This window comes from Streptomyces sp. NPDC048185 (assembly GCF_043202495.1).
GTDB lineage: Bacteria > Actinomycetota > Actinomycetes > Streptomycetales > Streptomycetaceae > Streptomyces.
Genome location: NZ_JBIDAN010000005.1, coordinates 280,511 through 391,737 on the forward strand (window position 1 = coordinate 280,511; position 111,227 = coordinate 391,737).

General features: G+C 72.2%; 103 protein-coding genes and 1 pseudogene (1 of these 104 cut by a window edge). 53 read left to right on the top strand and 51 right to left on the bottom strand.

Translation table 11 applies throughout. The features are described 5' to 3' along the window. Both ACGF3H_RS17355 and ACGF3H_RS17360 read right to left on the bottom strand, forming a co-directional pair. On the bottom strand, window positions 1-1,317 hold the 5' portion of the coding sequence (locus ACGF3H_RS17355; protein WP_362498171.1) for a hypothetical protein. It extends 18 nt beyond the left edge of the window; 1,317 of the gene's 1,335 nt are visible here — the first part of the coding sequence; the start codon lies at window positions 1,315-1,317; its stop codon lies off the left edge, out of view. Window positions 1,318-1,321: 4 nt separating this feature from the next. Next, on the bottom strand, window positions 1,322-2,341 hold the full coding sequence (locus tag ACGF3H_RS17360) for an alpha/beta hydrolase (RefSeq protein WP_362498174.1): 1,020 nt from the start codon (window positions 2,339-2,341) through the stop codon (window positions 1,322-1,324). Between the two features lie 398 nt (window positions 2,342-2,739). On the opposite strand from ACGF3H_RS17360, the gene ACGF3H_RS17365 reads away from it, so the two are divergent. The 11 genes from ACGF3H_RS17365 to ACGF3H_RS17415 all read left to right on the top strand — a co-directional run bounded on the left by ACGF3H_RS17365 (window position 2,740) and on the right by ACGF3H_RS17415 (window position 14,105). Next, window positions 2,740-3,843 (top strand): hypothetical protein, encoded by a 1,104-nt coding sequence (locus ACGF3H_RS17365; RefSeq protein WP_362498177.1) that lies wholly within the window; start codon window positions 2,740-2,742, stop codon window positions 3,841-3,843. 32 nt (window positions 3,844-3,875) lie between these two features. Further along, the gene (locus ACGF3H_RS17370; RefSeq protein WP_362498180.1) at window positions 3,876-5,213 is read left to right on the top strand and encodes a hypothetical protein; all 1,338 of its coding nucleotides are present in this window, start codon (window positions 3,876-3,878) and stop codon (window positions 5,211-5,213) included. 6 nt (window positions 5,214-5,219) lie between these two features. Then, window positions 5,220-5,963, top strand: coding sequence for an SDR family oxidoreductase (locus ACGF3H_RS17375; RefSeq protein ID WP_362498183.1), 744 nt, complete (start codon window positions 5,220-5,222; stop codon window positions 5,961-5,963). 28 nt (window positions 5,964-5,991) lie between these two features. After that, window positions 5,992-6,780: a hypothetical protein gene (locus ACGF3H_RS17380; protein ID WP_362498186.1), complete on the top strand. Its 789-nt coding sequence runs from the start codon at window positions 5,992-5,994 to the stop codon at window positions 6,778-6,780. A 21-nt stretch (window positions 6,781-6,801) separates the two neighbouring features. Beyond that, a complete protein-coding gene (locus tag ACGF3H_RS17385) occupies window positions 6,802-7,626 on the top strand; it encodes a nitrilase-related carbon-nitrogen hydrolase (protein WP_393816499.1) in 825 nt (274 codons plus the stop codon). 32 nt (window positions 7,627-7,658) lie between these two features. Continuing rightward, entirely contained in the window at window positions 7,659-8,633 is a 975-nt protein-coding gene (locus tag ACGF3H_RS17390) for an alpha/beta hydrolase (protein WP_362493663.1), read from the top strand. Between the two features lie 410 nt (window positions 8,634-9,043). After that, on the top strand, window positions 9,044-10,084 hold the full coding sequence (locus ACGF3H_RS17395; protein WP_362493660.1) for an ATP-grasp domain-containing protein: 1,041 nt from the start codon (window positions 9,044-9,046) through the stop codon (window positions 10,082-10,084). Next, the gene (locus ACGF3H_RS17400) at window positions 10,081-11,286 is read left to right on the top strand and encodes an MFS transporter (protein ID WP_362493658.1); all 1,206 of its coding nucleotides are present in this window, start codon (window positions 10,081-10,083) and stop codon (window positions 11,284-11,286) included. The genes ACGF3H_RS17395 and ACGF3H_RS17400 overlap by 4 nt, the downstream gene beginning before the upstream one ends. 61 nt (window positions 11,287-11,347) lie before the next feature. Then, window positions 11,348-12,991: an AMP-binding protein gene (locus ACGF3H_RS17405; protein WP_362493655.1), complete on the top strand. Its 1,644-nt coding sequence runs from the start codon at window positions 11,348-11,350 to the stop codon at window positions 12,989-12,991. 37 nt (window positions 12,992-13,028) lie between these two features. Then, window positions 13,029-13,286, top strand: coding sequence for a phosphopantetheine-binding protein (locus tag ACGF3H_RS17410; protein WP_362493653.1), 258 nt, complete (start codon window positions 13,029-13,031; stop codon window positions 13,284-13,286). Between the two features lie 51 nt (window positions 13,287-13,337). Next, window positions 13,338-14,105: a phenylalanine--tRNA ligase beta subunit-related protein gene (locus ACGF3H_RS17415; protein ID WP_362493650.1), complete on the top strand. Its 768-nt coding sequence runs from the start codon at window positions 13,338-13,340 to the stop codon at window positions 14,103-14,105. A 54-nt stretch (window positions 14,106-14,159) separates the two neighbouring features. On the opposite strand, the gene ACGF3H_RS17420 is transcribed toward ACGF3H_RS17415, so the two are convergent. Beyond that, window positions 14,160-15,251, bottom strand: a complete 1,092-nt coding sequence (locus tag ACGF3H_RS17420; RefSeq protein WP_362493647.1) for an ATP-grasp domain-containing protein — start codon at window positions 15,249-15,251, stop codon at window positions 14,160-14,162. A gap of 435 nt (window positions 15,252-15,686) precedes the next feature. Here ACGF3H_RS17420 and ACGF3H_RS17425 point away from each other — a divergent pair, with 435 nt between their 5' ends. From ACGF3H_RS17425 to ACGF3H_RS17450, 6 genes are all read left to right on the top strand, one after another. Beyond that, window positions 15,687-16,910 carry an MFS transporter gene (locus ACGF3H_RS17425; RefSeq protein ID WP_393816500.1) on the top strand — a complete coding sequence of 408 codons (1,224 nt, stop codon included), beginning with the start codon at window positions 15,687-15,689 and terminating at the stop codon, window positions 16,908-16,910. A gap of 6 nt (window positions 16,911-16,916) precedes the next feature. Next, window positions 16,917-17,915, top strand: coding sequence for a thiamine pyrophosphate-dependent dehydrogenase E1 component subunit alpha (locus ACGF3H_RS17430; RefSeq protein ID WP_362493641.1), 999 nt, complete (start codon window positions 16,917-16,919; stop codon window positions 17,913-17,915). After that, complete coding sequence (locus tag ACGF3H_RS17435) at window positions 17,912-18,889, top strand: alpha-ketoacid dehydrogenase subunit beta (protein WP_362493638.1); 978 nt, start codon at window positions 17,912-17,914, stop codon at window positions 18,887-18,889. Before ACGF3H_RS17430 ends, ACGF3H_RS17435 begins: the two co-directional genes overlap by 4 nt. A 2-nt stretch (window positions 18,890-18,891) precedes the next feature. Next, window positions 18,892-19,659 carry a glucose 1-dehydrogenase gene (locus ACGF3H_RS17440; protein ID WP_362493635.1) on the top strand — a complete coding sequence of 256 codons (768 nt, stop codon included), beginning with the start codon at window positions 18,892-18,894 and terminating at the stop codon, window positions 19,657-19,659. Beyond that, window positions 19,656-21,068, top strand: a complete 1,413-nt coding sequence (locus ACGF3H_RS17445) for a PLP-dependent aminotransferase family protein (protein ID WP_362493632.1) — start codon at window positions 19,656-19,658, stop codon at window positions 21,066-21,068. The genes ACGF3H_RS17440 and ACGF3H_RS17445 overlap by 4 nt, the downstream gene beginning before the upstream one ends. Window positions 21,069-21,160: 92 nt before the next feature. After that, on the top strand, window positions 21,161-21,379 hold the full coding sequence (locus ACGF3H_RS17450) for a hypothetical protein (RefSeq protein ID WP_362493629.1): 219 nt from the start codon (window positions 21,161-21,163) through the stop codon (window positions 21,377-21,379). A gap of 15 nt (window positions 21,380-21,394) precedes the next feature. Here the strand turns inward: ACGF3H_RS17450 and ACGF3H_RS17455 are convergent, their stop codons facing one another. Then, a complete protein-coding gene (locus ACGF3H_RS17455; RefSeq protein WP_362493627.1) occupies window positions 21,395-21,934 on the bottom strand; it encodes a GNAT family protein in 540 nt (179 codons plus the stop codon). Between the two features lie 753 nt (window positions 21,935-22,687). Between ACGF3H_RS17455 and ACGF3H_RS17460 the strand changes: the two genes are divergently transcribed. Together ACGF3H_RS17460 and ACGF3H_RS17465 are read left to right on the top strand one after the other, a co-directional pair. Beyond that, entirely contained in the window at window positions 22,688-23,044 is a 357-nt protein-coding gene (locus tag ACGF3H_RS17460) for a 3-oxoacyl-[acyl-carrier-protein] synthase III C-terminal domain-containing protein (protein WP_362493698.1), read from the top strand. A gap of 296 nt (window positions 23,045-23,340) precedes the next feature. Next, complete coding sequence (locus ACGF3H_RS17465; RefSeq protein WP_362493625.1) at window positions 23,341-24,450, top strand: serine hydrolase domain-containing protein; 1,110 nt, start codon at window positions 23,341-23,343, stop codon at window positions 24,448-24,450. 49 nt (window positions 24,451-24,499) lie between these two features. On the opposite strand, the gene ACGF3H_RS17470 is transcribed toward ACGF3H_RS17465, so the two are convergent. After that, entirely contained in the window at window positions 24,500-25,573 is a 1,074-nt protein-coding gene (locus tag ACGF3H_RS17470) for a hypothetical protein (RefSeq protein ID WP_362493622.1), read from the bottom strand. A gap of 549 nt (window positions 25,574-26,122) precedes the next feature. Between ACGF3H_RS17470 and ACGF3H_RS17475 the strand changes: the two genes are divergently transcribed. The 4 genes from ACGF3H_RS17475 (at window position 26,123) to ACGF3H_RS17490 (ending at window position 29,700) form a co-directional block, all read left to right on the top strand. Next, a complete protein-coding gene (locus ACGF3H_RS17475) occupies window positions 26,123-26,683 on the top strand; it encodes a hypothetical protein (protein ID WP_362493620.1) in 561 nt (186 codons plus the stop codon). A 65-nt stretch (window positions 26,684-26,748) separates the two neighbouring features. Beyond that, the gene (locus ACGF3H_RS17480) at window positions 26,749-27,138 is read left to right on the top strand and encodes a barstar family protein (protein WP_362493617.1); all 390 of its coding nucleotides are present in this window, start codon (window positions 26,749-26,751) and stop codon (window positions 27,136-27,138) included. Between the two features lie 192 nt (window positions 27,139-27,330). Next, window positions 27,331-29,199, top strand: coding sequence for an ABC transporter ATP-binding protein (locus ACGF3H_RS17485; protein ID WP_362493614.1), 1,869 nt, complete (start codon window positions 27,331-27,333; stop codon window positions 29,197-29,199). Between the two features lie 180 nt (window positions 29,200-29,379). Continuing rightward, window positions 29,380-29,700, top strand: coding sequence for a GYD domain-containing protein (locus tag ACGF3H_RS17490; RefSeq protein WP_362493611.1), 321 nt, complete (start codon window positions 29,380-29,382; stop codon window positions 29,698-29,700). Window positions 29,701-29,835: 135 nt separating this feature from the next. Here ACGF3H_RS17490 and ACGF3H_RS17495 read toward each other — a convergent pair whose 3' ends face one another. Next, window positions 29,836-29,973, bottom strand: a complete 138-nt coding sequence (locus tag ACGF3H_RS17495) for a hypothetical protein (RefSeq protein ID WP_362493609.1) — start codon at window positions 29,971-29,973, stop codon at window positions 29,836-29,838. Window positions 29,974-30,400: 427 nt separating this feature from the next. Here ACGF3H_RS17495 and ACGF3H_RS17500 point away from each other — a divergent pair, with 427 nt between their 5' ends. Beyond that, complete coding sequence (locus ACGF3H_RS17500) at window positions 30,401-31,192, top strand: GNAT family N-acetyltransferase (protein ID WP_362493607.1); 792 nt, start codon at window positions 30,401-30,403, stop codon at window positions 31,190-31,192. Next, complete coding sequence (infA, locus tag ACGF3H_RS17505) at window positions 31,189-31,413, top strand: translation initiation factor IF-1 (RefSeq protein ID WP_031047878.1); 225 nt, start codon at window positions 31,189-31,191, stop codon at window positions 31,411-31,413. Before ACGF3H_RS17500 ends, infA begins: the two co-directional genes overlap by 4 nt. A 92-nt stretch (window positions 31,414-31,505) precedes the next feature. Here infA and ACGF3H_RS17510 read toward each other — a convergent pair whose 3' ends face one another. Together ACGF3H_RS17510 and ACGF3H_RS17515 are read right to left on the bottom strand one after the other, a co-directional pair. Next, window positions 31,506-32,795 carry an amidohydrolase gene (locus ACGF3H_RS17510; RefSeq protein ID WP_362493604.1) on the bottom strand — a complete coding sequence of 430 codons (1,290 nt, stop codon included), beginning with the start codon at window positions 32,793-32,795 and terminating at the stop codon, window positions 31,506-31,508. Beyond that, window positions 32,767-34,029 carry an MFS transporter gene (locus ACGF3H_RS17515; protein WP_362493601.1) on the bottom strand — a complete coding sequence of 421 codons (1,263 nt, stop codon included), beginning with the start codon at window positions 34,027-34,029 and terminating at the stop codon, window positions 32,767-32,769. The genes ACGF3H_RS17510 and ACGF3H_RS17515 overlap by 29 nt, the downstream gene beginning before the upstream one ends. 207 nt (window positions 34,030-34,236) lie before the next feature. Between ACGF3H_RS17515 and ACGF3H_RS17520 the strand changes: the two genes are divergently transcribed. Both ACGF3H_RS17520 and ACGF3H_RS17525 read left to right on the top strand, forming a co-directional pair. Next, window positions 34,237-35,313, top strand: a complete 1,077-nt coding sequence (locus ACGF3H_RS17520; protein WP_362493598.1) for an Lrp/AsnC family transcriptional regulator — start codon at window positions 34,237-34,239, stop codon at window positions 35,311-35,313. A gap of 70 nt (window positions 35,314-35,383) precedes the next feature. Continuing rightward, entirely contained in the window at window positions 35,384-35,593 is a 210-nt protein-coding gene (locus ACGF3H_RS17525; RefSeq protein WP_362493595.1) for a hypothetical protein, read from the top strand. A gap of 54 nt (window positions 35,594-35,647) precedes the next feature. Here the strand turns inward: ACGF3H_RS17525 and ACGF3H_RS17530 are convergent, their stop codons facing one another. After that, on the bottom strand, window positions 35,648-36,304 hold the full coding sequence (locus ACGF3H_RS17530) for a TetR family transcriptional regulator (RefSeq protein ID WP_362493593.1): 657 nt from the start codon (window positions 36,302-36,304) through the stop codon (window positions 35,648-35,650). 140 nt (window positions 36,305-36,444) lie between these two features. Here ACGF3H_RS17530 and ACGF3H_RS17535 point away from each other — a divergent pair, with 140 nt between their 5' ends. Beyond that, window positions 36,445-37,230 carry an SDR family NAD(P)-dependent oxidoreductase gene (locus ACGF3H_RS17535; RefSeq protein WP_362493590.1) on the top strand — a complete coding sequence of 262 codons (786 nt, stop codon included), beginning with the start codon at window positions 36,445-36,447 and terminating at the stop codon, window positions 37,228-37,230. 130 nt (window positions 37,231-37,360) lie between these two features. On the opposite strand, the gene ACGF3H_RS17540 is transcribed toward ACGF3H_RS17535, so the two are convergent. From ACGF3H_RS17540 to ACGF3H_RS17555, 4 genes are all read right to left on the bottom strand, one after another. Continuing rightward, entirely contained in the window at window positions 37,361-39,616 is a 2,256-nt protein-coding gene (locus ACGF3H_RS17540) for a prolyl oligopeptidase family serine peptidase (RefSeq protein ID WP_362493587.1), read from the bottom strand. Beyond that, window positions 39,613-41,394 (bottom strand): N-acetylglutaminylglutamine amidotransferase, encoded by a 1,782-nt coding sequence (locus ACGF3H_RS17545; RefSeq protein WP_362493584.1) that lies wholly within the window; start codon window positions 41,392-41,394, stop codon window positions 39,613-39,615. Before ACGF3H_RS17545 ends, ACGF3H_RS17540 begins: the two co-directional genes overlap by 4 nt. 153 nt (window positions 41,395-41,547) lie before the next feature. Further along, window positions 41,548-42,738 (bottom strand): glutamate--cysteine ligase, encoded by a 1,191-nt coding sequence (locus ACGF3H_RS17550; protein WP_362493581.1) that lies wholly within the window; start codon window positions 42,736-42,738, stop codon window positions 41,548-41,550. A 135-nt stretch (window positions 42,739-42,873) separates the two neighbouring features. Further along, on the bottom strand, window positions 42,874-43,725 hold the full coding sequence (locus tag ACGF3H_RS17555; RefSeq protein WP_362493578.1) for a helix-turn-helix domain-containing protein: 852 nt from the start codon (window positions 43,723-43,725) through the stop codon (window positions 42,874-42,876). 77 nt (window positions 43,726-43,802) lie between these two features. Between ACGF3H_RS17555 and ACGF3H_RS17560 the strand changes: the two genes are divergently transcribed. Together ACGF3H_RS17560 and ACGF3H_RS17565 are read left to right on the top strand one after the other, a co-directional pair. After that, entirely contained in the window at window positions 43,803-44,660 is an 858-nt protein-coding gene (locus ACGF3H_RS17560) for an alpha/beta hydrolase (protein ID WP_362493576.1), read from the top strand. An 18-nt stretch (window positions 44,661-44,678) separates the two neighbouring features. Beyond that, window positions 44,679-45,959, top strand: coding sequence for an FAD-dependent monooxygenase (locus ACGF3H_RS17565; protein WP_362493573.1), 1,281 nt, complete (start codon window positions 44,679-44,681; stop codon window positions 45,957-45,959). On the opposite strand, the gene ACGF3H_RS17570 is transcribed toward ACGF3H_RS17565, so the two are convergent. Continuing rightward, window positions 45,895-46,575, bottom strand: a complete 681-nt coding sequence (locus ACGF3H_RS17570) for a type III effector protein (RefSeq protein ID WP_362493571.1) — start codon at window positions 46,573-46,575, stop codon at window positions 45,895-45,897. The two genes, ACGF3H_RS17565 and ACGF3H_RS17570, sit on opposite strands and share 65 nt — an antisense overlap. A gap of 106 nt (window positions 46,576-46,681) precedes the next feature. On the opposite strand from ACGF3H_RS17570, the gene ACGF3H_RS17575 reads away from it, so the two are divergent. The 6 genes from ACGF3H_RS17575 to ACGF3H_RS17600 all read left to right on the top strand — a co-directional run bounded on the left by ACGF3H_RS17575 (window position 46,682) and on the right by ACGF3H_RS17600 (window position 53,015). Further along, the gene (locus tag ACGF3H_RS17575; RefSeq protein WP_362493567.1) at window positions 46,682-47,119 is read left to right on the top strand and encodes an Hsp20/alpha crystallin family protein; all 438 of its coding nucleotides are present in this window, start codon (window positions 46,682-46,684) and stop codon (window positions 47,117-47,119) included. A gap of 231 nt (window positions 47,120-47,350) precedes the next feature. Continuing rightward, a complete protein-coding gene (locus ACGF3H_RS17580) occupies window positions 47,351-47,791 on the top strand; it encodes a DUF2267 domain-containing protein (RefSeq protein WP_362493565.1) in 441 nt (146 codons plus the stop codon). A 305-nt stretch (window positions 47,792-48,096) separates the two neighbouring features. Beyond that, complete coding sequence (locus ACGF3H_RS17585) at window positions 48,097-49,875, top strand: SMI1/KNR4 family protein (protein WP_362493562.1); 1,779 nt, start codon at window positions 48,097-48,099, stop codon at window positions 49,873-49,875. A gap of 133 nt (window positions 49,876-50,008) precedes the next feature. Then, on the top strand, window positions 50,009-50,743 hold the full coding sequence (locus tag ACGF3H_RS17590; protein ID WP_362493560.1) for a VOC family protein: 735 nt from the start codon (window positions 50,009-50,011) through the stop codon (window positions 50,741-50,743). Between the two features lie 199 nt (window positions 50,744-50,942). Next, window positions 50,943-52,364, top strand: a complete 1,422-nt coding sequence (locus ACGF3H_RS17595) for a cytosine permease (RefSeq protein ID WP_362493558.1) — start codon at window positions 50,943-50,945, stop codon at window positions 52,362-52,364. Between the two features lie 108 nt (window positions 52,365-52,472). Continuing rightward, window positions 52,473-53,015, top strand: coding sequence for a MarR family transcriptional regulator (locus ACGF3H_RS17600; RefSeq protein ID WP_362493555.1), 543 nt, complete (start codon window positions 52,473-52,475; stop codon window positions 53,013-53,015). 39 nt (window positions 53,016-53,054) lie between these two features. Here ACGF3H_RS17600 and ACGF3H_RS17605 read toward each other — a convergent pair whose 3' ends face one another. Genes ACGF3H_RS17605 through ACGF3H_RS17655 form a run of 11 tightly spaced genes read right to left on the bottom strand, consistent with a single transcriptional unit; the run spans window position 53,055 to window position 63,053 of the window. Then, window positions 53,055-54,065 (bottom strand): aromatic ring-hydroxylating dioxygenase subunit alpha, encoded by a 1,011-nt coding sequence (locus tag ACGF3H_RS17605; protein WP_362493554.1) that lies wholly within the window; start codon window positions 54,063-54,065, stop codon window positions 53,055-53,057. A gap of 1 nt (window position 54,066) precedes the next feature. Continuing rightward, window positions 54,067-54,294 (bottom strand): recombinase-like helix-turn-helix domain-containing protein, encoded by a 228-nt coding sequence (locus tag ACGF3H_RS17610; RefSeq protein WP_362493552.1) that lies wholly within the window; start codon window positions 54,292-54,294, stop codon window positions 54,067-54,069. Window positions 54,295-54,325: 31 nt separating this feature from the next. Then, window positions 54,326-55,273 carry a PDR/VanB family oxidoreductase gene (locus tag ACGF3H_RS17615; RefSeq protein WP_362493549.1) on the bottom strand — a complete coding sequence of 316 codons (948 nt, stop codon included), beginning with the start codon at window positions 55,271-55,273 and terminating at the stop codon, window positions 54,326-54,328. A 12-nt stretch (window positions 55,274-55,285) separates the two neighbouring features. Continuing rightward, window positions 55,286-56,911, bottom strand: a complete 1,626-nt coding sequence (locus ACGF3H_RS17620) for a thiamine pyrophosphate-binding protein (protein ID WP_362493546.1) — start codon at window positions 56,909-56,911, stop codon at window positions 55,286-55,288. A 9-nt stretch (window positions 56,912-56,920) separates the two neighbouring features. Further along, window positions 56,921-57,706 (bottom strand): SDR family oxidoreductase, encoded by a 786-nt coding sequence (locus tag ACGF3H_RS17625; protein WP_362493544.1) that lies wholly within the window; start codon window positions 57,704-57,706, stop codon window positions 56,921-56,923. Window positions 57,707-57,722: 16 nt separating this feature from the next. Beyond that, complete coding sequence (locus ACGF3H_RS17630) at window positions 57,723-58,466, bottom strand: SDR family oxidoreductase (protein WP_362493542.1); 744 nt, start codon at window positions 58,464-58,466, stop codon at window positions 57,723-57,725. Continuing rightward, window positions 58,459-58,980 carry a cupin domain-containing protein gene (locus ACGF3H_RS17635; RefSeq protein ID WP_362493540.1) on the bottom strand — a complete coding sequence of 174 codons (522 nt, stop codon included), beginning with the start codon at window positions 58,978-58,980 and terminating at the stop codon, window positions 58,459-58,461. The genes ACGF3H_RS17630 and ACGF3H_RS17635 overlap by 8 nt, the downstream gene beginning before the upstream one ends. 2 nt (window positions 58,981-58,982) lie before the next feature. Beyond that, window positions 58,983-59,789 carry an alpha/beta fold hydrolase gene (locus tag ACGF3H_RS17640; protein WP_362493537.1) on the bottom strand — a complete coding sequence of 269 codons (807 nt, stop codon included), beginning with the start codon at window positions 59,787-59,789 and terminating at the stop codon, window positions 58,983-58,985. Beyond that, window positions 59,786-60,586 carry an aspartate dehydrogenase domain-containing protein gene (locus tag ACGF3H_RS17645; RefSeq protein ID WP_362493536.1) on the bottom strand — a complete coding sequence of 267 codons (801 nt, stop codon included), beginning with the start codon at window positions 60,584-60,586 and terminating at the stop codon, window positions 59,786-59,788. Before ACGF3H_RS17645 ends, ACGF3H_RS17640 begins: the two co-directional genes overlap by 4 nt. Continuing rightward, on the bottom strand, window positions 60,583-61,548 hold the full coding sequence (locus tag ACGF3H_RS17650) for a VOC family protein (RefSeq protein WP_362493533.1): 966 nt from the start codon (window positions 61,546-61,548) through the stop codon (window positions 60,583-60,585). The genes ACGF3H_RS17645 and ACGF3H_RS17650 overlap by 4 nt, the downstream gene beginning before the upstream one ends. A 17-nt stretch (window positions 61,549-61,565) precedes the next feature. Further along, on the bottom strand, window positions 61,566-63,053 hold the full coding sequence (locus ACGF3H_RS17655) for an aldehyde dehydrogenase (RefSeq protein ID WP_362493530.1): 1,488 nt from the start codon (window positions 63,051-63,053) through the stop codon (window positions 61,566-61,568). Window positions 63,054-63,337: 284 nt separating this feature from the next. Between ACGF3H_RS17655 and ACGF3H_RS17660 the strand changes: the two genes are divergently transcribed. Beyond that, window positions 63,338-64,726, top strand: a complete 1,389-nt coding sequence (locus ACGF3H_RS17660) for an MFS transporter (protein WP_362493527.1) — start codon at window positions 63,338-63,340, stop codon at window positions 64,724-64,726. Window positions 64,727-64,741: 15 nt separating this feature from the next. Here ACGF3H_RS17660 and ACGF3H_RS17665 read toward each other — a convergent pair whose 3' ends face one another. Then, the gene (locus ACGF3H_RS17665) at window positions 64,742-65,167 is read right to left on the bottom strand and encodes a VOC family protein (RefSeq protein WP_362493525.1); all 426 of its coding nucleotides are present in this window, start codon (window positions 65,165-65,167) and stop codon (window positions 64,742-64,744) included. A gap of 178 nt (window positions 65,168-65,345) precedes the next feature. Beyond that, window positions 65,346-65,534, bottom strand: coding sequence for a hypothetical protein (locus ACGF3H_RS17670; RefSeq protein WP_362493521.1), 189 nt, complete (start codon window positions 65,532-65,534; stop codon window positions 65,346-65,348). Between the two features lie 58 nt (window positions 65,535-65,592). Between ACGF3H_RS17670 and ACGF3H_RS17675 the strand changes: the two genes are divergently transcribed. The 4 genes from ACGF3H_RS17675 (at window position 65,593) to ACGF3H_RS17690 (ending at window position 69,616) form a co-directional block, all read left to right on the top strand. After that, entirely contained in the window at window positions 65,593-66,465 is an 873-nt protein-coding gene (locus ACGF3H_RS17675) for a hypothetical protein (protein WP_362493519.1), read from the top strand. A gap of 255 nt (window positions 66,466-66,720) precedes the next feature. Then, window positions 66,721-67,332 (top strand): hypothetical protein, encoded by a 612-nt coding sequence (locus ACGF3H_RS17680; protein ID WP_362493516.1) that lies wholly within the window; start codon window positions 66,721-66,723, stop codon window positions 67,330-67,332. Window positions 67,333-67,598: 266 nt separating this feature from the next. Then, window positions 67,599-67,991, top strand: coding sequence for a DUF485 domain-containing protein (locus ACGF3H_RS17685; RefSeq protein ID WP_362493695.1), 393 nt, complete (start codon window positions 67,599-67,601; stop codon window positions 67,989-67,991). Continuing rightward, a complete protein-coding gene (locus ACGF3H_RS17690; protein ID WP_362493513.1) occupies window positions 67,988-69,616 on the top strand; it encodes a cation acetate symporter in 1,629 nt (542 codons plus the stop codon). The genes ACGF3H_RS17685 and ACGF3H_RS17690 overlap by 4 nt, the downstream gene beginning before the upstream one ends. A gap of 64 nt (window positions 69,617-69,680) precedes the next feature. On the opposite strand, the gene nadE is transcribed toward ACGF3H_RS17690, so the two are convergent. Both nadE and ACGF3H_RS17700 read right to left on the bottom strand, forming a co-directional pair. Further along, a complete protein-coding gene (gene nadE, locus ACGF3H_RS17695; protein WP_362493511.1) occupies window positions 69,681-70,511 on the bottom strand; it encodes an ammonia-dependent NAD(+) synthetase in 831 nt (276 codons plus the stop codon). Between the two features lie 166 nt (window positions 70,512-70,677). Continuing rightward, complete coding sequence (locus ACGF3H_RS17700) at window positions 70,678-71,280, bottom strand: HD domain-containing protein (RefSeq protein ID WP_362493508.1); 603 nt, start codon at window positions 71,278-71,280, stop codon at window positions 70,678-70,680. Window positions 71,281-71,408: 128 nt separating this feature from the next. Between ACGF3H_RS17700 and ACGF3H_RS17705 the strand changes: the two genes are divergently transcribed. Beyond that, on the top strand, window positions 71,409-73,580 hold the full coding sequence (locus ACGF3H_RS17705) for a hypothetical protein (protein WP_362493506.1): 2,172 nt from the start codon (window positions 71,409-71,411) through the stop codon (window positions 73,578-73,580). 167 nt (window positions 73,581-73,747) lie between these two features. Here ACGF3H_RS17705 and ACGF3H_RS17710 read toward each other — a convergent pair whose 3' ends face one another. From ACGF3H_RS17710 to ACGF3H_RS17720, 3 genes are all read right to left on the bottom strand, one after another. Then, entirely contained in the window at window positions 73,748-74,314 is a 567-nt protein-coding gene (locus ACGF3H_RS17710; protein ID WP_362493503.1) for a dihydrofolate reductase family protein, read from the bottom strand. A gap of 219 nt (window positions 74,315-74,533) precedes the next feature. Continuing rightward, entirely contained in the window at window positions 74,534-76,186 is a 1,653-nt protein-coding gene (locus ACGF3H_RS17715) for an amidohydrolase (RefSeq protein ID WP_362493501.1), read from the bottom strand. A 105-nt stretch (window positions 76,187-76,291) separates the two neighbouring features. Continuing rightward, window positions 76,292-77,713, bottom strand: coding sequence for an APC family permease (locus ACGF3H_RS17720; RefSeq protein WP_362493498.1), 1,422 nt, complete (start codon window positions 77,711-77,713; stop codon window positions 76,292-76,294). 256 nt (window positions 77,714-77,969) lie between these two features. Between ACGF3H_RS17720 and ACGF3H_RS17725 the strand changes: the two genes are divergently transcribed. Then, complete coding sequence (locus ACGF3H_RS17725; RefSeq protein ID WP_362493691.1) at window positions 77,970-78,533, top strand: TetR/AcrR family transcriptional regulator; 564 nt, start codon at window positions 77,970-77,972, stop codon at window positions 78,531-78,533. Window positions 78,534-78,620: 87 nt separating this feature from the next. Here the strand turns inward: ACGF3H_RS17725 and ACGF3H_RS17730 are convergent, their stop codons facing one another. Genes ACGF3H_RS17730 through ACGF3H_RS17745 form a run of 4 tightly spaced genes read right to left on the bottom strand, consistent with a single transcriptional unit; the run spans window position 78,621 to window position 83,377 of the window. Beyond that, complete coding sequence (locus ACGF3H_RS17730; protein WP_362493496.1) at window positions 78,621-79,622, bottom strand: GNAT family N-acetyltransferase; 1,002 nt, start codon at window positions 79,620-79,622, stop codon at window positions 78,621-78,623. Continuing rightward, entirely contained in the window at window positions 79,619-80,872 is a 1,254-nt protein-coding gene (locus ACGF3H_RS17735; RefSeq protein WP_362493493.1) for an MFS transporter, read from the bottom strand. Before ACGF3H_RS17735 ends, ACGF3H_RS17730 begins: the two co-directional genes overlap by 4 nt. Continuing rightward, the gene (locus ACGF3H_RS17740) at window positions 80,869-82,119 is read right to left on the bottom strand and encodes an ATP-grasp domain-containing protein (RefSeq protein ID WP_362493491.1); all 1,251 of its coding nucleotides are present in this window, start codon (window positions 82,117-82,119) and stop codon (window positions 80,869-80,871) included. The genes ACGF3H_RS17735 and ACGF3H_RS17740 overlap by 4 nt, the downstream gene beginning before the upstream one ends. 4 nt (window positions 82,120-82,123) lie before the next feature. Then, the gene (locus ACGF3H_RS17745) at window positions 82,124-83,377 is read right to left on the bottom strand and encodes an ATP-grasp domain-containing protein (RefSeq protein ID WP_362493488.1); all 1,254 of its coding nucleotides are present in this window, start codon (window positions 83,375-83,377) and stop codon (window positions 82,124-82,126) included. Between the two features lie 215 nt (window positions 83,378-83,592). On the opposite strand from ACGF3H_RS17745, the gene ACGF3H_RS17750 reads away from it, so the two are divergent. Together ACGF3H_RS17750 and ACGF3H_RS17755 are read left to right on the top strand one after the other, a co-directional pair. Beyond that, window positions 83,593-85,032 carry a radical SAM protein gene (locus ACGF3H_RS17750; RefSeq protein ID WP_362493486.1) on the top strand — a complete coding sequence of 480 codons (1,440 nt, stop codon included), beginning with the start codon at window positions 83,593-83,595 and terminating at the stop codon, window positions 85,030-85,032. Next, on the top strand, window positions 85,029-86,084 hold the full coding sequence (locus tag ACGF3H_RS17755) for a DUF1152 domain-containing protein (RefSeq protein WP_362493484.1): 1,056 nt from the start codon (window positions 85,029-85,031) through the stop codon (window positions 86,082-86,084). Before ACGF3H_RS17750 ends, ACGF3H_RS17755 begins: the two co-directional genes overlap by 4 nt. An 84-nt stretch (window positions 86,085-86,168) precedes the next feature. On the opposite strand, the gene ACGF3H_RS17760 is transcribed toward ACGF3H_RS17755, so the two are convergent. Continuing rightward, the gene (locus tag ACGF3H_RS17760) at window positions 86,169-87,083 is read right to left on the bottom strand and encodes a YceI family protein (RefSeq protein ID WP_362493482.1); all 915 of its coding nucleotides are present in this window, start codon (window positions 87,081-87,083) and stop codon (window positions 86,169-86,171) included. 348 nt (window positions 87,084-87,431) lie between these two features. On the opposite strand from ACGF3H_RS17760, the gene ACGF3H_RS17765 reads away from it, so the two are divergent. Beyond that, window positions 87,432-88,811, top strand: a complete 1,380-nt coding sequence (locus ACGF3H_RS17765) for an APC family permease (protein WP_362493479.1) — start codon at window positions 87,432-87,434, stop codon at window positions 88,809-88,811. 166 nt (window positions 88,812-88,977) lie between these two features. Continuing rightward, window positions 88,978-89,526, top strand: a complete 549-nt coding sequence (locus ACGF3H_RS17770; RefSeq protein ID WP_362493477.1) for a YceI family protein — start codon at window positions 88,978-88,980, stop codon at window positions 89,524-89,526. Between the two features lie 41 nt (window positions 89,527-89,567). Here ACGF3H_RS17770 and ACGF3H_RS17775 read toward each other — a convergent pair whose 3' ends face one another. From ACGF3H_RS17775 to ACGF3H_RS17795, 5 genes are read right to left on the bottom strand one after another with little or no spacing between them, the layout of a single operon-like run. Then, window positions 89,568-90,140, bottom strand: a complete 573-nt coding sequence (locus ACGF3H_RS17775; RefSeq protein ID WP_362493474.1) for a hypothetical protein — start codon at window positions 90,138-90,140, stop codon at window positions 89,568-89,570. Further along, window positions 90,137-91,477: a DUF58 domain-containing protein gene (locus ACGF3H_RS17780; RefSeq protein WP_393816501.1), complete on the bottom strand. Its 1,341-nt coding sequence runs from the start codon at window positions 91,475-91,477 to the stop codon at window positions 90,137-90,139. The genes ACGF3H_RS17775 and ACGF3H_RS17780 overlap by 4 nt, the downstream gene beginning before the upstream one ends. Beyond that, window positions 91,474-92,472, bottom strand: coding sequence for a MoxR family ATPase (locus tag ACGF3H_RS17785; protein WP_362493472.1), 999 nt, complete (start codon window positions 92,470-92,472; stop codon window positions 91,474-91,476). Before ACGF3H_RS17785 ends, ACGF3H_RS17780 begins: the two co-directional genes overlap by 4 nt. Continuing rightward, complete coding sequence (locus tag ACGF3H_RS17790) at window positions 92,469-93,044, bottom strand: hypothetical protein (protein WP_362493469.1); 576 nt, start codon at window positions 93,042-93,044, stop codon at window positions 92,469-92,471. The genes ACGF3H_RS17785 and ACGF3H_RS17790 overlap by 4 nt, the downstream gene beginning before the upstream one ends. Then, entirely contained in the window at window positions 93,041-93,979 is a 939-nt protein-coding gene (locus ACGF3H_RS17795; RefSeq protein ID WP_362493467.1) for a DUF4129 domain-containing protein, read from the bottom strand. Before ACGF3H_RS17795 ends, ACGF3H_RS17790 begins: the two co-directional genes overlap by 4 nt. Before the next feature lie 197 nt (window positions 93,980-94,176). Between ACGF3H_RS17795 and ACGF3H_RS17800 the strand changes: the two genes are divergently transcribed. Further along, window positions 94,177-94,752, top strand: a complete 576-nt coding sequence (locus ACGF3H_RS17800; RefSeq protein WP_362493464.1) for a dihydrofolate reductase family protein — start codon at window positions 94,177-94,179, stop codon at window positions 94,750-94,752. Between the two features lie 4 nt (window positions 94,753-94,756). On the opposite strand, the gene ACGF3H_RS17805 is transcribed toward ACGF3H_RS17800, so the two are convergent. Further along, entirely contained in the window at window positions 94,757-95,626 is an 870-nt protein-coding gene (locus ACGF3H_RS17805; protein WP_362493461.1) for an SDR family oxidoreductase, read from the bottom strand. Window positions 95,627-96,118: 492 nt separating this feature from the next. On the opposite strand from ACGF3H_RS17805, the gene ACGF3H_RS17810 reads away from it, so the two are divergent. From ACGF3H_RS17810 to ACGF3H_RS17820, 3 genes and pseudogenes are all read left to right on the top strand, one after another. Further along, on the top strand, window positions 96,119-97,048 hold the full coding sequence (locus ACGF3H_RS17810; protein ID WP_362493459.1) for an alpha/beta hydrolase family protein: 930 nt from the start codon (window positions 96,119-96,121) through the stop codon (window positions 97,046-97,048). 446 nt (window positions 97,049-97,494) lie between these two features. Continuing rightward, a complete protein-coding gene (locus ACGF3H_RS17815) occupies window positions 97,495-98,388 on the top strand; it encodes a 2-dehydropantoate 2-reductase (RefSeq protein WP_362493456.1) in 894 nt (297 codons plus the stop codon). A gap of 29 nt (window positions 98,389-98,417) precedes the next feature. Next, window positions 98,418-98,728: pseudogene (locus tag ACGF3H_RS17820) on the top strand (homoserine O-acetyltransferase); the annotation flags it as partial. Window positions 98,729-98,821: 93 nt separating this feature from the next. On the opposite strand, the gene ACGF3H_RS17825 reads toward ACGF3H_RS17820, so the two are convergent. Continuing rightward, window positions 98,822-102,586: a S8 family serine peptidase gene (locus tag ACGF3H_RS17825; protein WP_362493453.1), complete on the bottom strand. Its 3,765-nt coding sequence runs from the start codon at window positions 102,584-102,586 to the stop codon at window positions 98,822-98,824. A gap of 333 nt (window positions 102,587-102,919) precedes the next feature. Between ACGF3H_RS17825 and ppk2 the strand changes: the two genes are divergently transcribed. Together ppk2 and gvpJ are read left to right on the top strand one after the other, a co-directional pair. After that, window positions 102,920-103,918: a polyphosphate kinase 2 gene (gene ppk2 / locus ACGF3H_RS17830; protein WP_393816502.1), complete on the top strand. Its 999-nt coding sequence runs from the start codon at window positions 102,920-102,922 to the stop codon at window positions 103,916-103,918. Between the two features lie 212 nt (window positions 103,919-104,130). Continuing rightward, window positions 104,131-104,511, top strand: coding sequence for a gas vesicle protein GvpJ (gene gvpJ / locus ACGF3H_RS17835; protein WP_362493450.1), 381 nt, complete (start codon window positions 104,131-104,133; stop codon window positions 104,509-104,511). Window positions 104,512-104,624: 113 nt separating this feature from the next. Here the strand turns inward: gvpJ and ACGF3H_RS17840 are convergent, their stop codons facing one another. The 7 genes from ACGF3H_RS17840 to ACGF3H_RS17870 form a co-directional block, all read right to left on the bottom strand. Beyond that, window positions 104,625-104,888 (bottom strand): hypothetical protein, encoded by a 264-nt coding sequence (locus tag ACGF3H_RS17840; RefSeq protein ID WP_362493447.1) that lies wholly within the window; start codon window positions 104,886-104,888, stop codon window positions 104,625-104,627. A 72-nt stretch (window positions 104,889-104,960) separates the two neighbouring features. Next, window positions 104,961-106,190: a SpoIIE family protein phosphatase gene (locus ACGF3H_RS17845; protein WP_362493681.1), complete on the bottom strand. Its 1,230-nt coding sequence runs from the start codon at window positions 106,188-106,190 to the stop codon at window positions 104,961-104,963. Between the two features lie 185 nt (window positions 106,191-106,375). After that, window positions 106,376-106,819 (bottom strand): hypothetical protein, encoded by a 444-nt coding sequence (locus ACGF3H_RS17850; RefSeq protein WP_362493446.1) that lies wholly within the window; start codon window positions 106,817-106,819, stop codon window positions 106,376-106,378. Window positions 106,820-106,853: 34 nt separating this feature from the next. After that, window positions 106,854-107,318: an SHOCT domain-containing protein gene (locus ACGF3H_RS17855; protein ID WP_362493444.1), complete on the bottom strand. Its 465-nt coding sequence runs from the start codon at window positions 107,316-107,318 to the stop codon at window positions 106,854-106,856. A gap of 117 nt (window positions 107,319-107,435) precedes the next feature. Further along, window positions 107,436-107,633 (bottom strand): hypothetical protein, encoded by a 198-nt coding sequence (locus tag ACGF3H_RS17860; RefSeq protein WP_362493442.1) that lies wholly within the window; start codon window positions 107,631-107,633, stop codon window positions 107,436-107,438. A gap of 131 nt (window positions 107,634-107,764) precedes the next feature. After that, complete coding sequence (locus ACGF3H_RS17865) at window positions 107,765-108,298, bottom strand: hypothetical protein (RefSeq protein ID WP_362493439.1); 534 nt, start codon at window positions 108,296-108,298, stop codon at window positions 107,765-107,767. A gap of 232 nt (window positions 108,299-108,530) precedes the next feature. Continuing rightward, window positions 108,531-111,203 (bottom strand): LuxR C-terminal-related transcriptional regulator, encoded by a 2,673-nt coding sequence (locus ACGF3H_RS17870; RefSeq protein ID WP_362493678.1) that lies wholly within the window; start codon window positions 111,201-111,203, stop codon window positions 108,531-108,533. Window positions 111,204-111,227 lie beyond the last annotated feature (24 nt).

Consider the following 111,227-nt stretch of genomic DNA (forward strand, 5'->3'; position numbering starts at 1 on the left):
GAACTCCACGGGCGGCCGTGGGTCCTGCGTCGCCCTCCGGGCCTGGTGACGCGCTCCGGAGGCGAACGCCGCGCGCACCTCGGCGAGAGCGAACGCGTCGGCCTCCCACAGCGCCGCGTGCAGGGACCGGACGAGGGTTTCGAGGACCGGGCGGAGGCCGGCGGCCGGTTCCAGGTCGAGCGGACGGTCCCAGGCGGAGCTGCCCTGCCGGAGCCGGCCGATGACGAGCAGGGCGGCGGCCGTGTCGGCGGCGTGCTGGCAGGGAAGCCCGGCGTAGGGGGTCAGTTCCTCGACAGCCTCACGCAGCGGCTCGGACGTCCCGGTGGACACGTGCGCCGCGAGTGAGGGGAGCAGCACGGCGTAGGCCTCCTCGAAGGCGAGACGCTCGAAGCTCTTGAGGCCGGGGGCGGGCTCCCCGTCGCCCGGTACGGATGCCCGGCGCCAGTGATGTGCGGCGACATGGCCGACGGAACGCCGCAGCGACCGGCCGAGGAGGGCCTCGACGGTGCCGGAGGGATGCTCGGTTGCCCCGGCGAGGACCTGGCGCACCCGGTGACGCCGTACGTTGACGAAGACGGCCGTCGGGTAGGGCGACGCCAGAGGCGTCAGGTCCCAGTGGCCGGAAAGTGTTGTCCCGCCGGCCAGCAGCAGGTCGGCGGCGGCGATGCCGGGCCGTCCGCTCTCCGGAGCGAGGGCGACGACCTCGTCGCCCAGGACGCTTTCCGCCGCTCGCCTCAGATCGTCCAGGCGGGCGGTGGCGTCGTCGGCCTCGGCCTGGAGTTCGGCATGGGGAGCGGCGACGATCAGGCACAGCGGGATGCGCGCGTGCCGTCCGGAGAGGCCGGCGTCCTCCATGCCTGCGGCGGCGGGGCCGGGACCGGCGTAGACCCAGGGCCGGCCGGTGTCGAGGCCGGGCGGTGGGGTCACCGGCTGCCACTGGCCGGAACTTGCGTACGCCGCCAGCCAGGCGGCGGCCAGGTGCGCGGAGGGGGCGTCCTCCTCGTCCGCGCAGTGGGCCAGTTCTTGCGCGGCGGCGCGCAGCAGCGGGGCGATGTGGTCGATGTGCTGCCCGTCCGGGACCAGGGTGGCCGGCAGATCGAGCACGGTCGTGGCGTCCAGCAGCGCCTGGACGCGGATCAGACGCTGCCAGGCCTTCGGGAAACGGCTCCGCAGCAGGGCGTGCGCGGGGTCGAGCCGGGTGAGACGGAGCTGGGATTCGTCGTGCTGCCAGACCAGGAGCTGCCGGTGGGCCCGCCGGACGGGTGACTCCTTGCCGATGTCGTGGGCTCGGGCGACAGGGGACATGGCTGAGTTCATGGGTTCAACCTCCGGTGCGGGCGGGGGCGGGCCGGCTCGGCCGACCGAAAGCGGCCTTGAGCGCGGCGGCCTGGTCGGCGAGGGCGTGCCGGGTGAGGGCCGCCTGCGGGACGGCCAGGTCGAACCCGTGGAAGGCCTTGGCGAAGCAGTGCAGTTCGACCGGAACGCCGTCGCGCATCATCCGGCAGGCGTAGTCGATTCCCTCGTCGCGCAGCGCGTCCACCTCGGCGACGAGCACATACGCGGGGGCGACGCCGTGGAAGTCGTCACAGCGGGCCGGGGCCGCGTAAACGGGTGCCGCCGGCGTGTCTCCGAGGTAGTGGCGCCACATCAGCGGGCTGTCCTCGACGTCCCAGCCGGAGGCCCGGGGAAAGCGCCGGAAGGACTCCGAGGTCAGCCGGTCGTCCAGGGCGGGGTAGAGCAGGAGTTGCAGAGCGATCCGCGGGCCCGAGCGGTCGCGGGCCATGAGGGCCAGCCCAGCGGCGAGATTGCCTCCCGCACTGCTGCCGCCGACAGCGATGCGCCTGCCGTCCCAGCCGCGGCTTTCGGCCACCTCGGCCACCCGGCACAGCACCGAGTAGCAATCCTCCAGAGGGGCCGGAAAGGGATGCTCCGGAGGGCGTCGGTAGTCAATGGAAACCACCGCACAACCAGCATCCCTGCAGAAGCGGAGACAGCGGTCGTGCTCGGTGTCGAGGTCGCCCGCCACAAACGCGCCGCCGTGCATGTAGAGAAGAACGGGAAGTGGCTGCTTCTCTTGTGTGCCGAGTGGTGCCGTGGCAACCGGTGTGTAGATTCGTACGGATATTTTTCGGCCATCTCCGGGGGCAGTGAATTCCGTATCCTCGACCTTGGTGTTTCCTTCGCCGGGGCTCGGCCCGCGGAGGGCCCGGGAGAGCGAGACCGCCCTCCTGAAGTTGCGGCGCGCCCTCAGCGGATCGGTGAAGGAGACGAAGGGCTGGCGTCGCTCGGCCTCGACCAGCTCTTGGTCAAGGTGCCGTGAAACATCGTGTGTTGAGGTCACGCCGCGGACTGTACACATGACCTCGGCGAACGCCGCAAGGGTTTCCCGGAGGGCGCGCCGCCACCTTGGGACTTGCGGCACTGTGTCCCATTTCTCGGCTTTCATGGTGCATGTGTGGCATTGTGGGTCCATCGACAGGACCAATTCGCATTCTCTTTACCGTAAACCGTTGACTGGCTGATCAGGCACGCATTAGCTTCTGCCTCGGCGAGCTCCTCCGGGCTGAGCCGTATGTGAATACACTCTGTAACAGCGCACAGTTTTCGCCACAGGCGAGCTGTGCGTTTACTGTGCCGCCCGCTTCATCGTCGCAGCCGGGCGTTGACCCCAGGTAATTCTCAGGGAGTGGATGTTCCGTGCAATCATCCGGAAAGCTACTCGTCGATGCGCTTCTCGTCGTGGGATTCGGAGTGCAGCACTCCGGTCTCGCGACGCTCCGTGTCAAGCGAGTGGTCAAGGCGAAGACCGGCATGGAGGCCCTGGCCTGGCGTTCGGTCGAGTCGCTGGCCAACGTCGTATACATTCTCGTCGCCGCCGCGCTCTGGCAGCACACCGACGACGTCGTGTGGGAGCTCTCGGGCGCAGCCATGGTCTCCATGTATGCGCTTGGCGTGGCCTCGTGGCTCTGGTACTGGCAGCTGCACCTGTTCGAGTACGACTGCGGCCTCGCCTTCGGCTCCACCACACTGGTCGCTCAGGCGGCCTCGGCCCAGGGACCCAAGCTCATCAACTGGAAGGTCGGCAGCCGGCGCTGGATCCGCTTCCCGGTGCACACGGCCTTCTTCGGCATGTTCTTCTGCCTGCCCACCATGACCACCGACCTGCTGGTCCTGGCCGTGGTCGTGAACATCTACAACGTCATCGGCAGCATCCTCTACGACAAGCGGCTCATCACCCTCGCCGGTGACGCCTACCGTCCCTACCTCGACCTGACCGGTCTGATCTTCCCGCCCGTCTACCGCAACCCCAAGGGCGCCCGCGACCTGGAGATGGCCGCTCCGCAGCATTGGCGCAAGCCGTCCATGCACCTGCCCGGTCTCGTGGTGGGCACGGGTCTCGGCGTGCTGTACTACTTCCTCGTCGGGCCCCACGCCGTCACCCCGCTGGACATGCTGCAGGCCGGCGGCGCGGGCCTCCTGGGAGCCGTTCTCACCGGACTGCTGCTCGGTTCGATCCTCAAGCCGAAGGCCGAGGACTGGGGCCAGCAGCAGACGGACCTGTCGACCACGGTCGCCCTCAACGCGGCCACCGGCGTGGTCACCTGGGCGACCATCGGCTGGGTCGACACCGGCCAGGCCCCGTCCTTCGCGGCTTTCCTGCCGTTGTGGTTCACCGTCCAGTACCTCGGACACGTCTTCGCCTTCCTCGCCAACCGCAAGAAGTGGTCCGTCTCGCTCGTCCCGGTGCAGGGCACCGCGGAGTCCCAGAAGTCCGCGCAGCCGGCAGGCCGTCCCACTCCACCGGTGACCACGGCGGCCATGGGACAGGCGAGCGTGAACTGAAGACGACCACCCGCACACAAGGAGACCCGCACGTGCCCAGCGCCAGCCTCGGCATTCCACTCCGCGAGACCATTCACCACTTCCCGTTCTGGCATCGAGAAGAGCCCGTACTCGCCACCATTCGCATCGACCCCGAATTCGCCGGACTGCGCGCGCAGTTCCCGCAGACCTGGAAACACCTCGTACGGGCCAAACTGGTCCTCGACAGCATCACGACCCTGGACGTGCCCGCCGTGAACGGCGACGACAAGGAGCACGCGGAACGTGTCTCCGGACTGCTCACCGCGGCGGCGGCGGCGTTGACACGTTTCGCCGACGAGGAGCAGGCGCCCACCACCCGCACGGTCGTCGAGCACGCGCGGCAGGCCGCCGAGCGGCTCGTGGTGTACGCCGACAGCCGTGAGTGGAAGCAGGTGACGCTGCTGGAGCCGAACGGGGACGAGCCCTGGCTGTACTGCGGGCCCATCGGCACGTGGGCGATGCGGGATGTCGACGCCCCCATCAGCCTGCTCGTCACCGTCCCCTGCCCGCAGCTGCAGACCGAGGTGGACGCGGTCGACGAGCGGATCGGGGACATCCAGGAGGCGGCGGCCCGGGCCCTGGGCGAGAAAGTGAAGTCCGTGCAGGACATCCACCCCACCATGTACATCATGGAACTGCTGCTCGCCGGCGGGGAGTCGGTTACGGGGCACAAGAACTTCGCCCACTTCTTCCCGCTCGAAGCGGCCGAATCCACCGTGCTGGGACCCGAGTTCACCGTGGTCTTCGCCAACGTGCACCGGGAGCGGATGCGCCGCTGCTCGCTGCCGCTGCTCCAGGGCGTGCAGGGCGGCCAGGATGGGGTCCTGCTCGACGAGGCGCTGCGCATGTCGCTGCGCTGGTTCCGCTGCCACGACCTCGGCCACTTCTGGCGCCGTGCCTCCGTGGAAGGCGCGGGCGAAGCCCCGGCCGAGATCAGCTACTTCGAACGCATGGCACTGGAAGAGGCCTACGCCGACGTCCTCGGCCTGCTGACGGCGGGCGCCGTCGGCCCTGACGACAGGCTGGGTACGGCGTTCACCGCCGAACTCGTCCGCTATCTCTCCCGCCGCTACCATCACTTCGCGGACAGCGCCGCCGCCATGCTCACCCTGGGCTGGATCCAGGAACACGCAACGGAGGTGGACTTCCCGCTGACCGACGATTTCATCGGAGCTTCACGCGAAGCTCTCACGGATCTGGCGAAGGCACTGCACAGCGTGCTGTGGGATGCCGACACCACCGAGATTGCCCGCCTGCGTGGCGCGCTGGACAGGGGCCGCACCTACCGCGACTCACTCGCACGGCACTTCGACCGCCTGCCGACCGACCTCACCTACAACTTCGGTTAAGGAACCATGAACGCTCGCACAGTTGTCATCTCCGGCGCCTCCTCCGGCATCGGTCTGGCCACCGCCCGGCGCTTCGCCGCGGCCGGTGACCACGTCGTCAACCTCGACCTCAGCAAGCCTGCCGCCCAGGACGCGGTGGGCCGCTGGATCGAGACCGATGTCACCGACTGGGACGCCGTCCGCGCCACCGTGGACGGCGTGGCCGAGGAGGCCGGCTCCATCGACGTGGTCGTCGCCAACGCGGGCATCAGCCTGCGACGCCTCTTCGTGGACATGACGGAGAAGGACATCAGGCAACTGATGGACATCAACGTCATGGGAGTGATGGCGCTGTGGCAGGCCGCGGCGCGCCACATGATCAAGGCTCGCCGCGGCGTCCTGCTGGCCACCGCCTCCACCAACGGCTCGGCCGGCTACCCGTACTACGCCGACTACAACGCTTCCAAGGCGGCCGTGCTGGCCCTGTGCCGCAGCCTGGCCCTGGAACTCGCACCGCATGTGCGCACCGCCTGTGTCAGCCCTGGCTATGTGATGACCCCGATGCAGCGGGCCGAGTACACGGACGCAATGTTCGCCGAGGTCAACGCGAAGATCCCGGCGAACCGGCATGCGGATCCGGCGGAGATCGCATCGGCCTTCTTCTTCCTCGCCTCCGACGACGCCCGGTTCATCACCGGTCAGCAACTGATCGTGGACGGTGGTGAGCTGGCCGGCGGGACCGCGTCGGCCCACGGCACCGTCTTCGCCTGACCCGAAGCCGCAACGAAGGGGAAGAAAGATGACCGTCACCTCAGAGGCCGTCACCTCGGAGGCCGTGAAGCTGCCGCTGATCACCGACGTGCTGGGCGACGCCGTCCGGCACAGCACGACCGTCGACCTCGAGGGCGGGCTCACCGCCTACGTCGTCCAGACCCCGGGCGACGCGCTCACCGTCTCCACGCACTACCGCATCTACGACGCCCTGGTCCCCGTCACGACGCAGTCGTTCGGCGCGGACATGACGCCGTACTGGGCGCAGCGCAGCAAGGAGGGCTACCTGGAGCGCCTCGCCGAGTTCGTGCTCATCGGTGACCGGGACGGCGCCTTCGTCGGCTGGACCGGGCACCACCGGCTCCGGTTCGACGAGCAGGTGATCATCTACCTGGACTCCACCGGCATGGTCCCGCAGCGGCAGTCCAAGGGCACCATGCGCAAGCTGATGCGGCAGCGGATCGTCGACAGCGTGCTCCCGCAGTGCCCCGACGGCGTGCCCGTCTATCTGACGGCGCGGACCGAGAGCCCGATCTTCTACCGGCTCATGCTCGGTCTGACCGACGGCGGTCCCGTGTACCCGGCGCCCGACACGCCGCTGCCCCCGGGCGTCGAGCAGTGCGGTGTCGATCTGGCCGCCTGGCTGGGCCAGCGTGCCATCCTCGAACCGGGGACGCTGACGCTGCGCAACGCCTACGACGCCCTCGACGAGCTGTACGGGGAGCTGCCGACCACGGGCAACCCCCAGCTCGACGCCATGTTCCGCGGGACGCTGGGACCGCTGGACGCGTTCCTCGTCGTCGCCCGGATGCGCTGACGACCGGCAAGAGAGAAGAACATGCGTGCTGTGCTGATCCAGGCCGACGTGGATCACCGGCAGCCCATGCGACGGCGTACGGCCGAGGTGCGCGACCACGTGGTCGCGCACCCGGCGGCGGACCTCGTCGTCCTACCGGAGCTGGGGGGCCCCCGCGACTTAAGGGTCGACGCCCAACAGCGGTACCCCGAACCGCTCGACGGTCCGCTCGCACGGAGTCTCAGCGAGGCGGCGGGATCGGCCGGCGTGCATCTGCACGCGGGCAGCATCATCGAGCGCGGCCCGGACGGCAGGCTCTACAACACCAGCCTGCTCTTCGGCCCCGACGGGGCACTGCTGCACCACTACCGCAAGGTCCATCTCTTCGGCCACGACTCGCGCGAGACGGCGCTGCTGTCCCACGGCGACGAACTGCGCGCCTGCGCCACAGCGGTCGGCCGGCTCGGCCTGGCCGCCTGCTACGACCTGCGGTTCCCGGAACTGTTCCGGGTGCTCGCCGACGACGGCGCCGAGGTGTTCGTCGTTGCCGCCGCCTGGCCGGCCGCCCGGATCGCCCACTGGCGGCTGCTGCTCCAGGCTCGTGCCCTGGAGAATCAGGCCTGGGTGCTGGCCTGCAACGCGGCCGGACGGCAGGGCGGGACCGAACTCGGCGGCCACAGCGTGGCCGTCGACCCCTGGGGACGCGTCGTAACCGAGGCGGGGGCCTCCGCCACCGTCCTGGAGGCCGAGTTCGACCCGGTCGGCACGGCAGAAGCGCGCGCGGCCTTCCCCGCCTTCACCGACCGGCGCATCACGACGGGCGGCGACGGCCGTGACCGCCCGACCTCCGCCCAGCCACACCCCTGAACCACACCAGCTCGCTGCCGCTGAGGAACACTATGCCCATCATCGTCCCCCAAGGTCTCGACCCCGAGCTCGTCCGCGCCGCCGAGCTGCAACCCGATCTCGACTACGGCCGCCCCCAGGAAGCCCGCGAGGCGCTGCGCCGCGCGTACCGGATTTCCCGTGCCCTGCGTGGCCGCAGCGCGCCGGACGACGGACTCGAGGTGACCGACCGCGAGATCCCGGCGCGTGCCGGATCGCCGGACATCCCGGTACGGATCTACGCCCGCCCCGCCGGTGAGCAACCCGTTCCCTGCCTGCTGTTCTTCCACGGCGGGGGATTCGTCACCGGCAATCTCGACACGGAGGACGCACGCTGCCGCGAGATCGCACGGCGCACCGGGATCACGGTGGTCTCCGTCGATTATCGGCTCGCTCCCGAGCATCCCTTCCCGTGCGCCTACGAGGACTGCTACGACGCCCTTGTGTGGGTCGCCGCGAACGCCGGGGAGCTGCGCATCGACCGCGAGCGGATCGCCGTGGGCGGGACCAGCGCGGGTGGCGCCCTCACCGCGGCGGTCACCCTGGCCTCCCGTGACCTCGATGGCCCGGCCGTGTGCCACCAGCTGATGCTGTACCCGGTGATCGACCATGCGATGAACACCCGGTCGATGAAGGAGTTCGACGCCACCCCGGGATGGCATGCCCGGAACAACGTCCACATGTGGCGGCACTACCTCGGCACCGGCACACCGCAGAGCGTGTCGCCCTACGCCGCCCCGGTCGAGGCCGGCGACCTGTCCGGGTTGCCCCCGGTCTACCTGATGACCGTCGAGTTCGACCCCCTGCGCGACGAGGGACTCGCCTTCGGACGCCGGCTGCTGGACGCGGAGGTCTCGGTGCAGCTGCACCACATTCCCGGCGCGTTCCACGGCTTCGACGCCGCCGCGCCGCAGTCCGCGATCGCCCGGCGAGCCCTGGACGAGCAGTGCGCCGTCCTGGCCCGCGCCACCGGGGCGTCCCTCATATGAGCCGGTGCCGTACACCCCGGATTCTTCTCGGGAACATTAGGCCGGAGGCGCCCAACGCAGCGCCGCGCCACCGGGAATTCCATTTCCTGGGGCGGCCGTCGGCAGGTGTGCGAAACAGTCCTGCCAAGGAGCGGGCGACTCAGCTTGAGGAAGGAGCATTTCGCGCCAACTTCCGTGACAGGTCACGGTCTTGACAGGTATTCAGGGAAGATGGTGAGATGAGGGCCATGAATAGGAAGAAGCTCCTGCTTATCGGGAGTGGCGGCCAGCCATTTCGGGAGTACGCCCTCAAGGCCATTAGCGAGCGCGTCGACGTAATCCTGGCCGAGGGGCGCGAGATCACTTGGCAGAAACCTTATGTCAAAGGATTTCACCTCATAGACCCCGACGATTCGGCGAGACTGCTCGCAGTGGCCAGGGAAGAAGCTCCCGACGGCGTGCTCACCTACGACGAGGCGCTGGTAGAACTGACGGCGGAGCTCGGGAGGGCGCTGGGCGTCCCGCACACCGACCCCGAAGCCGTCCGGCGGTGCAAGGACAAGAGCGCGCTGCGCGCCTGTCTCGCCGAAGCCGGGATCGGTCCGGTGCGGTTCGCCGTCGCCCATGACGCCGAGACCGCCCGTGCCGCAGCCGCCGGGATCGGGTACCCGGTCGTACTCAAGCCGCGCGCGCTGGGCGGGAGCATCGGCGTGGTCCGAGTGGACGACGAGCAGCAGCTCGTCGACGCGTTCGACGTCGCCGCAGGGGCCAGCTCCTCGGACGGCACCACCTCCCGGCTCGCGGGTGTCCTCATCGAGGAGTACCTGGAGGGGCCCGAGTTCAGCGCCGACTGCGCCACCTGGCAGGGCGAGACCGTCCCCGTGGTCATGGCCGAGAAGGCCATCGGTTTCGCCCCGTACTTCGAGGAGCTGGGCCACATCGTGCCTCCGGCCCCGCACCCCGGGTTGGACGAAGCGCTCGCCCTGGTCATCGACGCGCACAAGGCCGCCGGCCTCGACAATCTGGTCACGCACACGGAGTTCCGCCTCACCGACCGAGGCCCGCGGATCATCGAGATCAACGTCCGCCTCGGAGGGGGCCTCATCCCGCACCTGGGCGCGCTGGCACAGGGCACCGACCTCGCCGGAGCGTCCGCGGACATCGCCGTGGGGCGGGAACCGAGGCTGTCCGGTGACCGCACGGGCGTCGCGAGCATCGCCATGTTCTACCCCCGGCAGGACATGCGGGTCGACCGTGTCCGGCTGCGCCGTGACACGGCCGAGTATCCGGGGCTCGACAGGTTCGTCACCTTCCTCCCGGCCGGCATCGAGGTGCGGCTGCCGCCGAACGGCTTCCTGTCCAGGGTCGGCTTCGCCGTGGTGAGCGGCGCGGATCGCGAGGAGTGCCTTCAGCGGCGCGCCGCCGTGGAAGCCGGCCTGGTGATCGAGGGTGAGTCGCTGAGCGCGGTATGAGTACTGACCAAGAGGCGGGGGCGCGCCCGGCCGACGACAAGCACCGGTCGGTCCTCGCGGTCGTCCGGCACGCGCCACGACCGGTCTGGGTGCTCGTCGCGGGTGTGCTCCTCAACCGGGCAGGCTCGTTCTTCGCCGCCTTCCTGGTGCTGTTCCTCCAGCAACTCGGGTTCAGTCCGCGGGAGATGCCGACCATCCTGCTCGCCGTCGGAGTGGCCACCCCACTGGGCTCCCTGTTGGGAGGCTGGGCCTCCGACCGGCTGTCCAGGAAGACTTCGCTCGTCGCGTCGACGCTGCTCGCCTCGTGCGGACTGGGCGTCATCGGACTGGCTCCGAACAAGGCCCTCGTCCTGATGGGCGTGTTCGGCGCGGCCCTCTTCGCGCAGGCGTACCTGCCCGCCGCCTCCGCACTGATCGTCGACCACACCGAGGAACGCGACCGGGTTCCCGTCTTCGCGCTCTTCCGGCTGGCCCTGAACGTGGGTTCCAGCGTGGGGCCGCTGATCGCCGCCGTGGTCGCCAAGGACGGCCTCCGCCCCCTGTTCCTCATCAGCTGCTGCACGTACGCAGTGTTCAGCCTGCTGCTGGCCGTGGGCCTGCCGTCGGCGCGCACCGCCGGGGCAACGCGTGTGAAGACCGCGGAGAGCGGCCGGGGCATCCCGCTGCGCCTCATGGTCTTCTACCTCTCGATCGTGGCCATCACCATCGTGTACGTGCAGTACAACTCGACGGTCGCGTTGTCGGTGTCCGCGCAGCACGGCGCCGCCGCCTACGCGTATCTGCTCACGGTCAACGGCGTCCTGGTGATTATTTTCGAGATGCCGCTGAGCGGACTGACGCGCAGGGTGGCGTGGTGGATCCCGACGCTCGCCGGCACCGTCCTGATGACGATCGGCATCGTGGTGTCGGGCGCCGCCCAGCCCTACGCCGCCGTCGCTATCGGCGTTGTCACCTGGACCGTCGGCGAAATGCTCTTCTCGCCCGTCGTCAGCAGCGCCACGGCGACCCTGTCGCCCCCCGGCCAGGTGGGGCGCTACCAGGGCTATCTGTCCACGGTCCAGGCGGTGGCGTTCGGCCTGGGCCCGGCGGCCGGCACCTTCCTGTACGGCACCGACACCCGGACGCTGTGGCTGTGTTGCCTGGCTCTGGGGGTGCTCGCGAGTGCGGGATTCGTCGCGGTCGGCCGGCGGCGGACAGGCTGACCCCTTCCCTACCGGCACTTGCGCACCGTATCGATCATTCTGGTTGGAGCACTGACAGCTGATGGACGCACAACTCGCCGCGGCCGGGCAGCCGGCGCCGACCCGGCACGGGCCCGGCATCGTCATCGACTGGCTGGGTCGCGCCCGCACCGGCGGAGTCCACGTCTTCCACCGGGGCAGGACGAGGTTCGTCGGCTGGCCCGAGGTACTCGCCGATGTGACGGAGCTGACCCGGCGGCTCAGCGACCTCGGCATCCGCGCCGGCATGCGCATCGGCATCCGGGGCCACAACTCCTACGAGTGGCTGGCACTCGACCTGGCGCTGCTGAACCTGGGTGCCGTACCCGTCGCGCTGCCCGTCCCCGACTTCAAGGGGCGCGACAACGCCGGCGTCTGCCGGCAGTACGGACTGTCCGCGGTGTTCGCCGGCAAGGAGGGCCGCGGCGCCGCCGAGACCTCCTTCGTGGGCGCACTCGAAGTGGTGCTGAGCGAGCCGCTTACCGTCGAGCTGCTGGATCCGGCCCCCGAGCCCCAGGGCGAGCGGCTCCCGCCTGACGCCGCCGAGGAGTTCACGCTTGCCTTCTCCTCCGGCACGGCTGGCCGCGTCAAGTGCCTGCTCCTCGCCTGGAAAGGCGTCGAGGCGCTGATCGAGGCCCACACGCAGGCCTACCCCTTCCGATCCGACGACCGGATCATGATCGCCCTGCCGTTGTCCACCTTCCAGCAGCGGTACCTGTGCTACCTGGCGATCCGCAACGACTGCAGTGTCGTGCTCACCACCGTCGGGCGCTTCGTCGACGCCCTCCAGGCGACCCGGCCGACTATTCTGCTGGGCCCCCCGAGCTTCTACGAATTCGTCGAGAACCGGTACCGCGCCATGGACCCCCGGCGCCGCGCCCGGCTGGAGGCCGTGGCCTCCCTGGCCTCGCTGCTGCCCGGCGAGCGGATGCGCAGACACTGGCGGCGCGGGGTGTTCCGCGAACTCCACGACATGTACGGGGGATCGATGCGACTGATGCTCGTCGGGTCCGCGCCCGTACGGGACGGGATGCTCGACTTCTTCGCCGACACCGGGTTCGAGCTCTACCAGATCTACGGCATGACCGAGATCGGCTTCCTTGCCTGGAACCGTCCGGGCGCCAACGTCAGGGGCTCGGTCGGCCGCGAGGTCTACCCCGGGACCGTCTCCCTCACGCAGGACGGCGAGGTCGTGGTCCGTCACGACCGGCACCTGTGCATCGGCTACGAGGGCGAGCCGGTACAGAGCGTCACGCCGGTGTTCCGGGGGGACAACACCATCGCCACGGGCGACCTGGGGGAGTTCGACGAGAACGGCTTCCTCGTCCTGCGGGGCCGGAAGAAGAACCTGATCATCACCACCGGCGGCCAGAAGGTGCAGCTGGAGGACCTGGAGGAGGAACTGGCGAACGCCCGGGGCGTGACCCAGGCGTGTCTGTACCCGCTCCAGGACGGCGGAATGGCGGCGGTCGCCTGGTTCCAGGGCGACAGGGAAACGGCCGAGAAGTCCCTGCGGACCAGGATCGACCAGCTCAACACGAAACTCGGCCGGGCCCAGGACGTGCGCCGCATGGCACTGCTGGACGGCCCGCTCGCCTCCGACAGCCCGCTCCTCAACCGCAATCTGAAGGTCAACCGGGAAGCGGTGCGCGAGGCCACCGCGGACCGGCTCAGCCCCCTCGCGTGACTCTTTTCGCCATCACCCGTGCGACAGGCAGGACGACATGACTGACAAGCCGACTCCCGACACCGACAGCATCGCGGCCGGCGTGGCCGGACTGTGGGCGGACATCCTCAAGCGCGACGAGGTGCCGCGCGATGTCGCCTTTCCCGAACTGGGCGGTGATTCCCTGCTTCTGATCTCCCTTCTCACACGTATCGAGGAAGATTTCGACGTTTATCTGGAGGCCGAAGACATTCTCGACGACCTCACCGTCACCGGTATGGCGCAGGCGATCGCCAAAGAACGCATCGCGTCCTGAGCGTCCCGACTCCCCTCCCGGACATCCCCGCAGCCATTTCAGGAACGGTTCATGAATCACTCAGAGGACACCGGCAGCGCCGGTGCGCGGACCCGTCGGCTCACCGTCGGAATGTCGCCGCAGGTCGCGGCGCGACATCCCGGCTGTCGTACCGTCTTCCTGCTCGTCCAGGGCGTCAAGAACAACGAGCCCTGGCCCGAGACGGAAGAGGCGCTGTCCGCTCTCGAAACCGAGGTGCGCGAGGGCCGCTTGCGTCTGCCCACGGAGGACGAGCCCGCCATCTCCGCCTGGCACGATCTGCTGCACAGCTTTGGGACGAACCCTCGCCGGGCCCGCCCCAGCATCGACGCGCTCAGCCGCCGGCTGCGCAAGTCCGGCCGGCTGCCCCGGGTCTCCTCGGTCGTGGACACCTGCAACCTCGTGTCCATGAGGTACATGCTTCCCACCGGCGGATTCGACCTCGCGGCCTTCCGCACCGGCATCGAGCTGCGCCACGCACGGCCCGACGACGTCTACATCCCCCTCGGGGAACCGGACAAGTCCGAGACGCCGCTGGACGGCGAGGTGATCTACGCCGACGGCTCACAGGTGATGACCCGTCACTGGAACCACCGCGACTCCGACGTCACCAAGGTCACCGAAGCCACCCGGGACGCCGTACTGCTCCTGGAGGGCATCTCCTCGGTCATCTCGCAGGAGACGCTGCTGCGGGCCCGTGAGGAGCTGGCAGGGCGGGTCGCTCCGCACGCCGACCGGGTCAGCCTGTACGAGATCGACCCGGCGCAGCCGCTGGAACTCGTCTGGGAGCCGACCCTCTGACCCTCTCGCGTCGCCCGTCACGGCACCGTGGCCACGACGGGCGACGCGAGAGCGTCAGGCCTCGGGGTCGTCCTCCAGCTCATAGAAGCCGTGGCCGTCGAGGTAACGCACGGTGCCCAGGTCGCGGAGCAGCACCTCGTCCACCTCGTGCGTCAGGGACAGCGTCATCGGATACGTGGAGTCGTCCACCGTGGGGCTCAGGCGCTCGCCGGGCGCGACCAGGGGAGTGACGCTCTCCACGCTCTCCAGCGCGGTGAGTTCCTCCAACCCTCGGTAGGCGCGCAGCCGGCCGCGCACGGGCGAGACCATGGCGGCCCAGGCGACACTGTGGTGCAGGGTGTAGTCCTGTCCGCAGCGGGCGTGGAAGCGGTCGGGGTTGCCGAAAGCTTCGACACTCCAGCTGATCTGCGACTCACCGGTGGCCCGCTGGGTGAAGCCGGGCAGATCCAGCCCCGAGATCCGGGCGCCCACCTCCACCAGACAAGGACCGCTCGGTGTCATCTTCACCTCGATGTGCGCGGGACCGTGCTGGATGCCGACGGCGTCCAGCACCTTCAGCCCGTAGTCCACGGCCTGGTCCTGCACCTCTCCGCGGCGCGGCAGCAGATGGCAGGCCACAGCCAGGTCGGTCACGTCGTTGGCGCTGATCCGGTGCGTCTTCCACACGTCGGTCACCTGGTGGCGGCCGTCCCTGCTGACCGTGTTGACCAGGTACTCGGCGCCCACCAGGTACTCCTGGGCGACCACACCGTCGGCCGGCTCGGAGAAGATGTTGCGCCGCCCGGCCAGCGCGCGGAAGGCGCGCACCGCGTCGTCCGGGGTGTCGCACCAGGTCACACCGTCGTTGGCAGCGCTGCGCAAGGGCTTGAGGATCACCTTGCGGCCCAGGCGGCGATGCCAGTCGAACAGCTGCTCCTCGTTCCGCACGCGGATCTGCTCGGCGCCGAGCAGACCCTGGGACTTGATGCGTTCGATCATCTCGAACTTGTCCCGTCGCATCCGGCTCAAGGCCGTGCCGTTGGTCGGTATGCCGAACCGGGCCGAGAGGACCTCACTGAGGGAGTCCGCAAGCTCCACTCCGAGTTCGCCGCCGGCCATCACGGCGACGGGCTTGAATTCGGCGATCCTGTCCGCAGTTTCCGCCACATCCCCGTGATGTACCAGGTCGACCGTGTAAGGGAAAGGGTCCGGCTTCCCGGCATACAGAGCGGGAACTTCAGGTGTGCTCTGCACTCTGATCGGAGTGAAGCCGGAGGCCGAGAAGGCGGCGGCCAATCGCCAGGAAAGGGCATAGGAGTCAACGAGGACGATATGGCGGGTTGTCACGTCTGTCGAAACCTTTCGATGGAGTATTCCGACGTTGATTCCAGTTGTCCCCATGCTGGTTGTCAAGTCCGTTGCCGCTAAGCCTTGTTGGCGAATCACCCTAGGGTGAGTGACGAAGGTTACAGATTATCTGTCGATCATGGACTTACCCAGTTCGGTCTTGTACGATTATCGTCAGGCAGTGGGCCGTGACGCGTTGCCTTCAAAATGTCATCGAATGGGTCGGGGGACTCGTGGCACCCAGGTTCGAGACCGATGCGTAAATTATTATCGATAACCCGTCTGCAAGGGCTTCCGAAGAGCTTCTGGATCGTTTTTGCAGGGCAGTTCATCAATCGCATCGGCAATATGGTCGTGCCCTTCCTGGTGCTCTACCTGGGGCAGCAGGGCATGTCGGCGCAGGACGCCGGACTCGTCCTCGGCGCGGTCGGTGTGGGCGGACTCGTGTCCCAGCCGCTGGGCGGTCTGCTCACCGACCGCTGGGGCCCGCGACTCACCCTGGTCGGCGGTCTCCTGGCCAGCTCCGCGGCCGTGGCCCTGCTCGGCGCCGCCCGCGGGCTCCCGGCGATCCTTGCCGTGGCCTTCCTGGTGGGCGCCGTCGCGGACGTCTACCGGCCGGCCGCCGCCGCGGTGGTCGCCGAGGTGGTGCCCGCGGCCGACCGCCCGCGCGCCTACAGCCTCGTCTACTGGGCTGTCAACCTCGGAGTGGCGCTGGGCGGGCTGATCGCCGGTCTGCTGACGAGTCACGGCTACTGGACCCTGTTCTTGGTGCAGTCCCTCACCACGGCCACGTTCGCCGTGGTGACCGCCATACTGCTGCCGGCGGACCGCCGGGCACGGCGCACCGATTCCGACGGCACCCCCACCACTGTCCGGGCCACCCGGGACCGGCTGCTGCTCGCGCTGACCGGGCTCAACCTGCTCAACGGCGTGGTGGCCGCACAGATCACCGTGGGTCTTCCCTTGGCCATCAAGGACGATGGTCTCGGAGCCGGCTTCTACGGTGCGGTGTTCCTGATCAGCGGCATCATCATCGGTGTCACCCAGCCGGTGCTCTCCGCCTGGCTGGAACGGTACGACCGGCTGGCCGTCCTGAGTGTGTCCTGGCTGGTTTTCGGCCTGGGCATGGCCGCCACCGCCCTGGCGGACACGAGAGCCGAATACCTGGTGACGGTCTGCCTCTGGACCGTCGGCGAGATCGGCGCGGCGAGCTTCGTCGGCTCGCTGGTCGCCGACCTGGCCCCGGAGCACGCCCAGGGCCGCTATCAGGCCACGTTCGGCTGGTCGTACGCAGCAGCTCAGTTCATCGGGCCACCGGCCGGAGCGTATGTGTACGCCTCCCTGGGGCCCGGCGCCCTCTGGCTGTCGTGCGCCGCCCTGGGGGTCATGGGACTGGCCGGCGGCCTTGCCCTGGTCGCTCCACTGCGCCGCCGTCTGCAGCTCGCTCCCCAGCCCATCCCGTTCGAGAAGGTTGGCTGATCTTCAATGCATACGCTCACACCCACCCACGAGCCGGCAACCAGCGCGGTCCCCCTGCTGGAACTGTTCCGGCGCATGACCCTCACCAGACAGCTGGACCGCCGCATCACCGCACTGACCGAGGCAGGGCTCATCAAGGGGCCGATGCATCTGGGCATCGGACAGGAGGCGGTCGGCATCGGCGCCACCGCGCTGCTGGAAGCAGGCGACATCGTGACTGCCACCCACCGTCCGCACGCGCTGTACGTCGGCTGCGGGCTGCCGCTCGGCGCCACCTTCGCGGAGATGATGGGGCGGGTCGGCGGCCAGGGCAAGGGACGCGGCGGCCATATGCTCATCGGCGACCGTGAGCACGGCCTCCTCGGACCGTCGGGCATCGTCGGCCACTCACTGCTGCTCTCCGTCGGCCACGGCATGGCCCACAAGCGTGCTGGACAGAGCCGGGTCACGCTGTGCGTCACCGGCGACGGCTCGGTCAACTCCGGTGCCTTCAACGAGTCGTTGAACATGCTCGCGCTGTGGCAACTGCCGGTCGTCGTCCTGGTGGAGAACAACGGTTACGGGCTCAGCGTCCGCCTCGACCGCCATGTCCACGAGACGGAGCTGCACCGGCGCGGCGCCGCCTACGGGGTACCAGCCACCAGGGTCGACGGCAGTGACGTGGAGGCGGTACGGGACGCCGTCGCCGAGGCGTTCACCCGTGCCAGGACCGGCGGCGGACCGACCCTGGTCGAGGCGGTGACCTTCAGGGACTGCGCCTTCTCCGGCTCCGACCGCGGCGGCTACCGGTGGGAGGACGAGTGGGAGGGCTACACCGATCCGCTCGAGCTGACCGCGGCCCGGCTGCGGGAGGCCGGCGTCCTCGAGACGGACCTCGCCCGCATCACCCGCGAGGTGGACGAGGAGATCGAAGCGGCCGTCGCCTTCGCCGCCGCCAGCCCCTGGCCGGACCCGGCCGACCTGCTCGTGTACGCCGCCCGGTGGGACGGAGGGGAGCCCCGATGAACGACATGACGTACAGCGACGCCCTGAATGCCGCCCTGCGCGAGGAGATGCGCAGGGACGACCGCGTCATCCTGCTAGGCCAGGACGTCGGTGTGTACGGCGGAGTCTTCTCCGTCTCCCGGGGACTGCTGGACGAGTTCGGCTGCGAACGCGTCGTGGACACCCCGATCTCGGAGAACGGCATGGTCGGCGCGGCGGTCGGCATGGCCCTGAGCGGTCTGCGCCCGGTCGTGGAGATGATGTACACCGACTTCATGACGCTCGCGCTGGACAGCATCGCCAACGGCGCGGCCGTCTTCCCGTTCGCCTACGGCGACCAGGTCACGGTGCCGATCGTCATCCGCACCCAGGGCGGCGCGGGCATCAACGCCGGTCCCCAGCACTCCAAGTCGCTCGAGGCCTGGACCGCGCACCTGCCCGGCATCCACACCGTGCTGCCCAGCAGCCCCGCCGACGCCAAGGGCCTGCTGACCTCCGCTCTGCGCAGCGACGACCCCGTGGTCCTCGTGGAGCACAAACTGCTCTACAAGGAGAGCGGCCCCGTACCCGAGGGCGACCACATCGTGCCGCTCGGCACGGCACAGGTCGTACGTCCGGGCACCGACGTCAGCATTCTGACGCTGTCCAGGATGGTCGGCGAATCCCTCGTCGCTGCCGAACACCTCGCCGAGGAGGGCATCGACGCCGAGGTCGTGGACATCCGCTCCTTGCGGCCGCTGGACATCGCCACTCTCGCTCGGTCGGCACGCAAGACGGGCCGGGTCGTCGTCGCCACCGAGTCGTGGGTGCGTTACGGCCCTTCCGCCGAGATCGCCGCCGCCGTGACCGAGGCCGCCTTCGCCGAACTGCGCGCTCCCGTAGTCAGGCTGGGCTCCCTGGGCGTGCCCTACCCGGCGAGCTCGGCGCTGGAGCCCATCGTGGTCCCGTATGCCGCGAGCATCCAGCAGTCCGTCGCGACCCTGATGAAGGAGTAGTCATGTCGGATAAGCGTTTGGACGGCAAGGTCGCCCTGGTCACCGGAGGCGGCACCGGAATCGGCCGGTCAATAGCCGTCGCCTTCGCCCGCGAGGGAGCCGCCGTCGTGGTCACCGGTCGGCGAACCGAGGAGCTGAAGGCAACGGTCGCCGTCATCGAGGAGGGGGGAGGCACCGCCATCGCCCGCCCGGCGGACGTCACGGACGACGAGCAGGTCGCCGGGCTGGTGGACAGCGTGCTGGCCGAGTACGGCGCGTTACACATAGCCTGCAACAACGCGGGCGTACCCGGATCGGGTCGCAAACTGCACGAGTTCGAAGTCGACGACTGGCACCGCATCGTGGATACCAACCTCCAGGGCGTGTGGCTGTCGATGCGTCATGAGATACCGGTGATGCTGCGTCAAGGAGGCGGCAGCATCGTCAACGTCTCCTCCATCGCCGGCGTCGTGGGTTACCTCAACGCGGCCCCCTACACCGCCGCCAAACACGGCGTCGTGGGACTCACCCGCACCACCGCCATCGACTACGGCCCGGCAGGCATCCGCGTCAACGCGGTCTGCCCCGGCCCGGTCCTCACCCCGATGCTGGAAGAGGCACGCCGCAACCGCGGTGCGTCGGCGGACGAGTTCTATCTGCGCAACATCCCACTCGGACGGCTCGCCCGACCCGAAGAGGTCGCATCCGCCGTGTTGTGGCTGGCATCCTCCGAGGCCTCCTACGTCACCGGCCAGACCTTGGCCGTCGACGGCGGGTGGACCGCGCAGTGAACATAGGGCAGCGCACCGCCAGTCCGGATCTGCACCTCGACCTGGACCTGCGCTTCCGGCGAGGCCGCGGCGAACAGCTCGTGGCGGCCTTGCGACAGGCGATCGAGACCGGCAGGCTGCGGCCAGGGACCCGGCTGCCCTCCACCCGCGGCGCAGCGCTTGACCTAGGCATCGCCCGCGGCACCGTTGTCAGCGCCTATCACCACCTCACCGCCGAGGGATACCTCGAAACCGTCCAGGGCTCCGGAACCCGGGTAGCCCGCTCCCCGGCGCCCCGGGCGGTCTCCGAGCGCGGCCCGGACCCCGGCTCCCGAAACCCGTGGCGCCACAATCTCAGGCCCGGCATGCCGGACGTGACGCTCTTCCCGCGCGCCGCCTGGATCAAATCGACGCAGCGGGTGCTGAACACGGCCCCCGCGCAGGCCCTCGACTACGGCGACCCGCGGGGCCGTCCGGAACTACGCCGCGCCCTCGCCGAGTACCTGGGGCGTAGCCGGGGAGTGGTGACGCACCCCGACCGGATCGTCATCTGCCACGGCTTCACCCAGGCACTGGGCCTGATAGCGACCGTGCTCGCGGAACAGGGCGTCGGCACGGTCTCCGTCGAGAACCCGAGTTACCCTCACTTCCGGGACGTCATACGGCTCGCCGGGCTCCACACGCACCCCGTCGACGTGGACGGCGACGGGCTGCTCCCCGGGGACCTGCGCGGCCGGGCCGCGGTCGTCACCCCGATCCACCAGTACCCGCTGGGCGTCACCCTGTCCGCCGAACGCCGCAGGGCACTGGTCTCCTGGGCGGAGGCGGCAGACGCCGTGATCGTGGAGGACGACTACGACGGGGAGTTCCAATACGGTCGGCACCGGGTTGGCGCGCTGCAGGCCATGGCCCCGCACCGGGTGATCTACGCCGGCACCACCAGCAAGACGCTCGCCCCGGGACTCCGGCTGGCCTGGCTCGCCGTGCCGGCGGACTGGGTCGAGCGCATCGCCAACGCCAAACGCATGGCCGACCAGCACTCCGCCGCGCTGACCCAGATGGTCGTGGCGGACCTTCTGCTCTCCGGCGCCTACGACCAACACATACGGCAGTGCCGGGACCACTACCGTATGCGCCGCGACCAGCTCAGCACCGGCCTCGCCGCACACGTGCCGGGAGCCCGCCTGATGGGCGAGAACGCGGGTCTGCACGCGCTGATCCGCTGGTCGCCGGACGGACCCGCCGAACGGGAGGTGCTCCGCGCCGCCCGTACCCAGTCCCTCGCCCTCGCCGGGCTCGGCAGCTACTGGGTCGGACCAGGCCCCAATCCGCCCGGTCTGGTCGTCGGCTACGCCACCCCGCCCCGGCATGCTTACACCGAAGCCCTGGACACTCTCCTCTCCCTGCTCGCCCGCTGCTTCACAGCATGACCCTTCGGCGCCACGTCGCGCCCCCAGCTCTGTCAACGGTCTTGTAGCTCCTCCCGCCGTACAGGTTGAATTGGGGCGGGCTCGAGCAGAGCATGACGTCCGCCGCGTTCGCCCGGAACATTGGCCGCATCCTCGGCGTCGACGCCCCGGACACCGACGACGATGGCGCCTCGGGGATCCACACCAGGCCGATCCGGCCGGTCTCGGGGCAGTTCGACATCAACGACGCCGGCGCCGGCCGCATAACCCGTGTCCGAGATCAGGGGTCAAGGCCCAGCCTGGCCGCGGGACGATTCGGCTGGAAGCGGTGAAGGGGGCCGAATCGATCACCGTCTTGGCTCGCCGCCGGACCGGTCCGCGCGGAGCATTGAAAAGATCACCTGATCGTGCCACTGGCCGCCGCGCCACTGTGCCGAGCGCAATACCCCCTCCCTGACGAAGCCCGCCTTCTCCAGCGCGCGCTGCTCGGCGAGGTTGGCGCAGTCCGTCCAGGCTTGAAGCCGTTCGGCCCTGGTGTGATCGAAGAGGTACTCGGCCAGCAGTCGCTGCGCCCGGGTGCCTATGCCGCGGCCCTGGGCGGCGGGCAGCAGACCGATCGCCAGACTCCAGCAGGTTGAGGTGGCGGGCCGTCCCCAGGTACTGGCGAACCATTCAACCCGGCCCACCGTCCTGCCCGCCTCCGCGACGGAGAGCACGCCGCCATCGGGGCCGAGCAGGCCGGTTTCCGTGAATTGCCGACGCAGGCCCGCCAGTGACGTGAAGCCGAACCACTGGTACGAGCCGGTCCCTTCCGGTCCACTGAACTCGCGCTCGAACAGATCGAGATCTTCGCCGGTCACCGGGAGCAGCCGGATTTCATCGGACATGGAACGACTCCTGATTCTCTCGACCACACGGTCCGAGCTCGTCTTGTGTGGCCGGTACGGGCAACGACGTCCGATCCTTTCAAACATCGCGCCTGGCCCGGCAGGATGTCCGACGGCGCGCGCCCGGAAGGCCCGCCGGACAGGCCCTCATGACGGAGGCCCCAGGCGGCATGCAGGTTGTCTCACTCGTACTGGCAGAGCAGGCCCTCGATGCGACGGTTGGTGACGTCCTGCCGTCCGCCGAGGCACTTCGCGCAGCGGGTCAGCAGGGCTTCAATGCTGTTGCCGGCGCGTTCGGCCACTTCGGTCGGCGGCGTACGAGGCGACCCAGCCGCAGGCAACAGCAGCGGGACGCGCAGCTGCTCGCCCTCGCCCTGGTGGCGGCGGCCCTCATCGGCTTGGTGGAGATGGTGGTCAACTGGCTGCTCGCCCCCGGGTGGGTCCCCGTCGTCAGCCTGGTCTCGCCGTGCTGGCGGGTGTCGGATGGCTCTACAGTCGGCAACAGCGGGCCCGGTGGAAGGCGGTGCGAGCGCAGGGTCTGCGCTACGGGCTGTCCCAGATGAATGGGCTGCACTAAGCCGGTTCGAGGACGCGATACGGGACCTGATGCAGCGCGACGGCTGCCGCGATGCCCAGCGGGTCGGCGGCCGCGGCGACCTGCGTGCGGACGGGGCTCAGGCTTCACCGGTGGGCACCCCCAGATCTGCAGGTGCTCAACGGGAGGGCCCGGCAGGTGCACGGTAGGGAACGGACCTGGACGCTGTCGGCCTGGTCTGCGTCCACCAGCCCTCCGTGCCCTTCCTGCACGTCTTCTGTAACCGGGTGGACATCCGCCCGGACAGCGTGTGGTCCACCTTCCCCCGCATCGACCAAGCGGCCTGCGCCACCCTTCCGCTGCCGCTCGCCCTCGCCGCCGAGCAGCACCGGTTGCGCCCCGGGGCGAAGGTCGCGCTCTTCGGCCTCCCCAAGCGGGGCCGGCGCCGGAGTGATGCTCCTCAACTGGTAGCGACCGGGCCTTGGGCAGCACCGCGATACGTGCTTCACCCGGACCGAGAAGGTTCACCGCTGTCGCTGAGCAAAGGTAGGCAGATCGAGCAACCGAGTGAGTAGGGCGCCCTTCCGGGTGATCTAAACAGGCGTCCTTTCAGCCAGAGCATGCGTGCATGCGAGAACTGAGGCCAGCTGATCGACGTTGAAGATGCAGGATCCAGCCTGGCCGGAACTCAGGCAGACTCTCGATGCCGCGCCAGTGCCAGGACCGCCCTCGACACGACAAGACCCACTGGGTCGGCTCCGGGGGCCCCCGGGTCCATATGGGGGCCAGCCGGGGGTCGGGAGGGGGGACCGCCGGATGGGCGTCGGTTCCCGGCGTTGGTGGGATGGGAGAAACCGAAGGGGGAAACACCATGCGCACACCCGCGTCACGCCGGGCCGTCCTGACCGCTGGAATGGCCTCGGTCGTGGTGGGCTTGACCGGGAGGCCGGCGGCGGCGTCCGCACCCGCCTCCCGGGGTCCGGCCACCACCCCCGCGTCCGCCTCGACGGACGGTCCTCTCCAGCGGCAGGTGGACGCGATCCTGGCCACCGGCGTCGCGGGGGTGGGCGCGGAGGTGATGTCGCCGTACGGCCGGCGCCACGCGTTCGCCGGGACACCGCGCGACGGCCGGTTCCGGATCGGGAGCCTCACCAAGACGTTCACGGCGGTGGTCGCACTCCAGCTCCCCGACCTGACCCTGGACACCCTCGTAGGACACTGGCTGCCGGAGGTGACGCGGGACATCACCGTACGCGACCTGCTGCGCCACACCAGCCGCCTGCGCGACCCCGGGATCCCGGCGCTGACAAGCGCGAAGGGCTACCGGGCGGAACGGCTGCGGAGTTACGCGCCGGAGGAGCTGGCACGGGCGGCGTTGCGGCTCGGGTCGGCGCCCGAGAAATGGTCGTACGCCAACACCAACTACCTGCTCACCGCGCTGATCATCGAGCGGATCACCGGCCGGAGCTGGGCCGAGGAGATCACCGACCGGATCATCCGCCCCCTGTGCCTCGACGCCACCAGCGCCCCCGGTGAGTCACCGTTCGTCCCCGGCCCGCACGCGCGGGGCTGGGCGTCGTTCGGCACCGGGACGCCGCTCGACGTCACGCTCCTCAACCCCAGCATGGCCGTCGGCTCCGGTGCCCTCATCAGCAGCGTCCGCGACCTCGGCCGCTTCTACGCCGCGCTGCTCGGCGGCGAACTGCTGCCCGCGGCACGGCTCGCCGAGATGACCGCCACTGTCCCGGCGCCCGGGATCGGCATCGAAGGCGCGCGATACGGCCTCGGCCTCGCCGAACTTCCGCTCCCCGGCGGCAGCTTCTACTCCCACTTCGGCGAACTGCTCGGCTACCACGCCTGGGCCGGCGTCACGGCGGACGGTTCGCGGACGGCGGTCACGTACGTCACCGGGGATGTCACCGGGGCGACCATGGGCGCGATGTCCGCGCTGATCGAGGGCGGCGTCGGCGGCACGCACTGAGCCGGGCTCGGCTGCCGGTCGGGTGATTCGTCCTTTTGGCCGCCCTGCGTCACGGCATGCCCGCACCGTGACGCCCCGGCTGCACAGTGCGGACGGGATACGTCATCAACTCGATGTGCGGATGCTCGGGCTCCGCCGGGCAGACGAACAGGTGCTGCCGGTAGCCGCTGCCTATCTGGACCCCGGTCGCGTTGTAGCCGCGGTGGCCGGGGTACGGTCCACCACCTGGGTGGGGGTGCGGAGACCAGCTGTTCCCGGCGTCGTCCCCTTCCTCGAACGTGGCGACGGTCATCAAGACCTCCGTGCCGGTGCCGCACTCGGGGCAGGGCCGCGGGCTGGGGTCGGTGGAGTTCCAGGCGGGCCAGCCGCCGACCTTCCAGCCGGGTGCGTTGGACAGCACGCAGTCGTAGTACGTGTCCGGGTCCATGTCTTCCGCTGCTGCCTGCGGCACACTCCACTGCTTGAGCTGCTCGCGCAGTTCTTCGCTCAGCTCCAGATGGTCGGGGTACTCGGTGATCTGCTCCGGTTCCAGCACGCACGGCTCCGGTAGATAGCCGTCGAATTGCACTGCGGACGGTTCGGGGGGCGTGCCGAGGATGTCGGTGACGGCAGCTGCCGAACGCCAGAAGAGCAGGGTCCTGGGCATGATCGGATGATCGAAAGGGCACCACAGAACCTGCAGCAGGTCCTTTCCCTCCGGCGGGCTCAGATCGGGCACATCCCGTGCGTACAGCTGCGCGACGGGCAGCATCGCTATGGGGCCGTCGTACGACTGGACCGCCAGTCTCGAAGGATAGTTCCGAGGAGGCCGGATCCGCTCGAGAGTCTCCCGTTCCTCCGGAGTCAGGTCCCGGCCGTGCGAGACGGCGAAGATCCGTCGTTCCAGCCGCAGATCCGTCGGGGACTTGGCTGGGTTGACGCCGTCCAGCACATGCGGTTCCTCGCAGTGCGGCCACGGCTCCTCGGCAGGCCACAGCAGCGGCCCGCCGATGGAGCTGTCGTGCCACGTCGGCGCCCCGGGGCGGGGGTGCAGGCGGGTCGCCGTGCGGGCCAGCGGGGCCAGTTGGGGAAAGACCGCGACAACGTCGATCGGCCGCGGCGGAGTGACAGGAGTGACGTTCATGGCCGCAATCTTGTCAATCGCCTCTGACAACGGCCTCTGTGCCACACGAAGAGCTCCGCCATGGGCGTCACCTGAGTGAGTGTCAGCACCGTCCGTCGCCGGCGCATGACCCGAGAGCAGGTCCACGATCGCCGTGTAGTCGCTCTGGACGTCCGTTGCACACCGTCCGGTGATCGCACCACCGGCCACCCCTGCCCCCCCGGTTTCGGCAGATGCCGTACCAACCGAGCCCACTCGTCGTCCTCGCTGCCCTCGATGAACCACAGGACATCCACCGGAGCCTCGCCCGAAGCGCGAGTCAGGGACGGGTAATACGTCGCGTTGGCCTCCCAGCAGGTCCACGGTAAGGTTCGCCATCCCACCCTCCACGCGTTCGTGGACAGCCCAGAGCCGGCCTGCGGTACCGGCCGTCTGCCGCCACACCGCAGCAGGCCCGCCGACGCACCACATGGGATCCACGAAACCCCGCGCCGAAATCTGCTGCCCAACGCCATAGCGGGTAGCACATAGTGGAGCCACACATCACCGATCAACCTGGAGCAAGCGGCCGTGACGACCGTGCACACCGAAACCTCTACCGAGCGCGTCCCCGGGCGGGCCTGGACCGTCCGTATCGTCGGCCACGGCCGAACCGCCGCCTCCGTCACCTGCAGCACCCCGGCCTGCCGGATGCCGGCCCGCTCCGAGGACCTCGCGGCGCTGCGGGCCTTCGCCGCCCGGCACGCCGCCGCCCACGCGAAGGCGGCCACCGTCCGCCCCAACGCCTGGTGCCACTGCGGCTCCCAGCACTGCGGCGCCCACCCCGACGCCAAGACCCACTGCGCCGGCGCCGTCCTGATGATCCTGCGTCACGACCCCGTCATGCGCCGCGTGTGGAGCGTCGAAGAGGTCTGCGAGACCTGCGCACCGTTGATCCCGAACGCCACTGTCCTGGCCCGCGCCGAACGCCCCCGCCGCACCCCCGACCGCCCCGTCGCGCAGGCGCCCGCCCCCGTACGGCCGGTCGTCGCCGGAGGCTTCTCCTCGCCCGCCGCCCCGGGCGCCGGCGACCCGGCTCCCGTACGCCGCTCCCGGCGCTCCCGCACCCGGCGGCTCGGGCAGGAACGCTGACAGGACACGGCTCGGTCAGCACGCACGACCAGTTCCTCGACACGTGGGCAGACGTGGAAGACGCCATGCCCTGGCTGCCGGCACAGCCCTGTTTCATCGTCGAGGAACGACACGGTGCCCTGTGGGGGACCTTGACCGGGTCCACCCTGTCCGTCCTGGAGATCGACCTGGCCGACGTACGGCAGGAGAGTGATCTCCAGGCCGCGCTCGGACGCGCCCTGGACAGACCCGACGAGTACGCCGACAACTGCGACCTGCTCAGGGAACGCGGCGCACGCACGCCCTGGGCCATCGCCGTGGTCTTCTCCTCGGCTCCTGCGTTCCTCCGTGCCGACGTCCACGGATTCGTGAGGGCGGTCTCGGTCCTGCACAGCATGTCCCGTGAGCTGTCGGACATCGACGAGTTCCACGGCCAACTGGAGCTCTACATGGGGGAGTGGCCTTCGGACTGCTGATCCGGAGGACCGCCGCCCGATGCCCCGCGCCCAGGTGAAGGCCACCGGCGCCATGCACGCGGTCCGCGCCCACCGGCCGACGGCTCCGCAGGGAAGACCACAGTGTCCGGTTATCGCCGGTCCGCGGTAAATGCCTGGACCGAGAAGCTCGTCCGGCGGGAGACTTCCGTCCTCCGAACCACCGGGAGTGTGATGGGGACCACAGATACGTCAGGGCCGGCGCCCGGCAGGAGCGCGGTCGTTCTGGCTCTGCGCCGCTACGGCCGGGAACTGCTGCGACTGCGGCTGCTGGCCCTGCCCGCGCTGCTGCTGCCGGCCGTGGGCAACATCGGCATCCGCTACGTCGCTCCGCTGCTGATCGCCAAACTGGCGGGGCAGGCTGCCGACGACAACGGCCTCACCCTCACCTCGGCGCTGCCGTACGTACTCGGATTCGGCGTGACCCTCCTGCTCGCCGAGGCCGTGTGGCGGGTGGGGCAGCACTGCCTCAACCGCGTCGAAGCCCTCGGGATGGAACACCTGTACGTGCAGGGCATGGACGAACTCCTCGCCAAGGACGCGGCGTTCTTCCACGACAACTTCGCCGGTTCCCTGACCAAACGGGTGCTGAGCTTCGGCAAGCGCTTCGAGGACTTCGTCGACACGCTGACGTACCGGATCCTGGGCAGTCTCGTCCCTTTGGTGTTCGGCGCCGTGGTGCTGTGGAGCTACGAACCGATGCTCGTCGCCGGCCTGTTGGTGATGATCGCGCTGACCGTGCTCGCCGCGACACCCCTGGTCCGCCGCAGGCAGAGGCTGGTCAACGACCGTGAGGCGGCCATCGCCCGGGTCTCCGGCCACGTCGCCGACAGCCTCGCGAACATGGAGACCATCCGGGCGTTCGCGGCCGAGCGGCGGGAGGCCGACGAACACCGCAGCCGGGTCGCGGACTCGCGGCGTCTGACGCTGAGGTCCTGGGACTACGGCAATCTGCGCGTCGACATCCTGATCGCCCCCATGTCCGTGCTGACCAACGTGCTGGGTCTGCTGGTCGCCATCGCCTTCGGCGGCCCGGGCCAGGGGGTGGAGGAGGTGGTCGTCGCCTTCACCTACTTCTCCAACGCGACCCAGATCATGTTCGAGTTCAATCAGATCTACCGGCGGCTGGAAAGCTCGATGACGGAGGCCGCGCAGTTCACGGAGCTCCTGCTGGATCCGCCCACCGTGCTGGACCCGGCGGCACCCGAACCGCTCCTGCCGCGGGACACCGGCATCCGCTTCGAGACGGTGACCTTCGCCCACGCCGGTGCGAAACCCATCTTCCAGGGACTCGACCTCGACGTCCCCGCAGGCGCACGGATCGGTCTCGTCGGCAGGTCCGGAGGCGGCAAGACCACACTCACCCGCCTCCTGCTGCGGATGTCGGACATCGACGGCGGACGCATCCTGATCGGTGGCCAGGACACCAGCCGACTGCGACAGGTCGACCTGCGCTCACTGATCGCCTACGTCCCGCAGGAACCCGCCATGTTCCACCGCAGCCTGCGGGACAACATCGCCTTCGCCCGCCCCGGCGCGACCGACGACGAGATCCGCGCGGCGGCCGAGGCGGCGCACGTCACGGAGTTCGCCGACCAGCTCCCCGACGGTTTCGCCACCCTGGTGGGGGAACGGGGCGTCAAGCTCTCCGGCGGTCAGCGCCAGCGCGTCGCCCTGGCCCGGGCCATCCTGCGCGACGCCCCGATCCTGCTGCTCGACGAGGCGACCAGCGCCCTGGACTCGGAGAGCGAGCTCCTCGTCCAGGACGCCCTGTGGCGGCTCATGGACGGACGTACGGCCCTCGTCGTCGCCCACCGGCTGAGTACCGTCGCCGGCATGGACCGTCTCGTCGTGCTCGACCGCGGAGACGTCGTCGAGCAGGGCTCCCACGAGGAGCTGCTCGCGTCGAACGGTGCCTACGCCAAACTCTGGCAGCACCAGTCGGGCGGCTTCCTCGGCGAGAGCACCGGGCCGGAGCTCGGACCGGACCGAGAGGCCGCTCCCAGTGGGATGCCCGGACCGGCGGAGCCGGCGCCCACGTAGCCGAGGCGGCCGGGGCGCCCGGCCGCCCGCGGCCCGGCCGGGCGGCTTCACGCCGGGCGCGCGCCTGACGCCCGGCAGCCGGCTCCCAACGGGTGAATCCGGCCTTTCCCCGGACGGCGGCCGGCGGAACAGCGGGAAGGTCACTTCTACACCGACACACGATGGTCACGGAGCGTCCCCATGCCGAAGTTCCTCATCCAGGCCACCTACACGTCCGAGGGCTCGAAGGGTGTCCTCAAGGACGGCGCGAGCGGCCGACGCGCCGCCGTCGAGCAGGTCGTCACGGGCCTCGGCGGGCAGGTCGAGGCCATGTACTTCGCCTTCGGAGCGGACGACACCGTGCTCATCGTCGACTTTCCCGACGCGATCTCCATGGCCGCCGTCAGTCTCGCCGTCAAGGCCGGCGGTGGCGTGCAGACCCGAGCGACACCGCTGCTCACGGTCGACGAGGTCGACGAGGCCACCCGCCGGCAGGTCGGCTTCCGCGCCCCCGGCGCGTGAGACCACGGCCCCGTCCGGACGTGCTCCGTCCCGGCACGGAGCACGGCGGCCGGGCCCGTCTCCGCAGTGGGGCCCTTCCGGCGTCCCTTCCGTCCGGGACCCCACCGCTCGGCTGCCCGTCGGCTCCCCGGGCCGTCACACCCAGGGACTGACGGATCCGTACAGATCGATGCCGGCCTGCACGGTGCGCAGTGTCCAGTACACGGCCGTCATGCCGGCCGCCACGACGACACAGCCCTTACGGAACCTGTACCACCCCTTCCACCGGCGCATCGCGTACCTCCCCTTCTGCGTACTGGCGTGGGGCCAGGACCCGGTCCGCACTCTCGGGACCGCGGTGCTCGAGAGGCTTGAGCCGGTGCCGTGGGCGGCGCCGCACGGATACGAGGGACGTACACGGTTCGGAGGCTGGGCACGGTGCTTCTACCGCAGATGATCCCGCTGTGCAGCCTGTCGCGCTCACTCCGGCGGGGTGTGTCGTCGACCAAGCCCCCGGACGGCTGCGTCCCTTGCCGGAAAACAGCTCGTGCGAGGCGGGATCCGCTGCTACTTTCCTGGTGGACCGTAAAGCCGTCGTAGGGAGGTGAGCCCCGTGAACACAGTCACCCATGGGTGCTCCCTCAACCCGTCACGGTCCGACGGCTGACGTTCGGTGTCGCCAGGAGCGCCTGAGACCGAGGCACTCCTGAAGGAGACTCCGATGAACACGAAGCCCCACACCTCAGGCCCGAGCGGGAACGCGGTGATCATCACGCGCGTCGCCGACGGGCAGTGGCACGCACTGGACGACGACCTGGTGGTCGGCCGGGGGCATGCGCAGCACCGGCCCGACGGACGCCTGTTCGTCACCATCGACGCCTGGCACACGACCGCCTTCGACCGGCTCGCCGAGGCGATGCCGGCGGAACTGCCCCCGCCGCTGTACACGGTGGTCGACGCGGCCGACATCGAGCTGATCGCCGCCTGGCAGCGGGCGGGGTTCACGATCGGGCGCCGCGAATGGGAGTACGTCGTGCCGACCGACCCGCGGGCCACGGGTCTCGGGGCGGTCCTGCCGCCCTCGGGCGTCACGATCGTGCCGGCCGGCCGGGCGGACGAGGGTCTGCTGCGGGAGCTGGACCGCGCCATCCGTGACGAGATCGGGACGACGGTCGGATGGCGGTCGATGCCCGCTGAGGTGATCGCCCGGCCCGAGGGCGACACCGTCGTCGACCCGTCGAAGTACGCGGTGGCCGCGGCGCACGACCGCTACCTGGGGCTGATCCGGGTGGTGAACCCGGTCCGGCCGCGCATCGGACTGCTCGCGGTCCGGGCCGGCGAGCGGCGCCGCGGCATCGCGCGGGCCCTGATGGCCCACACGCTGGGGGCGCTGCACCGCTCCGGGACCGGCTCGGCCTGGACCGAGATCCACGAGGCGAACCGGGCAGCCGCGGCGCTGTTCGAGGGCATCGGTGCCCGGCCGCTCGGCAGCAACCTGGAGCTGGTGCGATGACCAGGAACAAGAACGTCATCGAGGTCGAGGGCCGGGTCGTCGAGTGCCTGCGCAGCGCCATGTTCACCGTGGAGCTCGAGAACGGCCACCAGGTGCTCGCCCACATCAGCGGAAAGATCCGCAAGAACTACATCAAGATCATGCTGGAGGACCGGGTTCTGGTGGAGCTCCCGCCGTACGACCTGACACGCGGCCGGATCGTGTTCCGGTACCGGAACTGACGCGGGCCGCCACCGTCCGCCGTAGGTGAGTCCCGGGCCCCGGTCACGGCGTTCACGTGACCGGGGCTCCGACGGCGGCCCGCCGGCGACGCTCACCTCGGGTCCGGCAGGCCTCCGGCGTCGTCGCTCCCCAGCCACGAACCGGCGACCGTCAGGAGATGGCGAGCACCGGAGGCGACGGCGTGACGGTCGGAGGGCGCGTAGTGCGGGGAGTGGTTCATGACGGTGCCCGGCGGGAGCGTGCCGCGTTCCAGGGCGGCGACGGCCTCGGCGCCGAAGTCCTCCGGAGCGGCCCCGCCGAAGTGGAACATGACCGACGGACAGCCGGCCGCCGTCGCGAACCGGCCGAAGTCCTCGCTGGCGGCGAGCGGGGCGGGCAGGACACGGGTCAGGACCCCCTCGTCGCCGAGGGCCGCCAGGACGCGCGCGGTGGCGTCCGCGTCGTTGACCGTCAGCGGGAAGGAGTCGTACGTCCTCACCTCGGGGGCGCGGGTGGCGCCCTGGGCGTCGGCCTCCGCACGGACGATGCGCCCGAGGCCGGTGAGTGCCTGCTCGCGTGTCGCCTCGTCGAACGTCCGCAGGCTGCACCGGAGTTCCGCGACGTGCGGAATGACGTTGGGCACGGTCCCGGAGTGGATGGCACCCACGGTCAGGAGAGGGGACGGCGACAGGGGTGCCATCCGTGCCGAGAGGGTCTGCAGCCGCATGACCACCGCGGCGGCCATCACGACGGGATCGGTGGCGAGGTGAGGTGCGGACGCGTGGGCGCCCGCACCGTGCAGCGTGATGTCGACGCTGTCCGCCGCCGCCATGACGGTGCCCGGCCGCGTGATCACCACACCGGCGGGGAGCGGGCCCACGTGCTGGCCGAGTACCACCCCGGGACGCGGGAAGCGGTCCAGGACACCGTCGTCCAGCATGGCCTGGGCGCCGCGGCCCACCTCCTCCGCGGGCTGGAAGACGGCCACCACGGTCCCCTGCCACGCGTCGGGGTGAGCGGCAAGTTGCCGGCAGGCCGCCAGGAGCGCGGCCACATGGACGTCGTGGCCGCAGGCGTGCATGAGGCCGGCCTCGACGGAGGCGTAGTCCAGGCCGGTCTCCTCCCGCACGGGCAGGGCGTCCATGTCGGCCCTGAGCCACACCACGGGGCCGTCACCGTTGCGCAGAACGGCCACCACACCGGTCCCACCGATCTTCCGGGTGACCTCCCAGCCTCCGACGCGGGCCAGTTCCCGGGCCACGACCCCCGCGGTGCGGTGTTCCTCGAAGGCGAGTTCGGGATGGGAGTGCAGGTCGCGGTAGACCTCCTCCCAGTGCGGCAGGTGGGCCGCGAGACCGGTGTTCAGAGCGGTCTCAGAGGGAGCGGGGAGCTGCGGACGCATCACTGTCGTCCTCCTTCACGGGGGTGTCGCTGACGGCGGCGCCGAGTCGCGCCAGGAAACGGTCGGTGGTCTGGGGGACGCGGAGCACGGAGGCGACGGCCAGGGCGGGGCCGAGGACCAGCGCCCAGAAGGCGACGCGGTACGAGAAGGCGTCGACGACATGGCCGAAGAGGGTCGGGACCACGATCCCGGAGAGCTGCCCGCCGAAGAGGACGGCGCCCGAGGCGACGCCGGTCAGGCCGGGCGGCAGACTGCGCAGGGGGACCGAGAAGCAGGGCATGTAGCACAGTCCCATCACCGTGCTGATGAGGGTGGCGACCACCACGAATCCGGCCGGCGAGGCGGTCAGCGGCAACAGGACGAGCAGGCCGGCGGCGGCACACATGGCCGGTACGACGATGCGCCGGGGCCGGCCCTCGAACCGGTCGGACAGGCGTCCGCCGACGACGACGGCGACCGCCGCGAGCAACGTGGGGGCCAAGGACACCAGACCCGCGTCGCCCACCCGCAGGCCGCGCTCCTCCATCAGGTAGGACGCGCTCCAGCTGTTCAGTCCCCAGACCACCGTGTCGTAGGCGAAGAACATCACCGCGAAGCCCCAGATCACCGGGGACCGCAGCAGAGCGCCCGCGCCCGGGCCGGCGCTCTTCAGCAGGGGGCCGGTCTGCTCCTCCGGCAGGGGGCCGGGCAACCAGTGCCGGACCGCGGCGACCACCGCGAGACCCAGTACGGAGACGGCGCCGAACATGACGCGCCAGTCCCACTGCGCCAGCAGCAGGCCGTCCAGCACGGCGGCCAGGAGTCCACCGACCGCGTTGGAACTCTGGATCCAGCCGTTGGTCGTGAGCCGCTGGGCCGGTACGCTGCGGCGGCTGAGCGCCTCGAGGGCCGCCGCCGGGAACAGGCCCTGGGCCACACCGAAGAGAAGGCGGAAGAACAGCAGCGCCGCGAAGGACCAGGCGACCGCTGTGAGTCCGGTGAAGACCGACCACAGGACGAGGGCGACGGACATCACCCGGACACCGCCGAAACGGCCGGCGATCAGACCGGCGGGAATCTGCGTCAGGGCGTAGGTGACGAAGAACGCCGACAACAGCATGCCCCGCTCGCCGTGGGTGAGGCCGAACGTCTCACCGATCGACGGCAGAGCCAGATTGATCACCTGGCGGTCGATGTAGTCGACGGCCCAGGCGACGAAGAGCAGGACCGCGGTGGTCCGGGTGGTCCGGTGCACAGGAGGGCCTCCCACTCCCAGAGGCGACGCTTGGCGCACACCCTGCACCGGCCGTCGTCCGTCACCGCCGCATCGCAGGAATCCGGCCGCCCCGGGGGCCTCGGTGCCGGAAACCGGCGCACCGGCGCGCCGCTGCCGGGCAGCGGCAGCGGACATCGCCGCGCGACGGTCTTCAGTTGCGCCCTCCGCGCTGACATGATGGCGCGCGTGCTGTCCACCGACACCGCCCCTCAGCTGCCCGGCGGGCCCGGGCCGGCCACCCCCGCCGGCGACGTCACCGAGCTGAGCGAGACCGATCTGGCGTTGGTGGAGGCCCTCCAGCTGGACCCGCGGGCACCGTGGTCCCGGATCGGCGCGGTCATCGGTATCGACGCCACCACCGCGGCACGCCGCTGGCGGCGGCTCACCGGCAGCGGCGCGGCCTGGATGACGGCGTATCCGTCGCAGCACACCTCCGTGATCGGCTACGTGGACCTCGCCTGCGACGCGGGCGCCGTGGACCCGCTGACCAGTCGCCTCACGTCCTGGGGACCGGTGTTCAGCCTGGAACGCACCACGGGAGAACACCAGTTGTTCCTCAGCGTGGCCGCCCGTGACCTGCCGTCCCTGGACGACTTCGCCGTCCGGCGGCTGGGCGGCCTGACCGGTGTGCGCTCGGTGCGGCTGAGCGTCTGCACGGCGGTGCACCGGGAGGGCAGCAGCTGGCTCGTGCACACACTCAACGCCCGGCAGCGCTCGGACCTCGGCGGCGGGGGCACGAGCCGGGGCCGTCCGAGCCCGCGCAGCGGGTCGCACGAGAGCGACCGCAGACTGCTGCTGGCCCTCGGCGCCGACGCCCGCCGCGGCCACGCGGAGCTCGCCCGTGCCTGCGGCCTGACCGAGACCACGGTGCGCCGGCGACTGCGACGCATGATCGCGGGCGGCGAGGTCTACTTCCGGTGCGACCTGACTCAGCAACTGGCCGGCTGGCCGGTCATCGCCGCCTTCCGCATCACGGTTCCCGGCCCGGGGACCGAGGCGACGGCGAGAGCGCTGGCCGCCATGCCCGAGACCCGGCTGTGCTCGTCCGTCACCGGCTCGGACAACCTGCTGCTGTCCGTGTGGCTGCGCTCTCCCGGGGACTGCGAGGCGCTGGAGGAGCGGATGCTGCGCCGGCACCCCGGAATACGGATCAGTGAGCGGAGCATCACCCTGCGGACCGTCAAGCGCATGGGCCGGCTGCTGGACGACAACGGCCTGGCCCGCGACCACGTGCCGATCACGGCGGCCGCGACAGGAGTCTGAGAGCCACGGGCACGGGCGCCCGCCAGGCGGACGAGCTGCGGTGGCGCCCGGACGGGTGGACCATGGAGTCATGGCCAGGCGACCTGTGGTGGTCGGGCGTCCGTCGCCGAGCGGCGGTCGCAGGGTCCGTGCGAACGGAGAGATCCTGGGTCTCGCGTACGACCTGCGGGACGTCGAGGAGTTCCTCCGCCGGGCCGGTCTGGAGGACATCGACGTGGTGACGTCGGACCTGATCGAATGGCGCGGCGGGGGCCCGGCGGTATGGACGGTCCGCACGTGACGTGCCGCCGACGCCGACGCGCCCGCGCCGGCCGCCGTGCCGCCTCGCCCCGGATCAGGACGTGACGGTCAGCAGACGCAGGCCGCCGGTCAGCTCCCGCAGGCACCGCACCACGAGCGGCGCGGGGGAGACCGTGTCGCCGTCCTCCGTGTCCGTCAGGGCCCACGTCTCCAGCGCCACCCGGATCGCGTCGGTCGCCGCGGCGGCGACGAGCCGCACCTCCAGCGGATCGGGGTCAGGACCCGCCAGACGTGTGACGATCGGCAGCAACCGCTCCTCCGACTCCTGATTCACCCGGTACCAGACGGCTCGCAGTGCGGGGTCGTTCCGGGCGGCCCGCAGCAGTCCGCGGGTCCAGCGCAGGCCTTCGTCCTCCGTCGCGGGCCCCGGGGGAGACAGGGACGCGACCGCGGCGGACTCCAGGGCCTGAGCGAGCGACACCTGCGAGCCCGACTCGGTGAGCAGGGCCCGCCAGTGATCACCACCGGACGACAGCAGAGGACCGACCGCGTCCTGCTTGCTGCGGAAGTACCGGTAGAACGTGCGCAGGGCGACACCCGCCCGGTCCGCGATCTCCTCCGCCGTCGTGCCGTCGGGTCCCTTCTCGGTGAACAGCTCCGCCGCGGCGCGGGCGATGTCCAGCTGCGTCGCGGCCTTGCGGCGCTCGGTCAGCGAGGGCGAGGCGGAGCGGGACGGCCGGAACTGGTTCATGGGTGAAGCGTACGCGGCCACACCTCCCACAGGCACGTCACGCCGTCGTGGCAAAACGTGTCACCCAGGCGTACTGTGGACATCGGTGCGGCGAGGTCGCCGCACCACGCGTACCGCACCTGCACCAGAGGGAGACCCCCATGAACCGCTTTCACGGACGTCGCGCACTCATCACCGGCGGCGGCTCGGGCATCGGCCAGGCCACCGTGCTGCGCCTCCTGGCCGAGGGCGGCGAGGTGGTGGCCGCGGACGTGAGCGAGGAGGGGCTGAAGGACACGTACGCCAAGGCGGGCAGCGACGCCGAGCGGCTGACCACACTGCCCCTCGACATCTCCGACGAGGCCTCCGTACGCACGGGTGTCGCCTCCGCACTCGCCGCCCTCGGCGGCCTCGACGTCCTGGTCAACGCGGCCGGCATCCTGCGCTCCTCGCACACCCACGCCACGTCCCTGGCCGACTTCACCCGCGTCGTCTCGGTCAACCTCACCGGCACGTTCCTGATGATCCGCGAAGCGATCCCGGCGCTCCTGGAGGGCAACGCCCCGGCCGTGGTCAACTTCAGCTCGACCTCGGCGACGTTCGCGCACCCGTACATGGCGGCCTACGCGGCGAGCAAGGGCGGCGTCCAGTCCATGACCCACGCGCTGGCGGCCGAGTACGGCAAGCAGGGCATCCGGTTCACCGCCGTGCAGCCCGGCTCCATCTCCTCCGGCATGACCGACGGATCGGGCGAGAGCAGGCAGAGCCAGGGTCCCGGCCTGCCCGACGACACCGACTGGAGCCTGTTCGCCAAGCTGTCTCCCGCGCTCGGTAACGGCTTCGCCGGCCCGGAGGCCGTGGCCGGCGTCGTCGCCATGCTGGCCTCCGAGGACGGCGCGTTCATCACCGGCACCGAGATACGCATCGACGGCGGCACCCACTTCTGAGCCGCCGCCGCCACACCGGGCGGCCCGCCCTCACCGCTCCTCCGCCACGTCGAGCGCACGGCTCCGGCCGCCGCGAGGTCCACGTCGTTGCCGATGGACACCGGGCGGCGCAGCCAGGCGCGCCGCGGAGTCAGCCGCTCAGATGGCGTTGCAGCCAGTCCGCGGCGGTGCGGCGGAACAGGCGCCTGTTGTCCGCGCGCAGGAAGTCGTGGCCCTCGTCGCGCAGGGTGAGCAGTTCCGCGACGTGGCCGCGCTCGCGTGCCGCCCTGACGAACTGTTCCGACTCGCGCGGCGGGACGTTGGTGTCGTGTTCCCCGTGCACGGCGAGCAGGGGAACGCGCAGCGCGTCGATCCGGCTCATCGGCGAGAGCGAGCGCAGCAGTTCGCGGTCCCGTTCGGGGTGGCCGTACTTGTGTGCCGCGGACTGGGCGATCCAGGGTTCGGTGCCCTCGAAGAACGTCGCGAAGTCCGACATGCCGCAGACCGCCACCCCGGTACGGAACAGGTCGGGGTGCCGGACGAGCGACGCGAAGGTGAGGTAGCCGCCGTAGGAACGGCCCATGACGGCCAGCCGCGAGGGATCGGCCGGTCCGGCCAGCACGGCGTGGGCGGCGCAGTCCGCGATGTCGTCGAGCGCGGCGAACCGGCCCGCGCCGAGATCGGCGTCGACGAACGACCTCCCGTGGCCGGAGGAACCGCGGACGTCGGGCGCGAAGATGTCGATCCCCCTGCCCAGGATCTCGTGGTAGAGCGGGTTGAAGACGGGGCGTTCCTGCTCCTCCGGGCCACCGTGCAGGTGGATCACGCACGGTGCCGGCTGCGCCGGGCCGCGGCCCGGCGCACGGTAGTACCAGCCGCTCAGGCCCAGCCCGTCGCGCGCGGAAAGGCTGAGCGGAACCGGACGCACGGGCGGGCGGCCGGGGGGCACGGCGTCCTCGTCCCGCGACGACCACGGGGTGCGCAGCAGGGACACGCCCTCGGCCAGCCGCCAGACGCCGGGGCGGCGCTGTGAGCCCGACAGGGCCAGCGTCAGCCTCCCCGGGCCCATCGGCACGATCCGGGTGACGACCTCGTGCGGGAGGGGCACGGGATGCGGTGGCCCGACGACGCCTCCGGCCGTACCGGGCGGGAACGTGTCGACGATCTCCACCTCGCTCGCGCCGAGCACGTTCCAGGTCAGCACGGCGGTGCGGCCGTCCTGGGCGAACTGCAGCAGTTCCAGGTCACTGCCCTCCCGTTCGGCCGCGACGGTCCGTCCCCGCGGGCGGCCCCGGTCGTCGAGGCCGGCCGCGACCAGCGCCGCGAACTCCCGGTCGGCGTCGCTGCGCAGCCAGACGGTGTCCGCCTGGGGCGAGAACCTGCCGATCCACGGATCGCCGTCGGCCACCGGGACGACGTAGGTGGTGGCGAGGTCGGTGGTACGGACGACCACCGCCTCACGCCGTCCGCGCGGGCCGCGGCGCACCAGGGCGAGCCGGCCGTCGAGGCTCAGATCGCACACGCGCAGTGTCGCCGCGTCCGTCTCGGTGGCGAGGAGCACCGGCGCGGCCGCTCCGTCCGGGTCGATCAGGTAGGCCGACAGCCCGTCACCGAAGCCGGACGCCACGGGCGTCCGCGCGGTCACCGTTCCCGGGGTGCTGACGGCGGGAGACGTCGTCGCGGACTCGGCGCCGGTGACCGCTGTCGTGCCGAGGAGCACGGCCTCACCCTCCTGGCCGGACCAGCCGAAGGCCGGCAGGCGGCCGACGTGCCCGCCGGCTTCGTCCGGGGGCTCGGCCGAGTCCGGGGCGACGGGCGCGACGGCCGGTACGGCCACCGTGACGGCGACGGCCGAACCGTCGTGCGCCCAGCACCCCAGGTAGGCCGTGGTGCCGGGTTCGGCGCCCGCCAGGATGCGGCGGCCGGTCCCGTCGGGGCGGACGCACAGCACCCGCAGGTGCTCGCCGCCACCGGGGGCCGTGGTGTAGGCGATCCAGCGGCCGTCGGGCGACCAGGACACCTCCCGGACGGGGTCAGGTCCGGAGTCGAGCAGCCGGACGTCGTCGCCGTCGACGGGCCCGGTCCACAGCTGGGGCACGCCCCCGCGGTCGCAGATGAACGCCACTCGCGTGCCTTCCGGGTCCGCCGAGGGGTACCAGCAGCCGTGCGCGGTGAGCCGTGTCGTGGCGTCACGCGGCCCGGAGGCGTCCGGCAGCTGCACCCGGGCGGGGGCGGCGTGGGGGGTACCGCGGTCGCCCGCGTCACGCCCGGCCGGGCCGGTGCCGGGCGGCGGCCGGCGGGTGCCGTCACGTACCGCCCCGGATGCGGCACCCGGCGGGGCAGCGGTCCACCCGGGGGACGCCGCGCCGAACCCGTCGCCGCCGTACGCGGCGCTCCCGCCGGTCATATCCCGTGCGTCTGGAGCCATATTTCCAACAGGGCCACTTGCCACAGGGCGTTCGCCCCGCGTTTCGTGCGGTGTGCGTCGGGAGCCGCCAGGAGCTCGGCGAGGTACGACTCGCGGAACAGCCCGCGCCGCTTCGCCTCCGGGGCGGCGAGGGCTTCACGGACCCGGTCCAGGACGGGCCCGGCCATGTGCGTGATCGCCGGGACCGGGAAGTAGCCCTTCGGGCGGTCCACCACGTCCTGCGGCAGCAGTTTGCGCCCCGCCTCCTTCAGGATCCCCTTGCCGCCGTCGGCCAGCTTGAGCTCCGGCGGGCAGGCCGCGGCCAGCTCCACCAGCTCGTGGTCCAGGAAGGGCACCCGGGCCTCCAGGCCCCAGTCCATGGTCATGTTGTCCACCCGTTTCACCGGGTCGTCCACGAGCATGACGTGGGTGTCCAGCCGCAGAGCCGCGTCCAGCGCGGTCTCCGCACCCGGCACCGCCATGTGTTCCCGGACGAAACGTCCCGAGACGTCGTCCGCCGTAAGCATGTCCGGCTGCAGCATCCTGGCGAGATCGGCGTGCGGCCGGTCGAAGTACGTCTCGGCGTACCGGTCGGGTTCCTCCTCGCGCGCGACGTCGGCCAGGTCCGGGTACCAGTGGTAGCCCGCGAACACCTCGTCGGCCCCCTGCCCGCTCTGGACCACCTTCACGTCCTTCGCCACCTGCTCGGACAGCAGGTGGAACGCGACCACGTCATGGCTAATCATCGGCTCGCTCATCGCGGCGACCGCCCCGTCGAGGGCCGTCGACACCCGTGCCGAGGGGACCATCAGCCGATGGTGGTCGGTGGCGAACTCGCCGGCGACCAGGTCGGAGTACCGGAACTCGTTCCCCTCGTCGCCGCCCTCCGACTCGAAGCCCACGCTGAACGTCGCCAGGTGCCGCTGGCCCTCGTCGGAGAGCAGGGCCACGATCAGGCTGGAGTCCAGCCCGCCCGACAGCAGCACGCCCACGGGCACGTCGGCGACCATCCTGCGGCGCACGGCGGTGCGCAGCGCGTCGAGCACCGCGTCACGCCATTCGCTCGGACTCATGTCCCGGTACTCGGGACGGCGGGTGTACGACGGCTGCCAGTAGCGGTGGTCCCGCTGAGTGCCGTCCGGTTCGACCACGCGCACGGTGGCCGGAGGGAGCTTGCGCACACCGGCCAGCACGGTGCGGGGCGCCGCCACGGTCGCGTGCCAGCTCAGGTACTGGTGGACGGCCGCCGGGTCCAGGGAGGTGTCGACGTCCCCGCCCGCGAGCAGGGCCGGGAGCGACGAGGCGAACCGCAGCCGCCCCGGTGTCCGCGCCACGTACAGCGGCTTGATGCCGAGCCGGTCCCGGCCGAGGACCAGCCGGCCGGTGCGGTGTTCGACGACCGCGAAGGCGAACATGCCGTGGAAGTGCTCGACGCAGGCGGTGCCCCACTGCCGGTACGCCGCGAGGACGACCTCCGTGTCGGAGGTCGACCGGAACCGGTGACCGAGGCCCAGCAGCTCCTCGCGCAGGTCCTGGTAGTTGTAGATGCAGCCGTTGAAGACGCCGGTCACCTCCTGCGCGGTGTCCGTCATCGGCTGTGCCCCCTGGTCGGACAGGTCGATGATCTTCAGCCGCTGATGGGCCAGCGCCACCGCGCCCCGCGACCAGAGTCCGTGCCCGTCGGGTCCCCGGGCGGCCAGGCGGTCGCTCATGCGCCGCACGGCCGCGAGATCGGGCCGCCTGCCGTCGAAGCGGATCTCCCCGCTGAGGCCGCACATCACGCACCACCTCCCCGGTGCTCGTCGACGGTCCGCGTCCGTGGCCGCTGCTCGGTCCCGACCGTCGGAACCTGGGCCAGGCTGGTCGACATGTGTCTGTGTCTCCTTCCGGGGAGGGTGGTGGCGGAAATGCGTTCGTGCGGTGCGTCCGTCTCAACGGCCGGGTGTCCTGGCGGCCCGGGTGCGGGACGCAGCGGCGCCCACCTGGCCGGGCGGTGTGCGCCCGGCCGGGCTCCGAGCGGGGCGGCGGCCGCCTCGGCGGCCGCCCCGGGTCTCCGCGATCAGCAGGTCGGTGCAGGCCAGGAGGACGTCCCTCTCGGCGACGCGGCGCATGCGGCGGGCCGCGCTGCCGTCCGCGAGAGCCTGCTCCGCGAGCACCCGGACGGTTCCCCAGTCGCCGTTCTCCGCGAGCACCGGGCGCACCTTGTCCAGCAGACCGTGGACGACGTGGGCCGCGGACGCCTCGTGGCCCGTGTCCGGATCGACCAGGCTCCCTTCGAGGCCGGACCGGGCCGCCCGCCAGGTGGCGGCGCGCAGCCACTCGTGCCGGCCCCGGCAGGGGGGAGCGGCCGGGCCCTCCAGCCGCTGACGGGCCTCGGTCACCAGGGCCCGGAAGAGTCCCGCGACCAGGACGACCGTCTCCGCGCGCGGGCATGAGTCGCAGACGCGCAGTTCGAGGGTCTGCTGATGGTCCGAGGGCCGGATGTCGTAGTAGATCATCCCCGGGTCGCTGATGACGCCCGAGCCGACGAGGCTGCGCACGGCGGCGTCGTACGCGGCGGCGTCGCCGAAGCAGCCGACCGGTCCGGCGGTGGGCCACCGCTGCCACAGCATCGTGCGCCAGCTCGCGTACCCGGTGTCGGCCCCCGCCCAGTAGGGCGAACTCGCCGAGAGGGCGAGCAGCACGGGCAGCCACGGTGACACCTCGCACATGATCCGTACGGCGGTGTCGCGGTCGGGGACGTCGACGTGGACCTGTGCTCCGCAGATCAGCTGCTCGTCGGCGACCATCCGGTACTCGTCGGCCATGCGGCGGTAGCGGACGCCTGCCGTCGGAGGCGTGTCCCCGGGGCGGCCCAGGGGGACCGTGCCCGCGGCCACCACGGCCAGCCCGTGAGCCGAGGCCGCCGCGTCCAGGGTCCGTCTGGTGCCGGTCAAGTCGTCGTACAGACCGTCCAGGGACGTGTGCACCAGGCTGTTGGTCTCCACGGCGGCCTGCTGCAACTCGGTCGTGAACGTCCCTTCGGGGAGGCCTTCCAGCACCGCGTCGGCCCGTGCCGCCAGTAGGCCCGTCTCCACCTGCACGAGATGGAACTCCTCTTCCACGCCGATGCGAACGGTCACGACGCCTCCTCGTGACGACGGACACCCGGTCGCCGCCGTCGGGAAGGGTCCCGGCCGGAGCCGAAAGGCGACGAGCTGTGCCACTCGGGGTTCCCACTCGCGTCACTTCTAGACCTTCGTGCGCGTCCGCGACGCTCACGGGGGCGCGGCGGCCGCCCCGTGGCCGGGCCAGGCCAGGTCGTCCACGGCGAGGAAGCGCTCGCGGGCCACGGTGGCGGGAGTGGCCCCGGTGAAGGCCATGACGTCCCGATGCAGGTGGGACTGGTCGGCGTAACCGGTGTCGGCCGCGACCCGGGCCGCGCCGTCACCGCCGGCCAGACGGTGCGCGGCCCGGTCGAAGCGCACGAGTTTCACGGCGTGCTTGGGCGGCAGGCCGAGCTGCGACCGGAACCGGGACCACAGCCGCTTGCGGCTCCACCCGACCTCGGCCGCGAGTGCGTCGACCCGGGCCGGGTCGGGGCCGGCGACGATCCGGTGCCAGGCCCGGGCCACCTCCGGGTCCACCCGCGGCCCGGTCTCGTGCCGGCGCGCGAGCAGCGCGTCCGTCAGCGCGAAGCGGTCCTGCCACGAGGATGCCTCACCGAGTCGCTCGCGGATCCGTGCCGCCTCCCGGCCCCACAGGTCGCCCAGCGGCACGACGGCGCCGTCGAGCTCGGCGGGGGAGACGCCCAGAACCGCGCGTGCGACCACCGGGGACAGGCGCACCTGCACGCACTCGACGTCCTTCCCCCGCGCCCGGACCGCACCGCCGGACCCCAGCCCGGGCCCGGCGACGAGGCTTCCGCGCTCCTGCCGCCCAGGGGCACAGTCGAGGAGGGGGGAACCGGCGCCGAAGTCCAGGAGCAGCGTCACGGCGGGGTGGGGGACGATCCGGATGGTGTCCAGGTCACGGACACGGAACCCGGCCATGGTGACACCGCCGACCCGGCTGGGCAGCCGCGGGCGCTCGACCCCCCACACAGCCGCACCGTGCTCGAACGTCTGCATCCCCTCATGCTAGGCGAGCCGGAGACGGGGAACATTCGTCCAATCCTCCGGGGCGCACCGGCGGGGACAGTGGGCGCATGACTTCTACCGACGGTGATCCGTACGTGAGCGCCCGCACCGGGGCCTTTGGGAGTTCGACCCTGTCGCTGGACGACGGCGACCTCCACGTGTGCCAGGACGGCGCCCACGACGCACCCGCACTCCTCCTCGTCCACGGGTCGGCTTCCTCGGCCCGCTCGTGGAACCCGATGGTTCCGCTGCTGACCGGGTCCCACCGGGTCGTCCGGATCGACCTGCTCGGGCACGGCCGGTCGGCCGGACCGGCCGACAGCAGCTACGCGCTCCCCGACCAGGCACGCCGAGCCGGCACGGTACTGGACCGGCTGGGCGTCGAGCACGCCGTGGTCGTCGGTCATTCCAGCGGCGGCGCCGTCGCCACGGCCCTCGCGGAACAGCGGCCCGACCTGGTGACCGGGCTCGCCCTCGTCAACACCGGGCCGAGCCTGGACGCCCTGATCGCACCGGAGTCCGCCGCGACGGGTTCCTCGCAGTGGCCGCCGACCGACGAGCAGATCCGCGGGTTCGCGAGCACCGCCTTCAGCCGGGCCGGCTACCGGATCCCGGAAGAGCTCCTGGAAGACGTGCGCGCCATGACCCGTCACGCGCTCACCGCCTCGATGGGTGCCACCCGTTCCTACCTGGAGCAGCGGGCGCTGCCGGACCGGCTGGCGGTCCTCGGCAAACCGCTGCTGGTCCTCTTCGGCGAGGACGATCGCCGGTGGCGGTCCTCGTCCGCCTTCGACTACCGCGCCGTGCCGGGCGCGAAGATCGAGTTGCTGCCCGGGCTCGGGCATTCGCCCCTGCTCGAGGACCCGCCGCGGACAGCCGCACCGCTGCTCGCCTTCGCCGCGGCCCACGCCGTACGGGCGGACTGACGAAGGGGGAGGGACACCATGCGGATTCTCGTCTCCGGCGCCAGCATCGCCGGTCCGGTCGTGGCCTACTGGCTCACCCGGCACGGCTTCTCCGTCACCGTCGTCGAGCGCGCTCCGGCCCTGCGCAGAACGGGCGGCCACGCGGTCGACCTGTTCCGGCCCGCGATGAACATCTCGGAGAAGATGGGCGTGCTCCCGCGCGTCGAGGAACTGGCCACCCGCACGAACCGGATGACCGTCTGCGCGGAGGGTTCACGGCGCCCCGTCCGGGCCGACCTCTCCAAGATCTTCCACGCCGCCTCCGACCGGCACCTCGAGATCATGCGCGACGACCTGAGCGAGATCTACTACGACGCCGCACGCGACGACGTCGAGTACGTCTTCGGCGACTCGATCACCGAGATCTCACCGCACGGCGAGGTGAGGTTCGAGAACGGAGCACCGCGCCGCTTCGACCTCGTCATCGGCGCGGACGGGCTGCACTCCACCGTCCGCCGCCTCGTCTTCGGCGAGGAGTCCCGCTTCAGCACCTCCACCGGGGCCCGTCTGGCGGTGCTGACGCTGCCGAACGTCTCGGGCCTCGACGGCGAGCTCCGCCTGCACGTCGGCGTCGGCCGCACCGCCGGCATGTACGGCGCTCCGCACCTCGACGACGCCCGGGCGTTGTTCCTGTTCCGGAGCGAGCACGGACTCGACTGCCACCACCGTGACGTGCCCCGGCAGAAGGAGGTGCTGCGCGGTGCGTTCGCCGGCCTGCACGCCGACGTGGACCGCTGGCTCGACGAGCTCGACCGCACCCCGGCGTTCTACTTCGACTCGATCATCCAGCTCCGCATGGACACCTGGTCGCGGGGGAGGGTGACCCTCGTGGGCGACGCGGGCTACTGTCCGGGTCCGGCCGTCGGCGGCAGCACCAGCCTGGCCGTCGTCGGCGCGTACGTCCTCGCCGGAGAACTGGCGCGGGCGGGAGGCGACCACCGACGTGCCTTCCCCGCCTACGAGCGCGCCATGGCGGAGCACGTACGCGGCAGCCGCGCGGTCGCGCTGAGCGCGGCGAAGACCCTGATCCCCTCGTCCCGTCTCGGCGTCCGGGGACTGGCCCAGGGCGCCCGGCTGATCTCCGCCCTGCCCGCGGGGCCCAGCCGCGCTCTCCTGCGCCTCACCACCAAGAGCGCGCGCTTCCACAACTCCGTGACCGTCGACGACTACCCGCTGGAGCGTGCGTTGCCGGCCGCTACTCGGCAGGGGACCGGCGGTCACGGTTCTCCGCCTCGCGGAGCCGGTCCGCGCGACGCGTGAGGGTGTCGATGCGGGCGACCAGCTCCGAGTGGCCGGCCGCCAGATGGTCGCGGGCGCCTGCCAGGGGGCCGATGAGGCCTGCGGCGTCGTCGTGCCCCAGGGCCAGCACGAGGGGAGTGCGGGCCTCGGCCGGGAGGTCGGTGAGGGCGGCGATCTGGCCGGCGAGCTGACGCAGGTCGGCGGCGTTGCCGCGGGCCCAGGCGGAGACGGCGCGGTCGGCGGCGCGGCGGTCGCGAGTGGCCTGCACGCGCTCCTCCCCGGTGGAACCGGGGGCTCCGGGACGCAGGCGCAGATAGCGGCGTTCGGCGGCCTGCCGACTTGCGACGCCGAGCGGCTGGGCGAGGTCGGCCCAGCTGGCCCCCGCCTCACGTGCGGTCTCGATCAACCCCGTCTCCCACCCCGCGAGCTGGGTGCGCAGCTCACGCAGGAGGAGCAGTGCGGCCAGCGCCTGGCCGGAGCCGACCTCGCTGACGGGCTGCTCCCCGGCCGGGGGCGCCTGGGCGCTGTGAACGGCCTCCTCGATCGCCGCCAGGGCTGCCTCGGCGGCGAGGAAGGAGGCGGGCCGGAACGCGGTCTGCTGCGGGTCCACGGTCATGGTCACCTCTGCTCGGTTCATGTCACCCATCGGATGACGGTGCAGGTTGTCATCGTTCCGATGACATGCTACAAGAGATGCAGGAACCAGCGCATGAGCGGCTCTGCACGACTGGAGGTGTTCACCGATGCTGATGCGCACTGACCCCTTCCGTGAACTCGACCGGCTCGCCCAGCAGTTGCTCGGCAGTACGTCCGGCACCTGGTCGCGTCCGACGGCGATGCCCATGGACGCCTACCGTGAGGGTGATGCCTACGTCATCGCTCTCGATCTGCCCGGCGTCGACCCGGACGCGATCGACATCGACGTCGAACGGAACATGCTGACCGTCCGGGCCGAACGCCGTCCCGTCACCCGGGGCGACGATGTCCAGATGGAGCTCTCGGAACGTCCCCTGGGCGTCTTCTCGCGTCAGGTGATGCTGGCGGACACCCTCGACACCGAGCACATCAGGGCGGACTACGACGCGGGTGTGCTCACTGTGCGCATCCCGATCGCCGAGCGGGCCAAGCCGCGCAAGGTCTCCGTCGGCAGCGGCACGGAGCGCAAGGAAATCTCCGGCTGAGGCGGAGCCACACCCAGGGCGGTGGAGGAGGCCGGGCTCCCGGCGACCCCCAACTGATCCTCCTCCACCGGCCCGGGCCGCCGAATCCCTGTCCGCCGCGAGGACCTGACCGCCGCGTGCTGCCGCACGTCCCGCCCGGACGCGTCGGCGGTGACTGACGCATCGGGATTCGCCAGTCACCGGCCGACACCGTCAGACGACCCCACGAGCAAGGAAGGCAAGCTTTCCCCCATGCAGCTCCAGACGGCCCCGGGGCCGACCACCACCGCACCGGCCACGTCGTTCGCGTCGATGGTCGAGCAGGTCCGCTACAACGGTGCGTACGCCACCCGGCAGAGAGCCGAGGAAGTCGTCTCGGCCGTGCTGGCCGCTCTGGGACGTCGCATCACCGGTGAGGAACGCGTCGAGCTGGCGTCCTGCCTGCCCCGCGAAGCGGCCCGGTTCTTCGCCGCGCAGATCCCCGAAACGGAGACGATGACCGGCTGGGCCTTCGTCAGGGACCTCGCCTCCCGGACCGGGGGCACCTTGGCGACCACTCGCTGGGATGTCGGCTCCGTCCTGAGCGTCGTCGCCCGCCTCGCCGGCCCGGACCTGCTCGACCGCATCCTCGCCCAGCTCCCGTCCGGCTACGCGATCCTCTTCGGCCGCGCCGAACTCGTTCAGGCGGCCTGACCGGCGGCGGACGACGCGACCGGGTGCCGAGGACGTACCGGTCGGCAGGGGCGCACCCGGATCGGAGACCAGGTGTCCGAGGGAGAGGTCCTCCACGTCCTGGAGGGCGCGTTCTCCCGCGGCCGGGTCACGTGGTGCCCGCCGGGCGTGTTGGACGGTCCGGCCGGCGTCGATGAGCCGCACGCTGCACCCGGTGCGTTCGAGGATGGGAGACGTACGACTCCTCCACGGCCCGGCGATCCATGCGGTGCGGTGGGAGGCCGCCGGCCGAGGGCAGTGTCAGTGGTCGCTCCTAAGGTGATCGAATGAAGCCGACCACTCCCTCCACCGAACCGCTGCCGACCGTGGAAGACGCCTGGGCGCGCATCGACGCCTGGCTCTCGAAGCACGCCCCGTCCAGCCGGGCGCTGTTGCGGCCACCCGCCTCCGCCGAGGAGATAGCGGATGCCGAGCGGAGGCTCGGGGTGACGTTCCACCCGGAGCTCGTGGCGTCGCTCCGCTGTCACGACGGCGTCGAACTGGCCGAGGGCGCACCGGTGTTCGCCCTCAACGGCCCTTTCGCCGGTGTCGCGGACATCGTGCGGAACACGTTGTTCCTGCGCTCCATCGGTGAGGACGTCGAGGACCTGTACGACGCCGAGGACGACGCCTACTGGCGGCACGAGTGGCTGCTGATCACCCACGGTGTCGCCTGGGACGCCCAAGACGGCTTGTTCCTCACCTGCCGAGAGGGCGAGGACTACGGGCGCGTGGGCGACTACTTCAACGAGGACGCGCCCTCCTTCAGCGACTGGACCTCGCTGCGCGCGGCGGTGTCGGCGTTCGCCGACGCACTGGAGACGCGATCGCCCGTCGAGGGCAGGGTTCCGCTGGCTGTCGACGGAAGGCTGATCTGGGAGGAGGCCACGCGCACGGTCAAGGCCGGTCCCACCTCGCTGCTCGAACTCGCCGCGCGCACGCCCGAGCCTGAACCGGAAACCGTGCGCCCGCAGCCGGAGAGACCGCAGGACGGGCCTCACCTCACCCTCGGTCCCGCTCATCCCCCCGCGCCCCGCCCCGCTCAGCCGGACCTCGTCTTCGCCGAGGGCGTGAGTGCGGAGCAACTCCTGCTGCGCGCCGGTGTGGTGGAGAGGGAATCCGTCCGGGACCGCACCCACGCGCAGGCCGAGCGGTCGGCGGCGGATCTCTGGGCGGCGTCCCGGCCGCTGGTGCGCGCGGGACGCTGCGGGGACTGGGGTTTCCTGATGCAGAGCGCGGGTGCCGACCAGCTGACCCGCCCGGAGGTGCTGCGCAGACTGGCCCGCGACACCCGGGTGGTGGCGGTGACCAAGCACGGTCCGGAAGTGCGCCTCACCGTCTACGACAACGGTCTTCCGTATGCCCAGGGCGCCCACGACCGCCTCGTGTTCTCCCCGCGCGAGGACCGGTTCCAGCTCCCGGACGGCAGCGAGGTGCAGGCCGTCGGCGTCGACCCGTGGCCCGGGTCGACCGCCGCCTACGCCGACTTCCTCGCCGGCCTGCCGAACGCCTTCGGTATCGACTTCGCCCTGACGCGCGCACTCGACGAGCCGCTGACGAGCGGCCTCGTGCTGCCCGTCCTGGAGGACTTCCCCGAGTGGACGTGCCGTCCCGCCTCGGATATACGGCACTTGGACCTGGCGACGCTGGTCGAGCGCACTCCAGAGCCCCGGTTGCGTGCGGCGATCGCCGCGCAGTTGCGCAGACTGGCCGCGGAGACCGGGCTCGACGCCTTCACCGAAGTGACGCGGACCCTGGAGGCCGTGGACCGCGGCGAGAGCCCCGAGTTCGTGGAGGACAGCATGCTGGACCTGCGCATGCGCACGCTCGCGGCCGAGGCCGCCGCGGCGCGGCCCGCACTGGAGCCGTCCTGGCGACGTGAGCGGAACGCGCCCGAACTGCCCGCCACGCGCGAGGACTTCGAGGCTTGGCAGCTTCGCGTCGACGCGGCGGACGCGCTGCGACGGTTCCTCCTGCTGCCGCTGCCGATCGCCGCGGCGTCCGTCCTGCACCGCAGGCTCAGCGAGGAATGGCGCAGCGAGCTGGACCGGGACCTGGCGGTGTGACGCGCCCGAGCCCGTCCGCGCCGCCCGCGACGGAAACTCTGATGCGGGTGCCGAACGGGCCACCCTAGGCTGCGCGCGCGGGGCCGGGGCATGTCCCGGCGCCGGCTGTCGGTGGATCGGAGATGCACGAGGTATGACCAGTCAACTGTCCGCGATCTGTTTCCGTGCGACGCGCCCGTCGGACCTGGCACGCTTCTGGTCAGGGGTCCTGGGCTGGGAGGCGGCCGACGGCCTGGACAACGGCCTGGACGACGGCGTGGCGATACTCCCGCCCGATCCCGCCGGGTTCCGCATCCGTTTCCTGCCGGGTCAGGTGCCGAAGGCCGGTCAGAACCGGGCGCACTTCGACCTGACGAGCAGCTCCCCGGAGGAGCAGCGGCAGACGGTGGCCAGGGCACTGGCGCTCGGCGGCAGCCACATCGACGTGGGTCAACGTCCCGAAGAGGGGCACGTGGTGCTCGCCGACCCGGACGGGAACGAGTTCTGTGTCATCGAGGCGGGCAACGCGTTCCTCGCCGACACCGGCTTCATCGGCGCCCTGGCCTGCGACGGTACTCAGGAGGTCGGCTACTTCTGGAGCGAGGCGCTGCGGTGGCCGCTGGTCTGGGACCAGGACCAGGAGACCGCGATCCAGTCGCCGAGCGGCGGTACGAAGATCACATGGGGTGGTCCGCCCGTGGCGCCGAAGACGGGCACGAACAGGCTGTGCTTCGAGCTCGCCCTCCCCGCCGGCGCCGACCCGGAAGCGGAGGCCGGCCGCCTGGTCTCGCTCGGCGCGACGCGCACCGACACCGGCGGGGACGACAGCGGCCGGATGCTGATGCTCGACCCCGACGGCAACGAGTTCTTCGTGCGGAGGCCCCGGTAGCAGGCGCAGGTCCGAGCGCCGGGCGCCAGGCGGTATCCCCCCAGGATGCCCTTTGCATGTAGTTGACCTCGGGGTGTTGCAATCCCTTCAGTCGCCGACCATGCTGCATAACTGTATGCAGCGCGGTCGGGTGCGCCCGGTTCCCGCTGCCGGAAAGCTCCGCCGGCCCTCGGCCGTCGCCCAGCAGAACGGAGTAACCATGGCCGCCCTGGTCGAACGGCATTCCATCGACGTCGTCCCGGACGAGGAGCGGCACGGGACGGCGTTCTCACAGTTCACCCTGTGGTTGGGAGCCAACCTCCAGATCACGACCGTGGTCACCGGCGGCCTTGCCGTGGTGTTCGGCGGAGACGTGGTCTGGTCACTGGTCGGCCTGCTGCTGGGCAACCTCCTGGGCGGGGGCGTCATGGCCCTGCACTCCGCTCAGGGCCCACGGCTGGGACTGCCGCAGATGATCTCCTCCCGGGCGCAGTTCGGCGTCCGGGGCGCCGTGGTGCCCCTGCTGCTGGTCGTCGTGATGTACATCGGCTTCTTCGCCAGCGGCTCGGTGCTCGCCGGCCAGGCGGTCGGGAAGCTCACCCACCTCGGCACCGTGCCCGGCATCGTCGTCTTCGCGCTGGTCACCGCCTTCATGGCCACCGTGGGGTACCGCATGGTCCACGCCCTGGGGCGGGTCGCCAGCGTCGTGTGCGCACTCGCCTTCGTGTACCTGGGCGTCCGACTGCTCCAGCGGATCGACCTGGGAGAGGTCGTCCACCAGCACAGCTTCGCCGTGCCCATGTTCCTGCTGGCGATGTCGCTGTCCGCCTCGTGGCAACTGGCCTTCGGCCCCTACGTCGCCGACTACTCGAGGTACCTGCCCCGCACCACACCCGCCCGCACGACCTTCTGGTGGACCCTGTCCGGCACGGTGCTGGGCGCCCAGTGGTCGATGAGCTTCGGCGTCCTCGCGGCGGCCTCCGCCGGCACGGCCTTCGTGGACGACCAGGTGGGCTACGTCGTCGGGCTCGGCGGCACCGGGCTCATCGCGTCGTTCCTGTACTTCGTGATCGCGCTGGGCAAGCTGACCATCAACGTGCTCAACACCTACGGCGGCTTCATGTCCATCGTGACCAGCGTCAGCGGCTTCCGGGGACAGCGCGCCGTCTCGCAGCGCGGCCGGGTGCTCTACACGGCCGCCATCATGGCCGCCGGAACCCTGCTGGCGCTGGCCGGACGCAATTCCTTCCTGGACTCCTTCGCCGACTTCCTCCTCTTCCTGCTCGCCTTCTTCACGCCGTGGTCGGCGATCAACCTCGTCGACTACTACCTCATCTCCCGCGAGCAGTACGACCTGTCCGCGCTCAGCGACCCCGACGGCCGCTACGGCGGCTGGAGCCTGCCCGCGCTGTCCGTCTACGCCATCGGCCTCGCCGCCCAACTGCCCTTCCTGTCCACGAGCTTCTACACGGGCCCCCTGGTCGCGGCCCTGGGCGGCGCCGACATCTCCTGGATCGTCGGCCTCGTCGTGCCGGCCGGCCTCTACTGGCTCGTCGGCCGACGCCGGCCCGGCACGGCCCGGCGCACCGCCGACCGGGTCTCCCGCCAGGACGAGCCCGAAGGCGCCGGCGGCGTGCGCTGAGCGCACTCGCGCCGACCGGCGTGCGATCCGGTGCCGTGGACCAGATATTTCAGGGCTAAGATTTCTGGAGCAAGGTCCGCGACGGCTGGTGACATGGGGAGGCGCGGCATGGCGGTGAAGAGGGCCCGACGGGATGCCGTGGCGGCGATCATCGAGGACTGGGCCCGGGAGCGGCCCGAACTGGACACGGCTCCCCTCGAGGTGCTGGCCAGGCTGCACCGCACCTTCCTGCGCTACAACACCGAACTGGCCGCCGGGATAGAGCGGCACGGACTGGCCGTGGCCGGTTTCGACGTGCTGACCGCGCTGCGCCGGGCCGGCGCGCCCTACCGGCTGACCGCCGGACAGCTCGCCGACTCGGGTCTGATCTCGTCGGCGGGTGTCACCCTGCGGATCGACAGACTGGAGAAGGACGGCCTCATCGTCCGTGAGCGCGACGCCGGCGACCGCCGGGTCGTCTACTCGCGGCTCACCGACGCCGGCCTCGCCAAGGTCGACGAGGTGTTCGCCGAGCACCTGGACAACGAGCGGCGGATGCTGATGGAGCTGTCCCCGGCCGAGCGGCGCCAGCTGGCGCGTCTGCTCTCCAAGCTGGAGCGTTCCATCGTCGCCTCGGGGGAGACGGACGAGGCGAGAGACAGCGGGAGCTGAAGTCCCGCCTCCCCCGCCGCGACGGGCCGGCCGGTCCGGTCAGCCGGCGGCCTGCGCCTCGGCCTGCTGCCGGTACAGACGGCGCAGGCGGACGACGCCCAGGTCGTGCTGGTACAGGTTCTCGGACCCGTCGGCGTCGGCCGGCATCGCCTCCAGCATCACCCGGTCCTGCTCCAGCACTTCCCAGTGCCGCTTCTCGATGAGCGTCCGGTACAGGAACCGCCAGGTGTCACGCTGCCAGCCGGACACCCTGCGGTAGCGCCAGAAGAAGACTCCGGTGCGACCGGCGTCCACCGGGCAGGCCATGCCCACGATGCCGAACGGACCGCCGGGGCCCGCGGACGGCGGGTACGGGATGGACAGGTCGACCCAGTCGACCCCGGTCCGGCACAGCTCGACCCAGTCGAAGTTGACGCCGCGCTGGTCGGTCTTCTCGAAGAAGTACCCCCGGTCGGTCTCGCGGATGCGGAACTTGGCCTGGGTGTCACCGTCGTACATGGTGTGCGACTCGTGGTGCAGGAACGCGCCGTGCATCGGATCCATCAGGTTCTCCACGGCGAAGCGCCACGGCACGTTCCACTCGGCGTAGCACAGGATCGCCGCGACGTCCGGGTCCGTGAGCGGCTCGGGGAGGGTGAGGGGCGCGGGCTCGGGGTGCCGCTCGTCGCCGAAGTAGGCCAGGATCGCGCCGGCCACCTCGCGCACGGGCAGCGAGGTGACCAGCTTCTTGCCCTCCAGATTGCAGCCGGGCAGCCCGGGCACGGACGAGACGGTGCCGTCGCCCAGCACCTCGACGCCGTGGTACCAGCAGGCCACCCGGTCGCCGAGGTGTTTGCCGAGGGAGAGCGGGGCGCCGCGGTGGGGGCAGCGGTCCGCGAGCAGGGAGAGCGTGCCGTCGGCGGTGCGGAACAGCAGCCAGTTCTCGCCCAGCGCGGTGACCCGGCGCATGCCGCCGGGCGCGACGAAGTGCGAGGGGACGACCGGGTGCCACTGGTTGCGCAGCCCGTGGGCGTAGACGTGGTCGGCGGTGACGTCGGTGGTGAGGCTCATCTCAGGCTCCCAGGCGGTGCATCTCGGTGCGGAAGGTCTCCTCGGTCCAGGGCGCGCCGTCGGGGGTGCGCACCTGGCGGGCGTTGAGACCGGCGACGACGTCGGCGAGCTCGTGGCCGTCCCGGGTGAAGATCTCCTCGAGGGTGCGCGCGAGCTTCACCTCGTACGGGCTGGGTTCGTGGGTGCGGGACTGGTGGGGGTCGAGGTACGGCCAGGCGTCGGCGGTCATGCGGGCCTCCGGAGGGACGGCGGGACAGGGCTTACAGGTCGAGGACGAGCCGGTCGGAGGCGCAGCGCGAGACGCAGATCATCATCGTCTCGCCCGCGCTGTGCTCGGCCTCGGAGAGCAGGAAGTCGCGGTGGTCGGGGACACCGGCCAGAACGCGGGTCTCGCAGGTGCCGCAGATGCCGTCGCGGCAGGACGAGGGGACGGACACACCCGCCGCCTCGACCGCCTCCAGGACGGAGGTGTCCGCGCCGACCGGGACCGTGAGGCCGGACCGGCGGCACTCCACCTCGAAGGCGGTGTCGTCGCCGGACCGCTCCACCGCCGGAGCGGCGAACCGCTCCAGCCGCAGCCGGCCTTCCGGGCACGCCTCCTGCACGGCGGCGAGCAGCGGCTCCGGACCGCAGGCGTACACGAGCGCGTCGGCCGGCAGAGCGGCGAGAGCCGTGGCCAGGTCGATGTGGCCCAGTTCGTCCTGCGGGACGAGCGTGACCTCGCCCCCGGTGAGCCGGGCGAGTTCGTTGCCGAAGGCCATGGAGGCGCGGGTCCGCCCGCCGTGCACCAGGCGGTACGGGGTCCCGTCGCGATCCGCCCGGCGGGCCATGGCGAGGATCGGGGTGATGCCGATCCCGCCGGCGATGAACACGTACGAACCGGCGGGCTCCAGCGCGAAGTGGTTGCGCGGGCCGGCCGCCTCCACGGTCTGGCCGGGGCGCAGTTTCGTGTGGACGTGGCGCGAACCGCCGCGCGAGGCGGGCTCGTCCAGGACCGCGATGCGGTAGGAGTCCGAGTCGGCCGGGTCGCCGCACAGCGAGTACTGGCGGACGAAGCCGCCGACGCGCAGATCCACATGGGCGCCGGGGGACCAGGCGGGCAGGGGCTTGCCGGCCGGGTCGGCCAGCTCGACGGACAGCACGCCGTCCGCCTCCCAGGTCATGCGGCGCACGAGGAGTTCGAGCCGCCGCTCTTCGGTGTCGCTCATCGGTGGGCCTCCCTACGCGGTGGGGATCGTGACGGGTGGGGTGAAGGGCGTCTTCATCGGGCCGAGCGCCGCGAGGTCCACCTCGACGAGGACCGGCCCGTCGGCGGCGAGGGCGTCCCGGATCACCGAGTCCGCGTCGGCTTCCGCGGCGATCCGCGCGTACGGCAGCCCGCAGGCGGCGGAGAGCTCCGCGAAGTCGGGGGTGTGCAGGTCGACGCCGGAGCGGCGGTCGCTGTAGCGGTCCTGCGTGTTGCGCAGGACCCCGTAGCCCCCGTCGTTGAAGACGAGCAGGAGGAGCCGCGGCCGCTCCTGGGCGACGGTGAGCAGCTCGCCGAGGTGGACGGCGAGCCCGCCGTCCCCGGCGATGACCACCGTCGGCCCGTCGGGGCGGGCGAGCGCGGCGCCGATGCCCATGCCGAGCCCCTGGCCGATGCCGCCGCCCCGCGGGAAGACGTTGGCGCGCGGGTCGTGCATCGGCAGCAGCCGGTTGCCCCAGGTGGACGACGGGATCGTCACGTCGCGGGCGACGACCGCGCCCCGCGGCAGGGCGGCGGCCAGCGCGTCGCAGACCGCCGCCTGCGGCCCGATGCCGTCGCGCAGCACCGCCCGGACCTCGTCGCGCACGGCGCCGACGCGGGCGGTCCAGCCCGGGTCGGCGGGCGCGGCGGCCCCGGTCAGGGCCGGCAGGACGCGGGCGGCGTCGCCGCGCAGGGCGTGCCGGACGGGATAGACCCGGCCGAGCGCGGCGCCGTCGACGTCGATCTGGATGTGCGCCGCGGGGAGCTCCAGGCCGTAGTCGGCCGTCTCGTTGGACCGGAAGTGGGTGCCGACCGTGACCAGCGCGTCCGCGTCGGCGAGCAGGGACCGCACGGCGGGCGTGGTGGCGAAGTTGCCGATGACCTGCGGGTGGTCCTCGGGGACCGAGCCGCGGCCGGAGTTGGAGGTGATCAGGCCGGCGCCGGCCGTCTCGAGCAGGGCGAGCAGTTCCCGCCGGGCCCGGTTCGCGCCGCCGCCCGCCCAGACGAGCGGCCGCCGGGCGGAGGCCAGCAGCGCCTGCGCACCGGCCAGTTCGGCGGGGTCGGGAACAGGGGCCTCGGCGGTGTCCGTCACCCCCGGCGTGTCCTGCTGCGCCGCGTACTGGAGGTCGACCGGCCACTCCACGCTGGCCGGTCCGCCGGGCACGGCCAGCGCCGCGGCGGCGGCCTCGCGCAGCAGGCGCCCCGCGCTCCCGGCGTCCGGCACCGTCGCCGCGTACGCGGACACGGCGGCCAGCATGCCGAGCTGGTCCCTCGTCTCGTGGATGAAGCCGCGCCCGCCGCCCAGGTAGCGGCTCTCGATCTGTCCGGTGACGTGCAGCACGGACGTGCCCGAGGCGAGCGCCTCCACCAGGGAGCCGGCCGCGTTGCCGGCACCCGTCCCGGTCGAGGTGAGCGCGCAGCCGAGGCCGCCGAGGGCCCGGCCGTAGCCGTCGGCGGCGTTCACGGCGGTCGCCTCGTGCCGCACGGGCACGAAGCGCAGCTCCCGGTCGACGGCCTCGACGAGCGGCAGGTTGTGCACGGACACGATGCCGAAGACCGTGTCGATGCCGAGTTCCTTGAGGACGGCGACCAGCAGGTCGCCTCCGTTGCGGTAGGTCATGCGTGCCTCTCAGAGGATGCCGCGGCCGACACCGCCGCAGACGTCGATGGCCGTTCCGGTGATGTACGAAGCGCGCGGCGACAGGAGTGTCACGACGGCGTAGGCGACCTCCTCGGCCCGGCCCAGCCGGCCGAGCGCCACGCCCCGGTCGGCGGCGAGCCGCGCCTGCCACTCCGCGTAGTCCAGGCCGGAGTCCGCGGCGGCGTGCCGCCGGGTCCACTGCCCCGTGTCGATCAGGCCCAGGCAGACCGAGTTGACCCGGATGCCCTCGGCGGCGAGTTCGGCGGCGAGCGACGTGGAGAGGTTGAGGATGCCCGCGCGTGCCGCGCTGGTGGTGATCAGGCGGGGCTCCGGCTGTTTGGCGAGGACCGCGTTGACGTTGACGACACTCGCCGCGTCCGACTCCCGCAGGTGACCGCGGGCCGCCTGGAGCGGATGGAGCACGCCCGCGAACTTCAGCTCCAGTTCGTCGTGCCAGTCCTGGGCCGTGGTGTCGTCGAGCCGCTTCATGCGGGACTGGCCCGCGTTGTTGACCAGCCCGTCGATGCGGCCGAAGCGCTCGGCCGCCCGGTCGACGAAGCCGTGCACGGCGTCCGCGTCGCGTACGTCGCACGCGGCGGTCAGCAGCCGGTCGCCGCCGTCCAGGCGGGCCGCGGCGTCGGCGAGGCGGCCGGCGTCCCGGCCGCAGGTGGCCACGTTGGCCCCTTCGGCGAGCAGTGCGCGGACCGTGGCCAGGCCGACGCCCGAGCTGCCGCCGGTGACCAGGACGGTCCGGTCGGCGAGACCGAGATCCATGAATCGCTCCTGTGTGTCAGTGCATGGTGAAGCCGCCGTTGACGGCGATCACCTGGCCGGTGAGGTAGCGGGATTCCTCGCTCAGCAGGAAGGAGACGAGACCGACGAGGTCGTCGGGCTGCTGCGGGCGGGAGATCGCGCGGTGGGTGGCGTAGAGCTCGTGGCGTCCGGCGGGAACGGACTCGGTGGCCTCGCACTCGGTGAGCCCCGGGGCCACCGCGTTGACGGTGACGCCCTGCTCCCCGAGCTCCCGGGCCATGCCCCGGGTCAGGGCGACGACCGCGCCCTTGGAGGCGATGTAGTGCGCCAGGCGCGGGGAGCCGTACAGGGCCGCGTCGGAGGCGATGTTGACGATGCGTCCGGGCCGGGCGAGCAGCGGATGCAGGGCCTTGGCGACCAGCCAGGGGCCGCGGACGTTGACGGTCATCAGCCGGTCCCAGACCTCGACGTCGATGTCCTGGAACTCCTTGCCGCCCACTCCGTTGGCCAGGGCCGCGTTGTTGACCAGGCCCCACACCGGGCCGTGCGGCGCCACGGCCTCGGCGAGCCGGCCGACCGAAGCGGGGTCCGCCACGTCGCACGGGACGTGACAGGCGTCGCCGCCCTCGGCGCGGATGGCCGCCGCCGTGCGCTCGCCCCACTCCTCGTTCAGCTCGGCGACGACCACGCGATACCCGTCGGCGCCGGCCCGGCGGGCCATGGCCTCCCCCAGGCCACGGCCCGCCCCGGTCACGACGACCGTCCGCGCCGCGTCAGTCACGGATGACGCCGTACAGCGGCGAGTACTCCGGGTAGGTCGGCACCTGCGGCTTCCGCGTGCCGATGATCACGCAGAACAGCGCGTCGGTGTCGCCCTCGTTCTTCAGCGACCGGGTCACGCCGGCCGGCACCACGATCATGTCGCGGTAGCCGAGCGTGCGGTACTCGGCCTCGTCCGGGCCCCGGTGGATGCCCACGCGGACCTGCCCCTCCAGGACGAAGAACGCCTCCTCCACGTCGTGGTGGGTGTGGGCGGGGCCCTCGGCGCCCGGCGGGAGCAGCATGTTGGAGAAGGTGAAGCCGCCGGAGGGGATGATCCGCTGGTCGTCGTCGTGGTTGCCGGTGGCGCCGGAGCCGACGTAGCGGATCTGCGCCCGCCGGTACTGCGGGCCGGCCTTCTCCTGGAAGGAGAGGGTGCCCCAGTCGGGCTCGCGCGAGGCCTTGCTCGCGATCAGGGAGTCGGTGTACTTGGCGAGGTCGCCGCCGTTGTCGTACTCGGTGGTCTCGAGGGGCATGGTCAGTCCTCCATGAGGTGGGTGGTGCGCCGGTTGGTGGTGATGTGCAGGTGGGACAGGACCCAGGCGTTGAAGCGCTCGGGCTGTTCCTGGTGGGCGAGGTGACCGGCGTCCTTGACGATCACGTACGCCGTCTTGTGCAGGCCCCCGGCCAGCGCCTGGGCGGCGTCCGGTCCGGTGACCCGGTCCTGGTCACCGCAGAGCACGAGGGCCGGGGCGGTGACGCGCGCCAGGTCGGCACGCAGGTCGGCGGTGGCCATCGACTCGGCGGCGTGGGCGTAGCCGGGCAGCCGTACGGCGGCCGCCATGGTGTCGACGACGCGGCGGACGAGGGCGTCGGGCGCGCCGGGGGAGACCAGCCGGGGGCCGCGCCGCTCGGCGAATGCGCGGGCGCCCAGCCGCTCCAGCTCGGGCACGCGGGCCCGCATCGCGGCCGCCTTCTCGGGGTCCGTGCCGGAGCCGGCGCTGGAGTCCGCGACGATCAGGGAGGCGACGAGGTCCGGGTGGCGCACGGCGAGCCGGAGGGCGACGACCCCGCCCCAGGACACGCCCAGGACGTGGGCCGGGCCGCCCCGTCCCCGGACGACCTCGGCGGCGGCGTCGGCGAAGCCGTCCAGGTCCAGCGGTCCGTCCGGGTCGGGCGAGCGGCCGTAGCCGGGGGCGTCCCAGGCGACGACGCGGAACTCGTCGGCCAGCGCGGCCAGTTGCGGCGCGAAGGAGGCGGACGACGAGCCGATGCCGTGCAGGCACAGGAGGAGGGGCCCGTCGGTGCCGGCCTCCTCGACGTGGACCTCGGCCGGGGCGGTCACAGGATCTGCCCCGGGCGTCCGGCGATCGCGCCGAGGGAGCGCAGGACCGCGTAGGGGACGACCGCGCTGGTCGCGGGGGTGTCGGCGTCGGGGGTGTGGGACGCCTCGAAGCGGTAGGCGCCGTGCGGGCCGGACGCCTCGACGACGTGCCGGGTGCGGACGGCCGCCGGGTCGGCGACGACGCGGACCCGGACGGCGTCCAGGTCGCCGACGGCCAGGGCCACGGAGGCCGCCACGTTCGTCGACCGGGGGAACTTCACCGGCACCTCGCGCGCGGTGCCCCTCATCACCTCGACCGGCCCGGTGGCGGTGCGCAGCCTGGCCAGCAACTCCTCGTCCATCCAGGGCTGTTCGAGGGTGCCCGGGAGTTTCGTGGTCGTCAGCGTGACCTCGTCCAGGGGGCCGAGCGCCCGCACGGCCTGGAGCAGGTCGAGCCCGCCGACGGCGCCGCCGGTGAAGTAGACCCGGCCGGGCACCGCGCCGAGGAGCCGCTTGGCGAGGTCCTCGTCGGTGAGGGCCCCGGTGGAGGCGACCAGCAGGTCCGTGCCCGCGGTGAGCACGCGCTCGCCCCACTCGCGGACGACGCCCTGGCCCGCGGCCTCGACGATCAGGTCGCAGCGGGCGATCGCCGTCTCGAAGGGGACCTGGTCGACGGGGGCGGCCTCGCCCAGGGGCCGGTTGTCGACGACGCAGTGCAGTACCGCTCCGGGCACCTCGCCCGCGGCGAGGGCGGTGCCGACGACCCGGCCGATCGCGCCCCAGCCCACCAGGCCGACCTTCAACACGCTGCCGCTCATGCGGAGGCTCCTTCGGGGACGGAGGGTTCGGCGTCGACCGGGGGCAGGACGGGGCTGCCGTCCGGGGTCCCGGCCATGTGGGTGCGGATCAGCTCGGAGGGCGGACCGGCGGTGCCCCACAGGTCGGAGAGCTCCGGGACGCGCCGCCACACCTTGCAGATCCAGCGGTCCTCGACGACCTGCGCGACCTCGGAGGTGTACTCGCAGACCAGGCCGGCGGGGTCGGTGAAGTAGGAGAAGGTGTTGTTGCCCGGGCCGTGCCGCCCGGGACCCCACTGGGGCACGACGCCGTGGTGGCGCAGCCGCCCGATGCCCCGCATGAAGTGGTCGACGGAAGGCATCTCGTAGGCGACGTGGTTGAGGGAGACCCAGGGCGCCTGGTTGAAGGCCACGCAGTGGTGGTCGCTGTTGCAGCGCAGGAACGCCATCTGGTGCTCGGACCAGTCGGAGACGCGCATGCCGAGGACCTCGCGGTAGAAGGCGACGGAGGCGTCGATGTCGGTGGTGTTGAGCACGACGTGGGTCACGCCGACGGGCACGGCGCCGTCCTGTCCGCGCGGCGGTACGGCCCAGGTGTCGGCGGACAGTTCGATCAGCCGGCCCTCGTGGTCGTGGAAGCGCAGGCCGTATCCGCCGCCGGCCTGGTCGAGCGGACCGGGCCCCGCCACCGGACGGATGCCGCGGCGCTCCAGGCGTCGCGCGGCCTCGTCGATCTCCGCGGGGGTGGCCACGGCGAACGCGAGCCTGCCGAGGCCGGTCCGCTCGGACCGGGTGAGCTGGAGGGCGTGGTGTTCCGGTCCGGTGCCGCGCAGCCAGCTGTTGCTGTGCCCGGCCTCGACGACCTCCAGCCCCCACGCCTCCTCGTAGAAGTCGGTGGCGGTGGTGAAGTCGGGGGTGAGCAGTTCGACGGAGCGCAGGGCGCGCAGCCGGGCGATGGGGGGTTCGTGCGGATCAGGGGACATGGTGTTCTCCGGGAGTGTCAGCCGGCCCAGGGCAGGGGAGCGGTGGCGGTTCCCCAGTACAGGGACTTCTGGCGCTGGTAGGCGCGGATGCCGTCGCGGCCCTTCTCACGGCCGAGGCCGCTCGCCTTCATGCCGCCGAAGGGGGTGGCGATGCTGAACTGCTTGTACGTGTTGATCCAGACGGTGCCCGCGTCGACGCGGCGGGCGATCCGCCAGGCGGCCCGGTGGTCGCGGGTCCAGATGCCGCAGGCGAGGCCGTAGACGGAGTCGTTGGCCTGGCGGACCAGGTCCTCCTCGTCGTCGAAGGGCAGCGCGACCAGGACCGGGCCGAAGATCTCCTCCTGGCAGGTGCGCGCGTCGCCGGGCAGCCCGTCGAGCACGGTCGGCAGGTAGTAGGCGCCGTCCGCGTGGGCGGGGCCCTCCGGCGCGCCGCCGCCGCACAGCACCCGGGCGCCCTCCTCGCGGGCCAGGTCCACGTAGCGGGCGACGTGGTCGCGGTGCGCGGGGTGGACGAGCGGGGCGACCTGGGTGTCCGGGTCGGTGCCCGGGCCGACGCGCAGTTTCCGCACCCGGGCGACGAGCTCGCCGACGAAGTCGTCGTACAGCGTCCGCGCCACGAACAGCCGCGACCCGGCGATGCAGGACTGGCCGCTGGAGGAGAAGACGCCGAACATCACGCCGGCCAGGGCCTGCTCGAGGTCCGCGTCGGCCAGCACGACGGTCGGTGACTTGCCGCCGAGTTCCAACGACACGGGCATCAGCTTCTCGGCCGCGGCCCGGGCGAGGGACCGGCCGGTGGTGGTGCCGCCGGTGAAGGCGACCTTGCCGACGCGCGGGTCCCGCACGATCGCGTCGCCCACCACCCGGCCGGGCCCCGGCAGCACGGACAGCAGCGCCGGTGGCAGGTCGCTCTCCTCCAGCGCCGTCGTGACGAGCCGTCCCAGAGCCAGCGACACCAGGGGGGTCCACTCGGCCGGCTTGAGCAGCACCGCGTTGCCCGCGGCCAGTGCCGGGGCGAGCTTCTGGGCGTCGCTGGCGACCGGGGAATTCCAGGGGTTGATCGCGCCGACCACCCCGATCGGCTCGTGCACGCTCATGGTCACGTACGCGCCGCGGGACGGCGTGAGCGCGTCCTCCGCGGTCTCCAGCGCGGCGGCGGTGTACCGGAACGTCGCGGCCGCACTCGCCACCAGCGCCCGGGTCTCGGTCAGCGCCTTGCCGGTGTCCGCGGTCTGCAGGGCGGCCAGGTGCTCGGCGTCCGCGTCGATCAGCGCGGCGACGCGATGCAGAAGACGCGCCCGCAGATGCGGCAGCAGATCGCGCCAGCGGGGGTCGGCGGCGGCCCGCGCCCCGGCCCGCGCCGCCGCGGCGACCTCGTCCTCGGTCACGGCGTGCACCGTGGCGAGGGGCCGGCCGGTGGCGGGGTCGGACGTCTGCGTCGCGGCACCCGAGCCGCGCCGCCACCGGCCCGCAACGAGCGCTTCGTCCGGGGGAGTTCGGAGCATACGGGGCCTCCTGCACGAGGGTTCAGGGGAGCTGCCGGAGCAAGCACTTGGGTAAGCGCTAGAAATCTAAGGGCTTAAATATCTCGGGCGCAAGAGGTGGCCCGGAACAGATCGCTCGCCAAATCGCTGCGTCAGGCCTTGACGCGGTCCCGCTCACCAGAGATACAACTTAAGCGCTTAGAAGCTTGGCGCTTACCTGACGTCCAGTCGGTCGCTGCCCCGCTCTTCTTCGCCGCTGCTCCCGCGCTTGCCGTCCCCGTCCCTGCGACCAGCGGAGTCCACGCATGACGACCGAAGCAGTACCCGACAGCACGCTCCGAGCCTCCATAGCCGCCCGCTTCGAGCGGCTCCCCCTGTCCCGCTGGCACGTCACCGTCCGGCTCGTGGTGGGCGCCGTCACCTTCTTCGAGGCGTTCGACCAGCTCCTCATCGCCTACGCCCTGCCCGAGCTGCGCGGCGAATGGCACCTGTCCACCTCCGCCGCCACGCTGCTCCTCACCGTCGGCTCGATCGGCATGCTGGTCGGCGCCCTGCTCTCGGGGCGCATCGCCGACCGGATCGGCCGCGTCCGGGTGATCGCCCTGTGCGTGGCCCTGTCCAGCGTCGCCAACCTGGCGCTCGCCTTCGCCCCCTCGCCGGAGGCCTTCATGGCGCTGCGGTTCGTGCAGGGCCTGGCGATCGGCGGAGAGGTGCCGGTGGCCGCCACCTTCATCGCCGAGATCACCCGCAGCCACAAACGGGGCCGCTTCGTCCTGCTGTACGAGCTGGTCTTCCCGGCCGGCCTGACCGTGGGCGCCCTGGTGGCGGCATGGCTGGTGCCGGTGCTCGGCTGGCGATGGATGTACGGGCTCGCGGCGCTGCCCGGAGTCCTCGCCTACGTGGTGCACCGCGTCGTGCCCGAGTCCCCGCGCTGGCTCGCCGACCGCGGCAGGAACGAGGAGGCCGCCGCGGTCATGACGCGGATCGAGACGGCCGTGGAGCGTGCGACGCGCGAGCCGCTGCCTCCCGTCGCCTCGCCGCTGCCCGACGCGGGGGCCCCGGGCCGGGCGGGTTCCGGAGGCGGACTGCGCGGCCTGTTCACCGGCCGCTACCGGCGCCGCACCCTGGTCGTCGGCGTCCTGTGGTTCACCGGGTACTTCGTCAACTACGGCATCACGTCCTGGCTGCCGACCATCTACCAGAACCGCTACGACCTCGCCCTGTCCGACGCCCTGCTGTACTCCACGGTCACGTCCTGCGCGGGACTGCTGGGCTGCCTGCTGGCGGCCCTCACCGTCGACCGGGCGGGCCGCCGCCGGGTGATCACCGGCTGTCTGGGCGGCTCCGCCGCGGTCCTGCTCGTCCTCGCCTGGCTCGGCGCGGACACCGCGGTGCAGGTCCTCGTCTGGACGTCACTGGCCGCGGTGTTCTTCTTCGGCTCCAACATCTGCCTCTACCTCTACACGCCGGAACTCTTCCCGACCCGGATGCGGGCCCTGGGCAGCAGCGTGGGCGGGGCGCTCAACCGCCTCGGCGTGATCCTCGGCCCGATCGTCGTCGGCGCGGTCTACGCCGGCGGAAGCATCGGCACCGTCTTCCTCACCCTGGCCGCGGTGTCCCTGACGGGCGCCGTCGTCGCGGGCGTCTGCGCGGAGGAGACGGCCGGGCGGCGACTGGAGGACGTGTCGCCGTAGCGGGGCGGATCCGGCTCAGACGACCGGCTCGCCGATGCCGAGCAGGTTCCCCTCACTGTCGCGGAACCAGGCGCCGCGCTCGCCCCGGGCGCCCTTGCTCGGGTAGTTCCCCTCGACCTCGGCGATCCCGTCCCTGGTCCGGAACCCGGGCGCGTCGACCTCCTCGAACACCACGCCGCGCTGCTTGAGTCCCGCCACGACGGTCTCGATGTCGTCGACCTCGAAGGCCATCTGGGTGAACGTGCCGGGTGAGGAACCCGTCGAGCGGAACAGCACGAAATCCGCGCCCGCGCACCGGTACAGCAACCCACCGGGCCGTTCGTCGACGGGCCGCAGGCCGAGCCGCTCGGCGTAGAACCGCCGCGCCCGGTCCAGGTCCTGGGCGGGAAGCCTGGTCGCCACGCGGGCCCGGGCCAGAAGGTTCTCGTCATCCGTGTCCATGGGTCCCACTCTGCCGTGGGGGAGGGCCGCGGCGGGGGATGCGGCCCGGACCGGTTCGGCACGTGTCAGCCCGCGCCGGCGGGCGCGCCGGCCCGACGCGATGCCGGCAGGCCCCGGCCTGCCCGGGGCGGCGCCCATCTCGGGGAGGCGCGGGTCCGGGGCGATGAGCCCGCCCGCCTCAGGCGACGAGACAGGTGTAGCCGCCGCTCTGTCCGATGCCGATACGGCCGGCCCGGGGCAGCAGGCGCGGGTCCGGTCGTCCGACGGCGGCCATGGAGCAGGCGGGATCGCCCACCACGCCCTCCGCGGCCATCCGCTGTGCGGCGGCCACCGCGGCCGGGGACGCGTACCACGTCGTGGTCACCACTCGGCCGTCGTCCGGTGTCGGCGCGGGGGACGCCGTGGGCTCGTGCGTCGGTGTGCGGGTGACCGGCGCTCCGGGCGGCTTCGGCTCCGGCTGCGGCGCCGCCGTACTCCGGGCGGGTGGTGGCGCCGAGGGCCCGGGTGTCTTCTCGGCGGCGGGGGGCCTGGCCGGCTTCTTGGTGGCGGAGGGTCCGGCTGTCTTCTCGGGTGTGGAGGGCTTGGCCGTCCCCTTGGTGGCGGTGGGCTTGGCCGTCCTCTCGGTGGCGGGGGGCCTGGCCGTCCTCTTGGCGGCGGAGGCGTCCGGTGTCTGCGTGGACGAGGAACGGCCGGGTGTCGCCTTTGTCCGGGAGGGCGCCGGTGCGTGGGGACTGGGGGTCGTCCTGGCCGTCCGCCCGGCGGTCGGGGTGGCGGCGCCGGTCCGGGGAGGCGTCGGCGCCTGGGGCCGCGGGCTGGCCCCGGCCCGCGAGGGCGGCGTGGAGCGGTGGGGTGTCGCCCGGGGCGTCCGCGCGGCGGCGCTGGTCCGGGGGCGGGACGGCGCCGGCTCCTGCCGCGCGGACGCCCCGGGCCGCGAGGGCGCCGCCGAGCCGGGGGGCACCACCCCTGGCGTCCGCCCGGTCGTCGGAACGGCACCGGTGGCCCGGGGGCGGGACGTCCGGTCGCCCGGCGGTGCCGGGGGCCGGGGACCGGCCGGCGTCGTCCGGGCAGGGACCGTGGTGCGGGTCGGCCTCGGCCGTGCCGTGCTCGACACCTCGGGGGACGGCGTGAAGGACGGCAGCGGCACCGGCGTCGGCAGAGAGAGGTCCACCGAGGCGGACGGTGCCGGTGCCGGCGTACCACCGTCCTGCGCCACCCACGCCCATACGCCGACGCCGCCGAGGACGAGCACGGCGGCGCCGCCCACGACCCACGGGGCCCGTCGGGGCGGGCGACGGTGACGGTTCATGGTCCTCACCGTCCCCTGCCTGCCGCCGGGACGCTCGCTGGGACGCCCGGGTGCTACGCCTCCCGGGCCGCACCGGCCATGCCCGTCGGGGTGTCCGAAAGTCGCCCCCGCGGGGATGCGCCGACGGTGCCACGGGTATGCCCCGTCCACGCGCGTGTGCGGAGGGTTGGGGGGAGCTGGCCCGGTGACATGGTGCCGTCCGGGAACAGGTGGACAGGGGTCGAGGAGGGCTCGGCGGCGGCAGGCGGTGCGCCTGCTGCGGGCCCAGGGCAGGTACGGACCCGAGCTGCGGGAGGTGCTGCCCGCGCTGACCGGAACGGTGCTCACGGCCTGCGGCGCGTTCACCTGCCTCGTCGTGGCCTGCCGCTCGGTCGGCCCGGTGGCGCTGCCGGCCGCGCTCGCCCTCGCCGCGGTCGTCGTGCCGGTGGTCGTCGGGCGCCGTCGGCCCCTGTCGCGGCGCCGCCGCGGCTACTACACGCCGGAGGAGATCGCGGAGTTGGACGTCGACGGCCTCGCGCTGGCCGTGTGCCGCATGCTCCGCCGGGACGGCTGGGCCGTACGGCGGACGGCCGACGACGGTGTCCGGCCGCGTGTGCAGGCCCGTCACGCCCGCGGGCACCGGCTCGAGGTGGCGTTCCGCCCCGTCGCCGAGCCGCTCCCGGACGAGGACCCGCCGCTCGCCCCGGCACACCGCGGCGACCGCCCACCGTCACTCCGGCTGGTCGTGCACCGCGGCACCTTCACCCGCCGTGACGTCCGGTGGGCCCGGGCGAGCGAGAACACCCGTCTGATGGACGGCGCCCTGCTGAGACGCTGGGCGTACGGAACCCCCTTGCGACGGCTGATCGACCTCCGCTGAGCCCTGGACGCACGCCCGAGCATCTGTACGACGAACAGGGGAGCGGTGTCGCGCGGACCGAGTCTCCACAGGTCTCTTGCGGCACCGCAGCCACAGGGGCACCACGGGCCACCACCGCGGACGGCGGCGGCCGGGGCGGGCCCCGCGGAGTTCGACGGAAATCCCGCCACGGGCGCCGATACCCCGCATAGCGTGCGGGGACCCGAACCACCCCCACCTTCGTGCGGTCCGTGAACGTCGGGCCCCGGCCGCCCCAGGAGTTCGAGATGTCCTACGACGGTTCCGATTCACCCCTCTTACGGCAGCGGAACGGACGGGCCCCCTCCGTCACCCCGCACCTGCCGGCGCCCGCCGGTCACCACCGCGCGCTGCGGATCCTGCGCCGTGCCTGCCGGTGGCAGCGCAGGGTGGCCACGCTCGCCGCCCTCGGGTACTTCGCCGTCTTCCTGACCCTCACCGTCGAAGCCCCCTCCCTGATGGCGCGCCCCGCCCTCGGCGGACTGCCCACGGGCCTGCTGCTCGCCCTGGCGCAGGTTCCGGTCACCTGGCTGGCCGTGATCCTGTTCGAGTACACGGCGCGGCGGTACGTCGATCCCCTGGCCCGGAGAGTCAGCCGGTACGGAGGCCCGGACGACCGCGCCGGAGAGCCTCGGGGATGACGGGCCTCGGCGGCTCCGCGCAGACCTGGTCCCTCGTCGCCTTCTGCAGTGTCGTCACCGTCACGCTGCTGCTGTGCGTGGTGACCGGCCCCGACCGCGACGACCTGGAGGAGTTCTACACCGGCTACCGTTCGCTGTCCCCGGTGCGCAACGGGCTGGCCGTCGCCGGCGACTACATCTCCGCCGCGACGGTGCTCACCATCGGCGGTGTCATCGCGCTGTGCGGTTACGACGGCGTCGTGCTCGCCCTCAGCACACTTCTGTCCCTGCTCCTGCTGATGGTCCTGCTGGCCGAACCCCTGCACAACACGGGCCGTTTCACCATGGGCGACGCGCTGGGCCGGCGCATGGCGGGGCGGGCCGTGCGCGTCACCGCCTGCGCGGTGACCGTGCTGTCCCTGGTGCCCATGATGATCGTGCAACTTGCGGGCGTCGGACAACTGCTGGCGTTCATCCTGGGCTTCTCCGGCAGCGTCCTGAAGACGGGCTGCATCGTCGGGGCGGGCACGCTGATGATCAGCTACGCGGCCCTGGGCGGGATGAAGGGCACCGCGCTGATCCAGATCCTGAAGACCGTGCTGCTCCTGGGCTCCGGGATCGTGGTCGCCGTGCTCGTCCTGCACAGCTTCGGCTGGCACCCCGGGGCGATGGTCGACACGGCCGCGCGGCGCAGCGGGGCCGGCGACGCGTTCCTGCGGTACGGACTGCAGTTCGCGGACGGGCCGCACCCGGGCCCCGACATGATCAGCACCCAGGTCGCCATCGTGCTGGGCGGCGCCTGCCTGCCGCACGTCACCATGCGCATGTACACCGCGGGCAGCGCCCGGCAGGTGCGGCGCACCATGTCCTGGGCGGTGTCGGCGGTCGCCCTGTTCATGCTGGTGATCACCGTCATCGGCATCGGCGCCACGGCGCTCGTCGGCCGGCAGCAGATCACCGCCGCCGACCCGCGCGGCAGCACCGCCTACCTGCTGGGTGCCCGGGCCGCGTTCGGACCCGAGGTGTCCCGTACGGAGAGCCTGCTGTTCAGCACCGTCACGACGGCGATCTTCCTCACCCTTCTCGCGTCGGTGGCCGGCATGACGCTCGCCTGCGCCAACTCGCTGGCGCACGACGTCGCGGCGTCCCGGCGCAAGGGCATGGCACCGCAGCGCGAGATGACCCTGGCACGGGTCTCGGCGCTCGTCGTCGGCGTACCGGTGGTGCTGCTGGCCGCGCTCGCCCAGCACCGCAGCCTGCAGCCCCTCGCGACGCTGTCCTTCTGCATGGGCGCCTCGGCCATCGCCCCGGCGCTGGTCTACTCGCTGTTCTGGCGCCGTTTCAGCCGCACCGGCCTGCTGTGCACCCTGATCGGCGGTTCGGTCACCGTCCTGGTGCTCATGTCGGGCACCCGGCTGGTCTCCGGTTCGCCGACCTCGGCGTTCCCGGAGGCCGACTTCAACTGGTTCCCGTTCACGACGACCGCCCTGGTGTCGGTGCCGCTGGGCTTCGCCTTCGGCTGGCTGGGCACCGTCCTGGGCGGACGCGGCGCCGCCCAGCGCGAACGCGAGCGGTACGCGGCCATGGAGCAGCGCATCCTCGCCGGCCCCCGGAGACGCCGGCCGGCCTGGAGTCCGGACGACTAGGGCCTGTCCGGCCGGCTCACCCACCGCCCGCCGGATGGTCCCGGCGGGCGGTGGCGCGGTGGCCTCAGGGTCCGACGGGCAACTGACGCTTGTGCTCGGTGAGGTGGTAGCGCGCGACGATCTTCTCGAAGACCGCGTCGTCCACCGGCTTGCCCTCCAGGAAGTCGTCGATGGCGTCGTAGGTGACGCCGAGGGCTTCCTCGTCGGCCTTGCCCGGGTCGAGGGTCTCCAGGTCGGCCGTCGGCGTCTTCCACACCAGCTCGGCGGGCGCGCCCAGCGCGTCGGCGACGGCGCGCACCCGGCGCTTGGTCAGGCCGGCCAGCGGGACCAGGTCGGCGGCGCCGTCACCGAACTTCGTGAAGAACCCGGAGACGGCCTCTGCGGCGTGGTCGGTACCGACGACCAGGCCGTCGTGCGCCCCTGCCACCGCGTACTGGGCGATCATGCGCTGGCGGGCCTTGATGTTACCGAGGACGAAGTCCTGGTGGTGGGCGTCGCGGAAGGCGACGTCGGCGGCCACCGCGGCCTCCAGCGCGGCGTCGCTGGCGGGCTTGACGTCGACGGTCAGCACGTGGTCGGCCTGGATGAAGGAGAGCGCCAGCTGGGCGTCGTGCTCGTCGGCCTGCGTGCCGTAGGGCAGTCGCATCGCGTAGAAACGCGCTTCGTGACCGGCGGCGCGGGCCCGCTCGACGGCGAGCTGGCACAGGCGGCCGGCGGTCGTGGAGTCGACTCCGCCGCTGATGCCGAGGACGAGGGACCGCAGGCCGGTGGTGGTCAGCCGCTCGGCGAGGAAGGCCACCCGGCGCTCGATCTCCCGTTCGGCGTCGAAGTTCTCTGCCACCTGGAGTTCCCTGGCGATCTCCTGCTGCTGGGCGATGGACGCCGGCTCGCTCACGTCTGCTCCTGATCTCGTCTGCGGTGTGCTGCTGTCTCCAGCCTACCCAGACGCTTCCATCGAAAAAGGAAGCGTGTCAGGCGCTCGTTCCCGGCCCTCCGCCGGTACCAGCCCTACGACGGTGCCCGACCGCCCGGGGCCCGGGCCCGGGAGGAGTGGACGGCGGTCACCGCCGGCCGGACATGTCACCGTCCGGCACCGGCACGGTCAGGTCGGGGTCACCGAACTCCGCACGCAGCGCCTGGAAGGCGGTGACCTTCTGCTCACCGAAGCGGCGCACGTGGGAGGCGTACTCGTCGGGGGTCAGGAACGCCGAGGGCCTGGACTTGCTGTGGAACTTGTCCGCGTACATGACGAGGCGTTCCTCGTCCGTCACGGCCACGTAGTCGGCGACGGGCAGGGGGAGGCCCTGGCTCACGACGTCCTCCTTCGTGACTCCCACTCCCGTGTGGTGGGAGCAGAAGCGGCGCAGCGTCTCCGGGAAGCCCTCGTTCTCCAGGATCTCGTGACCGAGCAGCCCGTGCCGGATGTAGTTGCCGTGGTCCAGCCGCCCTTCGGCCCCGTAGAGACGGTAGACGCCGATGTCGTGCAACAGGCAACCCGCACGGACCAGTTCCGCGTCGACGTGGCCGAGATGCGGTGCGGCGAGCAGCCGTTCGGCGATGCCCCAGACGATCTCGCAGTGGGTGTGCACGAGGTCGAACGCCTCGGCGTTCGGCGCGTACTTCTCGTGCAGCGCACGGATCTCTTCGGTTCCCGGAATCCTCACCCGGGGAGCGTAACAACGGCCGGGCGGGAGGCAGGCCGGCGCCTGTGACGACGGTCGGGCTCGGGGTCCTCACGGCGCGCGCCGAAACTCCTGTGCGCCGGTTCGGACAACTCTGCGATCATCCCCGAATGGCGCACGGACTCGAATCACTGGTCATCCGGCACACCCACCGCGTTCCCCTCCCCGGCGGCTCCGCCGGGGAGGGCGCCACCGCTGCGCGGCAGTTCGACGCGGCGCTGACCTCCGTGGGCTTCAAGCTCTCGGCGGAGCTGCTGGAGCGGTTGTCCGGCCTGTCCGGGGCCGCGGTCGTGCACACCGCCAGGCGGACGCTGCGCGCCGTGAGCGAGATGGTGGGGGACCACGTCCGGCACAACTCGTACTTCATCGACTTCCCGTCGAACGTGCCGGACACCGAAGAGTTCTGGATGCGGTGCGTGGTGAAGGCGCTCGGTGACGACACGGCGCGGGAGAGTGTGCTGACCCAGTCGGCGAACGGCGTGCTGGACCTGCTCAGCCTGCCCGCGTACGGCCGCTACCAGCACACCTACGAGCAGCTGCTCGCAGCACAGGACGAGCTGATCGCCTCGGCGGGCGACCGGGTGACCGTCCTGCACCTCGGGCGGGACCTGGACGACGAAATCACTGACCTGTACCTGGCCCTGGCAGGCAGCACGACGCCACTGGGCGAGGACCACCTCAGCGACCTCAAGACCCTCGCCCACCGGTGTGCGCTCGGACCGCAGCCGGAGTCGATCCCGGTCAGGGAGAACCGGGCAGTCGTCAACGAGGCGCGGCTCATGGCCGGCGCGGACCTCCTGCTGGACACCGTCACCGATGTGCTGCGGCTCGCCTGCGCGCTGTCGGGCGGCGACGTGACGCTGCAGGAGCCGACCCGCTTCCGGTCCCTGCCGCGGCCGGTCCGCCGCGCACTGCTCGCGGGCCTCGACGCCGTGGTCGCGGCCAGCCCCGCCAAACTGACCGACGTGCACGCGCACCGCGAGCCCTTCAAGCGGCTCGGTGAGCGCCTCCACCCGCACGAGTATCCGCGCTGGCCGCACGCGGCCGACGTGTTCGCTGTGGCGCGGGGGGAGAAGGAGGCACGGTCCATGGACAGCCGGGTCGAGGAGCTGCTCGACGCGTCCGACATACCCGGCGCGGTGCGGCTGCTGGAGTCCGCGCCCGGCAAGCTGTTCCGCGCCCTGGACCACCTGCTGCGCACCGCCGCCGGCCAGGAGGAGCGGGAGGAGGTGGTTGCCGCCGCGGTGCGGGTCGCTCCCGAGGTCTCCGGCCGCGTCGTGCTGTCGGTCCGCGAGCACCTCCGGAACCGCGTGCGGGAGAACGGCGGGCCCCGGGTCTTCGTCAACCGCCGCGGCCGCGGATGGGTCGCCCCGGACGACCGGCCACCGGTACCCGCCGCCGATCGCGAGCGCCTGATCGCCGCCCTCGACGCCGACATACGCCGCAGACTCCCGGCACCGGGCCGGCTGCTGCTCGACCGCGATGTCCTCGACGTGGCCCTCCCGCTCAGCGGCCGGGCGGCCGCGGCCGGGCTCGGCGTGCTGCCGCGGGGATCGGCCTCGGCGGTCGACGGCGAACGGCTGCGCTTCTTCGTGTACTGGAAGGAGACCGGGAAGCGGACCGACTACGACCTCTCGGCGATGCTTCTCCACACCGACTACAGCATGGACTCCTGGCTCTCCTACACCTCCCTCAAGACCGTCGCGGGTGTGCACTCGGGTGATGTCACCGAGGCGCCCGACGGGGCCTCGGAGTTCATCGAGCTGTCTCTGGACCGGGTACGCAGCACCTTCATCGTTCCGCAGGTCGACATCTACGCCGGCGAGGGCTTCGACGAGGTCGAGGAGTCGTTCTTCGGTTTCATGCTGCGCGACGGCGAGCAGAAGGGCCGGCCGTTCGAGCCGCGCACGGTACGGACGAAGTCGGACCTGCGCGGCACGGGCCGGGTGGCACTGCCGCTGGTGTTCCGGCGCGAGGAAGACGGCCGGTGGCGCGCGAAGTGGCTGCACCTGTATCTGAGAGGCATCTCCTCCGCCAACCGGGTCGAGGAGAACCAGATATCGGTGTCCAAGGTGGTGCGCGCCATCGTGGAACGCGAGTACCTGACGGTGCGGTACCTGGTCGACCTGATGTCCGACGGCACCACGGCCGTGGACCTGTGGGACGGCACCGCGGTCCCGGACGAGCCCGTGACGTACATCGGTCTCGAACGTCCTGAAGGGCTGCATCCGCACTCCCGGGTCGTCACGCTCGAAAATCTGCGCGACCTGATCCCGGACTGAGTGCTAGCGTTGCCCTGGGCAAGGCCATGAAGGGGCTTCCTTCTCCACTCCTTTTGAAACAAGTTCCTTCGCTTTCCTTGCCTTCGACGTCGCTCCGGGCGGCGCCCGCGCGGTGAGCGCGGGCGCCGCCCGGACGCTTGAGGGCGGAGCGTGCCGGGTGCGGCTGGTCAGCGCCTCGTCTCGTACCTGGTCAGGACCACGCCGCCGGGGAACGTCCGGGTCTCCACCAGGTTCAGGTTCACCCAGCCGTCCAGGGCGGTGAAGAACGGCGTGCCGCCGCCCACCAGGACCGGATGGGTGGCGATCGCGTACTCGTCGATCAGCCCGGCGCGCATGGCCGCCCCGGCCAGCGTCGCGCCGCCGATGCTCATCGGTCCGCCGTCCTCCGCCTTGAGCCGGCTGATCTCCGCGATCGCGTCGCCGGTGACCAGGCGGGTGTTCCAGTCGACCTTGTCGATCGTCGAGGAGAACACCACCTTCGGCGTGTCGCGCCAGTTCCGCGCGAACTCGATCTCCGCCGGGGTGGCGTCGGGCCGCTGATCGCCGGTCGGCCAGTAGGAGCTCATCGTCTCCCACAGCTTGCGCCCGTACAGCGTCAGGCCACTCGCCTGCTCGAGGCCGAGCCACCACTGGAACAGCTCGGGGCTCGGCGGTCCGCTCCACCCGATGTCGTCGCCGGCCGCGGCGATGTAACCGTCCAGGGTCAGGTTCATGCCGTAGATCAGTTTCCGCATGGCGCCCAGCCTTCCGTCCGTGGATGTCCGACGTACGGACCGGCGCGGCGCGGGAAACTCATCGGTGCGCGGGCCACGCGCGGGCCGCGTGAGCCGCCGGGCGTCCCGCGCCACGGCCCGCCGCACGCCGAGCGCACCAGACCTTGGTGTCGTGCCCAGATTCCCATGGAGAGCAGCACGCACCCGGGAGGCGGCGCGCACGGCGGGCCGGGACCACGCTCACGCCGATGCGCGGTGGACCACCTGCCCGCCCACCATGACGAGGTCGCACACGGTCCCGGGAATGGCGGCGGGGTCGACCGTGAGCACGTCACGGGAGAGGACGACCAGATCGGCGAACTTGCCGGCCGTCAGCGAACCCCGCTCGTCCTCGAGGAAGTTCGCGTACGCCGATCCCATCGTGTAGGCGTGCACGGCTGTCTCGATGTCCACCGTCTCCTCCGGGATCCACGCCTCGCCTCCGTTCAGCGGCTGGCGGGTCACCGCCGTGTACAGACCCACCATGGGGTCCATCTCGGCGACGTTCCAGTCGCTGGAGAAGGCCAGTGTCGCCCCGGCCCGCTGCAGGCTGCGCATGGGCCACGCCTTGTGCCACCTTCCCGCACCGACGTTCCGCGCCCAGTCCTGTCCGGGACCGGCGATCTCGGGAGCGCAGTGGCGTGGCTGCATGCAGGCCACGACCCCGAGTTCGGCGAAGCGCGGCACGTCCGCCGGGTCGCAGCATTCCACGTGGACCACTTGGTGGCGGGCGTCACGGGGGCCGTTCGTGCCGCGGGCCCGGGCGACCGCGTCCAGCACGGTACGGATGCCCCGGTCACCGGTGGCGTGCACGAAGCACTGGAAGCCGCGTGCGTCCAGCCGGGACAGCAGCCCGGCGAACTCCTCGGGCGGGTAGAAGGTGTCGCCACGGTGCTTGCAGCCCGTGTACGGCTCCAGCAGCGCGGCCGTGCGCGGCTCGACCACGTCGTCGATGTACAGCTTGAGCGGCCCCACCCGCATCCACTCGTCGTCGAACCGGCGTGCGGCCTCGGCGAATTCGTCCAGGTCGGCGTCTGTCGTGCCCCGGGGGTGGAACAGTGCCGCCACCAGCCGCGAGCGCAGGTGCCCCTCCTTGCGCGCCCGTACGAACAACTCCAGGTCGTCCAGTGAGTTCTGCGGTTCGACGACGGTCGTGATGCCGTAGCGGACCGCGTCCTCCAAGCTGCGCAGCAGCCGTCCGTACTGGCGCTCGGGGGAGGCCCAGGGCACGCCGAGCGCGCGCAGCGCCCGATGACCCTCGCGGGACAGTCCGCGCACGGCGAAGTCCCGGACGAAACCGGTGGGGTCGCCGCTGCCCGGGTCCTTCTCGGGCACACCGAACGGCAGCGCGCCGCTGTCGCGTGTGACGCCGAGCCTGCCCAGCGCGGCACTGTTGAGCCACATGGTGTGCACGTCGTAGCTGAGCACGAAGGCGGGCGTGTCGCCGGTGAGCCGGTCGAGGTCCCGCGCACGGGGCATCCGGCCGTCGGGAAGCACCGAGTAGTCGAACCCCTCCGCCTCGATCCACTCCGCGCCCGGGTGCTGCTCGCGCCAGGCCGTGATCCGGGCGGCGACCTCCGCGAGCGAGCGGGCCCCGGCCAGTTGCACACACTCCTCGTCCGAGCCCAGCCGGACGTGGTTGTGCGCGTCCACGAAGCCCGGCAGGACCCGCCGCCCGCCCGCGTCGATCACCTCGGTCCCGGAACCGGTCCACAGCGCGGCCTCGGCGTCGGAGCCCAGCCAGGCGATCCGGCCGTCCCGCACGGCGAGGGCCTCGGCCGAGGGCAGGGCCGGGTCCACGGTGTGGATGCGGGCGTTGCGCAGAACCAGGTCGGCGGGGGAGGGGAGGGTCATGATCTGTTCTCCAGTCGGTGCGGCGTGGTGCGGGTCGCCCGGGGCGGTGGCCTGCCCGGAGCGGGGCGGGGCGGGGCGTGGCGGGGTGAACGGTGTCGGCCGGTGTCAGTCGTCGCCGTCCGGGGCGGCCACGCGCCAGCGGTCGTGCGGATGCCGGCGCAGGTACAGGACGTAGTAGAGGACCGCTGCCGCGACGACCCCGCCGGCGATGGCGAGGTCACGTCCGGCCTGCTGGTACAGGACGTATCCGACCGAGGCGAGCACCACGACGGGGGCCAGGGGCCACAGGGGCATCCGCCAGGCCGGACGGTCGCGCAGCGGTGCCCGGCGGGCGGCCAGCGCGGCCAGGGCGAGCAGTACGTAGACGACGGCGAGGATCGCGCCGGTGGCCTCGTACAGCGTCGACAGGTCGGCGAAGCAGGCCAGCGCCGCCCCGGGAAGGCTGATGACCAGCGTCGCGACCCAGGGCGAGCCGAAACGGTGGTGCAGCCGGGTCAGCGCTTCGTTGACCGGTTCCGGCCAGGCCCGGTCCCGGCCCGAGGCGTACACGACCCGGGCGTTCTGCAACACCATCACCAGAACGGCGTTGAGGATGGCCAGTGCCACGCACAGGTCGATGACGGTGGCCGTGGTGTCGCCCGCCCAGCCGCGCACCAGGCCGGAGAAGGTGGCCGTGGACAACGCGTCCGTCGACGCGGTTCCCAGCACCGCCGCGACCGCGGGTACGACGATGACCGCGGCGCCGATGAACAACGACCAGAACACGGTGCGCGCCACGTTGCGACGGGGCTGCCGTATCTCCTCCGCGAGGTAGGAGGCGGTGCCGAAGCCGTTGACGACGAACATGGCGGCGGCGAGCCCGGAGACCAGGAGGCCCGTGGTGAACGCCGGCTGTCCGGCCGTGGCCTGGGACACCTCGGGGTGCACGAGCACCGACGGGGAACGCTGGGCGTGTGCCAGGCCGAGGACGGCCACCACGGCGGCGGCCACCACTTCGAGCACCAGGAAGGCTCCGGTGACCAGAGCGTTCGACCTGACGTCCAGCACGGCCGTCGCGATCGCCACGAGCATGACGGCACAGCCGGCCACCCGCGGGTCCACCTGCACGAGGTCGGCGAGGTAGTCGGCCGTGCCCAGAGCGATCACCGGGGGGATGACCACGAGCATCGCGATGGTCATCGCGAAGGTCACCCATCCGAGGAACCGTCCCAGCAGTGCGTCGACCATGGCGTACTCACCGCCGGCACTCGGTGTGAGGGTGCCCAGTTCGGCGTAGCACGCGCCCACCGCGATCGAGATGACGATCCCCACCACGATGGTCAGCGGAGCGCCTGTGCCCTGCCCGGCGAACAGCTCCGGGACGAGGATGAACAGGGACGAGGCGGGTGTGATGCAGGACAGCGTGAGCAGAACGGCGCCGACGGGGCCGAGGAGCCGCGCGAGGCCGGCGGGCGCCGGGGATCCGCCGGACGGTGCGGGCGTCGGTGGGGAAGTGCCGTGCGGTGTGCCGGCAGGTGTGTGCGTCATGGAGGTGTGCGTCCCCGGGGATCGGGCGGCTGGCCGCGGGCGGAGGGAGCGGGGGGCGTCTTCCTTGAACGCGGTTCAAGGAAGTTTGAACGTCATACAAGATGTGGAAGACGGTGGCGCCCTGTCAAGAGCCGGGCCGGGATCCGCCAGTTTTTTTGATCGGCATTCAAATGCGTCGGTGCACGTCGCTACACTGATCGCCGTGACGGCGTCAGAGGCACGACGGAGACGGGGCGGGGCCATCGCCCGTGAGCGCATGCTCGAGGAGGCGATGCGCGCCATCGCGCAGCACGGCCTGGCCGACCTCACCATGTCCGCGCTCGCGGAACGCCTGGGCACCTCCGGCGGGCACATCTTGTACTACTTCGGCAGCAAGGACCGGCTGCTCCTCGAAGCGCTGCGCTGGAGCGAGGACCGGCTGACCGCAGAGCGCCGCGCCCTGTTGTCGAGGCGTACCACCGTTCCCCGCCGCCTGGACGCCTTCCTCGAGCTCTACCTGCCCGAGGGCCCCCGTGACTCCCGCTGGATGCTGTGGGTCGAACTGTGGGCGCGCGCCGCGGGCAACGGCGAACTGACGAAGGCGCAGGAGGAGATCGACCTGGCCTGGCAGGCAGACCTGGAGCTGCTGCTGGCCCGAGGGGTGCGCCAGGGGCGCCTGGAGCTGCCGGAGGAAGAGGTTCCGGCGGCCGCCGACGAACTCCTCGCCCTCCTCGACGGACTCAGCACCCGGGTCGTCCTGGGACTGCGCGGTGCCACCCGGGAAGGGGCCCTGCGCACCGCACGCCGCGCCGCCCGGCACACCGTCCGCCCCGTCGGCTGACGCCAGGCCCTGCCGGTCCGGTGCGGTTCGAGCGGGCCCGCGTCGGCGGCCCCTCACCCGACTCGCGCATCCTCGCCGGCCCCTCGGCTACCGGTCGGCCAGCGCCCACAGGCCGGACACCGTGGCCCCCCGTCGGCGCTTGGCCTCGATGGCCGTCATGCCCGCGTGCAGGGCGGTCGTGCCGTGGGCGTAGGCCTCTTCGGCGGGCAGGTAGTACATGAGGTTGAAGTACAGGTGCGGGGCGGGGTGCCGCCGGTCGACGGCCACCGCGCGGATCCACGTCGTCGACCCGTAGTGGTAGTACAGGCAGAACCCGGTCATCCGCCGCCCGTCGTAGGCGGCCACCACACGCGCCTCGTCGCCCATCGCCGCCGCCTGCCGCGCCAGGAGCCCGGTCATCGCGTCGACGCCGTCCCGCTCGTGCCCGTGGTCCCGCTGGTGGCCGGCGAGCAGGGCCCCGGCGTCCTCCAGGCAGTCCGTGAGCGCCTCGTGGCGTACGTCCAGGCCGGCCGCCGCGAAGGCACGGCGTTCGCGGCGTATGCCGGCACGGCGCCGGGACGGCAGGGAGGCGATGTAGTCGTCGACACCCGCGCCGGGCAACGGGATGACGGCGTCGTCCTCCAGGTGGAGAGGGCGTCCCGGATAGAGGGGGGCGAGCCGGGCGGCGGCGGGTGCGGTGAGGTACGGCCACCAGTGCGTGGTGCCGTGCCGGCCGGCGAAGCGGCGTGCGGCATCGCGCAACAGCAGCAGGCAGGCGTCCCGCCGTGCGCTGTCGAGGCCGTGAGCGGTGAGCGGGGCGTTGTGGTAGCCGCGCCGTGCTCCGGCGATCACACGGGGCCGCAGCCGGGCGGGCAGTACGGTGCCGGGCCGGTAGAAGTCGTTCGGCTCGTTCCGCACCAGACAGAGGGGCGCGGCGGCGAGCAGGGTGCCCGCGCGGTCCCGGACCAGGGCGTACGCGCGCGCGGCGGTGGGGTCGTCCTCCTCGCCGGCCAGCCACCGGTGGGAGAGGTAGAGGCCGGCCGGGCGGGCGAGGGGTTCCCACTCGGCGGCGGGAACGGCGCGGACGGAATCGACGAAACTCAGGATCAACGGGGTTTCCTCCGGCGGTGACGGTTGGGGGACCTCAGGGCCGGCGCGGCGAGGGCGGCGACCAGGCAGGCGGCGGCCTCGCCGCCCCACGGCAGGAGCGGCCCGGCTTCCAGCAGCAGGGTGAACACGGCGGGGGCCGCGACCATGCCGACGGCCCACGAGAACTGGTACAGCCCCTGCGTGAAGCCCCCGGCCGCTCCGGGAGTGAGGCTCACGGACAGTTCGCTCAACGCCGGTCCGAGGAGGATCTCCGCGACGCTGAACAGCACCATCGCGACCAGGAGGGCCACCCAGGCGGTGAAAGCGAGGCGGGGCAGCGCGGGCAGGGCGAAGGCGCCCATCCCCACCGTCATGACCAGGTACCCGGCCGCCACGGCGCGGCGGGGCACCTCCGGCGCCACGTGCGCGGTGACCACGGTCGACAGCGCCGAGACGATGACGGTGTTGACGACGAACAGGGCGCTCGCCGCCGACGCGGGAAGCCCCAGGGAGCGGGTGGTGTACACGGCGACCAGCACGGACAGCATCGCCTGCGCGAGGACGTAGGGGATGTTCACGGCCACGAGGACCAGGTAGCGGCGCGTGTCGTCCGCCCCGGTCACTCCAGTGGCCGGTGCCGTCCGCTGCGCCGGCGGGGGAGTGGTGGGGACGGCGGCGAAGCAGAGGGCGGCCAGCAGGTAGGTCGCGGCGTCGACCGCGATCATCCACCGCAGGGAGCCCTGCCCGAACACCGTCAACGCCCCCGCCGCGGCGGCGGCCCCCGCGGCGAGACCGACATTGCGCAGCGAGCCGGTGAACGCGAACCACGCACGGCGTTCCCCGGGCTCCGTGACGTGGGTGATCAGGGTGCGCTGCGCGGTGAAGTACATGTTGATCCCGGCCTGCACCAGCACGTACACGCCCGCCACGTGCCACAGCTCGGCCGCGACCAGGAACAGGGCGAACCCCGCTGCGGCGACGACGTTCGCCCACACCACCACCGGTTTCGGCCCCGCCCGGTCCATGAGGCGTCCGGCGAGGAACGTGACCGGCAGGGCGATCGCCTGCCCCACCGTCGTCGCCACCCCCACCTGCGCCAGCGGCAGCCCCCGGACGTCGGTGAAGTACAGCAGCCCCAGCGGCAGGAGCATGCCGTTGCCGACGGAGTCGATCAGATTGCCGGTGACGAAGAGGCCGTGCCCCCGCAGCCCGGGCACGCCGAGGCGGTCCGCCGCACGGGGCCGGCGCCGGGCCGGCGCCGACACGCTCACGGGCACAGCAGGGAGCCGATCTTGCGCAGGACGTCGGCGCCGGGGAAGCCGGTCGTGCCGTGCAACTCCGTCAGCGCCTTCACCGTCTCCTCCTCGTCGCCTTCGGCGAGGGTGAACGCGACGATGTCGCCGCGGGAGACACCGTCGATGACCAGGTCGTGCGCGGTGACCACCGCGACGCGCCGCCGGAGCTCGGCCACCACCGCCGGAGGAACGCGGTCCTCGGCGAGGAACTCCACGGCCCACCCCGCCCGTCGGGCCGTGCCGCCGGCGACGGGCAGACCGCGGGCCATGCGGGCCAGGGAGGTGAAGGTGTTCGTGCCCGACGCCGCACACGACAGCGTGGTGGCGCCGCCGATGCGCGGGTTGATCTCCAGGACGACGAACCGGCCGCGGCTGTAGACCATGTCGACGTTGACCGATCCGCACACCCCCAGCTCCCCGCACAGGGCGACCAGGGTGCGGGCCACGTCGGCGAACGCGGCGTCCGCTTCCTCGCGGGGCCCGCACCAGCGCAGGTCGGCGAAGGTGAACACCGGCTCCGCCCCGGCGCGCCCGGTCCAGCACAGCGGCAGCACTCGGTAGGAACCGGGCCGCCCGACGATGTCCACGCTGCACAGGTCGCCCTCGACGACCTGTTCCACCACCGCCGACACCTGAGGCGGGGCCGCGAGGTAGGCGTCCAGGTCGGCGGGACCGCGGAGGGTGCGGATGCCCATGCTGGTCGAGTCCCACACCGGTTTCGACAGCAGCGGATAGCCGATCCGTTCGGCCCGCACGCGCAGGGCGTCCCGGTAGCCGGGCACCGGCAGACCGCGCCCCGCCAGCAGATCGGAGTCGGTCCGGAAGCCGTCCGGCACCCTCAGCCCGGCCTGCTCGCAGAGCCGCTTGGTCTCCCACTTGTCCACCAGCAGCATCGTCGACGCGAGCGGAGTCATGATCGTCGGGATGCCCGACGCGTCCAGGAAGGCCTTGGCCGCCGCGTCCCGCAGCGCGTTCTCGCACGGCAGCGAGATCGACACCGCGGCATCCGCTCCCCAGGCGGCGACCGCGTCGGCGAGCTCCCGCGGTGTCACCGCCCGGTCCAGCCGTTCCCGGTACCCGGGGAAGTCGTCGTCGTCCGCGGTGCCGCTGGTGTGGAAGAGCCCCGCCTCGATCCCCTCGGCGGCGAGCCCGCGTACGGCCTGCTGGATGTAGGGGTCGGCGCGCCGGACGCCGACCGACCGTAAGAACGCGATCTTCCGCATCTGTTCAGCTCACTTCCACTCGGGACCGGGCCGTCACCCGGCCGGCCAGCGTGTCTGCTCGGTCAGTCGTCTCCGCGCGGGCCACCACGTGCCCGACGCGGCAGCTCGAATCCGCCGGCTCCGGCACCGTGTCACCGGGCCGCAGGTGCAGCTCGCTGTGCGTACCGGGCAACGCGGGGATGAACACCTGCCGCAGCACCCCGCCCCGCTCGGGCAGCAGGAACCGGATCGTGGCCGCGTCCGTACGCGAGGGGACGGTGTCGGGGACCCGGCCGAGCACGGCCTGGAGACAGGCCACGGCCTCGCTCACACCCGTCGCGGCCTCGACGATCTCGCACAGGTTGTCGCCCGGCAGCCGGGCACCGGTCTCGATCACGTACGGCGTCTTCGCGCCCCGGGGGATCTTCACCTCCGTGTGCGCGATCCCGTTGCGCACACCGACGGCGAGTGCCGCCCGTGCCGCGGTGTGCTGCACCCGCCTGGCGAGCGGCGGGGCCAGACCGGAGGGGCAGGTGTGCCCGGTCTCGATCCGGTACGGGCCCTGCGTGGTGTCCTTCCTGACGACCGGCAGGGGGTAGGCCACCCCGTCCGCGACCACCGTGTCGCACGAGTACTCCTCACCGGGAACGTACTCCTGCACCAGGGCCCGCGTGTCGAGCTTCAGGCCGTGCGGGTGGGCGTGGGTGTACTGCTGGGCCTCACCGACCGCTCGCGTGAGCCGGTCGGCGGTGTCCACCACGGACACGCCCCACGAGCCGCCCTGCTCCGCGGGCTTCACCACCAGCGGCCAGCCCAGCTCGCCCGACCGCGTCACCCGGTGTGCCTCCGCCGCGTCGTGCACGACGGTCCAGCGCGGGGCGGGGATACCGGCGGCGGCGAACGCCTCCCCCATGAGGATCTTGTTCCTGGCCGCGGGCGCGAGCAGCGGGTCGTTGCCGGGCAGACCGACCCGCTGGGCGAGCAGGGCGGCGAGCGGGGTGAACAGCTCGAAGCAGGGGGCGATGCCCGAGACGGCGTGACGCCGGCAGAAGGCCTCCATGTCGTCGAGGGCCCTCGGGGTGTCCGCGAGGTCCGTCACACACACCCCTGCGAGGGCCGACCGCAGCCACGGCGGGTAGCCGTCGTGGACGTCCTCGTGCGTGGCCGCGTACAACCGCAGGCCCAGCCGCTCGGCGGCCTCGACGAGGAAGCGCCCCGCGTTGCCCATCGGCTCGATCACCAGCACTGCCGGCCCGCGCGGGCCCCCACCGATCGTCATGCGACCAGCAAAGCCGCAGGGCACGGCGGGCGACTATGGGCCTGACCGACGAAAACAACTCCCCCCACAACACGGCCGTTTGGAGTAACGACCAGTCAACTCGCCGGTAACCATTGGTCATTTGGTGCACACACCCCATGGAGCCGGTCACGCACTCCGTGGTCGGATCACCACGTCAGGTAACCCGCATCCGCGACCCGAACGGGGACTGCACCGTGACCAGCCTGCACCAGCAGCTCGCCGACCACATCGACCAGGGCGTCATACCGCCCTACCAGTACTCCTATCCGCCCCGCTCCACCTACCGGCCCCTCGAGCAGGGCAAGTGGACCGTGCACGACGTGTGGGAGAAGGACCTCGCCAACTACCAGGTCCCCGAGCTCAACCTCTATCTGCACGTCCCCTTCTGCGACCGCAAATGCGGCTTCTGCAACCTCTACACGATCATCAGCACCGACGAGGACGTCTTCGACGCCTACACCGACGCCCTCTGTACCCAGATCCGCGATCACGCCGAGATCATCCAGGCCCGTCGCCTGCGCACCATCTACATCGGCGGCGGCACCCCCGCCCTGCTCAAGCCCCGCCACTTCGAGCAGATTTTCACCACCATCGGTGCCGTCTACCCCAACTGGCGCTCCACCGTCGAGGAAGTCGCCGTCGAGGCCACGCCGTCCTCCATCGCCGACGAACCCGACGAGTTCAGGTCCCTCATCGACATGGGGCTCACGCGGGCCAACGTCGGCATCCAGTCCCTCGTGCCCCGCGAGATCCGCGAAGCCGGCCGCGGCGGCGAGGACGAGGACGTCATCCGCCGGGCCGTCCACACGGCACACGAACTCGGCCTGCCCGACCTGTCCACCGACCTGATCATGGGCTTCGCCGGGCAGACCCCCGAAACCTGGCGGCACAGCGTGGACGAGCTGGCCCGGCTGCGGCCCACCACCATCAGCACCTACTTCCTCACTGTGCGGCCGGACGCCTGGTTCTCCAAGACCGGCGCCTACCAGTACATGTGGCAGCCGGAGCTGTACGACCGCTACGACTACGCCCGCGAGGTCTTCCTCGAGCACGGCTATGTCCAGGAGGGCTCCGTGCGCTACAAGAGGCCCGGCCGAGGAGGCTACGCCCAGAAGGTGCTCACCTTCCACGGCGTCCCCCTGCTCGGGCTCGGCGTCGGCGCCCGCTCCTACACCAGCGTGCTCGACTACATGAGCGGCAGCGTGAAGCCCTCGACGGCCGAGGTCGCCGACTACATCAAGAAGGCGAAGAACCACGAACTCGCCCCCGTCACCGGCTTCGAGCTGACCGGCGAGGAGATCGTGCGCAAGCGCCTCGTGCTCGACACGTTCGACCTGGACCTGACGGAACTCGACCGCTTCGGCTACCAGCAGCATGCCGCCGAGTTCGAGGCCATCCTCGACGCGGCGGAGTCCAACGGACTCGTCCACCGCATCGGCCGCCGTGTCCAGCTGACTCCCAAGGGCTTCAAGTACCGCGACATCCTCTCCTGGATGTTCTACTCCGAGCCGGTCAAGGCACTCGACCGCGAGTACTACGAGAACCTCCACGCCGCCAACCGGCGAGCCCGCGACAACATGGGGGCGACCCCCTTACGCATCACCGGCATCGACCTGCGCGACCCGGTCGCATGACCGACCTGTACATCGCGGCGGGCGGAGGGGGCGACCCCATCGGCACCCTCGTCGCCGCCCGTACCGTCACCGTCGACCCGGCCCCGCCACTGATCGCCACGTACGCCTGGGAACGCCCCGAGGTCGACCCCACCGCCCGGCCCCTCGGGCGACGGGACTTCACCGGACTCGCCCGCGCAGCCGGCGGCACGGCCTTCACCCCCGCCACCCGGGCCCGCCCTCCGGCCGGATCCACCATGGCCGGCCTGGCCAGGGACCTGCCCGCCCAGCTGCTGCTGCTCGACCCCAACCAGGGGCTCACGGCCCTGTCGCGGCAGATCGAAGCCATGGCCGAAGCCGCCGGGGGCCGGATCCGCGTCATCGACATCGGCGGAGACATCCTCACCCACGGCGACGAACCCACCCTGCGCAGTCCGTTCGGGGACGCCTACGTCCTCGCCGCCTGCCACCTCACCGGCATCCCCACCACCGTCTACGTCGCCGGCCCCGGCCTCGACGGGGAGATCGGTGAACAGCTCCTCCTCGAACGCCTCACCGGCCGCCACCCCCTCACTCCCGGCCGGAACGCGGCATCGGCGGCCGGCCCCGCACTGGCCTGGCACCCCTCCGAGGCGTCCGCACTGTGGGCCGCCGCGATCCACGGTGCCCGGGGCACCGTCCGCACCGTCCACGACGGCATCCGGCTCACCCCGGTCTCACCGCTGCTCTACCACCTGCCGCTGCGGGACGCCGTCGGCCACAACCCGGTCGCACGAGCCCTGCTGGACGAGCGCCCGCCGACCCTGGAGGCGGCAGCCGGCCTCTCCCACCGGCTCACCGGCATCCACGGACTGGCTCCCGAACCCGACCGCGACCCCCACGAGGGCCCGCCCGCCGGGAGTGCCGCCTTCCTCGACCACGACGAGGCGATGAAGACACTCCGCGAAGCGGCCGGCGGAGCGGAGCACGTCACCCTCCGGTACGCCGCCCGCGCCCTCGACCTCCCCTGGACGGACATCCCGTTCCTGCGAGAGGTCCTCGGGTGTGACACCCCGCTGCTCCGGCTCACCTGAGCCGACCGCCACAGGGGCCGGCGCCCTCACCGGGAGCCGGCCCCTCGTCGCCCGTCACCCCGAGACCGTCTCGGGGGCGTCGCCCTACTCCGGGGGCGTGGGGGTGTCGTGGGTGCGGTACATCGCCTGCACGTCCAGCTCCAGCTGGACGGTCGGCCCGACGACCGCGATGCCGCGGGCCAGCATCGAACGCCAGTTGAGGGTGAAGTCCTCCCGGTGGAGTTCCGCCTTGGCGAGCGCCGCGCAGCGCAGTTCCTGGCCGTAGCCGCCGTTCACCGTGCCGAGGTAGGTCGTGTCGAGACCGACGGAGCGGCTGGTGCCGTGCATGGTGAGCGTGCCGTGCAGCGTCCACTTGGAGCCGCCGCGGTAGGCGAACCGGGTGCTGGTGAAGTCGATGTACGGGTAGCGCTCGACGTCCAGGAAGTCCGCGGAACGCAGGTGGTTGTCACGGGTGTTGTTGCCCGTGGTGAGACTTGCGGCGTCGATGCGTACCGAGACGTGGGAGTCGGCCATGTTCGGAGCGACGCGGATGCCGCCCTCGAAGCGGGTGAACCGGCCGTGGACGTGGGCCATGCCCACGTGCTTGGCGATGAAGCGGATCGCGGTGTGCGGGGGGTCGAACAGCCAGGTCCCGGCAGTCGGCAGTTCCAGCTGACGGGCGGACTCCAGTGCGACACGCACCGGGGGCAGTGCCACTCCCGCGGTGATGTCGATGTTCTCGCGGGCCGGCGTCAGGCCTTCGGCCACCGTCATCACGCTGTAGGAGCCGGGTGGCAGCGTGACCATGAACCAGCCGTTCGGGTCCGTGGTGCCGTGTGTCACGACGCGGTGGCTGTCCAGGGCCGTCACGGTGACCTCGGCGCCCCCCATGGGCTGTCCCACGGGGTCGACGACCTCGAACCCGATTCCGCCTGCCCCGGGCGGAAGGGGGACCGAGAGACTGGATGCGGCACCGGGCGTGCCGCGGGAACGCCGGCGTCGGAGCAGCCCGAGGGCCATGAAGTGCACCTTTCGTCACATGTGTCACCGTCGCGGCCCGCTTGCTCCGTTGCGTTCGCGGTCGTCAACAACCTCCCGGAACGGAGTCGCGGGCGTGGTGCGCCGGTTCGTTAACGATCATAAAGCCGCAGGCGCATGGAGTTTCACCCAGGGTGTTGAGCTGGGAAACACCTTCGCCGGCCTGCGTTGCGCGGCGCGCATCAGCACATCGACGAGGCGGGCCGTCCCGCCGTGTCCTATTGATTTGCAGGGCTGCTGTGGCGAAGAACACGGAGCGTGAGGCCGGTCCTGTTCGAGGAGTCGAACTCCAAGAGCGTGTTCCCGCGGGTTCGGGGGACACGAGGCGGCATGGCGACTGTCGGAAAACACCCGTCGGCGGATGTGCCGGGCCCCGCGCTCAAGCGTGCCCTGACCACCCCGCTGCTGTACTTCTTCATCCTGGGCGACGTGCTCGGCGCCGGTGTCTACGTCCTGGTGGGCCAGGTGGCCGCCGACGCCGGGGGAGCGGTGTGGGTGCCGCTCGTCGTCGCGCTGCTGCTGGCGCTGCTGACCGCCGCGTCCTACGCGGAGCTGGCGACGAAATACCCGCGGGCGGGCGGAGCGGCCCACTACACCACGCGTGCCTTCGGGCCGTTCGCCGGGTTCCTCGCGGGGTTCTGCATGCTCGCCGCCGGCATCGTCTCCGTGGCCGCGCTCGCCCGGGGCTTCGGCGGCGACTACCTGTCCGCCTTCGTGACCCTGCCGGTGGGGGCCGTCGCCGTCGTGTTCCTCGCCGTGCTCGCCCTGGTCAACGCCCGCGGCATCAAGGAGTCGACCCGCGCCAACGTCGTGGCCACCGTCATCGAGGTGGGCGGCCTGGCCGTCATCGTCGTCCTCGGCGCGTGGCTGCTGCTGCGCGGCGACGGCGACGTGGGCCGGCTCGGCCGGCTCGGCACCCCGGAGAAGGGAGCGGCGGCGGCCGTCCTGAGCGGCTCCGTGCTGGCGTACTACTCCTTCGTCGGCTTCGAGACGTCCGTGAACGTCGCCGAGGAGACCCGCGACCCACGGCGTTCCTACCCCCGCGCCCTGTTCGGCGCCCTGGCCACCGCGGGAGCCGTGTACGTCCTGGTGGGCCTCGCCGCCTCCGCGGCCGTGCCGACCGCCCGGCTCGCCGCGTCGAGCGGGCCGCTGCTCGAAGTGGTCGAGGCGGCCGGAGGAGTGCCGACGCGCCTGTTCAGCGCCATCGCGCTCGTCGCCGTCGCCAACGGCGCGCTGCTCACCGGCATCATGTCGTCCCGGCTGGCCTACGGCATGGCCCGGGACGGACTCCTGCCCGCCGCGCTGACCAAGGTGCTGCCCGGCCGCCGTACGCCCTGGGCCGCCATCGCGGCGACGACCCTGCTGGGGATGCTCCTCGCCCTCACCGGCAGCGTCGCCACCCTGGCGTCCACCCTGGTCCTGCTGCTGCTCGTGGTCTTCTTCATGGTCAACACGGCCGTGCTCGTCCTGCGCCGCGATCCGGGCGAGTCGGATCACTTCCGCACCCCGACCGCGCTGCCCGTGCTGGGTGCCGCGTCCTGCGTCGTGCTGGCCACGCAGATCGAGGCCGAGGTGTGGCTGCGCGGACTGGCGGTGGTCGCCGTCGGAGCGATGCTCGCCGCCGTCGCCGCCGTGCGACGAGCCGGGCGCGGTGACGGAGAGGGGGAGCCCGACGGCACCGGTGCCGCTCGTGCGCCCGGCATCCGGTAGCGGTTCTCGCAGGTCTCGACGACGGGACGGCCCTACGGAACATGAGGTGGTCACCGCACCTCACATTCCGGAGGGCTGTCCCGTCGTACTGCTGGGACGCACCCGCTCCCACGCACAACCGTCCGCCCGCGCGGTCCGTCGGGCACACAGCGCCAGGAGAGCAAGCATGTCGACCCCCCTCAGGCTCAGCGGGCTGACCGGTGACTACGACCTCGACACCGCCCACAGCCGCATCGGGTTCGTCGCCCGGCACACGATGGGCACCAGGGTGCGCGGGCAGTTCGACGAGTTCGAAGGCGGGGCGTATCTGGACGGCGACCACCCGACGAGATCCAGCGTACGGATCACGATGCGGGCGCAGAGCATACGGACCGGCAACCCGCGCCGCGACGACCTTCTGCGCGGCAAGTTCCTGGCCGTGGACGACCACCCCTCCATCGTCTTCACCTCGACCGAGGTGACCCAGGTCGACGGGACCCGTTTCCGGGTCGCCGGAACCCTGGCCGTCCGCGGGGTCACCGAGCCGGTCACCGTGGACGTCGAACTCACCGGCGACACGGGCGACCCGCAGGGCGGCGCGCGGGTCGGCTTCAGGGGCGGCGTCACGCTCAACCGCAACGACTGGGGTGTGAACTGGAACGCCGGGACCACTGCCCTGGTGAGCCCGAAGGTGGTGCTGGAGTTCGAGGTCACCGCGATCCGGCGACGGCCCTGACCCCGAGTCGTCGTCGCGCCGCCGCCCGGCGGGGACGCCGCCTACCTCCCTCCCCGCCATCGGACGGCCAGCACTCCGCCGCCCACCACCGCGACACCCGCGACGATCCCCGCCGCGATCAGTCGCCCCGTCCCGAAACCCGCCCCGGTCACCGGAGCCGCCGCGGCGGCCAGCACCACCCCGGCGCCCGCACAGGCCGCCAGGGCCTCTCCCCACACCCGCGCGCGCCCGCGCCCCCACCTCCACGGCCAGGTCTCGCTCGCCACCAGGTACATGACCAACAGCACCACCACCCCGGCCCGCTCCCACCAGGCCGGATCCCCGAACGCCGCGATCACTACGACACCGCACGCCAGCACGGTCGTGCGGTGCCGCGCGAGAGCGTGCGACCGGTGTGCCGACTCGAGGGCCGGCCGCCGGTCCACCGCCGGCGCGGCCCACGCCGCGACGGCGACCGCGCAGCCGAACAGCACCCCGTCCCGCCCCCCGTCCACCGTCGCCCACGGCCGCCACGCCGCCACGACGGCCGCCACCCCGAGCAGCCGCACCGGCACCGTCCTGATCCAGTACCCGGCGTACTCCCGAAGGCCGGCCCGCGTATCCAGTGCCGTCATCGCCCTCGCCCTCGACTCCCGACCCGCCCCGACAGCAACGGCGCCAACGCCACGTCCAACGACTCACCGACGACGTGCCGCAGCACCGGCACCCCGCTGTCCCGCAGGGCGAACCGCATCGCGTCCCGGTCCGCGTGCCACAGCCGCAGCCCCAACCCGCCCGCGACGTCCCCGGGCTCGACCCGCGGGTCACCGCTCGGGATCTCCACGACGACCGGCCGGCGTCCCCGCCCCTGGAGGTCCCGCAGCACCTTGAGGATCCGGGCGTCGCTCAACGGGGTGAACACGTAGACGAGCGCGCCCTCCGGCAGCGCGGGCGGCGGCACCCGCTCGAGCCCGGGCCCGTCGAACCGGCGGTCCTTGCGGACGTCGAGGACGCTCTCGACGATGCGGTAGAAGGCCGCGTCCCCGGTCCCCGGCGTCAGCCATCGCGTGGTGCCGCCGGTCGAGACGACCCCCACCCGGTCGTGGGTGCGCAGATAGGCCCGGGCGAGTCCGGCCGCGGCGCGCACCGTCTCGTCCAGGGACGACACCCCGGTCGACGGGTCGACGACGTCCCCGAACGCGTCGAGCAGCATCACCGTGTCGGCGGCCCGCTCGGCCGCGAACCGGTGCAGCTGCACGGCCCCGCGCCGCGTCGTCGACGGCCAGTGGATGCGCCGCTGCCGCTCTCCGGGCACCCACGGTCCCACCCCGACGACCTCGACGCCCTCGCCGGTCTGCAGCGAGGCGTGCTCACCGAGCCGCTGCGGCAGCCGCGCCGGAATCGGCGTGAACCGGGCCTGCGTGGCGCGCGGGAACACGGACACCTCGCCCGCCTCGACCCGCACGGTGCGGCGCACGGTCCCCCCGGCGTCGTACACGTCGAGGTCCACCGGGCCGAGCGACCAGCGCCCCCAGCGGAGCGCGGTGTGGCGCAGCGTCACCGTCGACGGGGTGACGGCGACCTCGTCCAGCCGCAGACCAGGGCCGAGCGTGACGCCGGGGTCGAGACGGGCGGCACTGCCGTCGTGGCCCACCGAGACGCGGACGGTGACGGTGTCGCCCTCGAAGCAGCGCCTCGGCGCGACGGTCACCGACGTCCCGACACGGCGGGCGTAGGCGCGCGGCAGGGCGAGCGCCAGCAGCACGAGCGGTGCCGCCGCCGGCGCGAGCAGCCACGCCCGCCCGGTCAGCAGGGCCGCGGACAGCGCGACGACGGCGACGGTCAGCAGGCGCAGCGTCCGCTCGCCCGGGCGCGGGCCGTCCGGCGGCGTGGGCGGCGGCTGCGCCGGTGAGGTGCGCCCCTCCAGGGCGCGGACCACCGCGGCACTCGGCCGCGGCGAGGGCACGGTCACGACGACAGGGCGGCCGTGCGCCGCGTCGACGGCGTGCGGACGCTGCCGACGATCTCGCGCAGCACGTCGTCCGTGGACACCTCGCGCACCCACAACTCGGGCCGCAGTGAGACCCGGTGGGCCAGGGCGGGCACCGCGAGATTCTTGACGTCCTCCGGGACGACGTAGTCCCGGCCGTCCAGCACGGCGCGGGCGCGTGCGAGCTGGACCAGGGCGAGTCCGCCGCGCGGCGAGGCGCCGATGCTGATCTGCGGATGGTCGCGGGTCGCGCCGACCAGAGCGACGGCGTACTCCAGCAGATCGTCGTCGATCTCCACCCGCTCCACGACGGCCCGCCACGCCAGGACGTCCTCCGGCCCCGCGAGCGCGTCGAGCACCGCTTCGGGCGCGGCCCGGTCGATCCTGGCCCGCAGCATCGCCAGCTCCTCCCCGGCGGACAGGTAACCCATCCGCACGCGCAGCTGGAAACGGTCGAGCTGGGCCTCCGGAAGGGAGTAAGTGCCCTCGTACTCCACCGGGTTGGCGGTCGCGATCACCAGGAACGGGTCGGCGAGCGGCCGGGTCGCGCCGTCCACGGTCACCTGGGACTCGGCCATCGCCTCCAGCAGCGCGGCCTGCGTCTTGGGCGGCGTCCGGTTGATCTCGTCGGCGAGCAGGAGGTGCGTGAAGACGGGGCCGGGGTGGAACACCATCTCGCCGGTGCGCTGGTCGTACAGCGGCGCCCCGGTGACGTCCGACGGCAGCAGGTCGGGCGTGAACTGGATGCGGCGGAAGTCCAGGCCGAGCGTGGTGGCGAAGGAACGCGCGAGGAGCGTCTTGCCGAGCCCCGGCAGGTCCTCGACGAGGACGTGTCCGCCGGCCAGCACGGCCAGCATCACGTGTTCCAGCGCGTCCGCCTTGCCGACGACGGCGCGGCCGATCTCGCGCAGTACGGCACCGGCCTGCTCGCCGACCTGCTCGGCGGTGCGGGGGTGGGGCGTGGAGGGACTCGTCACGTCGCTTCTTCCTCACGGGTACGGGGGGTACGGGAGCGGGGTGCGCCGAGCGCTTCGAGCCGGTCGACGAGGCGGCGCAGCACGTCGACGGGAATGCCGCCGTCGGGTCCGGTCCGGGGTGGCTCGGGTCCCAGCCACGGCCACAGTTCGGGGCCGATCAACTCGGCGGCGCGCTCCGGCTGCTGCTCCAGCGACACATGGTGGTGTTCCGCGAGCGCGGCGGCGTACAGGCGGCGCAGGTCCGGCCGCAGCACCGCGCGGTAGTAGAAGGCGCCGTCGGGCCCCGTGGCGGTGTCGACGTTCCGTCGCCACTCGCCCATGCCCGGCGCCCGCGTCCGCAGCAGCCGCACCTCGTCCCGCCGTCCGGGGTCGAAGGCGCTCGCCCCGGCGACGTACCGGGCGACCGTCAGCGCCGCGACGACGAGCACGGCCACGACGGCACCGGCCGCCTCGAGCCCGTCGAGCAGCAGGACGAGCAGGACACCGGATCCGGCGACCGCCCCGCCGAGCAGTCCGAGCCGGCGCAGTGGGAGCCGGTCCGGCTCGGGAGTCGCGTGGGCGTCCCGGTTCACCGCGCGGTCTCCCGGTCGTGCAGATGGGAGGCGATGTCCTCCAGGGCCGCGGCCGCGGCCTCGCGGTGCGGGGCGCCCATCGGATGCGAGGAGTAGCGGGCCTCACGGAACAATGTGGTCAGGCGCGGTGCGGCCGGGTTCGGGGCGAGGCCCGCGGTGGCGGCGCGGGTGAGCAGGTCGGCGGGACTGTCGGAGGCGTGCCGCTGCACGCCGGACGCGACGAGGGCGTCCTCCATCGCGGCGTAGCAGGCGATGACGGCCGCCCGGGCGTCACCGGCGTCGGCCAGGGCGCGCCGTCCCGACCGCACGGCGGACAGGAGCAGACGCGCGTCGTCGTCCTGTCCGGGGACACCCGCGGGAGCGGGGCGCGGAGGCACCGTCAGCCGGATCCGCCGCAGCCGCCGTACGACGGTCACCGCGACGACCACGAGCACGAGTGCGGCCAGCAGACCGAGCAGGAGGTACAGCGGCAGGGACAGGGAGTCCCCCGAGCCCCTGTGCCGCGTCGACGTGTCGCGGGCCGGCGGCAGGGAGGGGGGCGTCACGGGGGAGGGCAGGACGTCCGTCGGGGTGGGCGGTGTGCTGTCGTGCGTGAACCGGTGCAGGACCAGGGCGAGGACACCGATGACGGCCGGCCCGACGAGCAGCAGCGGCACGGCGGCCTCCCGCAGCCGCTCCTCGCCCGGCGGCAGCGGGGTGCGGCCGGCGCCGATCCGGGGGCGAAGGCGCTGGGCGGCGTGCACGACGCCTACCGTCCAGGCGACGGACAGCCCGATCGCGACGAAGCCCCAGTGGCCGAGCGGTCCCCTGCCGGAGTGCAGCAGCCCCTCGGCGGGCCGCAGTACGAGCGCGGCGGCGGCCAGTGCCCCGACGATCCCGGCGGCGACCACCGTCCCGGGCACCGTCCGGCGCCCCTCCCGCTTCCCGTGCTCCATGCCGTCCCCCGCTGGACCGTTCCCCCGAACGTCCGTTCACCGTACGCCCTGCGAGTGATCGTGACCACCGGTGGTGGGAACAGCGATGAGTTCCGGAAGGGCGCCGGGTCCGGGAATGTGACGGTTGCGGAGGCCCGCCGGAGAAGGAGCGCCGCTCTGTACCGCACATCCTGTCCACCGCACTTCAGGAGTACGACATGACCGCGACCTACACCTTCGACGTCTTCTCCAGCCTCGACGGCTACGGCGCCGCCGGCGGCGACTGGACGGGGTACTGGGGCAAGCAGGGGCCCGAGCTGCTCGACCACCGCCTCGCGCTGTACGACACGGACCAGCGCATGGTCCTCGGCGCCGGCACGTACCGGCTGTTCGCGCGAATGCTGGCGTCGAGCACCGAGGACTCCGACGTGCGTGACCCGTGGGTCACCCGGATGCGAAGCCTGCCGGCGACGGTGGTGTCGACGACGCTCGAAGGCCCCCTCGACTGGCCGGACGCGACCGTCGTGAGCGGTGACGCCGTCGACGTGGTCGCCCGGCTCAAGGGGGAGTCCGACGTGCCGTTGCGCTCGCACGGCAGCCTGTCGATGAACCGGGCCCTGATGGCCGCGGGCCTGGTCGACCGGCTGCAGGTGACACTCTTCCCCGTCATCACCGGCCGGACCGGGCTGGACCCGGTCTTCCGGGGCGCGGCCGACTTCGACCTGGAACTGGTCGAGCACCGGACGCTCGACGGTGACATCCAGGAACTCGTCTACCGGCCCGCGCTCCACTGACCGGTCAGGGCCGGCCGGCCCGGCCGGTGCCGGAGCGCAGTACCTGCTGAAGCGGTGTGGCGGGGTGGCCGGTCAGCTCGTCGACGGCGGTGGTCACCTCGGCGAGGGACCCGTCGGCGATCGCGGTGTAGGTGGAGACCCAGGCGTCGAGTTGCCAGTCGGGAACACCGTGTCCTGAACGGGAGGCACGGGCCTCTTCGATCGTCTCCGGCACGTAGGAGACCGGGCGTCCGGTCGCGGCGGTGAGCGTGGCGGCGACCTCGGCCAGGGTGAGCGCCTGCGGGCCGGTCAGTTCGTAGGCGCGGCCGGCGTGCGTGCCGGGCGCACGGAGCACCGCGACGGCGGCGTCGGCGATGTCGTCCTGGGCGACCACGGCCGCCCGGCCCTCGCCGGCGGGACCGCGGATGACGCCGTCCTCCCCGACCAGGGCGGGCATGAAGTCGGCGTAGAGGTTGTCGCGCAGGAAGGTGAACGGGACGCCGCTCGCGCGGATGTGCTGCTCGGTGTGCCAGTGGTCGCGGGCCAGGGTGAAGGTGGCGTCGGGCGCGGCGCCGTAGAAGGAGATGTACACCAGGTGTGCGACACCGGCCTCGGCGGCGGCGTCGACGAAGGTGCGGTGCTGCTCCAGGCGGCGGGGGGACTCCGCGGCGGAGACCATCAGGACGCGGTCGGTGCCGCGCAGGGCGCGGACGAGGGCGTCGTGGTCACCGTAGTCACCGGGGACGGCGGTGGCCCCGGGCAGCCGGGGCGCACGGGCCGGCGTGCGGGCCATGAGAGTTTGCGGGACGCCGGCGGCGGCCAGGCGGCGGGCGATGCGTCCGCCGAGGCGGCCGGAGGAACCGGTGACAGCGTAGGTGGCCTCGCTGGGAGCCATGCCTTCTCCTTCTCGGGTGCCGGTCGTGCTGCCGGGTGCGGGCGAGCGCCGTGAGCGACCGGGCGCGGACGGCCGACGGGCAGTGCGCGGTCGGGCCGGCCGCCCCGGCGCCTGTCGTCGATCCGTATCAGACGAGGCCGGGGACGGCTGTGCGCGACACGCGCGACCCGGTTGGACCGAACCGGGGACAGCGAGCGGCCCCCGAAACTCCTCGCGCGCGCTTCCCGCCGCGGTGTTGCACTCTGTGAACTGTCCTTGGAGCCGATCCTGCGGACTCGACCAAGTCCTGCAACGGCCGGCCTTGCTCCGTTCACACGCCGGAACGGACCATGGGTGACCGGGACTCGGCCATGTCGCAGGTACGGGGAGAACGGGGTTCTCGTGAGCAGGGTGTTCGACGCCGACCGTGGCGAAAACGCTGTCCGTGCGGCCCGTTCGGCCCGTGCTTCCCCGGACGCCGGGACGGTCCCCTCGGACGGCGTGTCGCCGGGGGTGCGCCGCATCACCCTGAACACGGGCTCCGCACCCGTGAGCGGCCTGCTCGGCGAGCCGTCGGACGGGCCGTCGCGCGCCCTCGTGGTCGCCCTGCACGGCGGCGGTATGAACGCCGGCTACTTCGACGGGCAGGCCCACACGGACGTGTCCCTGCTGTCCCTCGGGACCCGGCTGGGCTACACCGTGCTCGCCCTGGACCGGCCCGGGTACGGTCCGCACGCCCGGAGCGGTGGCGACGGCCTGACCGTGACCGAACAGGTCGGCCCCGTGGCCGCCGCCGTGGAGGAGTTCACCGACCGGCACGCCGGGAACGGGGGGATCCTGCTGCTGGGGCACTCCTTCGGCGGCAAGCTCGCACTCGCCGTGGCCGCGTACCGGCCGCCCCGCGGTCTGCTCGGCGTGGAGGTCTCCGGCGTGGGACACCGGCTCGCCGTGCCGCCCGAACGGGCCGCCCAGCGCACCGGCCTCGCCCTGCGGAGGCTGCACTGGGGTCCGCTGGCCCTCTACCCGCCGGGGACGTTTCCTGCCAGCAAGTCCGTCGTGGCGCCCGTACCCCGGCGGGAGGCGGAATCGGTGGGCGACTGGGAGGCGTCCGTGTGCGCGGACGTGCTGCCGCGCGTGCGCGTTCCCGTCCGGTTCACCTTCGCCGAGCACGAGGCGTGGTGGCGGCACGGCCCGGACGACGTCGGCGACCTGACCGCCGCGCTGACGGCGGCGCCGCGGGTCGTCGTCGACCGCTTGCCGCGGGCCGGGCACAACATCAGCCTCGGCTGGGCGGCCCGCGCCTACCACCTGCGCGCCCTGGCGTTCCTGGAGGAGTGCCGGGACCCTGCCGGGCCCGCCGGGGACGGTCCCCGTGAAGCCGCCCCCACGGATTCGACCGCGCGGCAGCCGGCCGTCCGGAATGCCCCGCTGAGCAACTCCTGACACGGAGCCGTGCTCCAGCCACATGCTCGCGCAGAGGAACCCGACGGCACCGGAACGCTCTCCGCATGGCTCAAGCGCAGCCCGACCGCGCAGCTTGTGGCCGCCTCGCCCGCCGGCCGGACGACCTCGGCCACGAGGCACTCGACGCCCTCGGCCCACAGGCAGCCACCGCTTTCGCGCGCGGCCCGCTGGTGACGCAGGCGTTCTCCCGAAGCGCAGTCACGAGACCCGAGCTCGAAGCTGGGATGTCTCCCGGCACATCCGTGGATTGACTTGGACCGTGCCAGGTTTGATCATCGTTCCGGGCCCAGGGCGGCAACCCGCCCGCTGTCTTTTCCGCACCCCCGACGCGGACCTGACGCGGGCGGGTGCCGACCCGCCACGGGCCCGACCGGCTTCCCGCCCTGGCCGGCCTCTCGACTCATTGGTTTCGGACAGGAGCACACATGAGCACAACCGGGACGACCGTGGCGGTTCTCGGCCCAGGTGGCGTCGGTGGCCTGGTCGGGGCGCTGCTCGCCCGTGCCGGACACCGCGTCATCTGCCTGGCGGGGGAACAGACCGTCGCCGTGCTGCGCCGGGACGGGCTGCGCGTCGACAGCAACCGGTACGGAAAGTTCACCGCGGCGGTGGAGTCCGACACCGAGTTGCGCGAGCCGGTAGACGCCGTCTTCGTGACGGTCAAACAGACCGCGCTCGCCGAGGCGCTCGACCGCGTCCCGGGTGAGGTGCTCGGCACGGCGGTCGTGGTCCCGTTGCTCAACGGCCTCGACCATCTCGCCGTGCTCCGCGAGCGCTTCCCCTCCGCCCGGGTCGTCGCGGGCACCATCCGGGTCGAGGCCACCCGCACGGAGCCCGGCCGCATCGCCCACACCAGCCCGTTCGCCGACATCGAACTCGCCGCCCCCGCGGACGACTTCGTGGAACTGCTGCGACAGACCGGTCTGCGCGTGACCGCACGCGAGGACGAGAGCGCGATGCTCTGGGACAAACTGGCCTTCCTCGCCCCGTTCGCGCTGCTGACCACTCGCCACCAGGCCGACGTCGGTGCCGTCCGTGAGAGCCACCGCCCCGAGCTGCTCACCGTCCTCGACGAGATCGCGGCCGTGGCCCACGCCGCCGGCGCGCCGGTGACCGCCGAAAGGCTGCTCTCCTTCTTCGACCGCGTCCCCGGGACGATGAGGTCCTCGATGCAGCGCGACGCCACGGCCGGCCGGCCGCTCGAACTCGACGCCATCGGCGGAGCCGTCCTACGTGCCGGGGACGCCCACGGCATCGCCACCCCGGCTGTCGCCCGACTGGTCACCGAGGTGGCACAGTCCGCACAGCGGGTGCCCTGATCGGGCGCCCCTCCGCAGCGCGACAGCCCCGGGCACTCGAATGGGCCGTGTCCCGTCCCGGAGGGACGGACGCGCTGCTGCTGCTCGCCACGACGGCCGCGGCGAGCGCCGAGCAGATCGCGTGGGCCGACATCCAGCCGCATGCCGTCCGCTCCGACCGCACTGGCACGGAGGCCACTACCACGCCACGGACCGGGGGCCGCACGCGGGACTCGGCCTCGCGCGGCGGCTCGCCCACGTCACCTATCGCAGCGAGCCGGAACTAGAGGCCCGCTTCGGCCGCTTCGCGCAGACCGAGGAGGACCCCTGGTCGGGCGGACGGTACCGGGTGGGGTCCTACCCTTGATGAAAGGCGCCCTCGGACGCGGCGCTGCCGGGTGGCCCGCCCCGAGGCGGGCCACCCGGGGTGGGCCGGTCGCCGGCCCCCGTGGTGCTAAGAGCGCACGTCGTAGGCGCGGGACACCGTCTGGCGCACGGTGTTGCCGGCCGCGTCCGTGAGCTCGGTCCGGAGCCAGACCTGCCGGCCGGCGGCCCCGGCGTGGTTCACCGTGGCCGTGGCGCCGCTGCCCGTGACGGTGACGTCCGCCGCGGTCCACGTCCCGCCCTCGTCGTAGGAGTAGGACAGCTTCGCGGACTTCAGCCTGCCCGGGGTGTACCCGGCATGGCCGGTGACGCCCAGACCGAGCCGCAGACCGTCCCGCGCCGGCACGGTCTTGAGGCCGTCCTCCGGCAGGACGTAGCGCGGGAAGAGGATGCCGAGGCCCTGGGAGTACTGGGTCTCGTCGAGCTTCGAGCGGAACGTCCAGACGGTCTGCACCTGCTGCGACCGCTCCCAGACCCGGGCGGGCGAGCCGAACTTCGCGGTGTTCTGCTCCAGTTCGTAGGTGGCTTCTCCGGCCGGCACCTCGAAGGACCCGAACGGATAGCTGCTGCGGCCCAGTTCGACGCCGTCCTTGCGCAGGACCAGGTTGCCGACGTCACCGAAGGAACCGGCCTGTGCGTAGTGCGCGCCGTCACCCCACATGGCCCCGGAGAAGCCGATCACATTGCCCTGCCGTTCGGCGGCGAGCGCCGGCTCGCCGTCGGCGTCACGCGGCGCGGTGGGGGCGACCACCCCGTCGTACCAGGACTCGGAACGCTCGCCGCCGGCCCGGTAGGTGCGCCGCTGGTCGATCATCGTCTCGCCCCAGGGGAAGCTGCTGGAGACGGCGTGGTCCCACGCGACGCCGCCCGCCGAGTAGAACTCGGTGCGCTCGCCGGGCACCGGAACGGGTTCACTGAAGCCCAGGACCGCCACGGTCCCGTCGGGCGTGTACGCGGCCGTGCTGTCGAGGAAGTCGCCGGCCACGCCCATCGCGTGGTACGTCGACGTCACCTTGCCGAGCCGGTCGTCGTGCACACGGTAGGTGCGGTCGTCGCGGATCGGCGCGTCCTCGGGGAAGGACAGGTTGTACACGTAAGGGCTCCTGGCGGTGGCCTTCCAGCGCAGTGTCACCTTCCCGGCGGCGAGCTCGCCGAGCAGCGCGCGGGCCTCGTCCGCCGGGATCGCGAGCGTCGGCAGTGCCGCGCCCGTGAAGCCGGCCTGGGGCTGCCAGCGGCCCGGTGCGGTGCGGTGCAGGACGAGCGCCGTGGCACCCGCGGCCCTGGCGTCGGCGGCCAGGGTGGTGACGGCACCGCCGTCCGGCACCAGGACCAGGGCGACCTTGCCCTTGACGTCCGCCGCCTCGAGCTCCTCGGGCGATCCCTTCCCCGCGTCGACGAGGTCCGCCCGGCCGGTGCCGTCGAGGTTGGCGCTGCCCGTGCCGGACGCGACGGGGTGCAGCGCGACACCGTCCGTGGTGCTCAGTTCGGAGACCATAGGGGCGTACTGCCGCCAGTGGCTGCCGAATGCGAACTCGCCGTCCCGGGCGCGGCCCTCGACGGACGCGTAGAAGCCGCGGACGGTGCCCTGGGCGGTGACGGTTCCGGCGTGCAGCCAGTTCTCCCCCCAGGAACGGGAGAAGGAGAGTGTGGCGGCCCGGGTCTCGGTGGGCCGGTCGGCGGTGACCTTCAGCCGGTGCGCCTTGCGCGCGTCGAGGACGACCGTGGTGTCCTCGGTCAGCTTCAGTTGCGGACGCCCGAGATAGGTGACCGAGTCGGTCAGCTCCGCGCCCTCGCCCGCGTCCGGTGTCTCGACGAAGCTCGACAGGAAGTAGCTGCCGGGACGCAGCCGGTACGTCTGGTCGGTGGCGCCGTCGTTGAAGCGCCGCTCACCGGTGGCGTCGTCCGTGCCGATCACGTCGAGGGACGAGGAGCCGTCGGCGGGCCGGCCCGCGCGGTCCACGAGCTTGACCCGCAGGGTCACCGTCTCCGGCTGGACGTAGAGGGAGAAGGGCGTGGAGACCGACACTCCGTCCGCCTTCGCGATGACGCGGCCCGTGACGTCTCCGTACTGGCTGTCCGCGAGGCGGGCGGTGGGGTCGATGCGCAACGGCACCTTCACGGTGGCACCCGCGGGGACGGTGACCGAGCGGCTGCCGAGCCTGGCCACGGAGGACCGGACGGGCGAGCCGTCGTTGCCGGTGACCCCTTCGACAGCGAGGCGGAGTCGTACCGCTTCGGTGCCCGTGTTGGTGTAGGGCACGTCGACGGTGGTGCTGTCGCCGGCGTGCTGCGGCCAGTTGTAGCTGCCGCCCTGCACCGACGGGGCGCCGAGCACGGTGGCGTCGGTCGCGGCCTTCACATCGAGCCGGCCGCCGCCGGTCTCGCGCACGTCGCCGGGGATGCCGCTGTCGGCGGAGGACACCAGGGCCGCCTTGAGCTGCCGGGCGGTCCAGTCCGGGTGCCGCTGCTTGAGGACGGCGGCGGCGCCCGCGACGTGCGGGGTGGCCATCGACGTGCCCGACATCGACCGGTACGCGTACAGGCCCCGGCCCCCTGCCGCCGCGGCGGAGATGTCCACGCCGGGCGCGGTGATCTCTGGCTTCAGGGTGTGCGTGAAGGGGGCCGGGCCGCGGCTGGAGAACCAGGCGGTGGAGTCGTCCCGATCGACGGCACCGACCGTGAGCACCCCGGGGGCGCAGCCCGGCGAGGAGACCGTGTTCAGGGCCGGACCCGAGTTCCCCGCGGCCACGACGAACAGCGCGTCCGATGTCTCGGCGAGCCGCTGCGCGGCCATGCTCATCGGGTCGGAGCAGTCGGTGGGTTCCTGGCTGCCGAGACTCATGGAGACGACGTCGGCCTTCTGCTCGACCGCCCACTCCATGCCGGCGATGATCCAGGACTCGGCCCCCGAGCCGCCGTCGTTCAGGACCTTGCCGTTGAGCAGGTCCGCACCGGGTGCGACGCCCTTCTTCTTCCCGCCGCTCGCGGCGCCGCTGCCGCCCACCGTGGACAGCACATGGGTCCCGTGACCCTGCCGGTCCTCGGTGGAGTCGGAGTCGGTGAAGTTCTCCTGGGCGGTGATACGGCCCTTGAGGTCCGGGTGATCGGCGTCCGCACCGGTGTCGAGCACGGCCACCTTGCTGCCCTTGCCGTCGTACCCGGCGGCCCAGGCCTCGGGGGCGTGCACCTGCCGCGTCGACCGGTCGAGCTGTGCCTCGACCTTCGAGTCCAGCCACAGCTTGCTCAGGTCTTCGGACGATCGGGTCCTGCCGCCGGAGACCTCCGCCCAGAAGCCGGCCGTCTTCTTCTTGTCGGCCTTCAGGGCGACACCGTCCACGGCGTCGAGGACCAGACCGCGCCGTGCGCCATACGGGGCGGCGGGGGCGGTGCGGGCCACGTCGACCGACGTGTCGTACACCGCGATCAGTGGGAGCGACCCGGTGCGGGCGTCGTCGTAGCCCTGCCGGACCAGGCCGGTGACGTTGAAGAGCTCCTCGTCGACCCGGCCCGCGGCCAGCGCCTCGACCGCGGCCTCCGGGTAGACGTACAGGTCGTCGCCCGACTGCCTGGTCTGGACGACGGGCACGCCGCCGTCCTCGCGGGGCAGGGCGACGGCCGTACTGCGTCCGGCCGTGTCGGTGGTCACCAGGACGCGGTCACCGGTGATCAGGGTGACGGTCGAGCGCTGCCCCGCCGGGGCGGCGGCCTCGCTCCCCACCAGCGGTCTCTTCTCCGGCCCGGCCGTCCGTGGTTCTGCCACGGACGGCACGGCCGCGGTCGCGGCCAGAGTCACGGCTATGGCCGTGCCCAGGGCACTCCGCAATATCGCGCGCATCGGTCTCCCCAGCTAGAGGTGTGCGGTGGCGACACCCTGACAGAGAGACAGGTGCGGCAGGGGGGATGCGGTGAGGCGGGTTTGTGCCGTGACCGGTACCCGCCACGGCAGCGCCCGGTCGTGGCCGTACGCGAGCGGGCCGGTCACCGGCCGCTGGCGGAGCGGACGTCAACGGCTCGCGCACACGCGTCGTGGCCCGGCCGGGCGCCTCCCCGCGGCGGGCCCGGGGTGTCCGGTGCCCGCCGGGCCGCACCGGCAGAACCGCGTCCTCGCGCGGTTCACCGGCGCTCCGCGGGGCACTGGGGCTGTGAGCGGACAAGAGAGGGGAGCGGGGTGCCGGATCACAGCGAGACGGAGGCGGGAACCGGCGGTTCCGGCGAGGGGACGGCCGAGTCGGAACTGCTGGACGGGCTGAGTGTGGACGATCGGCGTCCGGAACGGCCGGTCCTGCTGAACGCCGACGGCAGCCCGCTCGAGACATGGCGGGACAACTATCCCTACGACCGGAAGATGCGCCGGAGCGAGTACGAGCGGACCAAGCGCATCCTCCAGATCGAACTGCTGAAGATGCAGCGCTGGGTGAAGGAGACCGGCCGGCGCATCGTCGTCGTGTGCGAGGGCCGGGACGCGGCCGGCAAGGGCGGCACCATCCAGCGCTTCACCGAGCGACTCAATCCACGCGGAGCCCGGGTGGTCGCCCTGGAGAAGCCCACCGAGCGGGAGGCCGGGCAGTGGTACTTCCAGCGGTACGTCTCCCACCTCCCGGCCCGAGGAGAGATCGTCTTCTTCGACCGCTCCTGGTACAACCGGGCCGGCGTCGAACGCGTCATGGACTTCTGCACCGACGACGAGTACCGGCACTTCCTCCGGCAGGCCCCGATGTTCGAACGACTGCTGACGGACGACGGCATCCTGCTGGTCAAGTTCTGGTTCTCCGTCTCCCGCGCCGAACAGCGCACACGGTTCGCCATCCGGCAGGTCGATCCGGTGCGGCGCTGGAAGCTCTCACCGACGGACCTGGCCTCGCTCGACCGCTGGGACGACTACACGACCGCCAAGGTCGACATGTTCCGGGCCACGGACACCGAGCACGCGCCGTGGACGGTGGTGAAGAACAACGACAAGCGCCGCGGCCGGCTGGAGGCCATGCGCAGCCTGCTCTACCGCTGCGACTACCCGCTCAAGGACGCGGACGCCGTCGGCAAACCCGATCCGCTGATCGTCGGCGCCGCGGACACCCTGCTGGAGCCGGGCGAGGAGCAGACGGCCCTGTCCCCGACCCCGCTCACCGGCCACGGCGACGGCCCGGGCCTGCATCCCGAGCGGAGCTGAATCCGGCCGGCACCGCGAGCGCACCCGCCCGGACTCGGACGTCTGTTTGACGATCGGGGCAGGGGCAATCCGCATGAGGGAGGCTGCCCGCCGGGCAGCCGAGAGACGCGGGCCGTCCGCGGCCGTGGCCGCTTCCCGTGCCGCCGGCAGGCCGGGTCCGCGACCGGCCGCCGGGGCGACCCGCACCATGCCTGGGGAAGGGACTGGTCACGGTGACCGTAGTGGCGCAGCAGCGCGGCGGGGGAGGCTCCAGCGGCCTCTACGACGTGCTGGAACTGATTCTCGACCGAGGGCTGGTGATCGACGCCTTCGTGCGGGTCTCCCTCGTCGGCATCGAGATCCTGAAGATCGACGTGCGCATCGTGGTGGCCAGCGTCGACACGTATCTGCGCTTCGCCGAGGCCTGCAACCGTCTCGACCTGGAGTCCGGACCGCGCAAGCCGGCCGGGCTGGCCGAGCTTCCGGGACGCATGAAGGAGTCGGGGGCACGCGGTGCGACCAAGGGCATCCTGTCCGGGGCCGCGGAGACCATCTCCGACGCCTTCCAGCAGGCCCGGAGCGAGCGGCAGTCCGGAGGGCGCCGCAGTAGGTGACGGGAGCGCCACGGCCCGCGAGGCGACGGCGGTGCCGAGGTGGTGGCGACCCTTCGCCGGAACGTCCGGCCTCACGGCGCCGTCGCGCGGTGGTCGAGGGCGTGGACGCCCCATCACCCCCGGCGGCGTGTGTGCGCGTTCGACCGCCGGCGCACGGTGAACAGGCAGGCGAGCATGCCCAGGCCCCAGGCGATCAGGAGCGCTCCCCACAGCGGCATGGTCACCATGGGAACGAGCAGGCGGATCTCCACGCTCGCGCGGTTCTCGAAGATGAAGATCAGGGCGATCGCGGTGATCACGGCGAACGGCACGAGGCGGCGGACGCCGGGGCGGGAAAGGAACGGAGTGTGCGCCGAGTCCGCGCTGGTCCGAGTCATGGTGGCTCTCCCTCATGTGGTCCCCGCCTCCAGCGTCCTCTTCCCGCAGGTGGCACGCCACCGCGCGAGGGCTCACAGGCGCACGACGACGATCGCCGTGTCGTCGGTGGTGTCGTCGTTCACCAGCAGGTCGGCGAGGAGCGCGTCGGCCAGGGGCTCGGGGTCGGCCCGGCCGTGCCGGGCCAGGGAGTCGGCGAGGCGGGCCAGGCCGACGTCGATGTCCTCACCGCGGCGTTCGATCAGGCCGTCGGTGTACAGGACGAGGATGGCGCCCTCGGCGAAGGACACGGTGGACTGAGGGCGGGGGACGTGCACGGGCCGGGCGCCGAGAGGCGGGTCGGTGGCCTCGTCGAGGAAGGATGTCGTGCCGTCGGGTGCGAGCAGCACCGGAGGGGGGTGACCGGCACTGCTGTAGGTGACCGTGTGGTCCCGCCAGTCGATGAACGTGGTCGCCACGGTGGTCGACTCGGCGCCCTCGACGGAGCGCGCGTACAGCCCGAGGACCTCCAGGACCTGGGCCGGGCCGTCCGCGACGAGAGCCGCCGCGCTGAGCGCGCTGCGCAGCTGCCCCATGACGCAGGCGGCGGCGAGACCGTGACCGACGACGTCTCCGACGGCCACCGCGATGCGGTCGCCGGGCAGGTCGACCAGTTCGTACCAGTCGCCGCACACACGGAGGCCGCCGACCGCGGGCCGGTAGCGCACGGCGGCCCGGTGGTGCCCGACCGGTCTGGGGGAGGGGAGCATGGCCTCCTGGAGGGCGAGGGCCACCCGCCGGTCCCTGGCCTGCGACTCGCGCAGGCTGTCGTTGGCCTCCTGCAGTTCGCGGGAACGGGTGTACAGCTCGGACTCCAGGACCCGTGCACGGTCGCTGCCGCCCGGGCCGCCCCGGGCGCGGATGAGCTGAGTCACCTCCTCCACCCTGTGCACAATCAATGCCACTCGGCCGTCGGGGCCGAGCACGGGCGCGTTGACCGGACTCCAGAAGTGCTCGTGCCAGTGGCCGGGGCGACGGGGGTCCTCGATGTCGTAGCGCAGCACTGCCATGGTGTCGCGGTGACCGGTGGCCAGCACCCGCAGCAGGGACGCCCGTGTCTCGCGCATGCCGGCGGCGGCACGCTCGCCCGGCTTCTCGGGGAAGACGTCGAAGATGTAGCTGCCGATCAGCTGCTCCCGGGAGCGGCCGGTGAGCTGGGTGAAGTCCTCGTTGACGTCGACGTACACGAGGTCGTGGTCGAGGAGCGCGACCATGCCGGGGAGGGCGTGGAACACCGCCGCGTAGTCGACCTGCTGTCCGTTCATCGTGCTGCCCGCCTGCTGCCGGCCGTCTCGTGTGCTGTTCACGGTAGGGGCGAACGCGCCGCGCGGGACGGGCGACTGCTCCTTCCGGCCCCGGACCGTCACCTCGGCGGCTCCTCACCGCTCGGGTCGGTCCGGGGCCGCCGCCGCCCGGCCCGGCAGGAGGAGCGGACGCGGGTGCCTCGTCCTCAGCGCGTCTCTCGGTCACCGGGCCCGTAGAGGTCGCCGCCGCGCTGCACCACGCACAGGGCCCAGATGACGAAGCCGGAGATGGTGATCATCACGACGGACCACACCGGGTAGTACGGCAGGGAGAGGAAGTTGGCGATGATCACGAGCCCGGCGATCGCGACGCCGGTGACCCGTGCCCAGGTCGCCGTCCTGAGCAGCCCGGCACTGACGATCATGGCGAGCGCGCCGAGAGCCAGGTGGATCCAGCCCCAGCTGGTGAGGTCGAACGCGAAGACGTAGTTGGGCGTGGTGACGAAGACGTCGTCCTCGGCGATGGCCATGACGCCCCGGAAGACGTCGAGCAGACCGACGAGGAAGAGCATCACGGCGGCGAAGGCGGTCAGGCCGGTCGCCCAGTCCTGCCTCGCGGTGTGCGCGGGACGCGTGTGTGTTGCGGTCATCTTGTGGGCCTCGATTCGTGGTGTGCGGTCGCGGTCAGCCGGCGGCCGCGCGCGTGTCGGTGTCACCCGCGTGTCCGGCCGGGGCGTGACCGGCCAGGACCATCTCCTTCGCCTTGCGGAACTCCTCGTCGGTGATCGCGCCCCGGTCCCGGATCTCGGAGAGCCGGGCGAGCTCGTCGACGCTGGACCGGCCGCCGGCCGCGGTCTTCCGGATGTAGGCGTTGAACTCCTCCTGCTGTGCACGGGCCTGCGCGGTCTCCCGGCGGCCCATGTTCCTGCCGCGGGCGATCACGTACACGAACACGCCCAGGAAGGGCAGCAGGACGCAGAACACCAGCCAGCCGGCCTTCCCCCAGCCGCTCAGCCCGTCGTCACGGAAGATGTCGGTGATGATCCGGAAGAGCAGGATGAACCACATGATCCACAGGAAGAACAGCAGCAGTGTCCAGAAGGCCCCCAGCAGCGGGTAGTCGTACGCCAGGTAGGTCTGTGCGCTCATGTCCGTCCTCCGTCCTCCGTCCGGGCGGGGCCCGGCAGAGTCGTCGTGTACCGGTCTCAGAGTGGGCAGGTGATGCGCCGTGTGGCATCACCCGGCGCGGGTGAGACTGGCCGGCCGTCACTCCGGGATCTGGCGCATCTCCACGACACGCAGTCCCAGGGACTGGCAGCGCGCCAGCAGACCGTAGAGGTGGGCCTCGTCCACGACCCTGCCGAACAGGACCGTCTGGCCGGACATCACCACGTGCTCCAGCTCCGGGAACGCGTTGGCGAGCGTCTCCGACAGGTGTCCCTCGACGCGGATCTCGTAGCGCACGTGCGGTCCCTTCACCGGACGGGCTCGGGACACGGCCCGCGGTCCGGCGCGGGTGCGCCCCTCTCCGACGATCGTCCGCTCCGCGGGGCCCGGTGACCTCACCCGGTACAGGTGACCCGGGCCTCCGCCCCTCAGTGGGTGACCGCGATCTTGACGACGACGATCACCAGGCCGAGCAGCAGGTTGACCGACGCGGTGGTGGCCATCAGCCGCCCCGGGGCACCCGCGCGGTGTGCCGCGGCGACGGACCAGCCCACCTGCCCGGCGACGGCGACGCACAGCGACAGCCACAGGGCCCCCTGGACGTCCAGCCCGAGCAGGGGGCTGACGGCGACGGCCGCGGCCGGCGGCACGGACGCCTTCACGATCGGCCACTCGTCCCGGCACGCCCGCAGTACCTCGCGGCGGTCCGGCGGATGCCTGGCGAGCCGTGCGCCGAACAGCTCGGCATGGACGTGGGCCAGCCAGAACACCAGGCTGGTGAGCAACAGCAGCAGGACCAGCTCGGCGCGCGGGAACGACCCCAGGGATCCCGCGCCGATCACGACGGAGGCGGCGAGCATGGAACCGTAGACGCCGCCGGTGTAGTCGGCGTGCGCCAGGTGCTCCGTCCGCCGTTCCCGCCGCCCCGCGGCGGGCCCGGTCCCGGTTCCGCGTGTGGACATCCGTGTCCCCTTCCCGGTGACCTCGGTCGGAGCCGCGCCCGGACGGCCGAGGGCCGGGCCGGTCCGCCGGGCCGGTGACGGACCGGACGGGGGGCGGCGCCGCACGGCCCCGCGCTCGCGTCGTCGGTGTCCGTCGTACGTTTCCTCCCATCGGACCCGGCGCGGGGGCCGCGTGCCTCACCCCCTGCGGGGGAGCGCCCCCGGCGGGACGCCGCACGCGTGCCCCGGCCGGTCAGAGCAGGCCCAGGTCGCGGGCCCGGTTCACCGCCTCACTGCGCCGGTTCACCGCCAGCTTGCGGTAGGCGCTCTTGAGGTGGGTCTTCACCGTGTTGACCGACACGCACAGGTCGGCCGCGATCTCCTCCGTGGACATCATGCGAGCCAGCCGCCGCAGGACATCGCGCTCCCGGCCGCTGAGTTCCACCGCCACCACGGGCGCGGGGTCCGGCTCCGGCCGGGGCCGTTCGCCGTGCCGCCGCGGGGGACCTGGCACGAGCCAGCCGGCGGACAGCGCGCGCAACGGGGCGGTGGCCAGCAGCGGCCCGATCCAGTCCCCTGCCCGGAAGAAGGGGCGCCGCAGCCGCTCGCGCCGGGCGTCGAGGAGCGCCCGGGCGACGAGTCTGCCGGCGGTCGCCGTGTCCCCCGACTCCTGGGCGGCCCGGGCCCTGACCAACGCCGCCCCCACGCTCACCACGGGGCCGCTGCGTCCCTCGGTGCGGATGGCGTCGAGCAGGTCGACGGCGGCCCCGGTGCACCCCGCGGCGATCTGGAGCGCGGCAGCCTCCACCGCGCACACCGGCTGGTCGACGGAGACGCCGCGCAGCGTCCGGGATGCCTCGGCCGGCCGTCCCTCGGCCAGCCGGGCCGCGGAGACGACGAGTGCCGCATGGCTCTCCGCCCAGGGCGACGACACGGCCGCCGTGACCGCAGGCGCCGCCGCCTCCACGGCGGCGCGCACGTCGCCGCTGTCGAGGAGGAGACGCGATGTCGCGAGGGCCCGCCCCGCCGTCGGCACGGGGTCGTGCTCCCGTGCCGGGAGGCGTGCCGTCTCGTCGAGCAGGGACCGGGCCCCTGCGAGTTCGTGGCGGTCCACGGCCACCGCGGCCAGGACCAGCCGGCCGAGTCCCGCGCCGGGAGGCCGGGGCAGACCCGCCCGCTCTCCCTCCGAGACCGCGGCGAGGGCCTTGCGCTCCGCCCGGCCGAGCCAGCCGTTCAGGTAGTCGAGGAGAGCCAGGTGGCCCACCGAATCCGCCCGGGGCAGTACCGTCGCGGCCCCGCCCGGGCTCCCGGCGACCCGGCTGAGGACGGCGCGGGCGTCGTCGAACCGCCCCTCCCAAAGACGCGTCGAACCGACGTGCGTCATCAGCAGCGCCGTCACTTCCGGGTGCTCGTCCAGCAGCCTGTCGGGCAGGTCCGGCAGCAGTTCCTCGGCCGCCGCGCGGGCTCGCTCGGCCCGTGGCGGGCAGCCGGTCAGCCGCGCGGCGAGCGCCTCCAGCAGCGTGCAGCTCAGCCGGACCGGTGCCAGGCCGGGAGCGTCGTCGGGCAACCGTTCCTCCGCCCGCCGCAGGCGGACCAGCCCGTGGTCGAGGTCGCGCCGGGACAGGGCACGGGCCGCGCGCACGAGGTCGCTCGCCGGACTGGCGGCCTCGGGTCCCATGCGGGCGAAGAGCTGCATGAGGTGGTTCGAGTCCAGGCCGGTGAAGAGCCGGCCGATGGCCAGGTCGTCGACGAGTGCGCCGGCGGCGAGATCCCAGTCCTCGCCGGCGGCACCGTGGACGAGCGTCTCCGAGAGGAAGCCGGAACGGCGCAGCCATCGCGCGGCCCGCCGGTGCAGTTCCGGCTCCACGCCGGGCATGCGTTCGCGCAGATGGGCCCGGAGGATCTCACGGAAGAGCGGGTGCAGCCGGTACCAGGCGTGCCCGAGCCGCTCGATGAACGCGTTCTCCCGGTGCAGCTCGGCGAGGAGAGGGCCGGCGTCGCTCCGCAGCGTCAGGGCGTCGGCCAGCTCCGGACAGAAACGGTCCAGGACGCTGACCTTCAGCAGCAGGTCCTGGGTCCTGTCCGTCCTGCCCTTCAGGACCTCGGCCAGGAGGAAGTCCGCGACCGTACTGTGACCCGCCTCGAACTCCTTCAGATACCGCTCGGGATCGCTGCTCTCCCCGGCCGCCAGGGCGGACAGGCGCAGCCCGGCGGCCCACCCCCGGGTGCGCTCCACCAGGGCGGCGGCGGCGTGCTCGGGAAGGCGCAGTCCGTGCCGCCTCAGCAGTACGCCGGCCTCCGCGGGGGTGAACGACAGCTCGGCGCCACGGATTTCCGTCAGTTCACCGGCGGCCCGGTAGCGGTGGAGCGGGAGCAGCGGTTCGGAACGGGAGACGAGGACGAGGCGCAGTCCGCGCCCGGCGTGGTGCAGGACGAACTCCAGCTCCTCGGCGACCTCGGGAGCGGTCATCCGGTCGTACTCGTCGAGCACCAGGACCACGGGGCGGTCCCGGGCGTTCAGCTCGGCGGCGAGCGAGGCGAGCAGCCCGCGTCCCACGCCGCCCGAGTCCGCGGGGGCGCCGACCACACCGGTCGCCCGCGCTCCGCACGCCCGCAGGGACTCGAAGACGTAGGCCCAGAAGACACCGGGCCGCAGGTCTCCCGCCTCGACGGTGAGCCAGGCGACCGGCACCCGCAGCCCGGTGACCCAGTCGGCGGTCAGCAAGGTCTTGCCCGCCCCCGCCGGTCCGTTGACCAGTGTCAGCGGTGTGGTGAGCGCTCGGTCGAGGTGATCGACGAGCCGCTGCCGGCGCAGGAACGTGGCCGGCCGCGAAGGAGGGGCGAACCGAGTGCGCAGGAAGGGATCCCCCGGGGGACCGGTGTGCGGAGCGGCGAGTTCCAGGGAGTCGTCGTCGGCCTCGGCCACGGTGGTCACCACCCTGTCCGTCAG

Excerpts from the sequence above, each read along its gene's own strand:
- ACGF3H_RS17375 (WP_362498183.1), top strand. The coding sequence starts at position 5,220 with ATGAACGCTCGCACAGTTGTCATCTCCGGCGCCTCCTCCGGCATCGGT.
- ACGF3H_RS17380 (WP_362498186.1), top strand. The coding sequence starts at position 5,992 with ATGACCGTCACCTCAGAGGCCGTCACCTCGGAGGCCGTGAAGCTGCCG.
- ACGF3H_RS17385 (WP_393816499.1), top strand. The coding sequence starts at position 6,802 with ATGCGTGCTGTGCTGATCCAGGCCGACGTGGATCACCGGCAGCCCATG.
- ACGF3H_RS17390 (WP_362493663.1), top strand. The coding sequence starts at position 7,659 with ATGCCCATCATCGTCCCCCAAGGTCTCGACCCCGAGCTCGTCCGCGCC.
- ACGF3H_RS17400 (WP_362493658.1), top strand. The coding sequence starts at position 10,081 with ATGAGTACTGACCAAGAGGCGGGGGCGCGCCCGGCCGACGACAAGCAC.
- ACGF3H_RS17405 (WP_362493655.1), top strand. The coding sequence starts at position 11,348 with ATGGACGCACAACTCGCCGCGGCCGGGCAGCCGGCGCCGACCCGGCAC.
- ACGF3H_RS17410 (WP_362493653.1), top strand. The coding sequence starts at position 13,029 with ATGACTGACAAGCCGACTCCCGACACCGACAGCATCGCGGCCGGCGTG.
- ACGF3H_RS17415 (WP_362493650.1), top strand. The coding sequence starts at position 13,338 with ATGAATCACTCAGAGGACACCGGCAGCGCCGGTGCGCGGACCCGTCGG.
- ACGF3H_RS17425 (WP_393816500.1), top strand. The coding sequence starts at position 15,687 with ATGCGTAAATTATTATCGATAACCCGTCTGCAAGGGCTTCCGAAGAGC.
- ACGF3H_RS17430 (WP_362493641.1), top strand. The coding sequence starts at position 16,917 with ATGCATACGCTCACACCCACCCACGAGCCGGCAACCAGCGCGGTCCCC.
- ACGF3H_RS17435 (WP_362493638.1), top strand. The coding sequence starts at position 17,912 with ATGAACGACATGACGTACAGCGACGCCCTGAATGCCGCCCTGCGCGAG.
- ACGF3H_RS17440 (WP_362493635.1), top strand. The coding sequence starts at position 18,892 with ATGTCGGATAAGCGTTTGGACGGCAAGGTCGCCCTGGTCACCGGAGGC.
- ACGF3H_RS17450 (WP_362493629.1), top strand. The coding sequence starts at position 21,161 with ATGACGTCCGCCGCGTTCGCCCGGAACATTGGCCGCATCCTCGGCGTC.
- ACGF3H_RS17455 (WP_362493627.1), bottom strand. The coding sequence starts at position 21,934 with ATGTCCGATGAAATCCGGCTGCTCCCGGTGACCGGCGAAGATCTCGAT.
- ACGF3H_RS17465 (WP_362493625.1), top strand. The coding sequence starts at position 23,341 with ATGCGCACACCCGCGTCACGCCGGGCCGTCCTGACCGCTGGAATGGCC.
- ACGF3H_RS17470 (WP_362493622.1), bottom strand. The coding sequence starts at position 25,573 with ATGAACGTCACTCCTGTCACTCCGCCGCGGCCGATCGACGTTGTCGCG.
- ACGF3H_RS17480 (WP_362493617.1), top strand. The coding sequence starts at position 26,749 with ATGCCCTGGCTGCCGGCACAGCCCTGTTTCATCGTCGAGGAACGACAC.
- ACGF3H_RS17485 (WP_362493614.1), top strand. The coding sequence starts at position 27,331 with ATGGGGACCACAGATACGTCAGGGCCGGCGCCCGGCAGGAGCGCGGTC.
- ACGF3H_RS17490 (WP_362493611.1), top strand. The coding sequence starts at position 29,380 with ATGCCGAAGTTCCTCATCCAGGCCACCTACACGTCCGAGGGCTCGAAG.
- ACGF3H_RS17495 (WP_362493609.1), bottom strand. The coding sequence starts at position 29,973 with ATGCGCCGGTGGAAGGGGTGGTACAGGTTCCGTAAGGGCTGTGTCGTC.
- ACGF3H_RS17500 (WP_362493607.1), top strand. The coding sequence starts at position 30,401 with ATGAACACGAAGCCCCACACCTCAGGCCCGAGCGGGAACGCGGTGATC.
- infA (WP_031047878.1), top strand. The coding sequence starts at position 31,189 with ATGACCAGGAACAAGAACGTCATCGAGGTCGAGGGCCGGGTCGTCGAG.
- ACGF3H_RS17510 (WP_362493604.1), bottom strand. The coding sequence starts at position 32,795 with ATGCGTCCGCAGCTCCCCGCTCCCTCTGAGACCGCTCTGAACACCGGT.
- ACGF3H_RS17525 (WP_362493595.1), top strand. The coding sequence starts at position 35,384 with ATGGCCAGGCGACCTGTGGTGGTCGGGCGTCCGTCGCCGAGCGGCGGT.
- ACGF3H_RS17530 (WP_362493593.1), bottom strand. The coding sequence starts at position 36,304 with ATGAACCAGTTCCGGCCGTCCCGCTCCGCCTCGCCCTCGCTGACCGAG.
- ACGF3H_RS17535 (WP_362493590.1), top strand. The coding sequence starts at position 36,445 with ATGAACCGCTTTCACGGACGTCGCGCACTCATCACCGGCGGCGGCTCG.
- ACGF3H_RS17540 (WP_362493587.1), bottom strand. The coding sequence starts at position 39,616 with ATGACCGGCGGGAGCGCCGCGTACGGCGGCGACGGGTTCGGCGCGGCG.
- ACGF3H_RS17545 (WP_362493584.1), bottom strand. The coding sequence starts at position 41,394 with ATGTGCGGCCTCAGCGGGGAGATCCGCTTCGACGGCAGGCGGCCCGAT.
- ACGF3H_RS17555 (WP_362493578.1), bottom strand. The coding sequence starts at position 43,725 with ATGCAGACGTTCGAGCACGGTGCGGCTGTGTGGGGGGTCGAGCGCCCG.
- ACGF3H_RS17560 (WP_362493576.1), top strand. The coding sequence starts at position 43,803 with ATGACTTCTACCGACGGTGATCCGTACGTGAGCGCCCGCACCGGGGCC.
- ACGF3H_RS17565 (WP_362493573.1), top strand. The coding sequence starts at position 44,679 with ATGCGGATTCTCGTCTCCGGCGCCAGCATCGCCGGTCCGGTCGTGGCC.
- ACGF3H_RS17570 (WP_362493571.1), bottom strand. The coding sequence starts at position 46,575 with ATGAACCGAGCAGAGGTGACCATGACCGTGGACCCGCAGCAGACCGCG.
- ACGF3H_RS17575 (WP_362493567.1), top strand. The coding sequence starts at position 46,682 with ATGCTGATGCGCACTGACCCCTTCCGTGAACTCGACCGGCTCGCCCAG.
- ACGF3H_RS17580 (WP_362493565.1), top strand. The coding sequence starts at position 47,351 with ATGCAGCTCCAGACGGCCCCGGGGCCGACCACCACCGCACCGGCCACG.
- ACGF3H_RS17585 (WP_362493562.1), top strand. The coding sequence starts at position 48,097 with ATGAAGCCGACCACTCCCTCCACCGAACCGCTGCCGACCGTGGAAGAC.
- ACGF3H_RS17590 (WP_362493560.1), top strand. The coding sequence starts at position 50,009 with ATGACCAGTCAACTGTCCGCGATCTGTTTCCGTGCGACGCGCCCGTCG.
- ACGF3H_RS17595 (WP_362493558.1), top strand. The coding sequence starts at position 50,943 with ATGGCCGCCCTGGTCGAACGGCATTCCATCGACGTCGTCCCGGACGAG.
- ACGF3H_RS17600 (WP_362493555.1), top strand. The coding sequence starts at position 52,473 with ATGGCGGTGAAGAGGGCCCGACGGGATGCCGTGGCGGCGATCATCGAG.
- ACGF3H_RS17605 (WP_362493554.1), bottom strand. The coding sequence starts at position 54,065 with ATGAGCCTCACCACCGACGTCACCGCCGACCACGTCTACGCCCACGGG.
- ACGF3H_RS17610 (WP_362493552.1), bottom strand. The coding sequence starts at position 54,294 with ATGACCGCCGACGCCTGGCCGTACCTCGACCCCCACCAGTCCCGCACC.
- ACGF3H_RS17615 (WP_362493549.1), bottom strand. The coding sequence starts at position 55,273 with ATGAGCGACACCGAAGAGCGGCGGCTCGAACTCCTCGTGCGCCGCATG.
- ACGF3H_RS17620 (WP_362493546.1), bottom strand. The coding sequence starts at position 56,911 with ATGACCTACCGCAACGGAGGCGACCTGCTGGTCGCCGTCCTCAAGGAA.
- ACGF3H_RS17625 (WP_362493544.1), bottom strand. The coding sequence starts at position 57,706 with ATGGATCTCGGTCTCGCCGACCGGACCGTCCTGGTCACCGGCGGCAGC.
- ACGF3H_RS17635 (WP_362493540.1), bottom strand. The coding sequence starts at position 58,980 with ATGCCCCTCGAGACCACCGAGTACGACAACGGCGGCGACCTCGCCAAG.
- ACGF3H_RS17645 (WP_362493536.1), bottom strand. The coding sequence starts at position 60,586 with ATGAGCGGCAGCGTGTTGAAGGTCGGCCTGGTGGGCTGGGGCGCGATC.
- ACGF3H_RS17650 (WP_362493533.1), bottom strand. The coding sequence starts at position 61,548 with ATGTCCCCTGATCCGCACGAACCCCCCATCGCCCGGCTGCGCGCCCTG.
- ACGF3H_RS17655 (WP_362493530.1), bottom strand. The coding sequence starts at position 63,053 with ATGCTCCGAACTCCCCCGGACGAAGCGCTCGTTGCGGGCCGGTGGCGG.
- ACGF3H_RS17660 (WP_362493527.1), top strand. The coding sequence starts at position 63,338 with ATGACGACCGAAGCAGTACCCGACAGCACGCTCCGAGCCTCCATAGCC.
- ACGF3H_RS17665 (WP_362493525.1), bottom strand. The coding sequence starts at position 65,167 with ATGGACACGGATGACGAGAACCTTCTGGCCCGGGCCCGCGTGGCGACC.
- ACGF3H_RS17685 (WP_362493695.1), top strand. The coding sequence starts at position 67,599 with ATGTCCTACGACGGTTCCGATTCACCCCTCTTACGGCAGCGGAACGGA.
- ACGF3H_RS17690 (WP_362493513.1), top strand. The coding sequence starts at position 67,988 with ATGACGGGCCTCGGCGGCTCCGCGCAGACCTGGTCCCTCGTCGCCTTC.
- ACGF3H_RS17705 (WP_362493506.1), top strand. The coding sequence starts at position 71,409 with ATGGCGCACGGACTCGAATCACTGGTCATCCGGCACACCCACCGCGTT.
- ACGF3H_RS17710 (WP_362493503.1), bottom strand. The coding sequence starts at position 74,314 with ATGCGGAAACTGATCTACGGCATGAACCTGACCCTGGACGGTTACATC.
- ACGF3H_RS17715 (WP_362493501.1), bottom strand. The coding sequence starts at position 76,186 with ATGACCCTCCCCTCCCCCGCCGACCTGGTTCTGCGCAACGCCCGCATC.
- ACGF3H_RS17720 (WP_362493498.1), bottom strand. The coding sequence starts at position 77,713 with ATGACGCACACACCTGCCGGCACACCGCACGGCACTTCCCCACCGACG.
- ACGF3H_RS17725 (WP_362493691.1), top strand. The coding sequence starts at position 77,970 with ATGCTCGAGGAGGCGATGCGCGCCATCGCGCAGCACGGCCTGGCCGAC.
- ACGF3H_RS17740 (WP_362493491.1), bottom strand. The coding sequence starts at position 82,119 with ATGCGGAAGATCGCGTTCTTACGGTCGGTCGGCGTCCGGCGCGCCGAC.
- ACGF3H_RS17745 (WP_362493488.1), bottom strand. The coding sequence starts at position 83,377 with ATGACGATCGGTGGGGGCCCGCGCGGGCCGGCAGTGCTGGTGATCGAG.
- ACGF3H_RS17755 (WP_362493484.1), top strand. The coding sequence starts at position 85,029 with ATGACCGACCTGTACATCGCGGCGGGCGGAGGGGGCGACCCCATCGGC.
- ACGF3H_RS17760 (WP_362493482.1), bottom strand. The coding sequence starts at position 87,083 with ATGGCCCTCGGGCTGCTCCGACGCCGGCGTTCCCGCGGCACGCCCGGT.
- ACGF3H_RS17765 (WP_362493479.1), top strand. The coding sequence starts at position 87,432 with ATGGCGACTGTCGGAAAACACCCGTCGGCGGATGTGCCGGGCCCCGCG.
- ACGF3H_RS17770 (WP_362493477.1), top strand. The coding sequence starts at position 88,978 with ATGTCGACCCCCCTCAGGCTCAGCGGGCTGACCGGTGACTACGACCTC.
- ACGF3H_RS17775 (WP_362493474.1), bottom strand. The coding sequence starts at position 90,140 with ATGACGGCACTGGATACGCGGGCCGGCCTTCGGGAGTACGCCGGGTAC.
- ACGF3H_RS17795 (WP_362493467.1), bottom strand. The coding sequence starts at position 93,979 with ATGGAGCACGGGAAGCGGGAGGGGCGCCGGACGGTGCCCGGGACGGTG.
- ACGF3H_RS17800 (WP_362493464.1), top strand. The coding sequence starts at position 94,177 with ATGACCGCGACCTACACCTTCGACGTCTTCTCCAGCCTCGACGGCTAC.
- ACGF3H_RS17805 (WP_362493461.1), bottom strand. The coding sequence starts at position 95,626 with ATGGCTCCCAGCGAGGCCACCTACGCTGTCACCGGTTCCTCCGGCCGC.
- ACGF3H_RS17815 (WP_362493456.1), top strand. The coding sequence starts at position 97,495 with ATGAGCACAACCGGGACGACCGTGGCGGTTCTCGGCCCAGGTGGCGTC.
- ACGF3H_RS17825 (WP_362493453.1), bottom strand. The coding sequence starts at position 102,586 with ATGCGCGCGATATTGCGGAGTGCCCTGGGCACGGCCATAGCCGTGACT.
- ACGF3H_RS17840 (WP_362493447.1), bottom strand. The coding sequence starts at position 104,888 with ATGACTCGGACCAGCGCGGACTCGGCGCACACTCCGTTCCTTTCCCGC.
- ACGF3H_RS17845 (WP_362493681.1), bottom strand. The coding sequence starts at position 106,190 with ATGAACGGACAGCAGGTCGACTACGCGGCGGTGTTCCACGCCCTCCCC.
- ACGF3H_RS17850 (WP_362493446.1), bottom strand. The coding sequence starts at position 106,819 with ATGACCGCAACACACACGCGTCCCGCGCACACCGCGAGGCAGGACTGG.
- ACGF3H_RS17855 (WP_362493444.1), bottom strand. The coding sequence starts at position 107,318 with ATGAGCGCACAGACCTACCTGGCGTACGACTACCCGCTGCTGGGGGCC.
- ACGF3H_RS17865 (WP_362493439.1), bottom strand. The coding sequence starts at position 108,298 with ATGTCCACACGCGGAACCGGGACCGGGCCCGCCGCGGGGCGGCGGGAA.